Raw genomic sequence first — 114,483 nt, 5'->3', positions numbered from 1 at the left:
ATGAGTCGAAGAGTGAAAGGTGAAGTGTGAAGAGTGAAAAAATTAAGGCAGGCTGGAGATGCTGGTTGTCCATTGGGCGACCAGCGGGTTGAAGAGCGCGGCGAGCACTTGCGGGACGATGCCGAGCACGAACATCAGCGCGATGGCGGGCACGAGAGGCGCGATTTCGCAGCAGGAAAGATCCTTCATCTCCATCCCCTTGACGTTTTCGCCGACCGGGCCGTGGAAAACTTTTTGCCAGAAGGTTAGCAGGAAAAGCGCGGTCACGAGCAGGCCGAGTGTCGCGGCGGCGGCAAACCACGGCGCGAGTCCGAACACGCCGCGGAAGATCAGGAACTCGCCCGCGAAGCCGTTGAGGCCGGGCAGGCCGAGCGAGGAGAACATCGCCACGCCGCACAGGCCCGCGAAGACCGGAGCGACTGCGCGCAAGCCGCCGAAATCGCCGATGCCGCGCAAGCCGCCCGAGCGTTTTTCGAGCAGCCCGATGCAATAGAAGAGCGCGGTGGCGGAGAGGCCGTGGTTGAACATTTGCAGAATCGTGCCGCTGAGCGCGGACGACACCGCGGCGTCGTGGGTTGTCCGTCCCGCCACGCGCGCGACGGCGAAGAGCGCGAGCAGGCAGTAGCTGAGGTGGTTGACCGACGAATACGCGATCATGCGCTTGAGGTCGCGCTGGCGCATCGCGGCGAACGCGCCGAGCACCACGCCCGCGAGCGCGAGCACCATCAGGCAAGGCGCGGCGGCGGCCAGTTGCGCGGGAAAGATCGGCCAGAGGATTCGGATGAATCCGTAAACGCCCATTTTTGAAAGCACGGCGGTGAGAAACATCGACGTGCCGGCGGGCGCCTCCGCGTAGGCCGAGGGCAGCCAGGTGTGGAAGGGGAACAGCGGCACTTTCACCGCGAGGCCGAGGAGCACGCCGCCAAACACGACGCCGGGCCAGATGCCGCCGATCTCGGCGAGCTTCGCGACGAGCGTGCCGTCGGCGCCGAGTTGCGCGAGCGCGGTGAAATCGAGCGTGCCGGTGGTGGCGTAGAGCGCGGCGAAACCAAACAGCATGAACGCGCTTCCGCCCATCGTGTAGATGACAAATTGATACGCCGCGCGCGTGGCCCTGGCGGCGTTTGCGCCGAACATTTTGATGAGGAAAAACGCAGGGAAAAGGCTCAGCTCCCAGAACAGGAACCAGAGGAAAAAGTCCTGCGCGAGAAACACGCCGAGCGACGCGCCCTGGAGGAGGAGGAAGAGGACGGGGTAGAGATTCGATTCGCGCGTGGCGGGCGCGACGCGCCATGAGGCGACGAGCGCGGTGGGGCCGATGATGCCGGTGAGGAGCACGAGCACGAGCGAGAGTCCGTCGAGGCCGAGCGAGTAGCGGACGTTGAGCGAGTCGATCCACGAGTGCGTTTCGGTGAGCTGGAGGCCGACGGCGTCGGGGTTGAATCCGCCGGGGAGCACGATCGCGGCGATGGCGTAGATGATCGTCGAGAGCGAGAAGACGACCGCGCCGGCGCGCGAGACGGCGTTGGGTTTGCGCGGATGATGCAGCGCAACCAAAAGCGCGCCGACCCACGGCGTGAAAATGATGAGAGAAAGAAGCGGAATGGAGTTCACGGAAAATGCGGAGTTGTTTTGGTTCGACTTAAATCGACTCAAATCGAGTTAAGTCGATTTAAGTCGAGGCGATGAGGATTACGATTGCGATGAGGCCGGCGAAGCCGAGGGCCATGGTGCGGAGGTAGCCGTGGGCGTCGCCGGTTTGGGCGCGGCTGTATGCCTTGCCGGTTTTGCGGAGGTCCTCGCTCACGGTGTCGAAACCGCCGTTGAGGGTGTTTTCGTCGAACTCGCGGTTCACGCCGCCGGCGAACAGGCCGAGGCCGCCGATCAGGTTTATGAGGCCGCCCCAAACATGGCGGTCGAACGCGTCGGAGAGCCACGCGATTGCGTCGAAGAGGCGCCCGAAGGTCGCGGCGTAGAGTTCGTCGAAGTAAAGGCGGTTGGCGAGCGCGGTCCAGAGCGCGGGCGCGGCTTTTTCGAGCGGGTCGAGTTCGCCGGTGGTGTTGCGTTTGCGCAGGAAATAATAGAGCGCGCAACCGACGCCGATGCCGAGCGCGACGAGCACGATGGACGTGATCATGAGGCCGGGTTCGGAGAAGATGGAGTGACCGTGGATCTTGTCGGCGGGGATGCCCTCGAGCATCGACTGGAGCCAGGGCCACGCGGGCGTGCCGAGGAAACCGAGGCCGATTGCGCAGACGGCGAGGAGCACGAGCGGCAGGGTCATCGCGGGGCTGTTTTCATGCGCGTGTTCGGAGGCGTGCGAGCGGGCCTTGCCGAGGAAAACTTCGCACACGAGGCGCGTCATGTAGAACGCGGTGAGCACGACGGCGACGAGCGCGACGTAGAATGGCAGTTGCGAGACCGTCCAGCCGTGCGCGGCGTGGAGGATGCCTTCCTTCGACCAGAAACCGGAGAAGAGGAACGGCACGCCGGCGAGCGCCATCATGCCGATGGCGAAGGTGGCGAAGGTGATTTTCATGCGCGGGGCGAGTCCGCCGAGATAACGGATGTCCTGCTCGTGATGCGCGGCGTGGATGACGCTGCCCGCGCCGAGGAAGAGCAGCGCCTTGAAAAACGCGTGCGTGAGAAGATGGAAGATCGCCACGGGCCACGCGCCGACGCCGATGGCGAGCATCATGTAGCCGAGTTGGGAGACGGTCGAAAACGCGAGGATGCGCTTGATGTCGTTTTGCGCCACGGCGACAACCGCGCCGAAGAGCGCGGTGATCGCGCCGATGATGGCGACGACGGTGAGAGCGTGGATATTTGGCCAAACCTCATTATTTATAAGACCTGATTCAGTCTGAATTGCTGTAAAAATATGGGTTGCTTGATCATAAGCGAGTAACGGATATACCCGCGCCATAAGAAATACACCAGCGGCAACCATCGTTGCTGCGTGAATGAGGGCAGAAACAGGAGTAGGTCCTTCCATTGCGTCAGGAAGCCATACGTGCAGCGGAAACTGACCGGATTTTCCCACCGCACCGCAAAAAATAAGGAGTCCAACTGCAGATGTCGCAATAAGGCCGCAAGGCAATACAGTATAGGCGAGCGTGATGAGGTTGGTGGCATCAAGAAAGCCTCCGCCGTCTTCCGTGTAGAACAGCAGCGTGCCGCTTGAATTGTAGAGCCAGCAGATGCCGATGAGCAGGCCGAGGTCGCCGATGCGCGTGGTGATGAAGGCTTTTTTCGCGGCGGCCGCGGCGGCGGGTTTTGTGAAACAGAAACCGATGAGTAGATACGAGGCGAGCCCGACGAGCTCCCAGCACACGAAGAGGAGAAGCAGGCTGTTGGAAACGACGAGGCCGAGCATCGCGGCGGCGAAGAACGAGAGGTAGCAAAAAAACTTCGCGGCGTTGGCGTCCTCCCTCATGTAGCCGGTGCTGAAAATAAAAATGAGCGAACCAACAAACGTAACCATCACGAGCATGAACGCGGTGAGCGGGTCGTTGATGAAACCGAGTTCGAGCGTGGTGGCGCCGAAATCGAGCCAGCGGAAATTCCAAGTGTCGTGAGCGGCGGGATTGGCGAGCGCGCCGCGGAGCGCGAGGCACGAGAGCACAAATCCGGCGGCCATCGAGAGGATCGCGGAGGCGGAGGCGATTTTGCGCGAGCTGCCGCCGCGCGGGAGGAATGTCCCGATTGCCGCGGAGATGAGCGGAAGCAACGGAATGAGCCAGATGTATTTTGCGGAAAGCATGAAGAGTGTTTTGGAAATTTTTCTCGGAGTTAATTAACCACGGAGAGCACGGAGGAGCACGGAGAGGAGGAAAAGGAGACAGGTTGCATGAGTTAAATTCTTCATGGGTTTGGCTCTGTGTTTCTCCGTGTTCTCCGTGGTTGATTGGTTTGAAAAATCAGCCTTTGAGCTGGTCGGCGTCTTGCAGGCGCACGTTTTTGTAGTGGCGGTAAACGGCAATGATGAGTGCGAGGCCGACTGCCGCCTCGGCGGCGGCGACCGCGATCGAGAAGACCGCGAAGATGACGCCGGCGTGCGGGTTGCTCGCGAATTGCGGCGAGAAACGCCAGAAGGCGATGAAGTTGATGTTGGCCGCGTTGAGCATCAGCTCGACACCGAGAAGCACGAGGATGGCGTTGCTGCGCGAGAGCGCGGCGGCAAGGCCTAGCGCAAATAGCAGCGTCGAAAAAATCAGGCAGAGGTGAAGGGCGCTCATGAGGAAAATGTATAATTTAAAATGTATAATGGATAATGGCGCATGCGTCGTCGGTTGCTTTTTCGGATTAGCCGGAGGCCTTCTCCTGATTCTTCATTTTTCATTCTTCATTTTTCATTAGCTTCTCTTCATGAGAAGCGACAACGACGGAGCCGAGGAGCGCGACGGTGAGGAGCGCGCCGACGATGAGGATGGCGGCGGCGTATTGGCCCATGAGTTCGAGGCCGATCGCGCGCATGTCCACGACGGGCGCGGCGGCGCGCGATGATGTTTGCGGCAGCTCGGTGCCGAGGATTCCCCAGACGACGGCGAGCGCGACGAGCCCGGCGGAGGCGACACCGGCGACCGCGCGCATCGAGGGCGTGACGGTGGTGTCAACAACGCTGACGGGCGCGCGGCGCGTGAGCACGACGCCGAAGAGAACGATCATCGAGATGGCGCCGACATAAACGAGCACTTGCGCGAAGGCCACGAATTGCGCGTCGGCCCACAGGTAAAACGACGCGATGCCGATCCAGCTCACGACAAGCAGGAGCGCCGCGCGGATGATGTTTTTCAACGCGAGCGCGACCGCCGCCGAGCCAAGGGTGGCAATGGCGATGAGGATGAAGATGAGAAGCGAGAGGGACATGGAAGAATTTTTGATTTTGGATTCTCGATTTTCGATTGCGCGCTACCGCGCGGATTTGAATGCGAAGCGGAACAGTGGTTTTAAAATCCAGAATTTCATAAGCGCGTTAATCTTACTTGAGGTCGGTTGGCTGATGGTTAGGTCTCGCGACGTTGGGCGCCTTTTTGAAGGCTCGATATGGACGAATGCTTCGGCAGGCCCAGCCCAACATCCATTACCCCGCCTTCGGGCGGGGTTCCTTTTTCGGATGTGTTGCGGAGCGGTAGCTCCACAATCGAAAATCGAGAATCAAAAATCGAAAATTTCATTGCGCGTATTTGTATTTTCTCGGGCCGAGGCCCTTGCTCATGTGGCGGCCGATGAGGAGGAAGGGCACAAACTCGAGCGCGAAGGCGCCGGCCCAACGGACGAGTTGCAGCGGGCCCGCCCAGTCGCCCGTCCGCATCCAGAACGCAACGACAACGAGGTTGACGAGCGAGAGCGGCACGAGGAGCTTCCACGCGAAACGCATGAGCTGGTCGATGCGCAGGCGCAGAAGCGTGGCGCGTATCCAGATGAAGAGGCACATCATCATGAAAAGTTTCACCGGGAACCAGATGTAGGAGGGGATGAATTGCAGGAATTCGCAGGGCGCGTTCCAGCCGCCGAAGAAGAGCGTGATGGCGAGCCCGGAGAGGGCGAGCATGCCGAAATACTCGCCCATGAAGAAGAGCGCGTATTTGAATCCTGAATACTCGGTGAGGTGCCCGGCGATGATTTCGGACTCGCCCTCGGGAAGGTCGAACGGACAGCGGTTCGTCTCGGCGAGCGCGGCGATGAAAAAGATGATGAAGGCAAAGATGCCCCAGGGCGTGAGGATGTTCCATTGCGGGATGATGCCGCCGAGCGTCCAGGAGCTTTGCCCGGCGACGATGCCGGGGAGCGAGAGCGTGCCGGCGGCCATCACGACGGACACGGAGATGAGGAGCAGCGGGAGCTCGAACGAGATGAGCTGCGCAAGCGCGCGCATGGAGGAGATGAGCGAGTATTTGTTATGCGACGACCAGCCGGCCATGAAGATGGCGAGTTCGGAGGCGGCGCCGGCGGCGAAGAAATAGAGCACGCCCGCGTCGAGGTTGAGCGCCGTGAAATACGGTCCGGCGGGGATGATGGCGAGCGTGAGCAGGCCGAAAAAAACGGTGGCGCAGGGCGCGATGAAGTGGAGGACTTTGTCGGCGGTCGCGGGGACGATGTCCTCCTTGCAGATGGCCTTGATGGCGTCGGCAAAGGGCTGGAGCAATCCGCACGGACCGGTGCGGTTGGGGCCGGGGCGGTTTTGGAAACGTCCCAAGCCCTTGCGCTCGGTGACGGTGATCATCGCAAAGAAGAGCCCGTAAAATGTGAGGATGACAACGATGGCGAGGAGCGCGGTGACGAGCCAGTGCAGCCAGGGCCAGGCGGGAAGGAGGCCGAGTATCCAATCGTGGATGCGGACGGGGAGGCTTTCGGCCCGGCGAGCGAAGGATTCAAACCAAATTGTGGCAGTGAAAGGGTTCATGCTTGGAAATGCTTATTTGGTTTCGGGTGTGGTGGGTTTGGCGGGGGCCGGCGCGGGCGCGGGAGCGGGGGCAGACTTGGCAGTCTGCGCTGCGTCGGCGGGGGCGGCGGGAGTTGCTGCTGCGGCTTTCGCGGCGGCGGCCGCTTTTGCAGCAGCAGCGGCCTTGGCGCGCTCCTCTGCCTTGCGTTTTTCCTCGGCGAGGCGGGTGTCCACTTCGGTTGCGTCGACCGGGTTGATTTCGTGGAAGTAGGTGTTGGGTTTCGAGAGTTGCTCGCGGTGCATGAGGAGCGGCTCGTAACGGTTGCGCACGGCGATTTCGTAAATGTTGTCCATCTTTATCGAGTCGAAGGGGCACGCCTCGACGCAGATCTGGCAGCCCATGCACACGCTGTAATCGATGTCGAAGATGCGCGGCTTTTTCATGACCTTGCCCTTTTCGTCGCGCTCGGGAACGATGTAGATGCACTGCGGCGGACACTCCTTTTCGCAGATGCGGCAGGCGACACAGCGCAGTCCGTCAACCGGGTTGTCGCCGTCGTAAACGAGGAACGGGAAGCTGCGCGAGGCGGGCGGGAGCTTGGCGCGCACTTCCGGATACTCGAGGGTCGTCAACCGCTCGGTCGTGAAATAGCTGCCGACGAGATTTTTCGCCGTTATATAAAAACCTTTGAGTATGCCTAAGCCGAGCATGGTTAAAAAAGGGCTGAAAGCCTGAAGGGCTGAAGGCTGAAGGCCGGAATGGCTGCCTCAGCGCGGTGGGTTGTGGTTATTGTGATTTTGAAAAGAGTCATGTTTGCCGTGGTTTTATCTCAGCCTTCAGGCTTTCAGGTCTTCAGGTTTTCCCGCGTCAGCGGTCCACTTCCCCAAGCACGATGTCGATGCTGCCGAGGATGATGATGGTGTCGGCGAGGGTTTGGCCGAGGCACAAGTCCTCAAGGATGGTGAGGTTGATGAACGAGGGCGGGCGCACGCGGTAGCGATAGGGATTGGGCGTGCCGTCGCTGATGAGGTAGAAACCGAGTTCGCCTTTCGGGCATTCGATGCGGCCGTAGGCTTCGCCGGCTTTCGGGCGGAGGCCGCGCGACTTGGCCTTGGGGTCGTTGACGGGGCCGTCGGGCAGGTCGCGCATGGCTTGCAGGATGATTTTCACCGACTCGCGCATTTCGAGCATGCGCATCATGTAGCGGTCGTAGGTGTCGCCGTGCTCGCCGAGGGGGACGCAAAAATCGAAGCGGTCGTAGATGGAGTATTTGTCAACTTTGCGGACGTCGTAATCGACGCCGCTGGCGCGGAGGCCGGGGCCGGTGAAGCCGGCGTTGATGGCGAGGTCGGGCTTGAGGATGCCCGTGCCCTGGGTGCGCGCGAGGAGGATTTCGTTGCCGGTGAGGAGCGCGTCCTGCTCGTCGAGGTAGCGCGCGAAGAGGCCTTCGAGGTAGTGCTTGAGGCGGGCGAGCCAGTCGGCGGAGACGTCGGTGCGGAGCCCTCCGAAGCGGAAGAAATTATACATCATGCGCGCGCCGGTGAGTTCCTCGAGCAGGTCGAGCATGCGTTCGCGTTCGCGCAGGGAGTAGAGGAGCGGGGTGAAGGAGGTGCCGAGGTCGTTGAGGAGAAAGCCGACGAGGCAGACGTGGTTGATGATGCGGCCGAGTTCGCCGAGGATGACGCGGAGGTATTCGCAGCGTTCGGTGGGGGTGATGCCGGCGAGTTTTTCGACGGCGTGCACGTAGGCCCAGTTGTTGGTGAGCGAGGCGAGGTAGTCGAGGCGGTCGGTGTAGGGGACGTTGGCGAGGTAGGAGTTTGTCTCGCCGAGTTTCTCGTGGTTGCGGTGCAGGTAGCCGAAAACGGGCTTGAGCTTGGTGACGATCTCGCCGTCGAGCGCGGCGTTCATGCGGAACACGCCGTGAGTCGAGGGGTGATGCGGGCCGAGGGAGATTTCGAGCAGGTCGCCGTGGAATTCGTCGTTCACCGCTCGGACTGTTGCTCCGCTTGCGGACGACGGCCCGAAGGGTGAGGAGTGAAGGGGGAAGGGTGAAACCGGAGCTTCGACTTCGGTGGCATTTGCTGTTGTGGGAGCGGAAGATGTGGATGCGTTATTCATGAGACGGCTGTTTGTTTTTCACCATTCACTCTTCACTCTTCGGCGAGGTGCTGGCTGGCGGTGTCGGATAATGGGCTTTGGCGCGCTCCAGCACCTCGCCGTGAGGCGTGGGTTCCCATTCGTAGTCGTCGGGGCCGACGTAGTCTTTGCGCATGGGGTGGTCTTTAAATTCGTCCCACATGAGGATGCGGCGGAGGTCGGGGTGGCCGGTGAAAACGATGCCGTAGAGGTCGTAGATTTCGCGTTCCTGAAACTCGCACGAGCGCCAGACGGGGGTGAGCGAGGGAAGGGTGACGTCGTCGGTGCGGTTGGCCGTGCGCATGCGGATGATGACGGGCTCGGCGCTTTTCAACGCGATCGAGTAGAGGTGGTAAACGGCTTCGAGGCAGCCGGGCTGGATGCGCTTGGTTTTTGTCTCGACGACTTTGTCGGGGCCGCCGGCGGGATCGGGCTGGGTGGTCTTTACGGTTTCGACGATTTCCTTGTCGGGCCAGTCAACGCCGGTGGCGTTGGAGCAGTAGTCGAGGCGGAGCGCGGGGTCGTCGTGCAGGAAGCGGGCGATGTCGCGCGCGGCGTGCGCCACGAGCAGGAGCGAGTGTTGCGCGGAGGGGCCTGGGTTTGTGATGAGCGTGACGGTGCCGGCGCCAAACTTGGCGACGATGCGGTCACGGATTTGTTCGAGGGTTTCCACGGGAAAAATTGAAAATTTAAATATGAAATTAATTAACCACGGAGGTCGCGGAGGAGCACGGAGGGGAGAAAATCGGGACGAATTGCATGGGTTGAATATTCCATTGGCTTGGCTCTGTGTCTCTCAGTGTTCTCCGTGGTTGAATGGTTTGAAAAACAGGGCGGCAGTTACTTTCCCTCGCGCACGATGGGCGCGGGCGGTTTCCAGAGTTCGGAATTGTATGGTGGCACGAGGTCGTGCTCGCCGAACTCGGGGATCGGATATTCGCAGGTGGTGTCCTTGCGGAAGTAGCGCGGGGCGTCAGGGCCGGTGAGCGGTTCCTCGCGCATTTTTTTCTGAATCTCCATGAGGCCGTGGAGCAGCGCCTCGGGGCGCGGCGGGCAGCCGGGCACATACACATCGACGGGGATGAAACGGTCGATGCCCTTGACGACGTTGTAACCTTCCCTGAAGGGGCCGCCGGAGCTGGCGCACGCGCCCATGACGATGCAAAACTTCGGCTCGCCCATTTGGTTCCAGAGGCGGACGACTTGCGGGAGCATTTTTTTCGTGACGGTGCCGTTCATGATCATGAGGTCGGCCTGACGGGGTGAGGCGCGGAAAATCTCGGCGCCGAAACGCGCGATGTCGAAACGCGCCGCGGCCACGCAAATCATCTCGATCGCGCAGCAGGCGAGGCCGAACTGGAGCGGCCAGATGGAGTTGGCGCGGCCCCAATTGTAGATTTCGGCGAAACTCGTGAGCAGGACGCCCTGCCTCCGCATGCTTTCGCGCTCCTCCACCGAAATGCCCGCCGGCGGCGGCGTGGGAAGGTGCGTCGATGTTGGTGTGTTGGCGGGATTGCTCATGAGCGGGGGGAAATTAGAAATTAGGATTTAGAAATTAAAAAGTATCGGGCTTCGGCGTGTGCTGGTCTGTGGAAATTATGAATGAAAAAGATGCGGGTGCGGTTTTGTTGCGTCTGTTTGGAATTCCTAATTTCCACTTCCTACTTTTCCTTTATTTCCATTCGAGGTGTCCGCGGTTCCATGCCCATACGAGGCCCTCGGCGAGCAGGAGGATGAACGCGAGCATCACAAGAAGCGCCTGCCACGGCAGCACGTTGAACGACGCCGCGAACGGCAGCAGGAACAGCACCTCGACGTCAAAAATCAGGAACAAAATCGCATACAAATAATAATGCGCCTTGAACTGAATCCACGAGTCGCCCTTCGACTCGAGACCGCATTCGTAGATTCCGTTTTTGACCGGACTGGGTTTTGGCGGCTGGAAAGCCCAGACCCACAGGCGGCACACCAGCAACAGCCCGAGCGGAAACGCGGCAGCGACGGCAACAAAAAGGGCAATAAATGCGTAGGGATGCGAAGCGATTGTCATGGCTTGGTGCGGCGGGAAAAACTGAAATTAGATAAGATTAAGAAAAAAGATGATTAGTAAAACCTTGTGTGGGTGAGCATTCAACGGGAAAGGGCATCCATTTTTTGGCGAGAACTAGCTGTTTCTTGATTAAATATTCGCTTTGCGATGATGAAAATTTGTTTGTTCTTCTGAATTTCTGAAATTTTAAACAAGTTGTATAACACTAGGTTATGATGTATTTTTGTCTCAAATTATTTGCCTCCGATCCCATGTTGCGAGGTGGCCAATGGCGGTGATCCAACGATTCCACGCGGATCACAAAAACCGCTCACCAAGTGCAATATTCGCGCAAACCGTATCCAAAAAACGCACATATTTGTGATGCGCGATTTTGTTTTCGTGTATTTGACCTGAAATCTCCAGATATTCCCTCTCAATGCGCAATTTAACGGCACCTTTCTTGTGAAATTGGCGTCTAACCGAAAGACACTCATTCGCACAAACGCGCGGACAACCAATAACAGACAAGACTCACAATCGCTTATGAAAAAAATAATAACACCACTTCTTGTCCTTGGGCTGATTTTTGCATTTGCGGGAGCCGACGTGGCCAGCGCGCAACCCAATCGCCGTCCGTCGGCGCAAGGCTCGCATCATTATAACAAGCGTCCGAGCCATTCGTCGCGCCCTGCCGTCGTGCACCGTTCCCACTATAGCCGCCCGCATGGCCATTACCGGTATCGCCACGGTTATTATGGATGGCCCTATTATGTGACGAGTTCGTATCCATATTATTACGGTTCATACGGATACACTTATCCGGGCGTGAGCGTGAGCTACACGACCTATGCCGATTCTGACGCGCCCGGTTATGCGCTCGGCGGCGCGCTTGCCGGTGGTGTTCTCGGAGGCATAATTGGAAACAATTCCGGCAGGCACAACACATGGGCGGGCGCGGCCATCGGCAGCACCATCGGCCTCCTTGCCGGAAGCGCGGCAGACAACGCCGCCGTGCGCCAGCAACGCGCCGAGCAGCAAGCCGCCCAAATCGAAGCCGACAACATGCTCTATCTCCGCCGACAGCCGGCCGTTCAGCAGCCCTCCACGCCGGCGCCCCAACAACCGCGCCGCCAAACCGCGCCCGTTAGCACGCCGATGAGCCAGGCCAACGCGCTTTTTGGACGCTGAACCGCGTGCCGTTGCTCGCCGTCATAATTCTTCGAAAAACGAACTTGAAGGTTGTTTTATTGAACTCCCGCGCGTTCTTTGCTGTCTCGAGACCTCACCCGCACCAAGCAAACTTCTAATATGAACACACGCAAACCAACCGCCGCCCAAAGGCTTTTACTCGCGGCCTCGCTGCTCTCCGCACTCGTTCTCATCAGCGCCTGCTCCTCGACGAGCAAGGGCGTGCAATATCCATCCGGCGTTCCCGTCGTCGAAGTCAACCCCGACGAACGCGGCTCCGTCGCCGGCACCGGCATCGAATCGCAGGACCTCGTCGCCGTGACCGACAAGATGGCGCGCAGCATCCTCGGCATCCCGCAAATCGCCAACGCCGTCACGCCGCCCGTGATCGTCCTCGATCCCGTCGTCAACGACACGCGCTTTGCGATCCAGAAGGACATGTTCCTCGACCGCATTCGCATTTCGCTGAACCAGAAGGCCGCCGGCAAGGTCACCTTCCTCGCGCGCGACCGCATGGCCGCCCTCCAGCGCGAGCAGCAACTCAAGCAAAGCGGCCAGGTCACCGCCAGCGCCGATCCCAACACAGTCGAGTTCAAGGGCGCCGATTATTTTCTCACGGGCAAACTCAGCAGCCTTTCAACCCGCACCAGCCAGGGCCTGAGCGACTACGTCATGTATTCATTCCAACTCATCAATGCGCGCACCTCGGCAATCGTTTGGGAAGACATGGCCGAAATCAAAAAGCAGGGCCTCGAGGACGCCGCGTATCGTTAATATATAAAACAAAACATGCCAAAATTATATTAATCACGGATTGCACGGATATCACCGACAAATACAAGCAAGACGAAGCCCGCGCCCGTGGTTAATATAAAAATTATAAAATCGCCAAACATCATGAAAACACTCCTTTCAGTCCTCGCCATTGCAGCCGCGCTTTTCGTGACGGCCGGTTGCGCGTCGAAAAACACGCACGGCACCGGTCCCTACCTGCCGCAGGACACCACCAAATACACGATCGAAAACACGGAGAATTTCGTGCTCATGGACCAGGCCGCGCAATACTCGATCACCTGCACCGGATTGCAGCCGCGCACCACCCCCGACGGACGCCTTGAGATCGTGGCAAACGTGAAAAACCGCGAGGCCCGCCGCGTGCAAGTCCAGATCAGCTGCGTGTTCAAGGACGCCCAGCGCTTCTCCACCGGCGATGAAACGCCCTGGCAAACCCTGATCCTCGGCGAAAACGCCACCGAGGTCGTCCGCTTCACCGCCTCCAACGCGCAATCCAAGACATATACAATCCGGGTGCGCCAGTCGCGCTGAACAATAATTAAATAATATAAACGGAAAGCCGACAAATCATGAAAATCCCATTCGCGTTCACGCTGGCGGCGGCACTTGCGGTGATTCCCCTTTTTGCGGGTTGCGCCAGCAGATATAAAACACAGCCCTCCGAGCCCGCGCCCGTCACGTCGGTGACGACGGTCGCCGCCCCGCAAAACGAAACCGTGCGCGCGGACAACCAGCGCTTGTATGGAACCGAGGGCGTCCCGCTTCCCCAATACACGCACGCCGCGGAAATAATAAACGACTTCCGTCCCGTTTATGAAAAGCTCGGCAAGCCCCGTTTCGTGTTTTATATAAACCGCGATCTCAAGGGCAAGGCCCGGCCGTCCTCGAAAACGCATTCCGCCAAGGACAAGCTGGCTGACAAGCAAACCGCGCGCGACATCGAGCGCATCGCCGCGCGGCCCTTCACCCAGGCCGGCGCCACCATTGCCGACCAGGCTGCCGCCGCCGCGCTCGCCTCGGGCACCGCGGAACCCGCGCCCGCGAGCAACGACATCGCCATTGAAACCCTCGTGACAAGCCGCCAGGTGATCGTTCCCACGATCTCAGGCAACGATCCGACCGTCACGATTCCAGACATTCAAATGACGGCCATCCGCCTTTCGGATGCCGCGATCATCGGGCAGGCCACCGCCAACGATATTATCAACCAGCTGCCACCCGCCTCGCTTGGAACCTTGGGCGTCCAGGACGCTCTCGAAGCCACCGCGTTCAACCTCATGGCTGACATGACCGCGCGAGCGAAGTGACGGGGTGTTTATACACAATGTTTTTTCGATATAATTATATATAATTTCCAAATCACAAACTCCCAAATCCCAAATCCCAAATAAATTCCAACCGACAAAATCACAAAATCTCAACGCAGGCGCCCGGCCTCGGTTCCGTTGGTTTTTCTTTTGTGATTTGAGATTTTGGAGTTTGAAATTTATTTGGGATTTGGGATTTCGTGATTTGAGATTTCCACCCTCCAGATGCGTTTAGTCGTTCAAAGCACCGCCATTCTCGCCCTCCTGCTCATTGCCGGCGGTTGCACGACCACGCCTCCGCGTCCACCACCGCCGCCGCTCACGGGCGACGCCGTTGTCGATTACCAAAACCAGCTCGACGCCGCGCCCGAAAAAGATCGCGCCCTCTGGCAATACCGGCTCGGGCTTGCCGCGCTCCGCCGGGGTGAGGCCGGCATCGCGAAGCCGGCCCTCGATGACGCGCTCTCCCTTGTCGCGGCCAATTACGGCAACATCAACAAGGCCGCCGCCAAGTCGCGCGGCATGTTCACCCAGGAGGCCAGCAAACCCTTTGTAGGCGAGACCTACGAGCGCGTCATGGCCAATTTTTATCGCGGTATTATCTACTGGGCCACGGGCGAGCCCGACAATGCGCGCGCCCTCTTCCGCACCGGGCAGTTGCTCGACTCCGACACGTTGAACAAGGAATACGCGGGCGACTACGTGTTGCTCGATTACCTCGACGGCTACGTTTCGGCAAAACTCAACCCGCACAGTCCCGACGCCGGCGTCGACGCGCTCAAGCGCGCCCGTGCCAGCGCCGCCGCGCAGGAGCGCGCCGCGCCTCCCGATTACGACACGGCTGCCAACGTCATGGTGTTTGTTGACTATGGCGCCGGGCCGCAAAAATACGCCGGCGGCGACAGCGGCCAGCAACTCCTCTACCGCGTCCTGCCGCCCTCGGCGACCTCCGCGCGCCTGAGCGTTGGCGGCCGCAGTTACGCGCTGCCGCCCTACGACGACGTGAGTTTTCAAGCCATCACGCGCGGCGGGCGCGTCATGGATCAAATCCTCGGCAACAAAGCCGCCTTCAAACGCACGACCGACACCATTGGCGATGTCGGATTGATCGGCGCCATGGCCGTGTCGAACAGCTCCGATAGCAAGGATGCGCAGATCATCACCGGCGCGCTGCTCCTCGCGGGGTTCGCCTCAAAAATCATCTCCGCCTCGACCAGAACGCGCGCCGACACCCGCTGCTGGGACAACCTTCCGCGCTACCTCAGCTTTGCCGCGATTCAACTGCCACCCGGCAAGCACCAGGCCGAGCTCACTTTCTTTGACGGGAAAGGCAACGCCTACACGCAGCAGACCCAGCGCTTCACGATCACCGTGCCCGACCCCGCCGCGCTGCCCATCGGCGCGGCGACAAAAGACGTGGTAATCTACCGCAGCCAGATGCGGAATTGAATGAGGCGGATGCGCCTTTTGCAGGGGCGCACCTCACGCGCGCCCCTGTGATTTGCTCCGATCAGACCTTTGCCAGCGCCTGCTCGAGGTCGGCTTGGATATCGACGAAATCCTCCGTGCCGATCGACAGGCGGATGAAGTCCCGCGACACGCCAGAGGCGTTCAACTCGTCCTCGTTGAGCTGGCTGTGCGTCGTGCTCGCGGGATGAATCGCGAGCGAGCGCGCATCGCCGATGTTCGCGAGGTGCGAGAACATTTGCAGCGACTCGATGAAGCGTTTGCCCGCCTCGTAGCCGCCCCTCACGCCGAAGCCGACAAGCCCGCCGTATCCATTTTTCAAATACTTTTTGGCGCTGGCGTGGCGCGGGCTTGCGGGAAGGCCGGGATAGTTGACCCAGGCCGCCTTGGGATGCGCGGAGAGAAACTCGGCGGTTTTGAGCGCGTTTTCGCAGATGCGCGCCATGCGCAAGTGCAGCGTTTCGATGCCGGCGAGCGTCATGAAGGAGTTGAAGGGCGAGGGGCAGCCGCCGGTGTCGCGGAGCAGCTGCAGGCGCATTTTCATGACGTAGGCGATGTTTGCGCCGCCGGCGGGCGGGAAGGCCTTGAACGCGTCCCAATGCGAGAGGCCGTGGTAGCTCGGGTCGGGCTCGGTGAGGCCGGGGAATTTCGCGGCATGTTTGCCCCAGTCGAAATTGCCGCCGTCCACGACGATGCCGCCGATCGAGTTGCCGTGGCCGCCGATGTATTTGGTGGTGGAATGCACGACCACATTGGCGCCCCATTCAAAGGGCCGGTTGAGGATCGGCGAGAGGCAGGTGTTGTCCACGATGAGCGGCACGCCGGTTTCGCGGGCGATGGCGGCGACTTTTTCGAAGTCCAGCACATTGAGCGCGGGATTGCCGAGACCCTCGCCGTAAAAGGCTTTTGTGTTCGGGCGCACGGCGCGGCGGAACGCCTCGGGATCGAGCGCGTCGACAAAGCTCACGTCGATGCCGAGCTTTTTGAGCGTGTAATGGAAGAGCGTGTAGGTGCCGCCGTAGAGTTGCGCGACGGAGACAATGTGGTCGCCCGCGCCGGCGATGTTGAGGATGGCGGCGGTGATGGCGGCCTGGCCCGAGGAGAAGGCGAGCGCGGCGCTGCCGCCCTCGAGCGCCGCGACGCGTTGCTCGAGCACGTCGGTCGTGGGGTTGCCGAGTCGCGTGTAGATGTTGCCCGCCTCCTTCAGGCCAAAAAGATTCGCGGCGTGGTCGGTGTCGCGAAACGTGTAGCTGCTGGTCTGGTAAATCGGCACGGCGCAAGCTCCCGTGGTCGGGTCTGCCTTCTGGCCGGCGTGAAGTGCTTTGGTGCCAAGTCCTGTGAGTTTCATAAAAGTAGCAATTAGTGAGTAGCGAGTGGCGGGTGGAAAGCAAGCGGCGGCGTGATGCAAAGGCGGCTTGCCGGTTTTATGCAAAAAGCCAATGCGGGGCGCGCATTGGCTGGGAAGTTGCGATCCTGGCGTGATTGCGTTTACGCGCGCTTGCCGAGCACGTCGCGCTCGTAGGCTTTCACTTCGGCGAGCCAGGCGTGGCCGGCGGGAACGTCGTTGCGTTTGCAGAACTCGTCCCAAACGGCGCCGAAGGGCATCACCTTCGCGTCCTCAAGAAGGGCGAGCCGCGAGGTGTAGTCGCCCGCGGCCTCGTATTTGCGGAGTTGCGCGGCGGGTTCGAGGAGGGCTAGCAGCAGCGCCTTTTGCGTGTTGCGCGCGCCGATCACCCAGCAGGCGAGGCGGTTGATGCTCGCGTCGAAGAAGTCCATGCCGATGTGCACGCGGTCGAGATAATTGCCGCGCACGATTTCCTCCATGAGCGCGCGGGTCTGGTCGTCGAGCGTGACGACGTGGTCGCTGTCCCAGCGCACGCCGCGGCTCACGTGCAGGAGGATTTCGGGGACAAATTGGAGGACGGCGGAAATCTTGTCGGCGAGCGTCTCGGTGGGATGAAAATGGCCGGCGTCGAGGCAGAGGATTTTTTTGTTCTTCACGGTGTAGCCCATGTAGAATTCGTGCGAGCCGATGGTGCACGACTCGACACCCACGCCGAAGAGTTTGCTCTCGACCGCGTCGCGGTTGAGCTTCTGGTCGATCTTGACGGCGAAGATTTTGTCGAGCGAGTCCTCCATGCGCTCGCGGTATTCGCGGCGGTTGACCGGGGTGTCCTTGAAGCCGTCGGGCATCCAGAAGTTGGTGATCACGGTTTTGCCGAGGCGGCGGCCCATTTCCTGCGCGATCTTGCGGCAGGCGATGCCGTGGTTGATCCAGAATTTGCGCACGCCGGCGTCGCGATGCGAGAGCGTGAAGCCGTCGGCGGAAAGCGGGTGCGAGAAATAGGTGGGGTTGAAGTCGAGCCCGATGCGGCGCTTTTTGGCCCAGGCGACCCAGTTTTCGAATTGCGCGATCGTGTAGGCGTCGCGGTCGACTTTTTTGCCGTTGAGCTCGGCGTAGGAGGCGTGGAGGTTGACTCGGTTTTTGCCGGGGATGAGCGAGAGGGCCTTGTCGAGGTCGGCGCGCAGTTCGTCGGCGGTGCGGGCCTTGCCGGGATAGTTGCCGGTGGCCTGAATGCCGCCGGTCAGCTCGGCGCCGGCGCGTTCGAAGCCGCCGACGTCGTCGCCCTGCCAGCATTGGAGGGAGACGGGTGTGCGCGCGAGCGTCTTGAGGACTTTTTCGACATCCACGCCGATTTCGGCGTAGCGTTCTTTGGCGAGGTTGAAGGCATCCATGTGATACGAAGGGTTGGGATTAATTAGTGTTGAGGGAAAAACTTTCGGGAGAACTTGCGGGACAATGCCCGCCGCTGAAACAGTGACGGGCATCCAACAGTCAGAAACGCTATTGGATATGACCGGAGTCGCGCAAATAAAAACGAGCGCTATTTGCACCTTGGCGGCATGGTGAAAACGCGGATGGTCGTTTTTAATTGGCGGAAAGGCGCGCAGGGGGCGCGGAGGGCGTTTCCCTTTCCGTTTTCGTTGCAGCGCTTCCTTGCGCGAACACGGTTTTCCTGCATCAGTTTTATTTTTCAATTTCCATGACGACCACTGACAACTCCGCCGCTGATTCCATTCCCAACGTCCTCGCCGAGCGCTATGCCTCGCCCGCGCTCAAGGCCATTTGGTCGCCTTCGGGGCGCATCGCCATCGAGCGCGATTTTTGGATCGCAGTCATGAAGGCGCAGCGTGATCTCGGCGTCGCGATTCCCGCGAAGGCAATCGCCGATTACGAGCGCGTCAAAAACAACATCAACCTCGCCGGCATCGCCGCGCGCGAGCGCGTCACACTTCACGATGTGAAGGCGCGCATCGAGGAGTTTTCCGATCTTGCCGGCCACGAGTTCATCCACCTCGGCCTGACCAGCCGCGACCTCACGGAAAATGTCGAGCAGCTGCAAATCCAGCGCTCGCTCGCCGTCGTGCGCATGAAAACCGCGGCCGCGCTTCTCGCCCTCGCGAAGCAGGCGCGCGCGCATCGCGCGCTCATGATCACGGGCCGCACGCACAACGTGCCCGCGCAACCCACCACGCTTGGCAAGCGCATCGCGATGTTCGGGCAGGAGCTGCTCATCGCGTTCACGCGACTCGAGGAGCTTTGCGCGCGGTATCCGGCGCGCGGGCTCAAGGGCGCCGTCGGCACGCAGCTCGACCAGCTCACGCTTCTCGGCGGCGACGCGAAAAAAGTCGCGCGACTCGAGGCCCGCGTTGTCAAGCACCTCGGTTTCCGCACCGCGTTTAACGCCGTCGGCCAGGTCTATCCGCGCTCGCTGGACTTTGATGTTGTCTCCGCGCTTCACCAGGTCGCGGCGGCGGCGGCGAGCTTCGCCACCACGCTCCGGCTCATGGCGGGGCAGGGGCTTCTCACCGAGGGTTTTCAAAAGGGCCAGGTCGGCTCGTCCGCGATGCCGCACAAGGTCAACGCGCGCAACTGCGAGCGCGTTTGCGGTTTTGCCACGATCATTTCGGGCTACGTCACCATGACCGGCGCGCTCGCCGGGCACCAGTGGAACGAGGGCGATGTTTCCTGCTCGGTGGTGCGCCGCATCGCGCTGCCCGACGCGTTTTACGCCATCGACGGACTGCTTGAAACCTACCTGACCATCCTTCGCCAGATGAATGTTTTTCCCGCAGCGATCGCCGCAGAAAACACGCGCAATCTGCCCTTCCTCGCCACGACCACAATCCTGATGGAGGCGGTCAAGGCCGGCGCGGGACGCGAAACGGCGCACGAGGCGATCAAGGAGCACGCGCTTGCCGCGGCGAACGCGATGCGCACCGGCGGGGGCGATCCCGATCTCGTCGGACGGCTCGCGGGCGATGCTCGCCTCAGGCTCACCCGCGCGAAGCTCGAGTCGATTCTCGGCGAGAGCGCGCGGTTTGTCGGCGCCGCTCCGCAACAGGTCGATGTGTTTGTCGCCGGGGCCAAGCGTGTCGCGGCCAAGGTCAAGGGCGCGTCCACCTACCAGCCGGGAAAATTATTGTAAGCCCGGGCGCCTTTGCGGCCTCACTCCAGTTTCTGTTTTTCCGGCTTGAGCACGCCGATGCACGGCAGGCCGCGGTAACGCTCGGCGTAGTCGAGGCCGTAGCCGACCACAAATTTGTCGGGAATTTCGAACCCGACAAAATCCGCCTCGAAGTCCACCTCGCGGCGGACTTTTTTGTCGAGGAGCACGCATGTGCGCAGGCTCGCCGGCTTTTGTTTTTTCAGCAGGTTGACGACGGCGGAAAGCGTTTTGCCGGTGTCGAGAATGTCGTCGATCACGAGCACATGCTTGCCCTTGATGTCGAGCGTGAGGCTGTGCAGGAGCTTCGGCTTGCCGTGCGACTTGGTGCTGTTGCGGTAGCTGAAAATGCGGACGCAATCCAGGCGGATCGGGTTGTGCACATGCCGGAGCAAATCCGCCGTGAAAAAAATCGCCCCGTTGATGATGGGCACCACGGTGACCTCCTCCTTGCCGTAGATTTTGCTGATTTTCGCGCCAAGTGCCTTGAGCCGGCGCTTGATTGCGGCGGGCGTGACGAGGACGCTTGCAAGATCGGAGCTCAACGGCGCTTTTACGGAGACTTTTTTGCGAGGCATGGGATTTATGAATGAAGTTCCCCACCGATAGCGGCGGTGTCGCTGGCTGGCAACTGGTTTCCTTTTTGGGATTCGCTCAGCCGGCTTTTGCCGCCTCTTCGGCGAGCCGCCTGTCAACGGCCTTCCGGATTTTTTCCGTATCCACTTTTTGGATATACTTGGGGATGTTTTTCCAGATCGAGTGGTAGCCGTAGCCGCCGTTGCGCAACTCGTCGAGCGCGGCATCCCTTGTCCATCCTTGGTAAACGATGCGATACATCGCCGTCACCAGCCCCGTGCGGTCCGCGCCGTGCTGGCAATGCAACACCACGGGGCCCTCCGCCTGCGCGGCCTGGATCGCGGCCAGCGCCGCAACCACATGCTTGTCGGTGATGCTCCATGTGTTGATGCGCACGCGCACTTGCTTGATGGCCGAGCCTTCCAGCTCCTTGTCGTCCGAGTTAAAATTGCGCAGATTGACCGACGTGCGGATGCCCAGCCGCTGCAGCTCTGCAACCTCGCTTTTTTTGAATTGTTCGCAGCGGTAAAACGTCGGCGTCACGCGCCAGAGATTCATCTCCTTGTTGACGAGCACGGCCCATTCCGGATTGCGCGCCTCCGCGTTCGCGGATTCGGTTGTTTCCGGTTGCGTCGCATTTGTGCTGTTGCATCCGCATGCGGCAAACACGCACAAAAACAACACAAGCCGTAAGGGCCTCCCGCCGGAGAATCGGCGTTCCGGCTGCCCCACATGCAAAGCCCGCGCTTTCATGACGCCGCTTATTTCGACACGACGTAGGCCGCCTGAAAATCAACCGCCGTCTTGCCATCCTCGACGACGCGCGCGCGCAACTTCAACTTCGCCTTGCCGTAGCGCGAGAAGGCGTCCTTGAACTCCGCGATGGCGGCTTGCGCGGGACGCTCGCAAATAGCGATCAAGTCGCCGATCACGGGGCGGCGATAGGCGGCCTTGCTTTCCTTCACGACGATGTGCCACTGGGGTTTTTCGGTCGCGCCCTTTCCGTCCGCGGGCTCGCTGCGCATCACATCCCAAACGACGCCGTAACCCGCGAGCGTGGCCAGCGAAACAAGGCTGCCGCCAAACGCGGTGTTGAGCGAATTGCGATTTTGCTCCTTTGGCGCGCGGAGCACGAGCGCGTTTTCATCGCTCAAATCCACGCCCACGCCCATCGCCTTCGCGAGCGGAATCATCTCGTGCAGGAAATGCTCAAATGCTGGAATTTTGACCGGCTTCATGGTTCGAATTGGCGTGACTGATCGAAAAACTAGAGTCGCATAAAATGAACAAGTTTATTGCGTTCGTCAAAATCAGACTGAAATCAATTTTCACAAGAGGGAGGGCGTTTTCGCAATTCGTTGGATTAGATTTGGTTGTGGGTCTGTTGATGAAGACGAAAACGGACGCTTTTACTTGTCAGTTTTGGGCAACAAGCGGCCGATCACGTAAAGCAGCACGCCGACAGTCACGGCGAGCGCGACCCAAAACAGGATGCGCGTGGTGATCTGCGACGGTTCGGCGGGAGCGGCGGGCGCGCGATAATCGGGGGTCGCCACAAGCGTCCCCGCGGCGATCTCCGTCAACGGCAGGCGCGCGAGTTCCCTGGAGAGCATCGCGATGTCGTAGCGCGGCGCGGCGGCCTGCGGGTTGCCGGAAAGAAATGTGTGGCGACCCGCGACCGACGGGTTGAAGGCGAGGTGCGCCGGACGTCGTGTCGCGGCCACGCCGCGAATATCGAGCGGGGGACTGTCACCGTTGGCGATGCGCACAAGAATCGTCCGCGAGGGCACGGACGCGCCGTCGAGCGCGACCGTTGTCCGTCCGGATGTCTCGATGCCGCCGATCGAGGTGCGCGAATAAACGGGCCGGTTGCGTGCGAGCGTGTTTTCCCGGTCCGCCGTGTCGTCCCCGGCGGCGGGCAGCGTGACCGTCACTGAGCGCGCGAAGAGCGAATCGCCGACGGCGAGGCTGAGCGAGGTCAGCCGGAGATTTGCCGCGCCGAGATCGACTGTGAGCACGGTTTCGTCCGCAAGCTGTTTCACGTTTGTGATCGTCGCGGCGACCTCCTCGTCCGGCACGGTGTCGCGCGCGGCGACCTCGTCAACCACCTTGAGCTTCGCACCCGCGACGGCGATCGGCTCGTGTCCCTGGTCGTAAATCGTGACGCGCACAAACGCCGCCGCGCGCACGCCGAGCGGAAGGGTGTTTTGCGCGACCGCGTCGTAACGCCCGGCCTGGTTGCGCCGGAAAAGCGGCTGGCCGCCGGCAACCGTTGTCCAGTTTTTCCGATCCGGCGAAACCTCCACGCGCGCGGGTTTCATGTAGTCCTTCGCATCGGGGATGCTGAGTTCGATGCTTTCGAGCGGTTTGTCCACGCCGGTTTCGATGGTGACAACCGTGGCCGCGCCGTCGAGCGCGGCGCCGAATGCGCGAGGCGCGACGGTTTGCGAAACGCGATAGGCGGCGCGCGCATCGGGCAGCGCCAGCATCGCGTAGGGCAGCTCGGCACCGTCCGGCCCGACGATCCGCAAGTCGCGCAAATCCGCGCGGGCGCGGCCGAGCGTGTCGATCGGCACGGATACGCGCGCGGGGCCGGCTTGCGCGACATCAAACGACTGGCGGCATTCCCAGTCGGCCTGGTTGAGGCCGTGCGCCGTCGCGCCGAAAACGAAAAGTGCCGGAATGAGTGCGAGTAGTTTTTTCATGATTCGGAAGGAGGTTGCGGCGGCGTGGATGTTTTTCCGCCTTCGCGCGGCGCGATGTATTTTTGATAAAGGAACGACGCGAGAATCATCACAATCGCCACGGCAAAAAGCGCGCCGACGCGGTAGAGCGTGTCGAGTTTGTCGAGGTCGTGAAACACGAGCTTGACCGCCACGATTGCGAGCAGCCCCAGCGCCGCGTAGCGCGACACACGCTGCCGCCGCCAGATGCCCGCCACCAGCAGCGCCAGCGCGAACAGCGCCCACGCGATCGTGTAGCTCATGTCGCGAGCGAAATTGCCGGAAAACTCCAGCGTGAGCACGTGGCTGCCGGGCGCCGTGAAGAAATCGGCGATCTCGATGTTGAGCAACAGAAACGCGAGCACCGCGCCGAGCGCGGGGAGGATTTTTACCGTGACGTAGGTGAAGTCGTTTTGCGTCCCCGCCCGCTTCAGCAGCCACGCGCCGCCAAACATGCACGCAATCGCGATGCCGTAGGTGTAGAGATACCAGTTCAAAACCGGCACATCGCCGCGCACATGGTAGCCGAGCACGGCGGGGTTGAGCGCCAGCCGCACGAACGCCACCGCGAGCAGCGCCGCGCCCGCCCAGGGCAGGGCGCGATGCGGCACGCGCGTGTAGAGCCAGAACAGCGCCGCGCCCTCGAGCGCCCACGCGATGGTGACCCATTCGCGGCTGAACTGAATCGGAAATATCAGCGTGACAAAAAGCAGCGTCACCCCGCCGAAAAGCGCGAGCCGCCCCATGCGGCGCGGGTGCCCCGGCGGATCGTAGCGCAACACCGCCGTCAGGCTCGTCAGCGCGGGCAGCGCGAACATCGCGGGGACGATTCCCATCACGTCGTTCGGCCACCACAGTTTTATCATCCAATAAACGAGCGGGAAAAACAGCACGCCCGCCGCCGCGGCGGTCAGCCACGGGCCGCGTGTGTTTGAAAAACAACCACGGAACGCGAACGGAAACACCGCGAAGATCGCATAGAACCCGGCAAACCATCCCAAGCCGACATACGCGTTTGCGGGCGGCGGTTTGCCAATCATGCGCACGGCGTCGAAAACAACGGCCATCTTGTGCGCGTCCTGAAACCACGTCCAGCAAATCGCCAGCACGCCCGCGAGCGCGCACGCCGGCAGCCATTCGTTTTTCAAAAGCTTCGCGAGCCCGAGTGTCATCACCGTGAGCACAAGCCCGAGTCCGAACACCGGCGTCGGATCGACCAGTGTAATTCGCGCCAGCATCATCACGACCAGCACGAACGGCAGCAGCGATGACAGCGCGGGCAGCGCCAGCGTGAAACCCGAGCCCATTTTTTCCGCGCCGCCGATTCGCCGTCCGAGCCAGAGCGACGCCGCGAAAAATAGAATCGCAAACCCGCCCGTGACCAGCAGCACCGGCACGGGGATGCCCGCCATCGTCACGGGAATCTTGCACACCCAGACCGCCGCCGTCGCCAGCGTCAGCACGAGCGACGCCGCGATGCTGCCAAGCGACCGTGTCATCGCCGCGCAAATGATCGCGACAAAATCGATCAGCAAAATCGCCGGCCACACGAGCCAGTGCACGTTGGGGTCCCTGAGCACCGGCATGATGACGAGCAGCAGCGCAAGCGGGGCGAAAAATTGCGCGGCCAAGCCGCCCGCGGCGCGATTCAGCTCCGGGCGCACCCGCGCGAGAATCAGCGGAAACGCAGTGTGCAGCACCGCAAAAACAAAATACGAGCCGAGCGCCCACGGCAGCAAACCCGAGTGCGGGTTCACGTTCACGGGAGTCCATGCGGCGAGCACGACAAACACCGCAATGCCCGCGACCGCGGGCAGCCACACCGAATCCTTCGCGCGCCGGTCGAGCGCGGCCACGGCCATCGCGCACGCGTCGGCCAGAAACACAAAGCCGAGCAGCCACCACGGGCGCCACGCCGCGACCGTGTCGACGCCCAAATACAGCGCAAAGCAAAGCGAAACAAACACCATCGCCGCGACACCGCGGCCGTGCGTTGCGGTTTCGCGCCCCATGCGCCGCGCCGCGCAATAACCCGCGAGAAACAGCGCGTCAAAAACGAGGCACACGATCATCGCCGTGAGCGTGTTGTGGTCGCCGAGAAATTTCAACGCCCAGCCGACTTGCATGCAGACCGTGCCTATCACGCCGAGCACCACCAGAAAATTCCAGCGCCGGTGCAGCGCCACCGAGTAAAGACCGATGTTGAGCAGCGCGATGTAGCCGAAGAGCCCGAGCGGATTGTCCACGCCCGTCGAAAGCATGGCCGGCGTCGCGAAACCGCCGAGCAAGCCGAGGATTGCGATAAACTTTCCTCGCAACCGCACTGCCAGCGTGAACGCCGCCGCCGTGATGAGCGACATCAGCGCAAACGTCGGCACGACTCCGAAAAACGGAAAGTGATACAGCGCCCGACACGCAAACGTGACGCCATACAAACTCACGATGCCCGCCGCGCAAAGCGCGTGGCCGAGAATCGGATATGTTTTCCTCACGGCGAACAACCCGCCGGCAACAAGCCCCGCGCCGAAAACAAATCCCATCGCCGCGCGCACGATCGGCGGAATGAGCCCGCGATCGATTGAGTATTTCAGGAAAAACGCCACGGCGAGAAACGCCGCCACCGCGCCGAGCCACGAGAGAAACTTCGTGCCCATGAAAACTTCCCAGTTGAACGAATGATTGGGCGGTTGTTCCTGTGGGGAAGTCGTTGGCGGAATCTGCGGAGGCGCGGCGCTCACGACCGGTTGCGCCGGCTTTTGCCCTCCGGGAATCGGAGGCGGCGCGGACGCGACAATCCGGGGAGGCGGCGCAACCACCTTGGGCCGGGCTTCCGGCAGCTTGGAAATCTGCATTGGCGCCGGAGCAGGAACGAGAGTCGTAGGAGCGGGTGTTTCCACCTTGGGAGACGGTGTCGGAGCCGATGGTTTTTCATTTACCCGGCTGCGCAACGCAGCCAGTTCCTCGCGTGTGCGCCGCGCTTCGCGCGACAGATCCGCAAGGCGCACCATGACCCAGATCGGGAAGGCAACAAAGGCGAGAAGTAACAGAAAGGCTAGGAAGATTAAAAAGGGCTCCATGATAGGCGCGGATGTTGATTTGCCTCAATATCACGCCCTCCCCGCACCGGCGCAAGGTTTGTCGTCGCGGAGTCCCGCGCCCCGGGTGTAATTGCGAATGGTAGCAAAACGCAAAGATGCAATCCTATGGAGTGCGGTGGCAAAGCGAAGCGGCGACACCGCTTTGAGCGAGTTGCGCCCGGTGAAAATCTTACGCTGTTCAAAGCGGTGTCGCCGGTCGCTTGCGCTCCCTTTGCCACCGCACTCCAAAATAACTCCGCTTCGTCGCGTATTCCATCAAACTGCTACCAATTGCAATTACACCCCCCGCGCCCCGGCGCATGCGGTTCAACCGGTCACTTGCCCTGCTGGCGCGTGAATGCGTCCGTGTGGACGTCGTCGCGGCGGCGCAGGAACGTGTTGTAATAATCGGACTGGGCCTGATCGGCGCGTTCCGTTTCGCCGGTTGCGCGCAGGAGCGAGATTTCGTCCTTCATGCCGGCCATGTTTCGGAGGCGCTCATCCTCGAGATACATTCCCATCGCCCGCTCCTCGTTCGACGCGCCGAACCCGACCGTCGTCCACGAGTTGAGGCGCATGGAGGCCGTCCACTTGTTGAGCAGCCCCGTGTCGAGCCCGCTCAAGTGGCGCGACATCGCGAGTTTTTTGAGTTCGGCCTGTGTGTAAAGTGTGCGGTCAGTGAAGACCCCCGGTTTTTTGGCGGTCACCGTGTATCGCGGCAGGCGGACGATTTCATTTTTCGGCTTGTCGAGGTCGCGCAGATCGACCTCGTCGTCCTCATCCACCGGCTTGGGCGGCGGGGGCGGTGTGTATTTGAAACCGGCCGTTATCGCCGCCGACGCCCTGGGCGACAGCGCGCGCTCCGGTTGCGGCGGTTGCGCGGTCGTCGAGGTTCCCGATGCCGCGGTTGTCTGCGCGCCGAGTTGCAACGCGGCGAACAGGACGGCGCACGCGCCCAGCAGTTGCGGCAATGCTTTGGTCATGGGTCTCATGTTTTGTAAGACAACAAATCCCAAAATGTGTTGTTCGCAAAATGATTTTTCGAAAGCCGGGCCGGTTTACAAACAATGCACAAATGGACGGCTAGCCATTGGCCGGCGCAGGTTGCTTTTTATCAATTTGCAAGGTCGGGCGCGCTATGAACGCGGCGAGACCGATCAGGCAAATGATCACCCCGCAGACAACAAACGAAAGCGCGAGCCCCAGCCTTTCGGCAAAAAAACCGATGCCCGCGAGGCCGATGAGGGACGGGATTATGCTCACCGTGTGAAACATCGAAAACACGCGCCCCAGCGACGCGGACGCCACGTTCGTTTGTATGATCGCGGTGAATGTCGCCATATACACCGCGCCCGCCACGCCGCCGACCGCCGTGTAAACGGCAAACCACGCAAAGCCGTTTTGCGACAACATGCCCGACAGCGCGAACGTCGCCCCCAGCAACAAATACATCCAGTTCACGAGCGCGACCCGGTTTATGTTGTAAACCCTCATTCCCATGACGGCTCCGCCGACCAGCGATCCGACGCCCCACAACACTTCCACGAGGCTCACTTGAAACGCGTTCCCCTTGAAATGCTCCAGCGTCATCAGCGGAAAAAGCACGCTCACCGGCATGATGAAAAACATCACGAGTATGGAAAAAAGAAAAACAAGGCTAAGCGGGCGATTCGCCCACACGGCTAGAAAACCCTCCTTCATTTCGCGCGCGATTGGTTGCGAGCGCGCCCCGGTCCCGGCGGGTTTGGGGATGGCGACAAACAACAATGTGCCGCACGCAAACAACGCCCCCGCCACGTCCAGCAACAGCACGTATTGCATGTCCCAAATCGTGATGCACAGCGCTCCCAGCGCGGGACCGGCGATGTTGCCGACCGAATAAATCATCTGGTTGATGCCCGCGATGCGCGTCAGCTGCGATTCAGGCGCGAGCAACGGCACCGAGGCTTGCATCGCAGGCATGTGAAACGCCGATCCCACCGAGCGCAGCGCCAGCAGCAGGAAAATATGCCACGTCCGCGCAATCCCCAGCGCAAACAAAACCGCGAGCAAGAGCGTGCACAACGCGATAAAACCGTCCGCCGCGATCATCGTGTGTTTGCGATTCCAGCGGTCGATGAACACGCCGCTCACGGGCCCGATCAACGCCTGCGGCAGCATTGCCGCGATGGCCGCGAGCGCGAGTGTTTGCGCGGAACCGGTCTCGATGCTCAGCCACAAAATGACGGCGAAATTGACAATGGTGGAGCTAAGGATCGACAGGAACTGGCCGGCCCAAATGATCGCGAAAACTTTTTTCCACTTTTCCACCGCGCAACCAAGTCCCGTCTCCTCGGGGCGTTGACAAGCATGAACTGCGCGGAAATTCGCCCTTCTTTCGCCACCGCTCGCGCCTCACACGTCGAGCGCCTCGGCGGCGATTCCCCAGCGCAGGTTGTAGAGCGAGGTTTCGAATGTCTCGAAATGCGCGAACTCCGCGAGCGCGATGAAGGTGGCGAGCGCGGTCGGAAAAACATCGGCGCGGCCGAAGGGCATCGCGGGGATTTGGCGGCGCGATGCGAGGTCGATGGCGGCGATGCGTTCGTAGAGCGCGCGCAGATCGGGAAGCGCGAGGCGCGGGCTGGTCTCGGCGAGCGTTTTGCCCGCGGCGGCGCCGATGACGGCGCGCGCGGTGGTGGTGGTGCCGCCGGTCGCAATGGCGGCGGCGGCGGGCGGCAGGTCGAAAGTGAAGCCGCTTGCGGCGAGCGTCGCCTTGACGTGCCCGGAAATGGCGCGGCTGGCGGCGCCGGGAATGGGTTGCGCCATGTCGGGCACGAAACGCTCGCTGAGGCGCACGCAGCCGAGCTGGAGGCTTTTTTCGCGGACAATGCGGCGGTCGCGAAAGGCGAGGCATTCGAGGCTGCCGCCGCCGAGGTCGAAGACGTAGAAATCGCGCAGACCGGAAAGCGCGGGATCGCAGGCGAGCCCTCGCCCGATGTAACTGGCCTCCTCGTCGCCGGTGAGGATGCGGATGTCGCGCCCCGTGGCGGCGCGAACCATGCCGCGGAATTCATCGCCGTTGCTTGCGTCGCGCACCGCGCTTGTCGCGACGAGGATTGTGCGGCCGGGGGCGAATTGCGCGGTGTCGGCGAGCAGCTCCCGAATGGCCGCGAGCCCGCGCGCCATTGACTCGCCGGTGAGCGCGGGGTTTGCCCGGTCGATGCCGGCGCTGATGCGCGCCTCGAGCGTTTTGTAGAAAAGCGAGACGGGTTCGCGACACGGATTGCGCGTGGCGACAAGTGTTTTGATCGAGTTGGACCCGATGTCGATGACGGCGACAGTCATTGTTATTTTGGATTTTGGATTTTCGATTTTGGATTGCGCGCTACCGCGCGGGACTCGAAACGAAAACGGAGCGAAAGCTCCCAATGCAAAATCGAAAATTCAAAAGCGTGCGGGTGAATTGCGAGTTAGGGATGCGCATCAGAGGACAAATCCATTTGGCGCTATCAGGAGTGTGAACTCGCCCTTGAGGGCGGTTTTGGCGAGGCGGGCTTGCACGGCGGCGGCGGGGCCGGTGAGGAAGGTTTCGTGGAGTTTGGTGACCTCCTTCGCGACGCAGATCACGCGTTCGGAGCCGAGCACGGCGTTGATTTCATCCACAAATTTGTCGATGCGATGGCAGCTTTCGTAGAGCGCGAGTGTGTATTCAAAATCCCGATACTTTTCCAGGAAGGTGGCGCGGGCGGAGGTTTTGGGCGGGAGGAACCCGGCGAAGAGAAATCCGTTGGTTGGCAGGCCGGCGGCGCTGATGACCGCGGCGAGGGCGCACGCGCCGGGAACGGGCACCACGGGAAGCCCGAGGCGGCGGCAGGCGCGCACGATGCGGAAGCCGGGGTCGCTGAGCGCGGGCGTGCCGGCGTCGCTGACGACAGCGATTGATTTGCCCGCGGCGAGCTGGGCGGCGAGGCGTTCGGCGGCCTCGGTTTCGTTGTGGTCGTGATAGGCGGTGAGTTCGCGGCGGGGCAGGGCGAGGCGGCTGAGGAGCGCGCCGGTGGTGCGTGTGTCCTCGCATGCGATGAGATCGACCGAGGAAAGGATGGCGCGCGCGCGCTCGGTGAGGTCGGCGAGGTTGCCGATGGGCGTGGCGACGACATAGAGATGGCCGGGGAGCGGGGTGAGCGAGGCGTTGGCGGCGCGCGGCGCGGGCGTTGATGGCGTGTCGTCGGTTGCGGACATGAAAAAATCCGGTCACAGGACCGGATTTTTTGCGAAACAAAAGAGAGTGCGCGCGGCAAAAATCAGCGGCGTTGCTCGCCGGCGTTGCCCATGCCGGGAATGCCGCCTTCCCAGTCGGCGGGGCGGCTCCAGGGGATCGTGGTGTCCGTGGAGTCCTGGGTTGTGCATCCGCTGAAAATGGCGAGGAGCGCGGCGGCCATAAATGCAATGAGAAATTTTTTCATGATGTTTCGAGAGTCGGCTGTGAGGGAAATGTATGGGTGTTTGGTCGGCGGAGTGCAAGGCGAGTGTTTGCCGATGTTTGTCGGACTTGCGTGGAGGCGGTTTGGTTCCGCAAGGTTTTGCGGCGCGCCGTCCTTTGCGTTTCCGGTGTCTCGTGCGTTCAAAAAAAATATCACGATTTTGTCTGGTGTTCATGTGGTTTTTTTATCCAGTGTCACCCCGTGGTGTGCAAAAGGCCGGGATGCCGCTCATTGCCGGGCTTCAAGCGCCATAATACAAAAACATGGGTAAAAGATGGAAATTTTTTAAGGAATCCGTGCGCCATTTCTGGCAGGTCGGAACATTGACGCACAGCTCAAGGTATCTGGTCGGCTCTCTGCTCGCGGACGTGGATTTTTCCGAGGCGAGGCTGATCGTCGAATTTGGGCCGGGCAGCGGCTACGTGACACGCGAGATTTTGCGCCGCATGCGGCCGGACGCGCGCCTGATCAGTTTTGAGCTGAACGCGGTTTTTTACGAGGAAATCAAATCGATCGCGGAGACCGATCCCCGCCTGACGGCGGTTCACGGATCGGCCACGCTGGCCGCGACGATGCTGGAGCCGCGCTCGGTGGACAACATCGTGTCGGGTTTGCCGATGGGCAATTTCGGCAGGCGCACGAAGCTGGCCGTCCTCGGCACGGTGCAGACGATTTTGAAGCCGGGCGGGCATTTCAGCCAGTTCCAATATTCGCTGCTCGATTACCGCTTGATGAAGCGGCATTTTGAGACGGTGCGGCTCGGTTACACGCCGTTGAATTTCCCGCCGGCCTTTGTGTATAAGTGCGTGAGCGAGTGATTCGGGTTGCCGGCTCTTTGCCGGCGCGAATTTCGTCGCTTGCACTCCACCGGGGAACCTGCATCGTTCGCGCCTTGTTCTTTGACTGGCAAAACACACCAGTCGGATTTTTAGGCGCGCGGTTTGATTGATCAAAAACCCGTGTCGTGAAATCCAAAATCATTTTGGGGGTGTTCTGGATTCGACCCTTGGTTGGATTATATTGCTGCCGTTCGAGGATGAAGGTTGGCCTCGTTAATCACCCTTCACACCAATAATAGGCAACTACGAAGAGATGCCCTTGGCCGCCTAAGCGCGGCCTCGTTTGCACGGCGACACCTGCTAGCCGCTGCGGACGTCGACAGCAGGCATAGCGTGCGGAGAGACTCGCAGTCCGCGCGCCGTATACTTCAAAATCTGGGAGTTGGCTGATGCCCAAGCGCGTGGAGTCGCGTGACATCAGCGAGATAAATACGACACTATAACGGTAGATGCGATATGAGAAGGTCAGGGGCACGCGGGTTCAAATCCCGCCACCTCCACCAATTTTTAAAACCAATGCCCGCGCGTCGCTTGAAAATACTCTTTGTCTGCGCAATGAACAGGCGGCGCAGTGTGACCGCCGAGCGGATTTATCGCAACGATCCGCGTGTCGAAGTCCGTTCCGCCGGCGTGCGCGTTGACGCGAATCGCCGCGTTTCGGAGAACGATCTTCGCTGGGCCGATGTTGTTTTTGTCATGGAACGGGAGCATAAGCGTGCGATCACGACGCGCTTTGACGGCCTTTCCGATTTCAGCTTTCCGCCCATCGACGTTCTTGATGTTCCCGATGAGTTCGAGTTCATGGAGCCGAACCTTGTCGAAATGCTGAAACCCATGCTTGATTCGGAAATCGATCACTTGGCTGCAAGCACCGGGTAGGTTGCGGCGGGGCGTCGCCAGGCCGGTTCTTTTACCCGCCTTGACGCAACCTCGCGCGTTTGATTTCGTCATTACAAAATCAAACACCCTGACATGAGCACCCGCCGCATTATTTTTGTCCTGATCGCGCTTGGCTGCGTCGCAATGCGCGCGGGCGTTTCGACCGACTCCCCCTTTGTTCCGCGCGGCTCGGCCGCGGCCGGCAAGCTCGCGAACAACACGCCCATCGAGTTGCGCGCGATCGTGTCCGACGAAAACGGCCCGCGTTTTGCGATTTACGATCCCGCAAAAAAAGAGGGCATATGGGTGAGCGTCGATGAGCCGGGGCAGTCGTTTGTAGTGCGTTCCTACGACGCGGCCACGAATCGCATCAATGTCGACTACCAGGGCAGGACGCAGACCATCGCGCTTGTCGAGCCCAAGTTTGGCCCCGGCAAAAGCATCGCGGTTTCGGCGCCCGCGCCCGCGGGCGTCGCGCGAGCCGGCGCCGCGCAGCCCGTTCAGGGACGCGCATCCCGCGCCAATTCCTCCGGCCAGCAAAACACGCAGCAGCGAAGCGCCGACGAGGCCAAGCGGCTCGAGGCGATTCGCGCCGAGGTCGCCCGCCGTCGCGCCCAGCGCGAGGCGAGCGCGCAGCAAAACCAGCAGCGCCGGTAAGTGATTGCCGGCCGGCGGGCCCGGCGAGTTGTGTATCCAAAATCTTGATACAACACGGGCGCGGTGAAAAATCGCGCGCACCGCCAAGACCTTTTTCAACGACTTGGCAAACTTTCTCCCTCTGAAATGGAAAATTTTCCCTCTGAAAATATGTTGCCTTCGCAAAACGCCGCACTACACCGGATTCCTGTATGGCTAAAAAATCTACTAAAACCAAAAAAACCACCCGCAAGCCGAACGCTGCTTTCATGAAGCCTGTTCAGCCCGATGAAGCCCTCGCGGCCGTCGTCGGTAACAAAGCGCTCCCCCGCACGGAGCTCACCAAGAAACTCTGGGCCTACATCAAAAAGAACGGCCTCCAGGACGCCAAGAACAAGCGCCAGATCAATGCTGACGACAAGCTGAAGGCCGTCTTCAACGGCAAGAAGTCCGTCAACATGTTCGACATGACCAAGCTCGTCTCGACGCACCTCGTCAAATAAGACACAAGGCATCCCCTGCTTTGTTTAAGAAAAACCGCCGCTTCCAAAAAAGCGGCGGTTTTTTGTGCGTTTGTTTCCGCGCAAATGTTATAAGCAATCGCCGCACCTCCCATGCCGATGTTTTCCCTTAGAACAAAAATCACGATAACGATGATCGCCATTGTGAGCGCCGGGCTCGCCGCCGGCGTGTGGGAATATCGCAATGCGCACAGGGCCCGCCTCGACGAGGTGGATCGCAACGCGCGGCGCAGCGCGCTCGCCATCCACCCCGAGCAACTCTCCAAGCTCACCGGCACGCGGGCCGACGAGGGCTCGGAAGCCTACGGGCGGATCAAGCGCCAGTTGATAAGGCTCAACCGCACCCACCCCAATGTTGAATACATTTACCTGTTCCGGCAGAACCCGGAAACCGGCTCACTCGTCTGCCTTGCGGATTCCGAGCCGTTTGACTCGCCGCGCATGCTGCGCCCCGGCGATCCCTTCCCCGGCCAGATCAACGAGGCCGACGTGCTCACGACCCTGCGCACGGGCGTCACCACCGTCAACGAGTTCCAGGCCGATTCCACGGGCAGGTGGGTTACCACCTATGTGCCGGTCGATTCGCTTGACGGCAAACACAACATCATGCGCCTGGACGGCGAGATAGGCGTGTGGAACATGGCGCTGTATGAAAAAGCCTTTGTGCGGGCGCTCTATGCGTGGCTGCTCTTCGGCGTGCCGTTTGCCACATTCGTCATTGCGCGCCGCCACGCGAGGCAGGCTTTTTCCATTCGCAAACTCAACGCCGCCATGGAGCAAAGCGCCACGCCCATGATGATTGTCAGCGACACCGGCGTCATCGAGTATGCCAACCACGGCTTGTGCGCGGTCACAGGTTATGACCGCAAGGAGCTGCTCGGCCAGGTTTGGCTCGGCAAGGCGCGGGCCATGCCCGAGCACAACATCACGAAAATCGAGAAGTTCACCCACGAGGGCAAACCGTGGACGGAGGACTTCGAGCTGGGGCGCAAAAGCGGCGCGCGCTTTCCCGCGAAAGTCACCTCAACCCCGGTCCGCGACGCCGGCGGCGAAATCGCCGCCTACATTATTGTCATTGTGGACATGACCGAGATCCAGCGGCAGGCATCCGAGCTTCGCCTTGCCAAGGAGAGCGCCGAAACCGCCGATCACGCCAAAAGCATTTTCCTCGCGACCATGAGCCACGAGGTGCGCACGCCGCTCAACGGCATCATCGGGTTTTCCGACCTCCTGCTTGACACCGAACTGAGCGCCGAGCAGCGCGAATACGTGCATGCCATTTATGAGGGCGGCGAAACGCTCATGCAGCTCACGGGCGACATACTCGACTATTCGCGCATTGAATCCGGGCGCATGAGTCTCGCCGAGGAACCCTGCGATGTGCGCACCCTCCTCGAGAACACGCTCGAACTGGCCGCGCCGCGCGCCGCCGGCAAACAACTGCAGCTTCTGCATGAGATCGATCCGGCCGTTCCCGCGAGCATCATCACCGACGCCGGTCGGTTGCGCCAGGTGCTCGTCAACCTGATTGGCAACGCGGTCAAGTTCACCCCCGCAGGCGAGGTCGAGGCGTCCGTTCGTTTGGCGGCGTCCGAGCCATCCGGGCCTGTCGCGGACACATTCCCGCCGGAAACCGGGGAAAGCCCCCCGCCCGGCGACTTGCGGGAAAACGGCATCGTCCTTGAGTTCACCGTGCGTGACACCGGCATTGGAATCGCGCCCGAGAACCAGTCGCGCATTTTCCAGCCGTTCACCCAGCTTGATTCATCCAATTCGCGCCGTTACGGCGGCGCCGGGCTCGGCCTTTCCATTTGTTATGATCTCGTGCGGCTGATGGGCGGGCGCATGACCGTTGTCAGCGAGTTGGGCAAGGGGGCGGTGTTCTCGTTCACCATACGCTGCGCCGCGCACGAGGATGTTTCCGCCGCGCACGAGGAAATGCCGCTCCTTGATGGAAAACGCATCGCGGTCGTGACATCGCACGATGGTTTCGCGCGCGAACTCAAGCGCGAGCTTGCCCGCGCCGGGGCCGTCGCGCTCGGGCTTCAAATGTCCGGGCTTGGCACGACGGAATGGGATCTCGCCGTTGTCGAGTGCGACGCCGGCACGCTGACGGCGTTGCGCTCCTATGCGACCGAGCCCGAATGCTGGCATGCCGGGCGCGCGGTCGGCCTTGTTGATATTGATATCGACAAACAGCAGAGGAAATTGCTGCGGCCATATTTCCGGACGGTTCTCACCAAGCCCGTGAGCCACCAAACACTGGTGGAGCGACTCGCCAAAAACACCGGCGCCGCCGACGCGCCGGAAAGCTCCGCGCAATTATAAGCGGCGGGGGGCCGGGAGTGCATGCGCTACCTTGATGCCAGTTCCGCGCTTTCGATCACACGCACCCCGGCCTTGCGCATCTCGTCGAAGGCGCGCTTGTCGTCGCCCGGTTGCATGTTCACCGCGCGGCAGGCGTCGGCGATCACGCGCGTGTTGAAGCCGAGCTGCGCGGCGTCAAGCGCGCTGTATTTTATGCAGTAATCCGTTGCGAGCCCGGCGATGTAAATATCCGTCAGTCCGTGCTCGCGCAGATACTTTTCCAAGCCGGTTGAGTGCTTGCGGCCGTTGTCGAAGAAGGCGCTGTAACTGTCGACGCGCGGATCGGCGCCCTTGTGAAAAATGTGCTCGATGCGCCGCGTTTCGAGACCGTCGGCGAAAGCCGCGCCGTGTGTTTGTTGCACGCAATGCACGGGCCAGAGGATTTGCCGGATGCCGTGGAGATCAATGACCTCGCCCGGCGAGCGCCCTGCGTGTTGCGCCGCGAAACTGCCATGGTCGGCGGGATGCCAGTCCTGGGTTGCGAGGACATGTTGAAACAGCGGTTGCAAGCGGTTCACCAGCGGGATGATTTTTTCGCCATCGGGCGCGGCAAGCGCGCCGCCCGGCACAAAGTCGTTCTGTATGTCAACAAGCAGGAGCGTTTTTTTCATGCGGTGAATCCGGGTTTGCCGTTGGGAAAAAATCGCGCCGTCTCAAACGCCGAGCAACTCGCGCGCGCGGGCGACAAAGGCCGCGCCGCCGGCGATGTATTGGATGCGTTTCATCTTCAGGTCGAAGGTTCGCACGGGGAGCGGGTTGGTGTTGTTGAAGAAATAAAGTTCGCCGCCCCCGGCCATGCAGAGCGGGATCGCGGCGGCGATGTCCCATATCTTGACGTTGTGGTCGACGACACCCTCGAGCATTCCGTTGGCGACGTAGGAGAGGAGGAGCGTGCTGCTGCCGAGTCCGCGGATCTTGAAATTTTCGACGACGGTTTTTGCCTGCGCCGCGTAGATTTTGTCGTGGGGGCTGTGAAAGCCGACCAGGCTTTGCGGCGTGGGCGCGGCCTGCGAAACGGAAACCGCCCGGTCGCCGTCGAACACGCCGAGGCCGGGGCCGCCGTGGATGAGCGCGCGCCGGCTCATGTCGTAAACGATGCCGTAAACGGGGAGGCCGTTTTCGTAGAGGCCGAGTGAAATCGCGCAGCTGGCGAGGCCGGTGGCGTAGTTGTTGGTGCCGTCGATCGGGTCGAGTATCCACGCGAAACGCGCGCGCAGCGGCTCGGACTCGAAGCGCGCGGGATCGGCGAGCTCCTCGCTGAAAAACTCGTCGTCCGCAAAACGCTCGTGAATGAGCCGCTCGATGTTTTGTGAAATCGCGATATCGACGGGCGTGACTCGCGTGCCGTCGGATTTCCAGTTGCTTTGGGCGCGGCCGAATTCGCGCAACATAAGATCGGTTTGCGCGAGCACGGCGGCCTTGCCGGCCTCGATGCGCGAGAGGAGTTCCTGCGACGCGGTGTTTTCGGTGTGATTTGTGGACATGGAAGAGCGCAAGGAAAACACGTTCGCGCGCCCGCGCGCAAGCGCGCGGTTTGGCGGGCCTTTTCTTCCCGGCCGCGGCTCGCGACTTTTGGCTGTTTATTGCCGTGCCAGAAACCGCTCGATTCGCGCCAGCACGCGGTCGCGGCCGAGCACGCGGAACATGCCCGTGAGGTTTGGCCCCACGTTGGTGCCGGAAACGGCGAGGCGCGCGATGGACTGGTAGTCGCCGAAACCGAGGCCCTTGTCGGCGGCGAGTTTTTTGATCGCCTCCTCAATCACGAGGTCGTTCGAAAAATCGACTGTCTTCAGCGCGCCGGCGAGTTCGAGCAGGCGGGTTTTCGGATCGCCCTTGCCCATGATTTTCGCGGCGGCTTTTTCGTTGAGGGGAAAGTTTTCCGTGAAGAAATACTCCGTGTAGCCGGGCAGGTCCTCGATGCCTTTTATCTTGGGCTGGCTGAGCAGGAGGACTTCGCGCAGATAATTTTCGTCGGGCATACCGGCGGCGAAGGTGCCGTGTCGCGCGAAATACGCCTTGGCTCGCGCCACAAAATCGTCGGGCGGCAGCTCCAGCACGTAGGTCATGTTCATGTGTGCGAGTTTTTTGTCGTCAAAGCGCGCGTTGCTTTGGTTCACGCCGGGAAGGTCGAAGAGGCGGATGATTTCCGCGACGGGCATTTTTTCGCGATCGTCGCCGGGATTCCATCCGAGGAGGCTGAGGAAGTTGACGAGCGCCTCGGGAATGTATCCGCGGCGCTGATACTCCTCGACGAGCGCGCCCTGGTCGCGCTTGGACATTTTGCCGGGCCCGTTTTGCTTGAGGATGAGCGGAATGTGCGCGAAGTGCGGCACGGGCGCGCCGAAGGCCTTGAAGAGCTCGACGTGCTTGCTGGTGTTTGAAAGGTGATCCTCGCCGCGAATCACGTGCGTGATTTTCATGGCGATGTCGTCGATGACGTTGACGAGGTGAAACACGGGGCTGCCGTCGGAGCGCACGATCACGAAGTCCTCGTCCTCGACGCGCTCGACCTGGCCGCGGATGAGATCGTCGATTACGGTGGGGGCGACTTTTACTTTTTCGACGGTCTTTTTGCGATGGTCGTCGTAGGTTTCGTAGCGCTCGCCGAGGAGTTTGAACCACACGGCGCCGTCCTTCTCGTAGGCGCGTCCGGCGTCGAAGAGTTTCCGGATGTATTCCTTGTAGATCGCGTCGCGCTCGCTCTGGCGGTAGGGGCCGTAATCGCCGCCAACGCCCGGTCCCTCGTCCCAGTTCATGCCGAGCCACTTGAGGCTGTCATAAATGACATTGAGGAAATCCTCGCTGTTGCGCTCCTTGTCGGTGTCCTCGATGCGCAGCACGAACGTGCCGCCGGTGTGGCGCGCGTAGAGCCAGTTGAAGAGCGCGGTGCGTGCGCTGCCGATGTGGAAAAAGCCCGTGGGGCTTGGTGCGAAACGGACGCGGATGTTGGACATGGTGAAAATGCGGAGTGCGGGATTCGAGATGCGAAATGAAAAACGTCAGGCAATGGATTGCCTGACGTCGTGTCAAAAAGGAAGCGCGGGGCGGGGCGCTTACAAATCGGCGTATTCCGACTTGCTGGTGACGGGCCACTCCTTGTTCGTGCGCTTGACGTGGCCGGCGAGCACGCCGCCGGGCCCGAGTTCGAGAAACGCCGTCGCGCCCGCCGCTTGCGCGCTGACGAGGCAGTCCTCCCAGAGCACGGACGAGACTACCTGCTTCACGAGCGCGGCGCGGATGTCGGCGGGTTCGCTGACGGCCTTGCCGGTGGTGTTGGTGAACACGGTCATTTGCGGCGCGGCGAAGGGAATGGTTTCGAGGAATTTTTCAAACGCGTCGCGCGCCGGAACCATCAGGCGGCTGTGATAGGCGCCGGCCACATTGAGCTCCATGGCCTTTCGGATGCCGTTTGCCTTGGCGTCGGCGACGGCATCGATGATTTTTTGTTTTTCGCCGGAAATGATGATCTGGCCGGGGCAGTTGAAGTTGGCCGCCTCAAGGTCGAACTTCGCGCAAAGCGCCGCGACGGTTTCGCGCGATTCGCCGATGATCGCCGCCATGCTGCCGTGGGTCGCCTCGCACGCCATCTGCATGAGGCGTCCGCGTTCGGCGACGACGCGCAGGCCGGTCGCAAAATCGAACACGCCCGCGGCGGTCAGCGCGGTGATTTCGCCGAGGCTGAGGCCGAGCGCGTATTTTGCGTCCGCGACCCCGGCGTCGCCCTTTTCCTTGAGCGCGGCGAGGAGCGCGAGCCCGTGCACGAACAGCGCGGGCTGGCAGACCTTCGTTTGCGTGAGCTCGGCATCGGGGCCCTCGAACGAGATTTTTTTCAAATCCCAGCCGAGAACACTGTTTGCCTCGTCATAAAGCGCGCGCGCGGCGGCGGAGTTTTCGTAGAGCGATTTGCCCATGCCGACTTTTTGTGCGCCTTGACCGGCGAAGAGAAGTGCGAGTGACATATTTTTGTTATTGGTGAATGGTGAAGCCCGCAATGGCTATGAATCGCGCGCCAGAAACCAATCAGAAAATTTCCGAAAAAATTGAACACGCTTCGCGAACCATGCGCGCGGATATTTGGGGCGCGCACGGCTTGCGCGCGCCGGCGCTTTGTTTTTGTCCGTGTAAATCCCGGCAATCCGTGCTTAGAAAACCGGCTTTCAAATGAGCATCCCCCACAAACTCGCCGTTCTTGTTTTCATCGAAAACGCGCGGGGCGAACAACTCCTCATCCGCCGCGCAAAAGCTCCGAACCTCGGCGCGTGGAGCCCTGTCGGCGGCAAGCTCGAAACCGCCTCCGGCGAGTCGCCCTACGAGTGCGCCATCCGCGAGACGCGCGAGGAAACCGGCTTTGAAATCACAACCGCCGACCTGCACCTGTTCTGCATGATCGCGGAAAAATCCTACGAGGGCAGCGGGCACTGGCTCATGTTTCTCTTTCGATGCAAGAAACCCATTTCCGCGCTTCCGCCCGACATCGACGAGGGCCAGTTCGGTTTTTTCACACGCGCCGCGATGGACGACATTTACATCCCCGAAACCGACCGCGCCGCACTCTGGCCGATTTTCGACAACCACCGCGACCGCTTCGTGACGCTGCGCGTTGATTGCGATCCGGCGAAACCGCTGAGCGTCGAGACGGAGGAAATTATCTGAGCACAAGAACAAGCGCGAAGAGGCGCGAAAGACACCGCGACGGCGTTGTTTTTCCTGTGACTCTTGCGCCTCTTTGAGGTTATTAGTTTTCTGACAATTGCCATGGCCACCGACGAACAACCCAAAATCATTTTTTCCATGATGCGCGTCTCGAAAAAAATCGAGCGCAAGGAAATCCTCCGCGACGTCTCGCTCTCGTTTTTCTACGGCGCGAAAATCGGCGTGCTCGGCTTCAACGGCTCCGGCAAATCCTCGCTCATGCGCATCCTCGCCGGTCGCGACACGGAGTTCGACGGCCAGGTCGTGTTCAAACCCGGATACAGCGTCGGCCTGCTCGAACAGGAGCCGCAGCTCGCCGACGGCAAAACCGTGCGCGCCTGCGTCGAGGAGGGCGTGAAACACCTCGCCGATCTCGTCGAGGCCTACAACGCCACATGGGACGAAATCGACTCCGCCGCCGACGATGCCGCGCGCGACGCCATCACCGAAAAGCAGGGCGAGCTTCAGGAAAAAATCGACGCGCTCAACGCATGGGACGTCGCCTCGCAAGTTGACATGGCCATGGACGCGCTTCGTTGCCCGCCGCCCGAAACAATCGTGGACACGCTCTCCGGCGGCGAACGCCGCCGCGTCGCGCTCGCGCGCCTGCTCCTCCAAAAACCCGACATCCTCCTGCTCGACGAACCGACCAACCATCTCGACGCCGAGAGCGTTCACTGGCTCGAGCAGCACCTCTCGCGTTACGAAGGCACCGTCATCGCTGTCACGCACGACCGTTACTTTCTCGACAATGTCGCCGGCTGGATTCTCGAACTCGACCGCGGTCACGGCATTCCGTGGCAGGGAAATTATTCCTCGTGGCTCGAGCAAAAACAGCGCCGCCTCGCCATCGAGCAGCGCACCGAGGACCGCCGCCAGAAGGCCATGGCGCGCGAGCTCGAATGGATTCGCAAATCAGCGAAGGCGCGCGTCGCCAAATCGCAGGCGCGCATCAGCGCCTACGAGTCGATGCTCAAGGAAAACATGGCCGAAAAGGAGCGCGAATTTGAAATCCTCATTCCCGCCGGCCCGCGCCTCGGCACGCTTGTCGTCGAGGCCGGCAAACTCGCGAAAAGCTACGGCGACAAACTCCTCTTCGAAAACCTCACCTTCTCGCTTCCGCCCGGCGGCATCGTCGGCGTGATCGGGCCGAACGGCGCGGGCAAGACGACGCTCTTCCGCCTCATCACTGGCGCGGAGAAACCCGACTCGGGCACGCTGCGCATCGGCGAGACGGTGCAAATCGCGCACGTCGATCAATCGCGCGACTCGCTTCCCGACGAATCCACAATTTACGAAGCCATCAGCGACGGGCAGGAAATCCTGAAGCTCGGAGGGGCGGGAGGGCGCGAAGTGAACGCCCGCGCCTACTGCGCGCAATTCGGATTCACCGGCGCCGACCAGCAGAAAAAAGTTGGCATCCTCTCCGGCGGCGAGCGCAACCGCGTGCACCTCGCGCGCCTCCTCAAGAGCGGCGCCAACCTGATCCTGCTCGACGAGCCGACCAACGATCTCGACGTGAACTCGATCCGCGCGCTTGAGGAAGGCCTGGAAAATTTTGCCGGATGCGCCGTGGTTGTTTCGCACGACCGCTGGTTCCTCGACCGTGTGGCGACTCACATCCTCGCCTTCGAGGGCGACAGCGCCGTCGCGTGGTGGTCGGGCAATTACACGAGTTACCTCGAGGATTACCGCCGCCGCAAAGGCAAGGACGCCGACCAGCCGCACCGCATTAAATACCGCAAATTGACGCGATAGGGGGAGCATGCCGTGCGCTCGCTCGCGTGTGTTCAAGGATGCGCGCGTCCTCCTTCCCGTTTTCGCGCCGGTGCTCTCAGCAAACCCCGCTCTTGATTTTTTCCGTGCGCGGCTAAAATCCTTTTTCTCTTTCGACACTTTCACAAACCAAACACACAACAACTCAACACGCATTATTCGCATCATGTCCGACAAAAAAAACGACGCACAAACCGCACCGCAAAAATTCGAGTTCCAGGCCGAGATCAAGCAGCTCCTCGATATCGTCATCCACTCGCTCTACACCGAGAAGGAAATCTTCGTGCGCGAGCTCGTCTCGAACGCCTCCGACGCGCTCGAAAAATTCCGCCACCTCCAGCTCACCGAAAAAAATCTCCCCGACGACCAGCGCCCCCTCGAGGTCAACATCACCACCGACGACAAGTCCGACGAAAAAACCATCACCATCGCCGACGACGGCCTCGGCATGACCAGCGCCGAACTTGTTGAAAACCTCGGCACCATCGCGCACTCCGGCTCCAAGGCCTTCCTCAAGGCGCTCGGTGAAAACGGCCAGAAAAACGCCAACCTCATCGGCCAGTTCGGCGTCGGCTTCTACTCCGCGTTCATGGTCGCCAAGCACGTGCGCGTCACCTCGCGCTCATGGCGTGCCGATGAGCCCGCGCACACCTGGTCGAGCGACGGCTCCGGCTCCTACACCATCGAAACCGCGCCCGCCGACACCCCGCGCGGCACCTCCATCGCCATCACGCTCAAGGACGATTGCGCCGACTTCGCCGGCGAGGCGCGCATCAAGCAAATCCTCGAGCACTACTCCGCCTTCGTCTCCTTCCCGGTCAACCTCAACACCAAGCGCATCAACACCGTCCAGGCGCTCTGGCTGCGCAACAAAAACGAAATCAAACCCGAGGAATACACCGAGTTCTACAAGTTCCAAGCCCACGCCTGGGACGAGCCGCGCACGCACCTCCACTTTTCCGCCGACGCCCCGCTCGCCATCAACGCCCTCCTCTTCGTGCCCAACGAAAACCCCGAGCGTTTCGGCATGACGCGCCTCGAGCCCTCCGTCGCGCTCTACTGCCGCAAAGTCCTCATCGACTCGCGCCCGAAAGACCTCCTCCCCGAATGGCTCCGCTTCCTCAAAGGCGTCGTCGATTGCGAGGATCTTCCGCTCAACATCTCGCGCGAAACCATGCAGGACAAGGCGCTGCTCGACAAACTCGGCAAGGTCATCACCAAGCGCTTCCTCAAGCACCTCGACGAACTCGCGCAAAACAACGCCGACGCCTACGCCGACCTCTACGCCCAGTTCGGCATCTTCCTCAAGGAAGGCGCCGCGCTCGACTTCACGCACAAGGAGCAACTCACCAAGCTCCTCCGCTACGAATCCTCGCTCACCGAAAAAGGCAAAACCACCTCGCTCGCCGACTACGTCTCGCGCATGAAGGAAGGCCAAACCGAGATATACTACCTCATCGGCGCCACCCGCGAATCAATCGAAAGCGGCCCCTACATCGAGGGCTTCAAATCGCGCAACCTCGAGGTCCTCTACTGCTACGAGGCCGTTGACGATTACGTGATGAGCAACGTCCGCGAATTCGACGGCAAAAAACTCGTCTCCGCCGACAGCGCCGACCTGAAACTCCCCGACGCGCCCAAGCCGCCCGCCGATGAAAACGCGCTCTCCGAAACCGACACCGCCGCCCTCGTCGAATGGCTCAAAACAACGCTCACCGCGCGCGGCGTCGCCGAGGTGAAGTCGAGCGACCGCCTCACCGATTCGCCCGCGCTCGCGCTCAACGCCGACCCCATGCCCGCGCACATGCGCCGCATGATGCGCGCCATGCGCCAGCAGCAAGCCGCCTCGGGAACCGACGGCAAGGAGGGAGAAATCCCCGCCGAGCCCCCGCTCAAGGTGAATCTCGAAATCAACCCGCGCAGTGCCGTGATCAAGCGCCTTGCCGACGCGCAAAAAACCGCGCCCGAAAAAGCCGCTTTGATTGCCGAGCAAATCCTGGACAACGCCCTCATCAGCGCCGGCCTCCTCGACGACGCCAGCAAAATGGTCGCGCGAATCTACAAGCTGCTGGAGACGGCGTAGTGTAGTTATCAACAAAGTTCGAAAACTCTCCGCACATAAAACTGTTTTGCTGCAATTGGTGCTGTCTGATCCAGCCACAAACAAATGAGCCAAGATTCAGAAACACGCATCAAATGCATTGCATGTGACCGGCTTGTTCTTCCTGTCACCGCCAAATTCAATGACGGATTGTGCGGCTACTGCATTCAGCATGTTCGCAGAAAAAAATTCGATGAGATTGTCGCCGGTTGGATGCGGGATCCTTCCACACTTCCCGGCACAAACGGAATTCCAGAACCATCCGATTTCGCGCTCGCGATCAAGGCGGCAGAACTGCGAGATTTGCGAACACTGCGCGGCAAACAACGAGAAGCTTGCGGTATTTTTTTCAGCGAAGCATATGCGAAATGGTATGAGAGCGGTCCTGATGCCTTAACCCCAAAAGAGAAACACATTTTGGCTATAGAGACATTTATTGGTGAAATTACTAACGGAGGAATCATCCAATATTTGGGAAATGAATCTCATGCATTTGCCAATTGGGCGGCGGAAGGTTTCGATCAAATCGGATTTCCAAAGTATGCGAATATTGCGAGACGCATCACTTCATTGTTTCCATATGAAGTGATCCCCGAAGATGACGAGAAATGTTGCGAAATAGTTGAAGACATCGACGGTAAAATTTTTGAGGGAATAGAAAAAGATTTTAACCAAGCCTATAATTTTTATGAGGCGGTTTATGTCGAAAAATTGTATTCATATATCTCGAAATAATAGCCATAAAAGAGCGTCACTATCGCACAAAAATCGTAATGACCGCCAAATAAATTTTCAGCAACGCCAGTAAAATGGTCGCGCAAATCTACAAGATTCTGGAGACGGCGTGAGCATAATGGAGCGGCGGCATTCCTGCCGCCGGATGCAATTCGACCGTTGACGTCCGCAGCGACAACAAAAACGTTGTCGTCCATAAACCCGCTCCTTTTCCCCTCGACCGCTTTGGTCTAATATCACTGCTAACCAGAAGAAAAATACGATGCCTAATATCGAGTTAACTTTTGATAACGTTCCCGTGCGCATAATGGATGGACCATATCTGAAAGACGGAAAACCTTCAGCCACGGCGGTCAAACACTACAAAAGCCTGGTCAAACGATTGCCGGAGTTTCGCGCATTTGCGGCCAAAGAATTGTGCTCTCTCTACAATGACACTTGGCTTGATGAGAGCATTGGGACCGTGGATGAGAAGCGATTTGCCCGCATGTTGACCAACCCAAGCATTCACCTGTTCGACGAAGTCGGGGCCTCCGTGGTATATTTCGACGATGCAGGATTATTCGCCGGCCATAGTATCGAAGTCTCAGTCGAAGATGGCGCCCCAACTTCTGCAGACATCATCGGATAACCAATAAGCAAAAAAGGTTGGAGTGAAAGCCCGCTACACCTCCAAAATGACTGTAGCAGCATGAATATCATGAAATGGGCAAAAATAATTACATTTTAATTCATTGGTAATGAATGAATTAACTTTTAATTGAAAGAACATTTCAATTTCTTGTTGACGAAGACACCTGAATTTAATCTTCTCTGCTTATCAATTTCACTTCTCCCGCATAGCGGGAGTTTTGGGGTAACTAAGAAAGCAAATGGCCGGTCGCTTAGGGGTAGGCGACCGGCCAACTTTTTTTACCGATTCGAAGATTGCTGTTTTGCTGAAAACGCACGGCCCCAATGACACTTTCCAGAAGCGCGCATTGCGTGTTGCGCATGCTCATGAGTTGAGCCCTTGGCGAATCATTGAGATGGCGATTGCGGCGAGGAGCATGGAGATGATTTTCGAAATCGCCTTCATGCCCGTGATGCCGATCAGTTTTCCGAGTTTGTCACTCCACGCCAGCGCGAGCACGACGAGCGCGAGATTCGCCGCGAGCGCGGCAAGCGTCATCACAAAACCGACCATGTCGACGCAGATGAACAAAGTCGCGATCACCGCCGGCCCCGCGATGAGCGGCATGCCCAGCGGCACCACGCCAAAATCCTCCGAAAGCGTTTGCGGCGCCGATTCGCTTGATGTGAGCAGATCGCGGGCGGCCAGGATCAACAGGATAAGCCCGCCGGCGATTTGAAAATCGCCCGGCGTGATATACAGCGCGCGGAAAATCGCCTGTCCGAGAAACAAAAATAACAACGCCACGCCCGCGCCCGTGAGGATGGCCTGGCGCGTGATGCGCTTGCGCTTTTCCATGGGGATGAGCGGGGTGAAACCGAGATACAACGCCGCAAGCCCGATCGGGTCCATCGCGACAAAAAGCGGAATGAATGCCTTAAGAAATTTCTCAGCCAATTCAATCATGCCGCGAATCATCACAAAACGCGCGCCAAGGGCAAACCAAAGTGAAGTCGGGCGCGTCCCCCTTCGTTTTATAAAAACAAGCGGCGGGACACCGCTTCCACTTTGACACATCCCGAAAAATCCATGCGCATACATGGCATCATGCGAATCTACTTCATGGGCATTTGCGGCACGGCGATGGGCAACGCGGCGCTGCTTGTGCGCGCCGCCGGGCACGAGGTGCTCGGAGCCGACTCCGGCGTGTATCCGCCCATGAGCACCGTGCTCGCGGCGGCGGGCATTTCGCTCCACGAGGGCTACGATCCCGCGCGCCTCGAAAAACTCGCGCCCGACCTCGTCGTAATCGGCAACGCGATGTCGCGCGGCAATCCCGAGGTCGAATGGCTTCTCGCCGGGCGCGCGATTCCCTTCACGTCGCTCCCCGCGTTGCTGCACGATCACATCCTCGCACGGCGCGACAACATCGTCGTCTGCGGCACGCACGGCAAAACCACCACCACCGCGATGACGGCGTTTCTCCTTCGGAAAAACGGGCGCGATCCCGGCTTTCTCATCGGCGGCGTTCCGCAGGATCCGCCCGTCGGCAACCACCTCGGTGCGCCCGCCGATCCTTTTGTGATCGAGGGCGACGAATACGACAGCGCGTTTTTCGACAAGCGCAGCAAGTTCATCCATTACGCGCCGCGCATCGCCATCCTCAACAACCTCGAGTTCGACCACGCCGACATCTTCCGCGATCTCGCCGACGTGAAACGCACGTTCACGCACCTCACCCGCCTCGTGCCGGGCAATGGCGCCATCGTTTTTAATGGCGACGATGCCAACCTTTGCGAAGTCGTCGAAAAAGTGACCTGGTGCAAAATCCTCGGTGTCGGCACGGGTGAGAATAATTTTGCGCGCATCGCCGACTTTTCGGAGGACGCGGACGGCATATCCTTCACGCTTCTCTGGAACGGCGCCGAGTGGACAAAAATCCGCATGGCCACGCCCGGCCTTTACAATGCCCGCAATGCCGCGATGGCAGCCGTGGTGACGGCGCTAAGCCTTGGCGGGGCGAAGCCTCCGGCTGAGTCGGAAACGTCAGTTTCTCCCATCAATATCGGCTCAGCCGGAGGCTTCGCCCTACCCGGAGAAAACCTTTGCATCTCCGAACCGCTCGCTCGCTTTCGCGGAGTGAAACGCCGTCAGGAAACACTTGTCGCCACTCCCGCGCTCACCGTGGTTGAGGATTTTGGGCACCATCCGACCGCGATTGCCGGAACACTAAAATCCTTTCGCAACCGTTTTCCCGGCGCAACCCTCACGGCGGTTTTTGAACCGCGCAGCAACACCGCGCGCACGCGCGCCCTGCAAGACGACTTTGCCGCCGCGCTTGTTTTTGCCGACGAAGTTTATCTCGGCCCGGTTAGCCGCGCCGAAAAACTTTCAGCCGACGAGCGCTTCGACACCGCCGCCGTGGTTCAACAACTCGCCGCGCGCGACATCCGCGCCGGGGCGTTTTCGAGCAACGTCGCGCTTCTCGAAAAACTCACCGCCGCCACGCTTCCGGCGAATCCCGCGAATCCGCGTGCCGTGATCTTTTTCAGCAACGGCAGCTTCGACGGCATCATCGCGAAATACGCAAAGGCGGCGGCGTGACGCGGACTGCCCTTAGCAGACCCTCACCACGGGCATCTGCAACAACTGGCCGAGTTTTTCGATCTTTTGCGCGATGTGACCGACGCCAACCGCGCAGTGATGCGCGGGGCCGTGGCTGTTCCAGCGATTCACAAACTCGCGCGCGCCGCACTTGAAGCGATAGCGGCTGTTTGTGTTGCCGATGGCGAGAATCGGTCCCGGCACCGACTCCGCTTCCGCGCAGAGCAGGCCGAGTTTGCCGTCGCCCGTCTCGACCACCGAGAGCAAGGTCACCGGCCCGTGGCGCACGGCCATCTCGACCGAAACGCCGCTGCCGACCTTGCCGTGGTAAACCGTGAGCGGGCGCACCTTGGTTTTGCCCTCGGCGATTTTTATGTGCCCCGGACCGTCGTGCCCCATGAGCACGACATCGTCCGCGAAATCCATCGCGTAATATTCCGTGAACGAGCCGCCCGCGCCAAACAAATCCATGATCTTCATCGCTTGCGCGTTCTTCACCTCATACTCGCCCGCGACGGGAACGCCGCGACCGGTCAGCATCGACGTGCCGAGTATGATTGAGCTGATCGCGTCCTCGCATTCCTTCACGCCGGAGCCCTTGTGGAAATACGCCATCGAGCCCAGGCGATAATCCGCGACCAGCTTGTCGAGCGCGACGGATGTGCGCGCGGCTTCCGCGAGCGCGTCGTCGCCGCAGTCGGGCTGCACGTCAAATATCTCTCGAAACTCCGCCACGCGCGCGGCGATTTTATCCGCGGCGACCTCGCGCCGGCGCGCAACCAGCTCCTCTACTTCGAGCATTTCGACATGCGTGCCAAACGTCGCGCATTGCAGCGTGACGTCCGAGTAAATGTCCAGCATGCCGCCGTAATAGTGCCCCATCAATCCGAGCCGGTTCCCGGCCATGCCGGCGGCCACGCGCGCGGCCTCCACCCACGCGTCGATCTCCGACCAGCACACGGGGTCGTCCTCAAGCACGCCCGTGACTTGGTGGAACCGCACGCCCGCTCGATTGAAGACATTGGCGATTTCCGGCACCGGGCACGCCGCGCAATGCGCGAGCCACTCGCCCGTCATCCGCGTGCGATCGCCCATGTTATTGAAAGTTTTGTAGTCGATCGCCGGCTCGGGCGCGAGATTGAGCACGATCACGGGCACTCGCGCCCGCTGCACGACCGGCAGCACCGTCGAGGACAGCGCATACGTGGTGACATGCAAAAAGATCAAGTCCACATCCGCGCGCCGCAACTCGCCGCCCGCCTCGCGCGCCCGGTCGGCATTGTCAACGAGGCCGACATTCACCACCTCGACGTTTGGACGCGCCAGTTTTTGCGCGACCCGCGCCAAATAACCCTCAAGCCGTTCCTTCAGGCCGGAAAATTGGGGCCAGTAGGCGTCCAGGCCAATGCCAAACAAACCGATTCGAAGCGCGGACGCATTTTGGGGAGCATTCGGTGAATTCATGGTTGTGAAGCTTAGCGTGTGGACACAGCGTTGTGAATTGTCTTATTGCTTTTTTTCATATAAAAAATGTCCACCCCTGACAAAACCGCCCGTGATTATTTTCGCTATTTCGCAACGCCGCCCGAAATGAACATCTGGGGGCTGGCGGTGACCGCGTCGGGGTTCACCCGCATTCCGCCCGGCGCCCGTTATCCCATGTCCGCGCATCCCGACGACCACGCGCTGAACTGGACGCGCGGTCGCGTCCTCGACGCGCTTCAAATCGTCCTCATCGAGGAGGGGCGCGGACGGTTTGAAACCCGCCAGACGGGGCTGGTCGAAGTCGGCCCGGGCGCGGCATTCGCCCTGCTGCCCGGCGTCTGGCACCGCTACCAGCCCGACCCGCAGACCGGCTGGGTGGAGAGCTGGCTGGAGGCGCGCGGCCCGCTCGTGACGCGCTTGATTTCAAAAAAAATCATCAATGCCGCCCAATCCGTGCGCGCGAACGTGCTCGCGACGGAAATGGAGGCGTCGCTGCAACGCCTGCACACGCACTCAAGGGAAAACGGCGCGTCGCACGACCCGGCGCGAAGCGCGGCGGCCTACGCCGTCCTCGCCGCGTGGGAGCAGGCGGGCCGGATTGAGAACGCGCCCCCCACGCGCCTGAGCCATTCGGTCGGCCAGCTTGAGCGCATCCTTGCCGAGCGTTACACCGAGGCGGTGAATGTGCGGGAGCTGTCCAAAAAACTCGGCGTGGCCTACTCGCATTTGCGGCGCGCTTTCAAGCAGCATACAAATTATGCCCCCTGGCAATATGTGATAAATCTGCGCATGGCGCACGCGCGCCGCCTGCTTGCGTCAACCGACGCAACCCTTGACGAGGCGGCGGCCCAGCTCGGCTTTAGCTCCGCCTTTCACCTGTCGGCCACCTTCAAACAAGTGCACGGAATTTCGCCGAGCGCATGGAGGCGCAACCTTGTGAATCATGACAAGGCGGGCGCGGGTTAGGCGCGTTTTGTTCTTGGGTGGGCGCCGGTTCAGGTTGTGGCGATGCCGAGGGGTTTGATGGCTTTCCAATCGCCACGGGTGAAGTCGGGGATGCCGACGGGGTGGCTGCCTTCCTGGACTGATTTTGCCGACAGTTCGAGGATGCAGCTCCAGAGCGCGGCGTCGTAAACCGTCATGTCGGGAGTGAGACCCTTGCGGATGCAATCAAGCAGGCGGTAGCTCATGACATAATCCATGCCTCCGTGGCCGCTGTTCTTGGCGCGTTCCTGCAATTGTTTGTAGAGCGGATGGTCGAACCTTTCGCGCATGGCCTTAAAATCGTCGTCCTTGAGCCAGCCGTGGCTGCTCTTGGCCTTGAGGTTGTATTTTTTCGGGTCATCGAGCGCGAGGCGGTTCGGGTAGCCGAAAAAGGTGCCGCCGGTGCCGCTGAGGGCGTTGATGCGGCTGTAGGGGCGCGGGCTGATCACGTCGTGCTGGATCATGATGGAGCGGCCCAGCTCGGTTTTGACAAGGGTGGTGTTCATGTCGCCGCAGACGTATTTTTCGCCGGCGTGGCGCCCGTCGTTTGGATTTTTTTCCCTGAGCCACTTGGAGAGGCCGGCTTCGGGCGAGCTCATGGAGACGAGGTATTTCATCTGGTCGCCGCGCCCGATGCCCATGTATTGGCAGACGGGGCCGAGGCCGTGCGTGGGATAGAGATTGCCGTCGAGGGTCTTGTGGTATTCGCGGCGCCAGTCGCCCTCGGTGCCGAGCTTGAAGAGCATGCCGCGCAGGTCGTGGATGTAGGCGCACTCGGCGTGCGTGAGCTCGCCGAAAACACCCTCGCGGGCCATGTTGAGCACAAAGAGTTCGTTGCGGCCGTAACAACAGTTTTCCAAAATCGCGCAGTGGCGCTGGGTTTTTTCCGAGGTGTCCACGAGTTTCCAGCACTCGTCAACCGTGACGGCGGCGGAGACTTCCACGAAGGCGTGCTTGCCCGCCTCCATCGCCTTGACGCTCATTTCGCAATGCCATTCCCAAGGCGTGGCGACGTAAACGACATCGATGTTGTCCTGCCGCAGGAGGTTTTCCCAGGCGCGGTCGCCGCCGGAATAGGTTCTCGGGGTCTGCCCCTTGTCCCCGGCGCGCTTGAGCATCATGGCGACGCGTTCCTCGCGGACGTCGCAGATGGCGGTGACTTCAACAAAGGGGATGTTCAACAGGTCCTTGAGCAGCGAGCCGCCCCGGCCGCCGCAGCCGATGAGCCCGACGCGAACTTTTTCAATCGGCGAGGTGGTCAGGGAATGGACGGGTTTTTGTCCGGCGGGGCGGCGGCGTGTCTGGCTGATGTTTTTGGCGCGACTGCGCACGGCGCCGAATCCGGGTTCCGCGCCGGCCGCGCGGGAGGGGGCCATTCCGGCGAGGCCGATGCCCAGCCCCGCGAGGGCTGTTGTTTTGAGGAAGTCGCGACGCGAGTGGTTGTGTTGGGTGCTCATGGGGATGATGTTGGTGGTGAAAGATTATGAGGCGGGTGTCGGGTGCAACAGGTAACAATAGAAACGAAGCCTTTAAGAAACCTCTTTTGTAATCGCCGGTCAATGCGGCAGGTTTGTTTTTCCGCGCGCGGGGGGCGGAGTCCGGGCGGCGCGGGGTTCTGCGGATGCCAAAGGAATCCAGTCGGTTGCCGTTGAAGTTCCGGCGGGCGCGGGGCATCGTCTTTTGAAAATTTGATATTCATCATGGAATTACCAGTAAACGAAGGTCCCGCATTTGATGTTGTTGTTGTCGGCGGCGGCGTGTCGGGAAGTGTCGCGGCAATCGCGGCGGCGCGTTGTGGCGCGCGGGTGCTTGTCGTCGAGGAGCAGGGATTTCCCGGCGGCTCGCTCACGGCGATGGGCGTGGGGCCGATGATGAGTTTTCACAATCCCGCCGGGGAGCAGGTGGTGCGCGGGATTCCCGACGAGATTATCGGGCGGCTTCGCGAGCGCGGCGCGAGCACGGGGCACATTGCCGACACGACGACTTATTGCAGCACCGTCACGCCGTTCGACAGCGAGGCGCTCAAGATCGAGCTCGAAACCATGCTGGCCGATGCGGACTGCGGCATGCTTTATCACACGCAACTCGCCGCGGTTGAAACCGATGCCGCGGGCGGCATCGCGCGCATTATCGTGTGCAACAAGGCCGGGCTCACCGCGATTCGCGCGAAGGTGTTTGTCGACGCCACCGGCGACGGCGACCTCGCGGCGCGCGCGGGCGTGCCGTTCCAGCTTGGCCGGGAAAAAGACGGCGCGGCGCAACCGATGACGATGAACCTCAAGCTCGCCAATGTTGATACCGCCGCGATTCGCGCCTACGCGCTCGCGCATCCGGAGGATTTTCTCTGGCATCCGCGCGGGCCGGAGGAGGGCGCGCGCCGTTTGCGGACCTCGCCGCGCATCAGCCTGGCGGGATTCCTCGGCGCGTGGAAGGCCGCGCGCGAACGCGGCGAGGTGGATGTTCCGCGCGACCAAGTGCTTTTCTTCGAGACGGCCGAGCCCGGCGTTGTGATCGTGAACACTTCGCGCATCACCGGGCTTGATGCAACCGACCCTTTTGCGCTGGGCAAGGCCGGGATGACCGGCCGCCGCCAGTGCGCGCGGATATTTGATTTTTTGCGCAAGCACGCGGTGGGTTTTTCGAAGGCCATCCGCATGGATACCGCCGCCAAAATCGGCGTGCGCGAAAGCCGGCACATTCGCGGACTGCATGTGCTCACCGCCGAAGACATACTCGGCGCGCGCGATTTTGAGGACGCGATTGCGCTGGGCGCGTATCCAATCGACATCCACTCCGCGGACGGCGCGGCGGTCACGACCACCACGCACCTGCGCCCCGACAGCGCGTATCGCATACCGCTGCGCAGCCTTCTCGTGGAGCGGCCGGAAAACCTGGTTGTCGTGGGACGCTGCATCAGCGCGACACACGAGGCGTCGGCGGCGTTTCGCGTCACGCCAATCGCAATGGCAATCGGGCAGGGCGGGGGAGTGGCGGCGGCGCTGGCCGCGCTTGGCCAAACAGCCCCGGCGCGCGTGCCATTTGCGGCGATTCGCGAGCGTCTTTTGTCGCAAGGCGCGAAGCTGTCCTGATGCGGAAACGCGCGCGCATTGAGTGTTGCAAACTCAACGAGGCGTCTCACCCGCGCGCAGTTCCACCGCGATGACGGCGCTTCCTCCGGCGGACGCTTTTGCGCGGACGACCAGGATGCGCGTGCCTGGGTTTGGCGCGTCGTAATTGTTTTTGACCGAGGCCCCGGCCGGGATGATTTCGAACTCGCGTTTTTCGCCGTCCCCGTTGCCCGCCCACGCACGCAACTGCTTTCCGTTTTGTGTCAACAGGGCGTGGCCTCCGCTGTTGTCCTGACTGAGTTGAATTTGGGCTTTTGTCACCATGGCCCAGCGGATTTCGGCGCCGGGCGCGGCGCCCTCGATTGAATCCCTGATGAAGACGGTGCGCGACTTCGGCTGAAAGCTGATTTCGCGGCGCACGCTGCCGGCTTGATCCGCGAACACTGGGGAAAGGTCGATTTCCACTCCGCTGGATTTGTCCTCGCCGCCCATGATTATTCCATCACGCCAAAATCGCAAAAACTCCGAGCGCCCGCCAACGCGGTGCGGCTGGTTGTCGATGGTGAGCGTGTTGTGCGAAAAATTGTTCATGCGAAAAACCGTCCAGCGCTGCGCGTCCTGTGTGCGTCCGAAAATGCGCATGCCTTTTGACTCAAGTGATTCGTAGTTCTGCATTCCGAGGTCGATTGCCCAGCGCACGCCGTCGGCCTCCAGGATGAACGAGCCGGCGTCCATGTGTCCGTGCGAGGCGTTGGCCGCGCCGGCTTTGCAGGCGAGGAAGAGCGCGTTCGGATCGGTCCACGAACTGCGAAACACCGCGACGGGATTTTTGCCCTCGCCCTTCCATGCGAGCGGAAGGCCGGGCTCGGTGTTTGGCGGCGCAAGTCCGGCGTCCGGCCACCAGAGCGCGATGAGCGGGAGAAACCGTTCCCGCGATTTCAAGTTTGGCGGTGCGGCGAGGACGGGGTTGTTCAGTTTTCCGGCGAACCAATACAAAATCGGATCGAAGAAACTTTGGAGCCCGCAGTCGGAAAAGTTGAATTGTTTGCCGGTTGGCCCGGTGAGGTGGAGTTGCGTGTTGGCGCTCGCGAGGAATCCGGGGCTGGCGCAAAGATCCCAATCCGTGCCGAGCGCGGATTCGAGCGCGGCGACGAGAAGCACTTGATACGCCGTGCCGTAGCTCCAGTATCCCGGCCCCTCGGGATAAACGCCGTCGGGCGCGTAGGGCCGCAGTCCGTTCACGATGCCGGCGCGCGCGGCCTTGAGCATGTCGCGGGCAAGCGCGGGCTCGTCCCCGGCAACCGCGAGCGCGCCGAGGGAAAGTCCGCCGAGGCAGACTTGGTTCCAGTTGTTTTCCTGCCGGTGCCAGCTGTTTCGCCGGAGTTTCGAATCGATCCCCTCGCGGAGTCCCTTTTCGACGATTGCGCGGCGAACGATTGCGCGCGTTTCGGGGGATAGTTTTTCGTGGAGCCAGTCGTAGCCGAGCGCGAGCGCGGCGGTCATTTCCGCGACGTCGAGGAAATGCGACGGGTTCCAGTTGTCGAACGACGCGGCGGCGAGCATCTCCTGCTCGGCGCGTTGCAGAAACGCATCGTTTTGCGTCGAGCGATGGGCGACGGCGAGTGTGAGCACGCGGCGCAACGCCTCGCGCGAGACGCCGAGCAGTCGGCGTCCGGTGAGTTTGCGCTCGAGCGCCGGAGCGCCGAGGATTGCGCGCGCGTTTTTTTCGAGTTGCGCAAGAAGCGCGTCGAATTGCGGATCGTTGGCGCGATTGCGCGCGCGCCGATCGAACACCGCCCAGTCCCGCGCGGTGAAAAGAAGGCGCGGGTGCTCCTTGCGCAGCGTTAACAATGGATCATCGGCTGCCGCGCGGGTTGCGACCGCCGGGAAAAACAAGGAGCAAAGCAAAAATGAAAACAGGGCGGCGAGGGGTTTTCTCATGCGCGCATGAAAGACTGGCGGCATTGTTTTTCCAGCCAATAACGAGCGCGAAAATACTATCCGGCGTGGCGGCGGAAAAACTTTTTTCGCAAGACGTGTAACTTTCCGGCGGCCCGGCGTGTTTGATGGGGCATGAACTTTTTTACTTCCAAAAAAACAACTCTGTTTCTCGCGACGGCCTGCGCCCTCGCTTTCTTTTCCACTGTCGCGTCGGCCAGAATCGAGCGCGCTGTCGAAAAAACATTTTCGGTTCAATCTGGCGCGAAACTTTCCGTCTCGACGTCGGGCGGCAATGTGCGCGTCGAGCCGGGCGATGTTCAAAGTGTGCGAATTGTCGCCCGGCAAATTTTTCCGCGGGCGAAGAGCGAGGCCGAGGCCGATGAGATTGCGAAATCGCTCGACCTCGTCATGGAGCAGTCGGGCAACTCGGTGAGCGCGTCGGCGAAATACACAAAGGCCACGTTGAGGCGCGCGCCGGTTTGCGTGGAGTTCGATGTCACCGTGCCGCGCGCATGCGATGCCACGGTTACGACTTCCGGCGGCGATGTGTTCGTGGGCGACCTTGCCGGCACGGTCAAGGTGCGCACGAGCGGCGGCGATGTGAAGCTCGGGCGGATCGACGGGATTGTCAGCGCGCACACAAGCGGCGGCGATGTTGATCTCGCGGGTTGCACAAAAAACGCGACGCTCGAAACAAGCGGAGGCGACATCGAGACGGGCGCCGTGGCGGGTGATTTGGCGATCACGACAAGCGGGGGCGACATCAAGATAAAAGGCGCCTCGGGCGCGATCACTGCGCGCACAGGCGGGGGCGACATTGAGGCCGTCCTCTCCGAGGTGACGAGCGAGTGTTCGCTGAGCACTTCCGGCGGCGATGTGGAATTGAAGCTGGGCAAATCGTCCGGATTGCTGGTGGACGCAGTGACAAAAGGCGGGCGTGTGAAAACCGAAGGCAACCTGCAAATCGCCCTGCTTGCGGGCGGCAATGGCAAGAACCGCCTGTCGGGCAGAATCAACGGCGGCGGACCGCTGGTCAAAGTGCGCACCTCGGGCGGCGATATCGAGGTGAAGACGCGATAATTTCGGAAGTATTTTGAGATGCCGCGGCCGCTTGGGGGCCGCCGTTTCATCAAAGCGGGTCGCTTGGCTTGGCGACCCGCTTATAGTTTTTTGATTTGGCTCGGGGTAATTGCGCTTCTGTTCCCGCTATTCCGCTGGATGGATATTGTGAAGCGCGCAAATGGTTTTTTGTCGTGTTGCCGAGGCGTGCGAAGACTGCTCGTATTTGCGGAAACTGATTCGCAAAAATGTCCGCCCAACCGTCATCCGCTTCCTCCTGCAAACTCGCGATCAAGGCCATCCCCAACGCGCCGCGCAACGAGGTCGCGGGGTGGCTCGGCGACGCGCTCAAGGTCAAGGTGCGCGCGCCCGCGCTTGAGGGGCGCGCCAACGAGGAGCTGTGCGAATTTTTGGCGGAAACGCTGGACCTGCCAAAGCGCGCGGTTTCGGTCGCGCATGGCGGGAAGTCCCGCCAGAAGGTCGTCCAAATTGACGGGCTTTCGCTGGACGAGGCGCGCGCGCGGCTAAAGGTGTGAGCGGTCGCGTTCCTTGGTTGCCAAAACACGGCGAAGCGCAACGCTGGGCTGATCGTGATCGCATACCTTATCCTCGCAGCAATCTTGGGCGTCATCGCGGGCGCGCTTTTGGCCTGGCTTCATGCGCGCGGACAGCGTGCCGCGCTTGTCGAGCGGTTGCGCGCGCGCGATGCCGAGCTTGCGCGGCTTGCGGAGGTTGAGGCGCAGCGCATCGCGCTTGAAAAAACGCTCGCGGGCGAGCGCGCCGCCGCCGCGGAAAAAATCGCCGCGTTCAACGACGCGCACGCGCGCCTGACCGCGGAGTTCAAGGCGCTTTCCTCCGACGCGCTGAAGAGTAACAGCGACGCGTTTGTGCAATTCGCCCAGCAAGCGCTCAAGCAATACCAGCAAAAGGCCGAGGGCGACCTCGCCGCGCGCCAGCAGGCGATCGACTCGCTCGTCAAGCCGCTCAAGGAATCGCTCGAAAAAGTGGACACCAAGATCGGCGAGCTTGAGCAAAAGCGCGCAAACGCCTACGGGCAGCTCGGCCAGCAGCTCGAATCGCTCAACACCGCGCAAACCCGCTTGCAGGCGGAAACGCTCAAGTTGTCGAATGCGTTTCGCTCCACTTCCTACGCCGGAAGCTGGGGCGAGCTCCAACTGCGCCGCGTGGTTGAGCTTGCCGACATGCTTTCGTATTGCGATTTCACCGAGCAGGAAACCGCCACCGGGGGCGACGGCGAGAAACTGCGCGCCGACCTTGTGGTGCGCTTGCCGGGCGGGCAGCGCATCGTGGTCGATGCGAAGACGCCGGTGCAGGCCTATCGCGACGCGCTTGATGCGGCGGACGAAAACGCGCGCGCGTCGAAACTCGCCGAGCATGCGCAAAAAATGCGCACACACATCGACCAGCTTGGCGCGAAGAATTACTGGCAGCAGTTCCAGCCCGCGCCCGAGTTTGTCGTTTTGTTTGTGCCGGGGGATCACTTTTTGACGGCCGCGCTGCAGACGGACAACACGCTGCTGGATCGCGCGATTTCAAAAAAAGTGCTGCTCGCCACGCCCACGACTTTGATCGCGCTTCTCAAGGCCGCCGCGTATGGATGGCGTCAGGAGGCAGTGTCGAAAAACGCCGAGGAAGTCAGCCGGCTCGGGCGCGAGTTGTATGACCGCATTGCGACGTTCGCCGACCATTTGGGCAAAGTGGGCCGCGGGCTTGATGCCGCGACCAAAAGCTACAACGCCGCCGTCGGTTCGCTCGAGGGCAGCGTGCTGCCCGGCGCGCGAAAGTTCGAGGAGCTTGGCGCGAAGGGGCAGAAGAAACTGGCCGATCCCTCGCAGGTGGAAACCGCCCCGCGGGAAATCAGCAAGCGCGAGTGAGGTTTCGGAAAATCGGTTTCGCGCGCAAAACCGGGTTATTCCAGCGTGCGCGCGAATGCCGGGAAGTCGTCGAACACGGGCACGTCGCGATAGGCGGGAATCGCAGCCCAGTCGGCGCGGGTGAGTTTGCCGGTGCAGAGCGCGGCGGGGCGGATTTTTGCGTTGAGACCGGCGTCGATGTCGGCGTCGCGGTCGCCGACCATCCAGCATTGCGCGGGGTCGAGGTTGTCGCGCGCGATCATCTCGAGGATGAAACGCGGCGAGGGTTTGCGATAACGCTGGGGCTGCTCGGGTGTTTCGGGCGCGATGCAGATTTCGGCGAAGAGCGGACGGGGGCCGAGCCCGATGAGCTGCTCCATGCGTTCGTTGCAACGAACGGCGTCCGCCTCGGTGTAATAACCGCGCCCGATGCCGGACTGGTTTGTGATAAGGTAAAGCCGGTAGCCGAGTTTGCGCGCGTGCGCGATGCTTTCGGCCACGCCGGGAAAAAGCTCCACGCCTTCCGGATCGTGGAGGTAGTGCTTGTCGATGATAAGCGTGCCGTCGCGGTCGAGAAACAGGGCCTTCATTAAAATTAAGAATTATGAATTAAAAAGTCGGAGGGGGCGCTGTCTCTTTCTATATTCTTAAATCACATTTTAATTTCCATTGAAGCGCACGGCCACGATGCGCTCCTCGGCGGGCTTATACATGACGGTGAAGTAGCGCGGGCCGCCTTTTTCGGGCATCACATAGCGGCTGTCGGTGAGAAGCGTGGCTGCCTCCGGGAGGCTTTTGTGAACCGCCTCGCCGAGAATGTAGCGGCTTTCGACGGGGCCGGTGCCAGTGTAGCGAATGTTGTATTCGGAAAGTGAATACGGGGGCAGGCCCTCGGCGATTCCGGAGATGACCATTTTGTCGGGCATGCTGAACTGGCGCGTGAGTTTTTTCTCCAGGGTGGCGATGTCGCCCTCGGTGGGGGTCCATGAGGTTTCGCGTCCGTGGGCCCCGGCGGGGATGATGTTGTAGGCGGCGCTTTTGGACGTGCCGGAGGCGCAGCCGGACGCGAGGGCAAGGGCCAGCGCGGAAAGGAGGAAAAGGAGTGCGGTTCTCATTCGGTGTGTTGGTAGTGAGGGGCGCGCGGCAAAAAAGAGCCAGCGAATTATGGCGGGGGCTATTTCCCGGCGCGCGCGAGGATTTCGGCGGGGCTGGCGACGGCGGTGCCGACCTTGCCGACGACGACGCCCGCGGCGATGTTGGCAAATTGCGCGGCGGTTTCGAGCGAGCTGCCGGCGGCGAGGGCGAGCGTGAGCGCGGCGAGCGAGGTGTCGCCCGCGCCGGACACGTCGAACACTTCGCGCGCGGCGGTGGGGATTGTTTTGCCGATCTTGCCCTTGCTCGAAAGGAGCATGCCGTCCTCGCTCATGGTGATGACGAGGTTGCGGGTGCGGTAGAGTTTGTAGAGGCGGGCGCAGACTTCGGCCGCGGGGAAGGGCGTGCCCGCCTCGGGTTCGACGCCGGCGAGCTGGAGCGCCTCCTTGCGGTTGGGCGTGATGAGGTCGAGGTCGCGGAAGGCGAGCGCGCGCTTGGGTTTCGGGTCGAGTGCGATGATCTTGCCCTCGCGGCGCGCAATCTTGGTGATGGTGGCGACGAGTTTGTCCGACAGGATGCCCTTGGCGTAATCGGAAAGGACGACGGCGTCGTGGGCGCGGACCGCGTCGCGAAAGAGCGCGGTGATTTTTCCGGTTGGAATTGCGTAGGCCGAGGGCGGGTTTTCGCGGTCGAGGCGGCAGAGTTGCTGGTGCTGCACGAGCACGCGCGTCTTGAGGATTGTGGCGCCGGCACCGGGTGTGCGGATGGTGGCGATGTCGTGGCCGGCGAGGATTTCGGTGAGTTTTTTGCCCGCCTCGTCGTCCGCAAAAAATCCGGCCACGGTGCAGCGCGCGCCGAGCGAGGCGATGTTGAGGGCGACGTTGGCCGCGCCGCCGGCGGTGTGCGTGTCGCGCGCGATGTCCACGACGGGCACGGGAGCCTCGGGGGAGATGCGCGTGGCGTCGCCCCAAATGTAGTGGTCGAGCATCACGTCGCCGATGACGAGGATTCGCAGGCCGACGATTTTTTTAAGGAGCGCGGTGGCGGTGGCAGTGGTGATCATACGAATGCGGAATGCGGATTTCGGAATGCGGAATTGCCGGACGCAAGCGTTATATGCGCGCGGATTTCCAGATTTCAGCTTTCATTCCGCATTCCAGAATCCGCATTTCGCATTTATTTAATTTCCCAGTTGTAGTGGAAGCTGGAGAGCATCTTGGGCTTGGCGTCGGTGACTTGCACGACGTCCTCGATGCGGCAGCCGCCATGGCCGGGATAATAGAGACCCGGCTCGATGGTGACGACCGAGCCCGCCTTCAAAACGTAATCGACGGTGCTCACGCGCGGGGCCTCGTGCACGGCGAGGCCGAGTCCGTGGCCGGTGCCGTGGAAAAAGCCGGTGGGGCCTTTTTCGGTGCGCTCGGTTTTGTAGCCGTGCTTGGAGAAGGTGTCGTTGACGGCCTGGTGCACGACTTGTCCGTTGACGCCCGCCTTGACGAGCTTGAGCGCGGCGAGTTGGGCTTCGCGCACGGTGGCGACGAGTTTTTTCTGGAAGTCGTTGGCGCGGCCCTTGAGGAACGTGCGCGTCATGTCGCCATGGTAGCCGGTCGCCTGCACGCGCGGGAACACGTCCACGACGATGAGCTGGTTGGCGCGAAGCACGCCGCTGCCGCCGTGGTGCGGGTCGCAGGCTTGGTTGCCGCCCGCGGCGATGGTGTCGATTGAAAGCGAGCCGGCCTCGAGGCAGGCGATTTCGATGGCGGTCCTGAGGCGCTCGGAGGTGAGCGGCTTGCGTTGCCACGTGAGTTTTCCGTTGGAGATTTTACTTTCCTTGAGCACTTTTTCGGCGGCGGCGATGCCCGCCGCGGCGCAACGGTTGCCCTCCTTGATTTTCGCGGCCTCGGCGGGCGTCTTGATTTCGCGCTCGGGGAAAATGGGGCCGTTGACGGGCTCAAGTTTGATGCCGTGCAGAATCGAGAGGCGCGCGTAGAGGCTGGCGGGGAAATCCTCGGGCACGAGGAAGGACTTTTGCCCGAACTCGGCGGCGATCACGGCAATGGTTTCGGCGGGTGAGAGGCGTCCGAACTTGCCGAAGCGCTCCATCGCCTTCTCGGCGTAGATTTCGAGGGGCAGCACGACGTCAAAGGCGGAGTCGCGCTTGACGCGGGCGTATTCGAGCGCGTTGACGATGGCGTATTTTTTGCCCGCGATCGAAAACGCGATGAACGGATCGGGCACGCTGACGCGTCCGAAATAAAGCTGGTCTGGATTGTTGGCGGAAGCCGCGTAGAGGAGTTTTGAGGTGGGAGTAGCCATTTGGATTTTGTGATTGGGAATTGAATTTTAAAGGGACACCGATTACCCACAAGTATCGTGAAAAACGCAAATATGCTTTCTGTTATTGTGAGGATCGTTGTGACAGCAGCGACCCTTTTTCTGGCAACAAGCTGCAAGGATGGCAAGACGGCAGCTGCTCCAAAGGCGATAAAATCGGCCTCGGAATATTTCACCATAAGCGTGGACGATCAGCCCGTGCGTATGCAACTCGCTGTGGAGCAACCGAATAACATGCGCGAACTCAGTCGCGGCCTGATGGGACGTCGCGATCTCGCGGAGGACCAGGGGATGATTTTTGTCTATCAATACCCGCAGCGTATGGGCTTCTACATGCGCAACACCCCGCTCCCGTTGGACATAGGATTTTTCACAAAAGACGGCGTGCTGCGCGAAGTGCGCCAGATGTTTCCATTCGACGAAACCTCGGTGACCTCAGCGCGCACGGATATCCACTACGCGCTCGAAATGAACCAAGGCTGGTTCGAGCGCCACGGCGTGAAACCGGCCCCGTCGATGACATCGGATGCCGGCGCAAAACTCGACTTGAAGGCGCTCGGGGAGGCGCTGGAAGCGCGCGGTTTTAAGCCGGAAAACTACGGTTTGCGGGACGAGGCGGCGCGGTGAGAGCGGGCTTTTGGGGCAGTGCGAACCGTCCTGGTGAGCCAAAATTGGGCGGCTCACCGGGGACGGTTCGCCCTACCTGCTTGAAAGCGCAACGCGCTCAGTTCTGACAGGTTTCACGTTGCGGGATCTCGTCTCGCGCACCTTTGGTGCCTTGGAAAAATTACTTTTCCTGCTTGAGCGTGATCGGGCCGCTCATGGTGGTGAGCTGGATGTCGATGCCGCCGCCGTTGAGCGCGCCGGTGATCGTCTTGCCGCCGACCGAGGGCATGCCGGTTACGCGAACCGTGCGCGGCATGGCGTTTCCACCGGCTTGGATCTTGCGCTTGATGAGTTCTTTTTCCTCGTCGCTGAGGCCCTTGATTCCATCGATTGCCTGAATTGCGGCGGCGATGCCTTTTTGGGCGGCGGCGAGCCCTTTGTCGGCGTAATCAAATGCCTGCGCCTTGCGCGTTTCGATAATGGTTTCGACGAGCTCGCCATCACTCGGCGCGGCGGGCGGGGCCGGTGGCGGGGGGATTTGCACCTCGCCGGTTGTCGTCGAGAAAGCGTAGCTGTCACCGGAATTGCTCGTGACAACCGTCACGCCGCTGTCGCCGTCGTGCGTGACTTGCATGCTGACCTTCCGTGCCTTGGCGTCGGCGCGCATTTCGGTGGTCGTCTTGAGCGCGCTTTCTGGAAAGTTGGTTCGGATGGCGCCACTCAGGGTGCGCATGCGGAGGTTGGCCGCGGTTTTTGGCGGCAGGGAAAGCTCGATGGCGCCGCTCATTGAAGTGAGCGAAACGGGTTTTTGCGGGGCGCGCTTGAACTCGGCGTCGATTTTTCCGCTCATCGTGTTGGCGACAACTGAGCCGCTAATATTTTCGAGGCTGATTTCGCCGCTGGTGCTGCTTACCTCGATGTCGCCGTCGATGTCGTCGATTTCGACACCCTCAACGGATTGCGTTTTGATGGAGAGGTTGGTGTTGCGCGGAACCTTGATTTTGAACTCGGCCCCGGCGGCAAACCTCGGGCTGCCCCCCGCGATGCGAAGCGTGGCGACATTGTCCTTTTCGATGAGTTCAAAAGCCTGTTCCCGGTCGAGGCGGCGGAAGCCGTCGTCGTCGGTTTTGGGCGCGCCTTTCTGGTCGAGCGAGGAGGTGACGATGATTTCGTTTCCGCTTGTGCCCTCGATGTCGATTTCAGCGACGGTCATGTTGATTTTTAACGTGCCGGGCTTGCTCCGGTCGGAGAAGGAAATGCGCGCGGTGGTGGTGTTTTTGCCGGGCTGGCTGCTGTAACTGGCTTTTTTAGCCGGGCTGGCTTCAGCGGCGGGCGGCGGCGTGGCTCCGAGCTCGCGGTAGGCGTCCTGCGCGGGAAGCAGGGCGGCGGAACAGGCGATGGCGGCGGCGAGAAGCGGCGCGCGGAGGAATGCGGTTTTGGATTTCATGGCAAATTGCAGCGGGGCTGCGGGTTTCAAGTGGTTGTTTTTGTGTCGGTGGATGTGTGCGAAAGATTGTGGGCGTGGGCCGGTTCAAGCGCCGGCGCGCGCGGCGAGTCGAGCACGGCGAGGGCGCGGCGCGCGGTTTCGCGGACGGAGGGGTCGGCGCGGTCGTCCAGCATGAGCCGGGCAAAAACGGGCGCGGCCTCGGTGTCGCGGGCGGAGGCGAGGAGTTCGATCATGGCGACTTGCACGAGCGGCGCGGTTTCGCGCGGGAGCGCGGCGATGAGGCCGGCGCGCACGAGGTCCTCGCCGGTGTGCGGCGCGAGCGCCTCGACCGCGGAAAGCCGGACGTTGACGGACGGGTCGAACGCAAGCGTGCCAACAAGGTCGGTGAGAAGCTGGCGGTCGGGCGATTTGAGCTGGAGCGTGGCGAGCACGGATTGCAGGCGTTCGCTCGTGGATTTCTGCTGGAGCAACGAATAGGTGACGAGGCGGCCCATGTTGTTCACTTGCTCGCGAAGCTCGGCCAGCTCCATGGCGGTGGAATTGGGCGCGGGCGTTTCCGGGCCGGCGCCCGGCGTTGAAGCCGGTGTGAGGAAACGCGCGCCGACGAAAAGACCGAGCGCAAGAAGCGCGAGCGACGCGCCGAATTGATACACGGGGCGTCGCGGGAAAAGGCGCGCGAAAAAGGTGTCGAGGCGCGAAACGCGGCGCGGATTGTTAAGACTGTTGTTTTTCTGGAGCGCTTTTTCGGCGGCGAGCATGGCGTCGAAACCGGCGCGCATGCGCTGCGAGGGCGCGGCGGGAGCCGGGAGCCGGTCGAGCTGCGCGGTGATGGTTTCGAGCTCGGCGAGTTGGGCGCGGCAGGCCGGGCAGGCGGCGAGGTGGGCGCGCACGGCATCGGCTGTCGCGGACGGGAGCGAGCCGTCGTGCAGGGCCTCGATGAGGCATTCGTCTTGGATGCGTTGGCAATTCATGGCGGTGTGTTGTTAAAGTGGTTGCGGGTTTTGGCGGAGCGCGAGGTAGGTTTCGCGCAGGGCTTTTAATGCGCGGTGCGCGCGGACCTTGGCGGCGCCGACGGAGCAGTCGAGGATGCGCGCGGCTTCGCGATGCCCGAGGTTTTGGAGGCGGGAAAGGACGATGATTTCACGGTGCTCGACAGGGAGCCGGTCGAGCGCGGCGCGCAGGAGCGCGAGATCGTCGGTTTGAGCGGCGCGCGCGTCGGGCGGCGACTCGGACGAGGCGTGCGCGTGCAGATCGCCGGGATCGACGGGCACGGGCGCGGTGGATTGTTTCTGGAAAAAGTCGGCGGCGCAGTTGCGCGCGAGGTGATACATCCACGCGGTGAAGTTGCCGTTGTCGCGATAGGTGTGACGGTATTTGAGGATGCGGTGAAAGACGTTTTGCACAATGTCCTCCGCGGCGGCGGGCTGGCGCGTGAGTTGTGCGCAAAACGCGTAGAGGCGGCGATGATGGCGCTCAAAGAGCTCGCCGAGCCGGTCGATGTCGCCGTCGCGCACGGCGAGCATGAGCGCATGGTCCCCGGGCGCGGTGTTTGCGGCGGCGTTGTCGGAGCCGGCGCGGGCTGGTGCTGGAATTTCTGTGTTCAGAGGCGTCGGAAGAAAAATGTTTGTGGAAACAGTGACAGTCATTTCGCGCAAAGGGAAACCGAACTCGCAAAAAAAGGTTACAGAAAATCTTTTTTACAGGGGTGGTTGCGTCTGGCGCGCGCGCGAAATAATGCTTTTATCGGAACACACAAAGTCGATGAAACTGCTCGTCTTCGCACAAACCCCGCCGCCCGTGCACGGGCAAAGTGTCATGGTGCGGACGCTTGTCGATGGATTGGGCGGCGCGGCGCGCGCGCGCGGGACGGAGATCGAGGTTGTTCACGTCAATCCGGCGTTGTCGCGTGACGCCGCGGATGTCGGGCGCGTGCGCATCGGAAAGATTTTCGCACTGTGGGCCGCCTGCTGGCGGGCGTTGCGCGCGCGCTGGCGCGGACGCGGCGCGGGTGGCATGACGCTTTATTATGTGCCCGCGCCGGGCAAGCGCCCCGCCGTCTGGCGCGACTTGATGGTGATGTTTTCGCTAAGGCCGTTTTTCACGAGGCTGGTGCTGCACTGGCATGCGGTCGGACTGGGCGCGTGGCTGGAAAAAAAAGCGCGCGCGCCCGAACGCTGGATGGCGCGACTCGCGCTCGGGCGCGCGGATATCGCGATTGTGCTCGCGCCGGAACTGGCGGACGACGCGATGGAGTTTGCGCCGCGAAGAGTGTGCGTGGTGCCGAATGGAATTGATGTTTCCGCTTCCCAAAAACAGGGCGCCGAGCCTGCGCGGGTGATCTGCCGGTTGCTGTTTCTCGGTTTGTGCAGCCGCGAGAAAGGCGTGTTTGCCGCGCTTGACGCAATGGCGGTTTTGGAGCGCGAAACGCCGGGCGCGTTCGAGCTCGTCGTCGCGGGCGCGTTTGCGAGCGAGGAGGAGGAGCGCGAGTTCAACGCACGCCTTGCCACCGACAACGCGGGCCTTCGCAAATGCGTGCGTTACGCCGGGCCGGCGGATGACGCGGAAAAGCACGCGCTCTACGATGGGGCCGATATGTTTGTTTTTCCGACGCACTACGCGCACGAGGCACAGCCGCTGGTGTTAATCGAGGCGATGGCGCACGACCTGCCTGTCGTGACAACGCACTGGCGCGCGATTCCCGGAATGCTGCCGGAGTGTCCGCACGCGCAAGTCGTCGGCGCGCATGCGTCGGCCGAAAAACTCGCGTCGGCAATTCGGGACGCGCGCGCGGCGGGTCCGGTGAATGGAATCATGCGCGCGCATTACGAAAAACATTTCACGCGCTCAAAGCATCTCGCGACGCTGGTGTCCGCGCTGCGCAAAACGGAGGAATAGAAGCCGGGGCGGAATGGCCGAAAGCCGGATGTCAAAACGCTTCCGCTTTGCTTTCCCTTGTTTTCACTATTCATCTTTCACTTCGCACCTTTCTGAATAATTGTCGCTCCTGTCATGCTCAAACAATCCCGGCAGACTCGCACCCGGTTCCACCAGATTTGCGACGGCGCGCTTTTTGCGCTTTCGCTGGTGGGCGCGTATTTGCTTCGCGACGGATTGGCGCGCGTGGACGCGCTCGGGCTTTCCCCGCTGGAGCCGTTTGTCGAACTGGTGTGGGTGCTGCCCCTTGTCGCCGTGCTCGGCCCGGTGTTTTTGGGCGCGCAGCGTTTTTATGCCGGGCAACGGCCTTCGGGTTTCGCGGCGGCGCGCGCGGCGGCGTTCACGGCGCTGGCGGTTGTCATCATTTTGTTTCTCGTGCGCGCGCAGGTGGCGCGCTCGGTGATTTTGCTCGGGTGCGCGGCGGGAGGGGCCTTTGCGTATGCGCGCTCGGTTTTCGCCGCGCGCCTCGCGTCGACGCGGCTTGCGCGCGAACAGTGGCGCGAGCGCGTGCTCTGGGTCGGCGATCCGGACGCGAACAAGCGGCGGCGCGCCTCGCTTTCGGCCCAGGAGATGTCGCATATCGCGGATGTCGGCGATTTCGACCCGCGGAGCGAGCCGCCGGCGCACCTCGCGGAATTGCTCCACAAGCACGCGGTCAACACCGCGATTTTTGACAGCGCCGGCACCGCGCAACTTGCGCCGTATGTTGACTGCTGCACGCGCGAGGGCGTGGCGGTCATTATTTGCACGGGGCTCGCGCCGTTGAGCGCCTCGCTCGATTCCGCCGCGCACCTCGATTCGCTCGGGGGCGAAATGGTTGTCCACTTTCGCGCGCACAAGGCCGGTCCGTCCGCGCTCGCGCTCAAGCGCGCGACGGATGTTTTGTTTTCCGCGGCCGCCCTCGTGTTGTTATCGCCGGTGTTCGCTCTTGCCGCGCTCACGATCAAACTCACATCGCGCGGGCCGGTGTTGTTCAGGCAGACGCGCGCGGGCCTCAACGGGCGTCCGTTTGAAATGGTGAAGTTTCGCACGATGCGCGCCGGGGCGGAAAACGAGCAGGACGCGCTCGCGGATAAAAACGAAATGCGCGGGCCGGTTTTCAAGATGGGGGACGACCCCCGTGTCACACCGGCGGGGCGTTTTTTTCGCAGGCACGCGATCGACGAACTGCCGCAGCTTTGGAATGTGCTGCGCGGCGAGATGAGCCTGGTGGGGCCGCGTCCGCTGCCGTTGTATGAAGTGCGGCGTTTTGACGACGATGCGCACAGGCGGCGGCAAAGCATGCGCCCCGGCCTGACGTGCCTCTGGCAAACCAGCGGGCGCAACGACATCGACGACTTCGCGGAGTGGGTGCGGCTCGACCTGGCCTACATCGACCACTGGTCGCCGTGGCTCGACGCGCGCATCGTGCTCGCGACGATTCCGGTTGTTATTTCCGGCAGGGGCGGGAGGTAGGGAGCGTCCCGAACGAAGGTTTTCTAATTTTTAAACCACGGGGGACGTCGGGATACACGGAGCAATTGGTGGGGGATCGCCGCGGCTCGAATTGCCATTGCAGATTTGCGGCGCGTTTTTTTAACGTGCGCGACTTTGAAGGCTTTTTATGTATCCGCAACTATTGACACTTTTGGGCATATTGACCGTGGGGCTGATTTCCCCGGGGCCGGATTTTTTTCTCATCGTTAAAAACAGCATGAGCGGTTCGCGACTGCGCGCGTTCGCCACCGGCTGGGGAATCGCGGCGGGATTGTGCGTTCAGGTGATTGTCCTGTCGCTCGGCCTGGCGATGGCCCCGCCGGTCGTGTTGCGAATCGTGCAGCTCGCGGGCGCCGCGGTGCTGATGTGGATCGGCTTGAAGACGCTGCTGGCGCGCCCCGCCGTGAACCAGCCGGCGCAAGCATCGGAAGGACTGGACGCTGACAAATACGAGCGCAAGCAGGCGACCGCCGGCTTCATGGAGGGGTTCCTGTGCAACGTCACCAACGTGAAAGTGTTCGTGTTCTTCACGAGTTTGTTTTCGCAATTCGTGGTGGCGGGTTCGCCCATGAGCTGGCGGGTTTTCATGCCGGTGGTGGTCGTGATTCACGGGCTCGTCATGTGGTCGCTGATCACTTGGGCGTTGCTGTTTCCGCCGGTGGCGCGGCAGCTCACGCGCACGCAACGCTGGCTGCCGCGCGTGTTTGGCGTGATCCTGATCGCGTTCGCCTTGTTTGTCGTGTGGGAAAGCTTGCGCGGACTACTCGCGTGATTTCCTCACGGCACGAGCACGGTCGAGCCGGTTGTGCGGCGTGACTGGAGCGCGGTGTGCGCGGCGGCGGCCTCGGCCAGCGGAAAGCGCTGGTTGATTTCGACGCGCAGAAGCCCGGCGCCAATCAACGCAAACAACTCCGCGCTCATCTCCGCGAGCCGCTCCGGCGTGTTTGCGTAATGGGCGAGCGTGGGGCGTGTCACATAGAGCGATCCCTTGCGCGAGAGGACGCCCAAGTCCACGCCGGTCACCGGCCCCGACGAGTTGCCAAAGCTGACCATCAGGCCGCGAGGCGTCACGCAATCGAGCGAGCGCTCCCAAGTGTCCCGGCCCACCGAATCATAGACGACGGGGCATTTTTCGCCGCCGGTCAGTTCGTGCACGCGCGCGACAAAATCCTCGCGACTCATGTCAACGGCCTCCCACGCGCCGTGCGCCCTGGCGAGCGCGGCCTTCCCGGCGTTGCCCGCCGTGCCGATGAGTTTCACGCCGAGCGCCTTTGCCCACTGGCACGCGATCAATCCCACACCGCCCGCGGCCGCGTGAAACAGAATCGTCTCGCCGCCGCGCAACGGATACGTCTGGCGCAACAGGTATTGCACAGTGAGCCCCTTGAGCATCACCGCCGCCGCCTGCTCGAAACTGACCGTGTCGGGGATGCGCACGGTCGCGCCTTCCGGCAACGCGTGATATTCCGCGTAGGCGCCGAGCGGACCCGACGCGTAGGCGACGCGATCGCCGGCCTTGAAGCGCGAAACCTCCGCGCCGACCGCCTCGATCACGCCCGCGCCCTCCGTGCCGAGGCCGGATGGCAGCGCGGGCACCGGATACAATCCACCGCGGTAATAAGTATCAATGTAGTTGAGGCCGATGGCGTGATTGCGCACGAGCACATCGCGCGGCCCGAGCGCGGGCGGTTTGCAATCGCAATAATGCAAAACCTCCGGCCCGCCGTATGAGTTGAATTGAATTCTTTTTGGCATGATTTGGAGAGGCCAAACCACAGTCTGTTTTAATGCGATTTGCCAGCAAAGGATGACGCCACGCCCTGCCCAAATCGCGGAAGATGCGTGACGGCGGGGCGGCCATGCTTATTTATCCACGCCAAAACCAACAGAAACCATGAGCGACGAAAACAAATCCATCCACGAATTCGATTTCAACTTGATCTGTGAATACTTTTCCAGCGTGGAGCGGCAGGGGCCCGGCAGCCCCGAGGTGACGATCAAGGCGTTGAGTTTTATAGACGGCCTCACCGAAAAATCCCGCATCGCGGACATTGGTTGCGGCACGGGCGGGCAAACGATGGTGCTCGCGCAAAACGCGCCGGGGCGCATCACAGGCGTCGATCTGTTTCCCGCATTTGTCGACCGGTTCAATGCCAACGCCGCCAGGCTGAATCTTCAGGATCGGGTGAAGGGCATCACGGGTTCGATGGACAGCCTTCCGTTTCAAGACGCGGAGCTCGATCTGATCTGGTCGGAAGGGGCGATTTACAACATCGGCTTTGAGCGCGGGTTGAGTGAGTGGGGGCGTTTTTTGAAGCCCGGCGGCTGCATCGCCGTCACGGAAGTCTCGTGGTTCACTGATGAGCGGCCTGACGAGATTCAGGCGTTTTGGCGCGACGCCTATCCCGGGATAAACACGATTCCCGCCAAGGTTGCCCAGATGCAAAAAGCCGGATACGTCCCCGTCGCCACATTTATCCTTCCGGAGAATTGCTGGACGGAGCACTTTTACGCCCCGCAAGTCGCCGCGCAGGAGGCGTTCCTGAAAAAGCACGCCGGCAACAAAGCAGCCGGGGAATTTATATCAAACCAGCGCCACGAGACCCAACTATATAATAAGTATAAAGCGTATTACGGTTATGTGTTTTATATTGGGAAAAAGACATAGCCGCGAAGATTTTTCATGCGGGCGCGCGCGACAATCCGCCGTCCGCCCCGCCATTGGCGTCGCCCAAAGGGTAAAGCTCGTTCGCAAACGCCCTTATTCTTCCGGCAGCGCGACGACCATCAGGTTGAGGGCCTTGCCGTTGGTGAGCATGCCGGACTGGATGAGCACGCGCTTGCTGTCCTTGCTCACGATCGGGTGCGTGTGGTCGGGGCGCATTTTGTGGCCGGTGGTGAGCATCGTGCGTTTGCCGGTGGCGCGGTTGATCGCGTAAACGCTGCCTTTGAAGGTGTCGCCGACCGCCCATTTGCCGTCGGGGGAGCCGTTGCTGTGCCAGAAGCCGCCGAGCTGGCCGTTGCCCATGTCCTCCTCGACCTGGCCGAGCAGTTTCATCTCTTTTGTTCGGAGATTGATCACGGCGATGCCGGTCGGGTGTTCGCGAAGGTAGGGGAGGTGGCCCATGATGTTGAATATGAGTTCGTCGGGGCCGGCCACGGTCTCGTGCGTGATCCACTCGTCGTCGGTTTCGACGTAGATGGGGCGATTGTTGGAGCCGTCGGCGTTGCAGGCCCAGATGCGCTGCACGGCGTCACCGGTGGTTTCGTGACAATAGATGATTTCGCCGGGCGTCCACGGGTTGGCCTGCAGGTGGCCGAGGCGGAAGGGGACTTTGATGACGTCGGTGATTTTGCCGGTGGCGATGTCGATCATCTTGATGCCGCAGTCGCCCTTGCCCGCCTCGGCGAAGCGCTTGCGGTTGGCTTCGCGGTCAACTTTCGGGTCGGTGTTGCTTTTGTCGATCTGGCGGGCGCCCTTGGAGTCGCGCGCGGCGGCAGCCTGGCGCTGGCGCGCCTGCAGGTCGGGTTTCGCGTAGTTGACGCCCCAGTAGAGGCGCGTCTCGTCGGCGTCGAGCGCGAGACCGCCGTCGCGCACATCGCCGGGAAGCGTGACGACAATGCGCTCGTAGGTTTCGGGAGCTTTCAGTTCGCCGGCCATGCTGTCGGCGATGAGGTCGCCGATGTTGAGCTCGATGACTTGGAGAGGCCTCGGGGCTTCCAGCGTGGTCACCGAGCCGGGCGGCAGGCGGCGCGGACCGCCGCGCGAGTAGAAGAGCTTCATTTCCTTGCGCGAAAGATTGATCGAGCCGGTGTTGGTGGCGGGATCGTCAGTGAGCTGGATGATGTCGCCGGTGATTTCGCTCACGACAAAAATCTGGCCGTTTTTGGCGCCGTCGCGCGTGGAGCGGAAGATGATCCAGTTGCCGTCGGCCGTCCAGGTGTCGTGCGTCTGATAGGGCTTGGCGTCGCTGAAGCTGGACGCGGTGAGCACGGTGAGCGTGGCTCCGGTGACGCGGTCGGTCATGGTGCGCATTTCCGACGGATAACGCTTGCCGGCGTTGGACGCGCCGAGCGCGACGGGAACGATAAATGCGCAGAGCGCGGCGATGAGAAGGGTGCGTGTTTTCATTTTTGGTTTTGGGAAAGGTGCGGATGAGGCAAAGACTGCGCAATTGGTGCGCATTGTCGCCGAATGTTTTGGTGGACTGTCAACTGGACGGACGCGCTCTTGCATTGAGGCGCGTCTCGCAAAATTTCAGATGATGGATGGACAGCGGCCGGTCGCCGTCTATTGTCCCGGATGCGACAAAGAAACGAACAACCCCCATCATCACCATGACTGACCCTGTTAATAATCTTTCGAGGCGAACTTTTTTGCAAACCGGCCTTGGCGCCGGCGCGGTTGCGTGGGCGAGCATTGCGTTTGGCGCGAAAAGCGCGTCCGGAAAAAACGCGTTGCCCGGGGCGCTTGAGCGACAATCGGCCAGCACGCAGTTTCTGGAAAACGAGGTCGATGTCCTGGTTGTCGGCGGCGGCACGGCGGGGCATGTCGCGGCCATTCAGGCGGCGCGCGCCGGGGCGAAGACCTTGCTTGTCGAACGCTCGTCCATGCTTGGCGGAACCATGACGCTCGGCGGCGTGGCCTGGCCGGGCATCTTTCACGCATGGGGCAGGCAGATCATCGGAGGGTTTGGCTGGGAGCTTGTCAAAAAGGCGGCCGAGTTTGACGGCGATCCCATTCCGGATTTCACGGTGCCCTACGAGGGTCGCAAACACTGGCAGCACCAGATCAGGATCAATCAACATTTATACGCGCTTCTCGCGGAGGAGGCGGTGCTGGGCGCGGGCGCGGAGCTTTGTTATTACGAGTTTCCCGCGGGCATACGCGCGGAGCCGGACGGCTGGGTTGTCGCCACCGCCGGGCCGGGAGTCTGCCGCACGATTCGCGCGCGCCAGCTCGTCGACGCCACCGGCGGCGCCGACATTGCGGGCATGGCCGGGTTGGCGCGGCTCCGTGAAAATGAAACCCAGCCGGGCTCGATTTTATACAAGGCGGGGAGCGGCTTCATTCCTGGGCGCGACAAAACCCGCGCGATTTATGTTCATGGCGCGGACTCCTCGTCGGCGCTCACGCGAACGCGCGACAACCAGCGGGCGCGGAGTTCCGTTTTGAAACGCCTGCGCGCGATCAGGGAAAAGACGCCGGAGAAGGCAAAGCTCACGCATTTGATGCCGGAGGTGTCCATCCGCGAAAGCTGGAGAATCGACGCGGAATACAACGTGACCGTCGATGACTACCGCTCCGGGCGAAAATTCCCCGACGCGGTGTGCAATGCGTTTTACCCGGTTGACCTGCACACAAAAACCGGCGTGCGTCCCGAGCAGCTAGGAGAGGGAACCGTGCCGACGATTCCGCGGCGCGCGTTGATACCGAAGGGCGGGAAAAACATTCTCGTCGCGGGTCGCTCGGTCGGCAGTGACCGGCTGGCCAACTCCGGCTTCCGCGTCCAGGCCCCGTGCATGGCGATGGGGCAGGCCGCCGGCGCAATCGCGGCGCTGGCCGCGAGGAAAAAATGCCAGCCGCTCGACGTTCCCTTCGGGGAGGTTCGCGCGTTGCTCGAACAGCACGGCGCGATTGTTCCCTGAGTCGCGCTCAGGCGAGGTGGCCGTAGAGCGAGCTCACCGTGGCGCGCTCGATGCGGAGCGGCACGAGCTGCCCGACGCGGTGCGGCTGCGTGTCGAATATCGCGACGCGGTTGCCGCGCGTGCGGCCGGTGAAGTGGAGACCGGTCTTGTCGCGCCCCTCGACGAGCACCTCCTGCACGGTGCCGACAAGCGACTCGTTTCGGCGGAGGGAATTGCGGTGCAGGATGTCGAGCAGGATTTGGTTGCGATGCTCCTTCACCTCGTCGGGAACCTGGCCGGCGAGCGCGGCGGCGGGCGTGCCCGTGCGTATCGAATATTTGAATACATAGGCCATGTCATAATTGCATGCCTCGAAGAGCTCGCGCGTTTGCTCGAAATCCTCGTCCGTTTCGCCGGGGAAGCCGACGATCACGTCGGTCGAAAAATAAATATCGGGGTTCGCCGCGCGCAGTGAATCGACGATTTCCTTGTAGCGCGCGGGTGAGTAAGGCCGGTTCATCGCCTTGAGGATGCGCTCGCTGCCCGATTGCATGGGCAGGTGCACTTGCTCGCAAAGTTTCGGCATGCGGCCCGGCGCGAAGGCGTCGACCAGGTCCTGCTTGAACCCGCGCGGATGCGGCGAGGTGAAGCGGATGCGCTCGATGCCGTCGACGGCGTGCACGCGCTCGAGCAGTTGCACGAAGGGCGAAATGCCGCCGGTGTGCGTGTAATCGCGGCGCCCGTAGCTCGTCACAATCTGGCCGAGCAGGGTGATCTCGCGCACGCCGCGCTCCGCAAGCCGCCGGCATTCCTCCACGATGTCTTCCATCGGGCGCGAGCGTTCGTCGCCGCGCGTTTTTGGCACGATGCAAAACGCGCAATCCATGTTGCAGCCCTGCTGGATCGAGACGAACGCGCTCACTTGTTTTTCGCCGGCATCATCCGGGTCGAACACGCGGTGATCCTTGATCGTGTTCTGGGAGCCGGCCTCCTCGGCAATGTCCACGATGGTTTCGCCGACGGGCAGGCCCGCCTCGCGCGCGGCGCGGATGTTGTCGAGATAACCGGGCACCTGGTGAAATTTTTGCGTGCCGATGACCAGGTCGACGTCGGGCAGTTTGTCGAGCAGCGCGGCGCCGCGGTTCTGCGCCATGCAGCCGAGGATGCCGAGGACGAAGTCGGGGGTGCGGCGCTTGCGGCCCCGCATGTAGGACGCCTTGCCGATGGCTTTCTGCTCGGCGGCGTCGCGCACGCTGCACGTGTTTAGCAGCATGATGTCGCACTCGTCCTCGCTCCGCACGATGCGGTAGCCCCGGGCGCGCAACATCGCCGCGACCGCCTCGCTGTCGCGCTCGTTCATCTGGCATCCGTATGTCTTGATGTAAACCCGGTTCATCTTTTTTGCGCGCTGTTATGCGCGAATTGAGGGTGAATGAACAGACGCAAGGGGCCGCGTTCGTCAAACGGGAAAGCGCGTTTATTTGCGCGTTCGCCCCGCCATTTTGCCGCCGCATTAATCCACGCTTTGTGTTTTTCCAATCGTTGCGCAGCCTTGCGTCGGCTGGTTTTTCGGGCGTGACTCTCCGCTTTGCCAGCACTTCATATCACACACTTTCGCATGTCACAGCCCTCGAGCAGCCTGAACCTTCTTCGCACCCGCCGTTTTTTGCCGCTTTTTGTCGTGCAATTTTTCGGGGCGTTTAACGACAATTTTTTCAAGAACGCCTTTGCCATTCTCGCCACGTTTCAGTTCGCGGTGACGCACGGCTGGAACGTCGCCGTGGTCACCCAGGTCATCGCGGTGTTGTTCGCGCTGCCGTATTTTTTGTTCTCGGCGTTCGCGGGGCAGTTGTCGGACAAGCTTGAGAAGTCGCGGTTGGTGCGCATCAACAAGCTGTGCGAAATCGTGATCGTGGCCTTCGGCTCGGCGGCGCTGATCATGGGCGTGGCGTGGATGCTGTTCGCGACGATTTTTTTTCTGGCGGTGCAATCGACCTTTTTCGGGCCGCTCAAATACAGTTTGCTGCCGCATCATCTGCGGGAGAGCGAGCTGGTGGGTGGCAACGCGATTTTTGAGGCGGCCACGTATGTCGCCATCATCGGCGGGACGCTGCTCGGCGGCGTGCTGATCATGGTGAAGGGCGGCGCGTATATCGTGAGCGCCGGGCTGGTCGCGTGCGCGCTGGTCGGCTGGGGGGCGAGCCATTTCATTCCACAGGCTCCCTCGGAGACGCCCGGCCTGAAAATCGACCGCAACATTTTCACGTCCACGCGCGACCTGCTGGTTTTCACGTCGCGGCGGCGGCGTATTTTCTTGGCGATCCTGGGCATCTCGTGGTTCTGGCTCATCGGCGCGTTCTGGATCAACCTCACGCTGCCGTTTGTGAAGACGCAGTTGCACTCGGACAACCACACGGTGACGGCGATGCTGATTATCTTCGCCGTGGGCGTGGGCGCGGGGTCGATGTTTTGCAACCGCCTGCTCGGCGGAAAACCGTCCGCGACCTACGTGCCGCTGGCGGGGCTGGCGATCTCGGTTTTCATGGTGCACGCGGCGCTGCTGACCGCGGGCATCGGCGACCGGTATGAGACGGAGACGTTCACGTTTTTCTCGTTCACGGGCCTTTGGCTTTGCGTGGATTTGCTCGGCGTGGCGGTGTGCGGCGGCATTTTCAGCGTGCCGCTCTACGCGCTCATGCAGCTCTGGTCGCCGCCCGCGTATCGCTCGCGGATCATCGCGGCGAACAATGTCATCAACGCGTTTTTCATGGCGGTCGTCGCGATTGTGTGCGGGGTGCTTTTCAAGCTCGGCGCGAGCGCGTCGCTGCTGATTCTGTTGCTCGCAATCGTCAACGCCGTGATCGCGATCTACATCATCGCGTTGGTGCCGGAGGCGGTGCTGCACACGTTTTTGCGCTGGCTGCTCAAGGCGTGCTTCAAGGTCGAGGTGCGCGGGCTGGAGCATTTCGACGAGGCGGGCAAGCGGCGCGTGATCATCGCCAACCACACGTCGTTTCTCGACTCGGTGCTGCTGACGGCGTTCCTGCCGGTGCGGCCGACGTTTGCGATCAGCCCGGACTGGGCCGCGAAGTGGTGGCTGAAACCGTTTTTGCGACTGGTGAATGTTTACCCGGTCGATCCGACCAAGCCGATGGCGATCAAGGCGCTCACGGCGCTCGCGCGCACGGGCGTGCCGATCGCGATTTTCCCCGAGGGGCGGCTCACCGTGACGGGCGGAATCATGAAGGTCTACGAGGGGCCGGGATTGATCGCGGACAAGGCCAACGCGGACTTGATCCCCGTGCAGATCGACGGCGCGGTGCACACGATCTTCTCGCGCATGAGCGGAAAATTCCGCCGCCGCTGGTTCCCGAAAATCACCATCAGCATTTTGCCGCCGCGCAAATTTCACCCGCCCGAGGGGCTTCACGGACGCGACGGACGCGCGCACATGGCGCGCGAGCTCTACGACATCCTCGTGCAGATCAACGTGGCGACGGCGGACTGCGGGCGCACGCTCTTCCGCAGCGTGATCGAGGCGGCGCTGCGCCACGGGCACAAGGTGCCGATTCTCGACGACACGAATTTCAGGCCGATCAGCTACCGGAAGCTGCTCGCGGCGAGTTTGTTTCTCGGCCGGAAAATGTGCGTCGGCACGAAGGCGGGCGATCCGATCGGCCTGTTGATCGCGACCAGCTCCGCGGCGGTGTGCGCGTTTTTCGGCGTGCAGTCGATGGGGCGCGTGTGCGCGATGCTCAACTACTCGGCGGGACCGGCGAGCATCAAGGCGGCGTGCGAGTGCGCGCGGATTCGCGTGGTGTGGACCGCGCGCAAATTCATTGAGGTTGGAAAACTGCAGCACCTGGTTGACGCGATGCTCGAGTGCGGCGTCGAGGTGCGCTACCTCGAGGACGCGGCGAAGCGCAATTTCGGCGACTACTTGCGACTGCCGTTTTACCTGCGCGCCGCGCGCTGGGTGGCCACGAGCCGCGAGCGCCGCGCGGCGGAGGAATTGTTTGCGCGCAATCATTCGGGAAATGTTTACCAGACCGGCAGAACCACGCCGCCGATGCCGGTGCCGCCCGTCACATCAAACGACACTGCAAACGCCCCCGCGTTGAGCGGCGCGGCGGCGCGACGCCAGCGGCTCTACGACATGCTCGCGAACGCGCGTTCGCGGTTGGTGAAGACGATCGAGCGGTTTGCGCGCTACGACGAATCCGTGCTCGCGGACAAGCCCGCCGTCATCCTGTTCACCTCGGGCTCGTCGGGCACGCCGAAGGGCGTCGTGCTTTCGCATCGCAACCTGATTTCGAATTACCAGCAGTTGCTCGCCGGCGTGGACATCACGAGTTCCGACCGCTTTTTCAGCGCCCTGCCGATCTTTCACGCGTTCGGGCTGACGGGCGGCGTGGTCGCGCCGATCCTGAACGGAACGCCCACGTTCATGTATCCGACGCCGCTGCACTACGGCATCATTCCGGAAATGATCTACCAGACAAACGCGACGCTCATTTTCGGCACGAACACATTTCTTGCCGGCTACGCGCGCCGCGCGCATCCCTACGACCTGTTCTCCGTGCGCTACATCGTGAGCGGCGCGGAAAAGCTGAAGACCGAGGTGCGGCAGTTTTACTCAGAGCAATTTGGCGCGCGCATATTCGAGGCCTACGGCTCGACCGAGGCGTCGCCCGGCATTTGCCTGAACACGCCCATGTATAACCGCCCCGGCTCCGTGGGCATGTTCCTGCCCGGCCTGGAATGGCGGCTCGATCCCGTGCCCGGCATCGAGCATGGCGGACGCCTCTGGGTGCGCGGCCCGAACGTGATGCTTGGTTATCTGCTCGTGGAAAATCCCGGCGTGCTCGTGCCGCCGCCCGGCGGCTGGTATGACACGGGCGACATCGTGGACGTGGACGACGAAGGTTACGTCACGATCATCGGCCGCGCGAAACGCTTTGCAAAAATCGCCGGCGAAATGGTGTCGCTCGCGGCGGTCGAGGAGCTCGCCTCGGCGACCTGGCCGGAGGCGCTGCACGCGGCGATCTCGCGCAACCATCCGCAAAAAGGCGAGGAGATCGTGCTCGTGACGGACCAGAAAAACCCGCAACGCTCCGAGCTTCTCGCCAAGGCGAAGGAAAAGGGGCTGGACGAGCTGCAAGTGCCGCGCGTGCTGATCGAGCGCGCCGTGCCCGTGCTCGGCTCCGGCAAACCGGACTACCTGACGCTGGAAAAAGAACTGCGCGAACCGGCGGAGGCGAATGCCGCGCAATAAACCGCCAAACCGCCTTTCCGTGTAAAAAAAATAAATCGAAAAAGCTCGTCACGTCACCGTCGAATTGGCCGCATCTTGAAAACATCCCCGTTCATGAAAAAACCTCATACTTCCCCCCGCAGTCGCATGCTCCGCTTTCAGATTATGGCACTGGTTGCTGTCGTGATTTGTTTCAACGCCGCGACCGCCTTTGCATTGGAAACGGGGCCGGGCGAATACCGGCACGAGGACCGCGAAACCGGCAAGACGCTCACCGTGTGGTATTACAAGCCGGCGGATTTCAACGCGCGGACTCCGGTCGTGATCATCATGCACGGGATGGGGCGCAACGGTAAAAGTTATCGCGATTCGTGGATACGCCACGCGCAGGCAAAAAACTTCATGCTTCTGGCACCCGAGTTTTCCAAGAAGGACTTCCCCGGCAGCGAGGCCTATAATCTCGGCAACTACATGCTGCCCGACAAGCGGGTCAGCCCGAAGTCGAAGTGGAGCTACACAATCATTGAAAGAATCTTTGATGATTTCAAAACCCGCCGCGAAAAAACCGATGTCCGGAAATACTACCTCTATGGGCACAGTGCCGGCGCGCAATTTGTCCATCGCCTGCTGCTGCTGCTGCCCGAGGCCCGCGTGCAGCTCGCCGTCAGCGCCAATGCCGGTTTCTACACCATGCCTGATTTCACGAAGGAGTGGCCCTACGGCATCAAGGACACGAACCTTCCCAAGGATTCGCTTCGCCAATACCTGGCTGTGCCGATGGTGGTTCTGCTCGGCGAGAAGGACAACGATCCCAACCATTCCAGCCTTCCGCGCGCCCCCCAGGCCTACGAGCAGGGCGACAACCGTTTCGCGCGAGGAAACTACTTTTTCGACTTCTGCCAAAACGCCGCGAAAAAAAGCGACGCTCCCTTTAATTGGAAGAGGCAAACCGTCCCCGGTGCCGGTCACAGCAACAAGCTGATGTCCGTTGCCGCCGTGGAGATATTTGCCGCCGACATGGCCCGCGACAAAGCCGCCCCGGCAAAGACGAAATAGCGCATCCTCGCTATATTTTGTCGCATTTTGAGGTAGGGCGAACCCTCCGGGTAAGCCGCGACATTCTCGGCTCACCCGGAGGGTTCGCCCTACCCAAAGGCATTTTCATGAGACAATTAAAACCGGGAAAACTCCGGGGTCTGTCCGAATGAACTTTGGACTTTCACGGGTGGGGCGCGCTCGCCGAGCGCGCCGGGAATGACGGGAGCCGGCGCTCAAAGCGCGTCCACTTGCACGAGCACGCAGGTGGCGTTGTCTCGGCCGCCGCGTTCGTTGGCGGTGTCGATGAGGCGGGCGAGGATGTCGGCGGGTGCGTCGTCCTTTGTCAGCATGACGGCGAGCTCAAGTTCGTTGATGGCCTTGTCGATGCCGTCGCTGCAGAAAAAATAGCGGTCGTTTGCCTGGAGGGGAAGCTGGAGCGTGTCGACTTCCGGATATCCTTGCTGGCCTATGCAACGGGTGAGCGATTTTCGCTGCGCCTCGTTGTAACCCGCGTATCCGGCGGCGGCGCGGCGGCGCGCGTCGTTTTCGACGGTGTGATCCATCGTGAGCGGGGTGAGCTTGCCGTCGCGTATCCGGTAGCAGCGGGAATCGCCGACGTGCGCGAGGCAGAATTGGTTTTCGCGCAAAACCGCGTAGGTGAGCGTGGTGCCCATGCCGATCGGGCTGATTTTCGCGGCCAGCGAACAAACCGCCTGGTTAATGCGGCGAGTGGCGGGCACGAGGTCGGGGATGGCTCCGTCGGGCATGGCGGTGATTTCCTTGCGCAGGGTGGTGACGGCTATCTGGGCGGCCTCCGCGCCGCCGGGCAATCCGCCAATGCCATCCGCCACGCCGTAGAGATGCAGCGCGTCGTCGCAAACGAAGCGGTCTTCGTTTGCGCGGCGGACTTTTCCAATGTCAGTGGCTGCTGCGCTACGGATCTGCATATGTAGGTAATGTGCAAAAAACTGTGAGGGTATTCCGCGGCAAATAAAAGATGATTTTTCTTTTTGTTGTTTGTGCGGATGAAGGCGCATGTTTTTCGAGCTCCGCCCGACTCCGCAAGATTCGTCCCGGATCGGTTTATGCCGGGGAATGCGAATGGGTGACAATCACTCAAACGGAAGAAATGCGTCGTCGCGGTTTTCGCGCGTCATGCGCGTGACGCGGCGCCGGGGCAGGCATTCGAGAAAGAGGCGTCCGTAGGTTTTGGCGTGGAGGCGCGAGTCGAGCAGGGTGACGACACCGCGGTCGGCGGCGGTGCGGATGAGGCGGCCCACTCCCTGGCGAAATTTTATTAGCGCGTCGGGCAGCGTGAGTTCGTTGAAGGGGTTGCCGCCGCGGTTGCGGATCCATTCGGCGCGCGCCTCGAGCACGGGGTGCGTGGGCACCTCGAAGGGCAGGCGCGTGATGACGACTTGCGAGAGCGCGGGGCCGGGCACGTCGATGCCCGTCCAGAACGAGTCGGTGCCAAAGAGGATGGCGTTGCCCGCCTCGCGCATGAGGCGAGCGAGCTCGGTGCGCGAGCGTCCGTCGCCTTGCATGAGAAAGGGGCGCGCGTGGTCGGTGAAATCGCGCGCGAGCGCCTGCGCGGCGGCGCGCATGTCGGCGTAGCTGGTGAAGAGCACGAGCGAGCCGCCGGGGACGCGCAGCGTGCAGTGGCGCAGGTAGTCGATGAGCGCGTCGAGCGCGAGGCGCGCGTCCTTGGGCGAGGGAAGCGGGATGTCGGTCGCGGCGAAGACGCGCATGTGGCGCTCGAAGTCGAAGGGCGATTTTTCGACGGCCCAGCGCACGCCGGTCGCGCCGATGCGTTGCTGGAAGGGCTCGATGGCGCCGCCCATGGCGAGCGTGGCGCTGGTGAAGAGCACGGAGGTGTTGCGCTCGAGGAGCGTTTCGCGGAGCGCGGGGGCGATGTCGATGGGGGCGTTGCGGAGGGTGACGATGGTGTGGCGGCGGCCCGTGCGCTCGACCCAGTAAACGGATTCGTCGTCGGAGAGTTTCAGGAAGTCGCGCAGCGTGGAGAGGCAGGTGTTGAGCTTGCGGTATTGCTCCAAAAGCTCCTCGCGGGCGCGACCGGCCTCGCCGTTGTCGTCGAATTTGTCGGCGTAAGTGCGCACGGCCTTGATGAGCGCCTGGAGGGGCGGGTTGAGCCAAGGCTCGGCGATGCCTGGCTCGCGCACGCGGACGATGGCGCGCTGGGCGAGGACGCGCTCGGCGATGTGCGAGAAAAACTGGTGCGCGGCCTCGATGGCGTCGCTGACGAGCTGGAGGGTTTCGAGCGGGGCGCGGAGTTTGACGAGGAGGCCGCGTTTGTTTTTCGGGTTGTAGAGGTATTTGAGCATGCGGTCCACGCCGTAGCTGGAGAGGCGCATGCCGAAGTGGTCGGTGGCGACGCCGGGCACGGTGTGCGCCTCGTCGAGCACGACAAAGTCGTCGGGAAAAAGGATGCCGCGCGTCGCGCCGCCCTTTTCGCGCGCGCCGCCGGCGTTGATGAGGGCGAAGAGGAGCGCGTGGTTGACGATGATGAGATTGGCCTTGGCGATGCGGGCGCGGGCGCGCTGGTAGAAGCATTTTTCGCAATCGCAATATTTGCGCGCGCAGGCGGACGAGTCGGCGTTGACCATTTCCCAGACGTCGGGCGAGGGCGGCGGGTTGAGTTCGTGGCGGAGTCCGTCGCGTGAGGTGTCGGCCCATTCGGCGATGCGCCGGAGTTCGTCGTGCTCGGGCGTGGAGAAGAGCTCGTGCTTGTCCTTGAGCGCGGCGGCGAGTCGCGTGGTGCACAGGTAGTTGGATTTGCCGACGAGGACGGCGCTTTTGAAATCGGCGTATTTTTTGAGCTCCGGGCGCGAGGAAAAGATGCCGCGGCAGTGAGGGATGTCCTTTTTCTCAAGCTGTTCCTGAAGCGCGATGGTGTGCGTGGAGACGACGAGCTGGCGCGACTGGTCGACGGCGTGGATGATGCCGGGCAGGAGGTAGGCGAGCGATTTGCCGACGCCGGTGCCGGCCTCGAAGAGGAGCGGTTCGTCGTCCCGCATGGCCGCGGCGACGGCGCGCGCCATGGTTTCCTGCTGCGGACGGTGCTCGAGGTCGTGCCCGGACTGGAGCCAGCCGCCCTCGGCGAAGATGCGCGCGGCCAGCCGCGGCGCGTGCGAAGGCGGCGGCTCTGGCGGCGGAGGCATGTCCTCCGGCGAGTGCGGGTTGGAAAGTCCGATCATGTTGGCGGAGTGAAGTGAAAACAGTGAGTGCGCGGATGCGCGCGGCGCGAGCCTTTGTTTTCCTCGGTTAGCCGCCGGCACACCTTTGTGTTTTCAGGCGAGCTGGGTTTGGAGGGCGCTCTTTCCACGGCGCATGGGGAGGCAATGCCCGCGTGCACAGTATTTCGAGCAGTGTATCGTTAAGAATGACAAAATTGTGACTTCATAATGAACAACAAGCGGGTTCCAATGTGCTGGCGGAGAGTTGGAGGAGTCGCTCATTGGCGTGGCTGGTGAAGGCAAAGCGTGCGCATGGTTATGCGGAGTGCCGCAACCTATTTTTTCCACGGGCGCGACGGGATGCAGCGGGGAAATGCGCGAGAAATGTTTGCCGCATGGAAGGCTTGCTCCGGGAAGGCGAGGCGGGAAATATGTTTTGCATGAACACGCCCCCGCCCTTGTTCCCCGAGCAAAGTAAAACAGATGACGGCCATTTGCGGGCTTTGGTGATCTGCCACTATGTGAACGCCGGGCTGGGCCTCCTTTGGCTCGGCTTCATCGGCATGCATTACGCGTTTATGCGGATGTTTTTTTCGAATCCTGAAATGTGGACAAACGCGCAGGGCGGGAGCGCGCCGCCGGAGGGCTTTTTTGATATCTTCAAATGGTTTTATGTAATTGGCGCGGCGCTTGTGGTGGTGTCGATGGTGCTCAATTTGCTTTCGGCGGGCTGTATCAAGGCGCGACGGAACCGCGTGTTTTCCCTGGTGGTGTCCGGGCTTAATTGCCTGAACATGCCGATAGGAACACTGCTCGGCGTCTTCACCATCGTCGTGCTTTCGCGACGGTCGGTGATGGAAGTTTATAATTTGAGGTAGAATTAAGCCAAACCCGTTTAAATAATATGAAACTATTGAAATGGTTGTGTTTGTTTTTGTTTATTGCCTGCCATGCGGAAGCCGAGGCTCCAGTCAAGTCGTGGACGCATGTCCCGGAAGACAAGTATGATTATCCTTGGAGGGTGCTGCTTTTGCCCAATGGAAAAATTGAGAGTCAGACACTTTTTGACGGAATTCGAAGATCCGACATATACAAGGCTCGCATCAATAAAAAATATATTAAATTCAAAACAAACAGCGGTATTGTTGTAAAGTTGTCGAAAAAAGAAGGGGAATTGGTTTTTCAAAATAAACTGGCGGGAAAGGAGTATGTTTTTCGTCCATCCGCCGAATGGGATTGTCGATTTGACAAGGCTCTCCCCATACCGAAAACCGAAACTGAAGCCATAAGCACACTGCGAAAGATCATGAGTTCCGATGAAATCGAACAGATTAGATCAATGAAGAAAGATGATCTAATCCGTTTACATTTTGGGTGGGGCATGTGGATTCGCAATGCGTTCGGGTTTTTAGGGGGGAGAAAATCAGCATTGCTTAAAGATTTAGGCGGAGGACATCCCGATCATGCAAGTGGGAAGCTTCTTTTGGCATTTTGGGAAGATTTGCAGAAGGACAAGAAAACGGATTCGGCTGCGCCGGTGGATTCAGAAACAAACACGAACAAACGCAGTGACAAGGATGGCTAGTCAAATCGTTGCCAATATTTCCGTTCGATTTCAAATTTGAGGCGGAAGCGGTTGGCTAATGGTAAATATTGAAAAAACAAGTTGCGCCATTTTAACAAATTTTCAAATTTACACGCATGTTTATTATCCTTGGCAGCGATGGTGTTGAGTATGGGCCGGTGGACGCGGCCACGGTTAAGGCGTGGCTGAACGAGGGGCGCGCGGTTTTGCAGACGAAGGCGCGGAGGGCGGATTCGCCCGAGTGGCAAACGCTGGCGGCCTTTCCGGAATTCGCGGAGAATGAGGCGCCGCCACCGCTGCCCGAGTCGGCCAGAAAAACCCCGGTCACAATCGACGCCGAGGCGTATGCGGCGGATTTGATCGCGCGCGCAAAGCCGCTCGACGTCATCGGCTGCATTTCGCGCGGGTGGGCGTTTTATAAATCGGATTTCGGACCCATTCTTGGCGTGACGCTGCTGACGTTGCTGCTGATGAACGCGGTGCCGTTTGGCGCGTTGATCGCCACGGGGTTGGGCATGGCGGGAATTTATTATTATTACTTGGGAAAAATGCGCGGGCAGCAAAGACGGCTTTCCGATGTGTTTGTGGGTTTTTCGCGCATGACCGCGCCGCTGATCGTGGGCAATCTGGCGATTTTTGGGATCGTGCTCGCGTGCATGCTGCCGATTTATGTTTTTGTTGTGATCGGGGCGGTTCTGCAATCCCCGGTGGGTTTGGTGATGGCGGTGGTCGGCGGATTGGCGGGCATGGCCGTGGTGCTTTACATTTCGGTGGTGCTCAACTTTGTGTTTCCGCTGATCATCGACAAAAATCTCGACTGGAGGGATGCGATGAAGGTGAGCAGGCGTGTTATTGGCGCGCAGTTCTGGCGGTTTTTGCTGCTGATGGTTTTGGCGGGGTTGATTTCATGCCTTGGGTTGCTGTTGTTCCTAGTCGGTGTGTATCTGCTGGTGCCCCTGACCATTGCCTCGTATGCGCAGGCGTATGAGGATTTGTGCAATCCGAAGGATTGAGGTTGCGCGCCGGGGGGCGGCATCGCGGCGATCCGCATTCCAGTTAATAATTGCGTTGCGCGCGCGCGGTTGCATGGTTCGCCGGTCCCAAGCATGGCATCCAGGGCACAGTCGTATCTTTCGGAGGCACGCGGCACGTTGCTGCTCGCGGTGCCGATCATTGCCGGGCAGGTGGGGCAGATCGCGATGGGGATCACGGACAGCTACATGATCAGTCTCATCGGGGACAAGGTGTCGTTCGCGGCCTCGGCGTTTGCGGGCAATATTTTCAACATGTTCTACATCGCGGCGATCGGGCTGCTGGCGTCGGTGCCGGTGCTGGTGGCGCGCGCGCACGGCGAGAACAATGCGCGCGAGTGCGGCGAGCTGCTGCGGCACGGGCTGTTGATGGCGGTTGTGTTTTGCGCGATCGAGATGGCGGGGTTGTTTGTGTTGAGTTACCGGTTGCATTTGTTCGACCAGCCCGCGGCGGTCGTGGCGGCGGCGGGGGCGTATTTCCGCATCGTGGCGGTGTCGCTCGCGCCAGTGATGATTTTTCAGGTGTTGCGCCAGTATTCCGAGGCGATGGGGCGGCCCTGGGAGCCGATGTTTATTTTGATCGCATGCGTGTTTTTGAACGTGGCGCTGAACTGGGTGCTGATTTACGGCAACTTGGGCGCGCCGAGGCTGGGGCTTGTGGGCGCGGGTTGGGCGACGTTGATTTCGCGCGTGGCGGCGGCGTCCGCATTGTTCTGGTGGTTGAGGCGCGCGGCGGCGGCGGGCGACGCGGATGATGCCGCGCGCGAGGCGTGGCCGGCGCGCTGGTTTTTTGCGACGAAGGGCTCGCGGGTCATGGCGATGCTGCGCATCGGCGTGCCGACTTCGGGGCAGTTGCTGTTTGAGAGTGTCGCCTTTGCGGCGGCGGCGGTGATGATGGGCTGGTTCAACAGCGTCGATCCGATCGCGGCGCACCAGATCGCGATGAATTGCGCGGCGTTCACGTTCATGTTTGTGCTGGGGCTGGCGACGGCGGCGTCGATCCGGGTGGGGCAGTGCGCGGGCGCGGGCGAGCGCGAGCGTGTGCGCACGGTGGGGTTTGGCGCGATGGCGATGTGCGTGCTCTGGATGGCGTTCACGGCCCTGGTGATTTCGCTGGGACGGTGGACGATCGCGGGTTGGTTCAAACAGGACGCGGCGGTGACCGCGCTGGCGGCGCAGCTTTTGCTGGTGGCGGCGGTGTTCCAGATTTTCGACGGCGTGCAAGTCGTGGGCGCGGGCATGCTGCGCGGGCTGACCGATGTGAAGGTGCCGACGGTGGTCACATTTGTCGCCTATTGGGTGGTCGCGTTGCCGCTGGGGTATTTTTACGGGGTGCGCGGCGACGGCGGGCCGGTGGGAGTTTGGATTGCACTGGCGCTGGCGCTGGCGGTTGCCGCGGTGACGCTTTCGCTGAGATTCGCGCGGCTGACGCGAACGGGGCACGGGCGCGGTTTTGACGGTTCCGTCCGCGACGATGTCCGGGCTTAATCCGTGCAATTGGTGTAAATCAGCCGGGCCAAGCCCTTGGTAGCCTTGTTTTTTTAGAATGATGAGGTTTTTATGGGAAACGAGGGCGGTTTTCAGATGAGTGAATCAATCGTGAGCGTTTCCCGCTCCCTCCATTGTTCCTTTCGGGTGCATTTTTGAAATAGTGTGCCCATCTGAAATTATTATGTAATTAACGCCATTTATTGCAAGTTCGTAACAATCTATCAATCAGCTGATTGCTTGACTTGTTTGCAGATTTCCCCAATTGGTTTTGCTCCCCAATAAAACCCCAGACCCACAGGCAGTTCGCAGAATTCACTCTGTCCCGATGGGATTAACGTAAATAAAGCATAAAAATAACCCATAATCAGTCCTCAAAACAATGAACACTAAACATAGTCGCACCACCACCCTCTGTTGCCTTGGTAATTGTTCAATTAAATCCCTCGCCACGGCCGCCGCCGTGTTTGCCGCGGGATTCTTTTCACCGCTCACGGCTGCGATACAATATGATGATGATGAGTATCGCTCGGATCCGGTCTCGACCGGCGTCGCGGGCAATGTCGAGGAGCTGCGCGTGAACAACGGTTATGCGGCGCAGGGCGGCGTCATCAGCGGCGCGGGCGGCGTGCTCAAAACCGGGGCGGGCGATCTCTGGCTGGCCGCGGAAAACACGTTCACCGGCGGACTGACGGTCAGCGGGGGCGTTATTTCATTTGACGAGGGGTATTCGCGCGCCGACGCCGCGCTTGGCGCCGCGGGCGGCTCAATCACGCTTGATGGAGGCATGCTTTACTCGAGCAACCAGATCACGCTTGACCCGGCGCGTCTGGTGTCACTTGGCGCAAACGGCGGCGCGCTGGCCGGCCGCATCGTCATTGAGCAGGCCTTCGCCGGTGCGGGACCGCTGTCCATCGAGTCCTACGGGGGGGCGTCCGATATCACCCTTGGCGGACTGCAAAACCACACCGGCGCGACCACGGTTAACAATTCCGCGCTTTATATCACGGGCACATTGGTCAATTCGGGCGGAATCACCCTGGACGCCGAGGCCTATCTGCAAGTCGGCGACTATGGTTCGGACGCGGCGCAATTGAATGGTTTGGTGAACGCCTCCGATGGCAGCGTCTTCTTTTTTGGCGAGTCGCGTTTCAACGGAACGATCAATCTCGGCTCCGACGGTTCGTCATCCTTGTGCACGCTGAGCTTTTGGGAGAATAGTTCCGCCGGAAGCTCCGCCATTAACATTAATCCCAACGGGAGCCTTCAATTTTGGGACAATGCCCAGCCCGGTTCGGCCACCATCAGAAACGACGGCGGAGCGATCGAGTTTTATTATTTCGACATGCCTGTTTCCGCGGCCTCGGTGAGCATCAGCAACAATGCCACCCCGTCCAGTCCTGGATACCTCTGCATCCAAACGATCGGCGGCGTGGGCGACACCTTCGCGATCGGACACCTTGCCGGCAGCGGCAACGTCTATCTCGGCGATTCCACCCTCGTGCTCGGCGGGCTTGACAACCGCGACATGCTCATCAGCGGCACCATCTCGTATGGCGATTCCTACGGATACGGAGGCGTGCTCGGCGGCCTTCAAAAAATCGGCGGCGCCACGCTCACGCTGGGCGCGGCCAACGCCTATTACGGCGCCACCTCCCTGATTGCGGGCAAAATTGTTCTCAATACGGCCGATGCCATTTCGTATAGCGCGCTCGTGACGCTTGCGGCGAACTCCACGCTCGCGATTAATGCCGACAACACCCTCTGGAACCTCACCGCCGACTCCGCGTCCGCCACGCTCGAACTCAACAACGGCGCCACGGCCACGCTCGTCAACGGCATCACCGAAAACATCGACACCTATTACGGCGGCACCAACGTCACCATTTCCAACGGCACCACCGCTTTCGCGGGCGGCATTACGGGCGACGGCTCAATCACCAAGACCGGCGACGGCACGCTTCTGCTCTCCGGCGTCAACACCTACACCGGCAGCACCACGATCGAGGAGGGCGAGCTCGTCATCGCCTCCGACGCCGCCCTTGGCGCGGCTGGCGGCGCGCTTTCCTTTGCGGGCGATCTCATCGCGCCCACGCTTGTCCTCACGGGCGATGTTGACGCGCCGGGCCGCGCGCTTTCCGTCGCCGCGCTCACCGATTCCTCCGTGCCCGCGGGCAGCATCGCCGCCAGCATCAACACCGCCGGCCACACGCTCGCCATCGGGCGGGGGCTTTCCGGCGACGGCAATCTCCAGGTCGCCGGCGGCGGCGAGGTTTCGATTGCCGGCCCCCTTGCGCATGCCGCGACAACCGAAATCACCGGCGCGACCACGCTCGCTCTCGCCGGCGCGGGAAGCGCGGGCAGGGTTGTTCTTGGCGACGGCGTTCTCGCCCCCAGCGGCGCCCAAACCATCGCCAGCCTCGAATGGCAGTCCGGCGGCACGCTCAAAATCGACATTGACCGCGGAGACCGCCTCAACGTGACCGGCGCTGTCGAGCGCGCCGGCGCCAGCCGGCTCAATGTCGTCCCTGTGAAAAGCGGCGCGTGGACACAAAACGAAACCCACGTCATCGCCACCTTCGGTAGCACCTCGCTCGCAAACGCCGATTTCGCCACCCTCGCGCTCGGTGATGGAATCACGGGCCGGATCATTGTCGATGGCAACACGCTCAAGCTCACCACCGCCTCCGATGTCGAGCCGGAACCGTCGACCAACCCCTACACGGCTTGGATAAACGGTTTCAATCTCCCCGTCGCCGATCGCGCGCCCACGGCCGATCCCGATGGCGACGGCATTCCGAATCTTCTCGAGTTCATCCTCATGCTCGATCCGACCAAGGTTGATTGCCATGGCATCGTCGCGACCACGGTCATCGTTGGCCAAAGCAAATATCCCGCGGTTGGCTACGTGCGCCGCCGCGCCCTTGGCGATGTCCGGTCGGCCGTGCGCATTTACAGCAATCTCAAGCAGGCTGCCGATCTTAATCCCGTCGAGGTCTCCGTCACCGCTCGCGACGCGCTGAGCGACTACGTCATCATCCGCTCCGCCTCGCCCCTCACGCAACGCGCCAGCCAGTTCTTCCGCATCGAGGCCACCGCGCCATCCTCGCTCAGGGGCACGGTCACGCGCTCCATTCCCATCTCGATGCTCTCCGACCCCGTCGGCGCGATGTATCGCGGTTTTTCATACGGCAGAACCGCCACGGTCGCGTTCCCGCTGCTCGACGATGTCTGGGCCGGCATCGTTTCCGCCGGTTCCAGCAAAACGATTACCTTCAACGAAACGCTTCCCGCGCTCGAGCGCGGCGCCAGTTACTACCTCGAGGTCGTCACCGGGCCGCGTGCCGGCGACCGTTATGATATCGCGGATGTCTCGGGCAAACTCGCGAAGCTCGACCTCACCGCGGCCTCGTGCAGCAGCGTAAAAAACGCGCTCCCCGCGGATATTGCCGGCGCCCGCTGCATCCTCCGCGAGCACATGACGCTCGCCAAGCTCGGACAGCTCCTGGAAGCCGGCAAAAAGGACGGCGCCGGCATTGCGGCGCCCGCTCGCAAATGTGTTTGCAAGAAAACATACAAACACCGCGGCAAATACAACATCCGCACCCTGCTCCACAAACGGCTCTGCCACGGACATTGCCATCATGGCGGCCCCGGCGGCGACCAGCCCCAGTCAGCCTTTGGTTACAGCCATGTGGAAATCTATCATGGCCCGCAGGTGGGCTGGGTTTGTTATTATCCCGATAGCACGGGCGCGGTTTGGACCCTGCAAAAGAATCCTGGAAGAACTGTCGCCAACAAGGCCGGCACGATCATCGCCCCCGGCACGGCGGTCAAAATTGTCGCGCGCGCGCGCGGTCTCAGCCTTGTGCAGACGGGCTCCGTCCGCACGAACCCGTTTCACCTGCCGCTCGCCAGGGGCCTGCAACTGTTCTCGACCGGCTTCCCCTGCGCGATGAGCTCGGACGAGCTCGCGATGACGAGGGAAAACGGCTGGACGGGCGCGCCGATTTCGTTGCTCGCGGACGAAGTTTACGCGCTAAACTCCAAGACCACGCCGAGCTACATCCACTATCTTGATAGCAAGGGAGTTTGGAGAACCCTGCTGGGCCAGAAAGCATCCATTGTCATCGGTCCCGACGACCACATTAAGGTCAAGCGCATGAGGGCCGACGCGGACTATGCAATCCTGCCCCCGTTCTGATTATATATTAACAAACGAAATAAAAAGGGCGCCCGGCCAGTTTGCCGGGCGCCCTTTTCGCAGGCAGAGTGTCCTCGATAAAACGTGTCCGCGAAAGTGCGACGCGACGGACTGCGCTTCGAGCGGAGCCGGCTCCGCTCGGATGTCAAAACAGGTCGCGCCCACATTTGACATTTCCCTAGAGTTTCAGCGCCGCGCGCAACCGCTCCGCCAGCTTGCGCGCGTTCGGGCGCACTTGCTCGGTGCGCGGGTTCCAGGCGAGCACGAGGTCGCGTTTTAGTTTTCCCAATTCCGGCGCGTTCGCCTCGACAAAACTGCCGCGCTCCATGTCGCGCAACGCGATCGCCGGCAGCACCGCCGCGAACCCGCCCGAGCGCACCGCCGCGAGCGTTTGCGGGAAACTCTGGCATACCAGCGCCGGCTTCATTTCCACGCCCACTTTGGCGGCGACTTCGCGCAGGCGCTGCGTGAATTGTCCGTCCGCCATTTGCGCCGCGAGGGGCAGCGCGCCGCCGAGCACGTCGACCAGGCCGATCTTCTGTTTCGCCGCGCGCGCGGGGCCGCCGAACAACGCCGCCGGCACCACGCCCGCGTAGGCGAGCGTGCCGAGTGACGCGGACTTCAGGCCGTCGGTCAGCGCATCCTTGCGGATCACTCCGAAATCCACGCGGCCGTCGCAAAGCTGCTGCACGATTTCGTTTGTGCGCAGGTTCACCGTCACGAATCGCGCCTTGTCGCCAAACTCCGACACCAGCGCGCCGAGCTTCGGAATCACAAACCAGTGGATGAGGCTGTCGCCCGCCGCGATTGTGTAATCGATGCTTTCCTCGCGGCACTCCGAACGAAAATCCTCCAACGCGCGCAACTGCGCCCGCGCCAGTTCCGCGAGTCGCGCGCCCCGCGCGCTGAGCTTGAGCAGCTTGCCCCGCCGCCTCGCGACTTCGCAGCCGAAGAACTCGGATATCTCGCGCAACTGGCGGCTGTATTGGCTCTGGCGAATCAAGTCGCCGGGGGCGGCCTGCGCGATGCTCCCCGCGTCGTGCACCTCGACAAGCACGCGCAACCGGTCGAGCGAAAGACCCCGTTCTGCGAACAATTTTTCAAACATGATTATCCAGTCATATATTATGCGGCAACTCTTGTGGAAGGAAAATATTCTTCGTGTATTATCCGTCATCGTAGCGCGGACTGCCAAGTCTGCCCGACCTCAATTTTTCAAAACCAACCACATTTCAAAACCGCGTCATCCGACGCCATCCGCCATGAAACACACACGACTCAACAGCCAACTCGCCACCCGCCTTGCGGGACAGTATCGGTCGTGCATCGGCATATGCGGGGAGACTGGCAGGCGAGATTTCAGGAGCTTGCGCGGCGAACAGGGTCCCAAGTCCGAAACAATGAATTTCGTCCATAATATAAACACACAAGGAAGCGGTGCCTAGACGCACCCGGAACACACGTAGTGATTCCAACAGCGAGCCCGCTTCCAAATCCGGAAGCGGGTTTTTTGTTTCGCGCCAAAGTGGGCGGCAAAACGAAAGCCATGCGATGCTCCCGGAACCCGCCGGGAACCCCGTGCCCGTTTGTCAATTTTCATATTCCACAGGAGGCTTCACAGCTGAGCCCAGGTCAATCAGCCAACGCCCGCGCAAAAATCCCGCGGTCGTCCAAACCGCGAGCATCTAAACAATGCGCGCGAGAGGGACGCGGGTGTGTGTTCTTTTTTGTGAAAATAATAAATGAACCGTGCGCGGTGCGTCCGATATGGTGACGTCAAATGGCCGGGCCAGCCGCGCACGGATCATTTTTCAGATCACGCCTTGTCGTCTAACAAGCAAAGGATGCCGGTCTTTCAATCCGGTGATGCGGGTGCGATTCCCGTCGGGGCGGCCAACCGGAGCTGTGGTGTTTAACGGATAGCACAGCGGGCTTTTAACCCGCAAGGTGCGGGTGCGAATCCCGCCGACTCCACCAATTTTTTAATCTTTCACCTGCGGTCATTGAGGGCGGCAAGAGCGGAGAAGTCTTCCGCCGCCGAGCGACCTGAGCCGCAGTCTAATTTTTCTCAGGCAGGGCGAAGCCTCCGGCTGAGCCGAAACGATTCGCATGCCGTAACATTCCCGGCTCAGCCGGAGGCTTCGCCCTACCCGCATATAAACAATATTACATTGAACCAATATTATTCAGCTACGATGCCAATCGAATACAACCCCAACGGGGTTTTATAACTTAGCCCGGGGTTGCTGTAGCAACGCGAAAGCTACCCTGGGTTAATATAGAAACAATAAGCACGACCCTGCAAGGGTCGCACAATCGAAATTTCACGATGCTTTGCGCAACCCTTGCGGGGTTGTGTATTAAAAACTTTGATGCCCGGGGTGGGCTCCTGCGCCGGCAACCCTGGCTGATGTATAAAACTCCGTTGGGGTTTATCTCCGTTTTTCCAATTGCCCGAAACTTGCCCAAGGCTCTTTAGATTTATCATTATAGTTTTTCAATTTTCCGGACAGTGAGGTTTGGAGTTACTTCGTAGCTCAATGGTAGAGCAATCAAATCCTAATTGATGTGTTGCGGGTTCAATCCCCGCCGGACTCGCAAGAGTTCACCACTCCAGCCGCCGTTCTTCCGGAATCCTTTTTTCGGGCAGTGAAGGTGAAGATACTTCAACGCGAGGCCAGATGTTCCCGGGCCGAGGGATTGATGAGGCGGCGTGTAATGCGCCGGCTTTTGCGCGTAGTGCTAAAATCGAAACCGAGCGGTGTGTGACGCGGCAGGGCTCCTAAACCAAGCCCTGCTATGCAACATGTCAGCGCACTCCGTCAGGGAGCGCCTCTTCGCCGATTATTCTCCCGAAATCCTTTTGTGCGGGCAATCCCCGCACGGTGTTGCATCCACTTTCGAGGGCAGTGAGGGCGCGGTTACTTCCCGTCACGAAATCCAACCGCGCTCGTGAATCCTCCCTCGATCTTGGCGGCACCGTTTTCCACTTTTCCTTTGAGGGTGGTGAACGCGCAGTTGCTTCGGAAAAGCGCCCATGCGTCGCCGTTTTAATCGGCAAATTCCGCGCATCCCATTCTCCCTCATTTCTTGTTTTTCAATTTTTTGCAGGCAGTAAGTTTGCGGTTACTTCTTAACCGAAAAGTCGGCGGTTCAAATCCGCCAGCGCGAAAGCGCTTGGCCCAGTGGTAGGGCATTCGGACGCCGCGAGGCATCTCCGCGAACGCCGTTCTCCTGCAATGTGACATTACCACACGCAACCCGGCGCACCGGGCAAACCAAACAACCAGGAAAGGAGGCCGAACATTATGGCCAAATTCAGCAAAATCCTGTCCGCCGCGCGCAAAACTTTCATCCGCGCGCCGGACACCGTCAACCATGCCGGCGGCGCCGCCTACGCGCAGACCGCCAAACTCGAACTCGTTTCGACGATCATCACTTCGTTCCTTCAGGACGAGTTTTATCGCACCGAGCACCAGGCCGTGGCGCGCATCCGCGAACTCATCGCGACGCTCGCCGCGACCGATCCGCTCTTTGTCGCGAAAGCCGCGCTCTACGCGCGCCATCAACACGGCATGCGCTCCGTCAGCCATCTCCTGGCCGGCGAGATCGCCAAGCTCGTGAAAGGCGCCTCGTGGAGCAAAAACTTCCACGACAAAATCGTGCGCCGTCCCGACGACGCGATCGAAATCCTCGGCTACTATCTCGCCGCCCACGGACGTCCGCTGCCCAACTCCCTCAAAAAGGGACTCGGTGCCGCGCTCGCCCGTTTCGAAGAGTATCAGCTCGCGAAATACCGCCGCGACCACGCCGCGTTCAAGCTCGTCGACGCCGTCAACCTCGTGCGTCCGCCCGCCACGCCCGCGATCAACGCGCTCGTGCGCGGACGGCTCGCTCCCGCGGCAACTTGGGAGACGCGCCTCACGCAGGCCGGCGCCGCCGCGGCCGCGGAGAGTCCCGACAACGCCGAAGCCCTCGCCGCCGCGAAAGCGGAAGCCTGGGCCGCGCTCGTTCGCGAGCGCAAACTCGGCTACCTCGCGCTTCTCCGCAACGCGCGCAACATCCTCGAGCACGCGCCCGACACCGTCGGCGAACTCTGCGAGCAACTCGCGGACGCAGCCGCCGTGCGCCGCTCGCTCGTGTATCCGTTCCAGTTCCTGAACGCGATCGACGCGCTCAGGAAAGGCAACCTCGCCGGCACCGGCCGCGTGATGGACGCGCTCAACCAAGCCGTCGATCACTCGCTCGCCAACGTCCCGCGCTTCGAGGGCGCGACCCTCGTCGCGCTCGACTGCTCGGGCTCGATGGCCGGACGCCCGCAGACCATCGGCGCGCTCTTCGCGGCCGTGTTGGTCAAGGCGAGCGGCGCCGACCTGATGCTCTTCAGCAACGACGCGCAGTATCACGCGCTCAACCGCCGCGATACCACGCTCACCGCCGCGAAAAGCATCCCCTTCGCCGCCGGCGGCACGAACTTCAACGCGATCTTCCAGTGCGCCAACCGCGCCTACGACCGCGTGATCGTGCTCTCCGACATGCAAGGCTGGATCGGCGGCGGCGCGCCCCTCGCGGCGCTCGCCGACTACGAGCGCGCGCACAACGCCGCGCCGCGCATCTTCAGCTTCGACCTGAACGGCCACGGCACGCTCCAGTTCCCGCAGGAGCGCGTCTATTGCCTGGCGGGCTGGAGCGACCGCGTGTTCGAGATCATGCAAAAACTCGACCGCGACCCGCGCGCCCTCGTGCGCGAAGTCGAGGCGGTCGAGCTTGGCTGACGGACAACAATTCACGCGTTGCATGAGCGCGTGACACACGGGCTTCCGCCCGTGGGTTTGGAAAAATGAAAAACAGCAACAGCGACATTTCACCGCGGAGCGATTTGCCCCGCGAGGTTTGCGCGGCATGGCAGCAACTTTTTGCCATGAGAGTTGGAGCGCACGGACGATTCACCCGTGCCGCGCCGCGCAAACTTTTCCAACCCACGGGCGAAGCACCCGTTTTCTTTTCATTTATTCGTTTTTCGTAGCGCGGACTGCCAAGTCTGCTTTCTGGTGATTGGACATTTCCACCAAAAGGCAGACTTGGCAGTCCGCGCCACATAATCACCGCGACGCCAAATGCCACATGCCGCAAACCGCGCAGCGATACGCCACGCGCCGCCGCTCGACACCCGCCAGCAACGCGGCATCAAGCGCGTCGCCCTGTGATTTGTAGCGACGTTTGCGGGTGCACATCCTGTGCCGCAGTTCGCGAGACGGCTCGCGTGCCGGTTTCCTTGCCATGCGCGCGACACTATTTTTTCCGCCGCTCACCCCGCAAGCCGCTTCAACCATTTTTTCATCCAACAACCCTTCATCGTCCAAAAGCCAGGACACGGCCGTGCGAAGGCCGAAATCGAGGTGCAAGTCCTCGTGAAGGGACCACGTTTCGTAGGGGCGCACCTTGCGTGCGCCCTCGGGTTCGCCCGCTTTGTGCAAACGCACGCAAACAATCTCTCGCAAACGAGGGCGCGCGCCAGGCGCGCCCCCACAAAAAGAACACACACCGCCACACACACCACCGCTCACGACACATTATACATTCTTCATTCACCATTAACGCGCACCGCGCGCAAACACCATGACACCGCTCCTCGACAAACCGCTCGTTCTCTCGCTCAACCGCTCCTGGCAGGTTATCGGCCACCGCACGGTCAGGCAGGCGCTCGTCGCGCTCAACGGCGGAGATCCCTCCGCCGCCTCCGCGCTTCCGCCCGCGCTCGGCATCGACATCGCCTACGAGCAACACGCCGACGGCACTTGGGATTTTTCCCAGCCGCTCTACCTGAACCCGCTCGCGTGGGACGACTGGCTCGCGCTGCCGGTCCGCGACTTCGACCTCACCGTCAACACGCCGCGCCAGGCCGTCCGCGTGCCCACGGTCATGATAGCGACCAACTACGCGAAAATGCCCGTGCGCATGCCGCGCCTCACGCGCGAGGCGATCTACGAGCGCGACGGCGGCGTCTGCCAATACACCGGCGAATACGTCGGACGCGGCAACGGCAACCTCGACCACATCGTGCCCCGCTCGCGCGGCGGTCGCGACACGTTCGAAAACCTTGTCTGGGCCAAGCGCGAAATCAATTCGCTCAAGGCCGACCGCCTCCCGCACGAGGCGGGCCTGCGCCTCCTGCGTCGCCCGCAAACACCGCGCCCGCTGCCCGCCTCCGCGCTTGTCCGCGAGGCCCGTCACCCGGACTGGCGCCACTTCATCACCGCATCCGCGTAACAAAAACAATAGCCGCAAAAAGGCACAAGAAGCACAAAAAATACATCCCTCCCATCTTTGCGCCTTTTTGCGCCTCTTTGCGGCTATTCCAATTTTCAAAAAAACACACACATTATGAATACCAACATGGAAATCAAAGCACGCGATCTCATCGCCGCCGGCTGGCACGAGGGCAAACGCCTCGGCCCCGCGCTCCGCCGCGCCCGCGAACTCGAGGCGTCCGGACTCCCGCGCGCGCACATGCTCGCGCAACTCGAGGCCGAGTTTCCGAAACAGCTCATCGTCGCGCTTCCGCGCCACGAGCCCGCGCCGCTTGCCGAGGCAATCGAGGCGGAGACGCCGGAGGAAATCGCCAACGTCGAACTCGCCCGCCAGCGCATGCGCGAATTGCTCACCATGCCCGTCGTGCAGCGCGGCGTCATCATGCCCGACGCGTGCCCGTCCGGCCCGCAACGCGCGTGCATTCCCGTCGGCGGCGCAATCGCCGTCGAAAACGCGATCATTCCCGGCGCGCACTCGTCCGACATTTGCTGCTCCATGTTCGCCACGTTTTTCCCGGCGAACCATCCGACGCAGGAAATCATGGACCACCTTTTCAAGCTCACGCATTTCGGCGCGGGCGGACGCCGCCGCGGCGAGCAATGGACCTCGCCCGTGCTCGACGAGCCGGTCTGGGAAAACCGCTTCCTGAAAAACCTCCGCTCGCGCGCGCAGGATTTCATGGGCACGCAGGGCGACGGCAACCACTTCGCCTATGTCGGGCGTATCCAGTTTTCCGATACACAGCGCGCCGCGCTCGAATCCGCGGGATACACCGAGCTGGCCGGGTGGATCGCGCGCCGCGACGGCGAGTTCAACGTCCTCGTCACGCATCACGGCTCGCGCGGCCTCGGCGCCGACCTCTTCAAGCGCGGCCATGTCGCCGCGCGCAAGTGGTGCGATGAAAACGCGAAGGACGTGCCCGACTCCGCCGCGTGGCTCGCCGCCGACTCGCCCGAGGGCCGCGACTACTGGGACGCGTTGCAATACATCGCCCGCTGGACGCGCGAGAACCACGCGCAAATCCACGCCGCGCTCCTGCGCCGCCTCGGCCAGCGCGCGCTCGCGCAGATCGGCAACGAGCACAACTTCGTCTGGAAGCGCGGTGACATTTTCATGCACGGCAAGGGAGCGACGCCCGCCTGGCGCGACGCGCAAGGCCGTCCGCTCCTCGGTTTGATTCCGCTCAACATGGCGCGCGAAATCCTCCTCGTGCTCGGCGCGGACAACGACGACTACCTCTCGTTCTGTCCGCACGGCGCGGGCCGCAACCTCTCGCGCTCCGCCATGCTCCGCGGCTACCGCGACGCCGACGGCGAACTCGATCCCGCGCGCGTGCAACAAACGCTCGCCGAGACGACCGCGGGCCTCGACATCCGCTGGCACAACGGCGCGCCCGACCTCTCCGAGTCCCCGCTCGGCTACAAGGACGCGACAAAAGTGAAGGCGCAAATCGAGCGCTTCGGCCTCGCGACCGTCGTCGGCGAAATCCAGCCCCGCGGCTGCATCATGGCCGGCGAAGCGCCCGAGCCGCACTGGATGCGCGCCCGCCGAGAAAAACGCGAGGCCCACAAAGCCCAGCGCCGCGAGGGCGACGCGGAGGCTGTTAATGAAGCTGGTTAAAATATATCGCGGACTTCCGCGTGCGCCGCGCGTTGATGTGGAAGTCCGCTTTCTATTTGCATCGCACCCACAAAAATATTCATTCCCTTTTGCCCCGACACCATAAGTGCGGAAATCACCAAATGACCCATTATCAAATCCAGACTTTATGGGACTGATCTGTGACCGATTTCTACGCACACATGGATGGTGTTACGGGGCTCCAATTTAAAACCAAATCAAACACTGAAAAATTATGAAAAACGAAATTATAATAAAAGACACGCACCGCGGCCTCCGCTATGAAGATGGTGTGATGAAGGAAATCCTTGGTCCCGGGCGTTATGAGTTGCCGGGAACGCCGTTGTTTTCGTTTATGCGAAAATCGAAGGTTGAAATTGTTCTTGTCGATATGCGTGAGCGCGATCTGACAATCAAAGGGCAGGAAATTCTCACCGCCGATAAGGTAGCCATTCGCGTGAGCATCATTGTGCAGTTCAAAGTTACCGATCCAGTGGCGGCGTTGCACCACGTGAGCAATCATGATGAGCGTTTGTATAGTGATGTGCAACTTGCCGCGCGTCGCTCGTTGGCCTCGATGACGCTTGAGGAAATTCTTACTAATCGCACGCGTCTTAGCGAAGACATCTTGCGCGATGTAAAAGGTGCCGCGGCGGGTTACGGTGTTGGGATTTTGCGCGCAGATGTGAAAGACCTCGTGTTTCCAGGCAACCTTCAGGAAATCATGAACAAAGTTTTGGCGGCGGAACGCTTGAGCCAGGCGCAGTTGATTGAAACCCGCACGAAGGCCGAGCAGCAAAAAATCGAGGCTGAGGCGAAGGCAAAAATCAAAGTCATCGAAGCAGGCACTGCTGCGGAAACCGATGTAAAAGCTGCCGAGTCGCATGCTGCCGCCCGCTTGAAAGAAGCGCAGGCCGAAGCCGAGGCATTGCGCATTCGCAACGAAGCCGAGATTCGCGCTCTTCGCGAGCAAGCGCAGGCGGCCGAAGCCTACGCGCGTCATCCGGCGCTCTTGCGTTTGCGCGAGTTGGAGGCGCTCGCAGCGTTATCGAAGAACGCAAACGCGCGTATCGTAATTGGTTTCGACAAATATGCGGAACTCTCCAGCGATATGAAGCGCGAGACTCACGGCGCGTAATTCGACAGGCGCAACATGCAACAATAATCATAATGCTTAACCAATCGCGACGCGGAGGCGGTTGAGTAAGGGGCGCGGCTCCACAGAGCCGTTTAGTAAAAGCGACGGGAAACGTTATGGAATGCGGCGATTTATCGCCGCCTTGGGCAGCGGGATTCATCCCGCTGCCTTTTTCTTCACCGAACGGGAGATTGAACGCGTGGCGGAGCGATGAATCGCCCTGATCAAAGCGGCACTGAAGTGCCGCACTCCAAAAGAACTTATTCACACCAGAGAATATAATCTCGCACGGTGCGCGGCGGGTGCAATCAATCGATGCGCAACCAAGCCGCCTTTCATCATCACGCCATGCGATTTTTCACGCGAAAACAAGAAGCCGACGCACCGACGCCTTTTCATCGTCGCATCCGCTGGCTGCGCGTGGCCGGCGCGCTGGCGGCCGCAAGCGTATTGTTTGTCGCGTTTGCGAATTATTATATAATCACGGCAAACCGGGATTATATATACGATGATATTGCGGTCGTTCCGGCGCGCGATGTCGGGCTCGTGCTGGGAGCGAGCTCGCATCTGGCCGACGGTCGCGAAAATATGCACTTTGTTTCGCGCATGGACGCGGCGGCGGCGCTGTATCATGCGGGCAAGGTGAGGCATTTGCTTGTGAGCGGGGACAATCACAGCACCGATTACGACGAGCCGACGGCGATGAAAAACGCGCTTGTCGCGCGCGGTGTGCCGGCGGGGGCGATTACGTGTGATTTCGCGGGATTTCGCACTTATGATTCGGTCGTTCGCGCGAAGGAAATTTTTGGCCTGTCGGATCGCGTGGTGATTGTCACGCAGCGTTATCACAACACGCGCGCCGTGACGCTGGCGCGCGCGAACGGAATCGGCGCAATCGGGTTTTGCGCACGCGACGTGGTTTTCCGCCATTCGGTCCGCACGGAAATCCGCGAGATTGTTTCGCGCACATTCGCGATGCTGGAAATTTATATATTTCCGCACAAGCCGCGCCATCTCGGGCCTCGCGAGCCGATTGTTTTGTCCAGAGTTCCGGCAGGAGCACCGCAACTTGGGATGCAGTGATAGATTGAGCTTTTCGATGTGAACTATCGCGGGGAGATGCTTTTTGGTAGGGCGAACCCTCCGGGTGAGGCGGGAATGTTTCGGCTCACCCGGAGGGTTCGCCCTACCAAAAGATGCGAACGAGCAAATCGAACATGCTCGCGACTATATTTCGTCCGGGTTTTTTTCGGGTGTTGTGTTCACCTCGCGTTGCGACCTTCAATCCGGTCACCCGAAATGAATCGCAATGATGTTGGCGGGAGTCCCGGTTACGGGGCGGGCGGCGTGCTTGTTGTCACGTTGATGAGGGGCGGCGTGACGAGGAGTTGTGAGTTGAGGCCGGGGAGCCGTTCGGAGAATTCGTCGTCGGGGGTCGCCTGGCGAAGGGTGCGCTGAACCATGCCCATTTTGGCGTCGAGGTTGTCGACCATTGAAACGAAGACGGCCTCGGGCGTGGCGGCGTAGATGGCCGCGCCCCATTCGGGTTCGCCTTGGTGCGAGAGGATGATGTGTTCAAGGCGCTCGAGGAGGTCGGTGTTGAGGCGGGCCTTGAGTCCGTGCTTGCGGGCGATCTGGTAGCCGAGGACGACGTGGCCCTGAAGGATGCCCTTGCGCGAGCGGCGCGTGGCGAACGCGCCTTCATATTCGATGGTCTTGCCGGTGTCGTGAAGGAGGATGCCGGCCATGGCGAGGTCGGGATTGATTTCGGGATAGACGGGGAAAAGCGCCTTGGCGGCGCGCGCCATGTGCGTGGTGTGCTCGAGCAGGCCGTGGCGGTAGGCGTGGTGCATGGCGACTGCGGCGGCGGAGGCGCGAAAGGCGTCGCCGATTTCCTCGAAGACGCCGCGCACGGTCATGCGGAGTTCGTCGTGCGCGATGGAATCGATGTAGGCTTGGAATTCGGCCCAGAGCGCGTCGGCGTTTTCGGGCGGGGTTTCGACAAGATTTTCGAGCAGGTTGGGATTTTGGACGAGTTCCTCCTCGGTCAGCGGGGTGAGCTTGAGGATTCTGGGCGAGAGGCGTCCGTTGAAGTGATCGACGCGGCCCTCGATGCAAACGGGCGAACCCTCGGCGAGCGATCGGGTGGTGTCGAACTGCGGATGATCGGCGAAGAGGTTGGCGTTGAACGAACCGGTGCGATCTCCGACTTCGATTGAGAGAAACGGATTGCCGTTCGACGCGGTCTTGGCCGTGCAGCGCTTGAGAATGTAGGTGCCGGTGAAAGGCGCGCCTGAAGGCGTGTCTTGAGCGCGAAGGTCGCGGACGGTGAGGTGGGGGGAGTCGGGCATGGTGGAAAAATTAAGATAATAAACTTTGCACAGAAGGAAACGTCGGGAGCCGTAGGTTTTTGTGGGGCAAGCGAGTGTTTATGGAGTGATTATGTGTTCTGCCGTTTCGAAAATAGTGCTAATTTTTGCAGAAAATCGACCGTCGGATGCTGTGAGAATATGCCGATTCTATGCGGAGGAATAAATCTAATATTCGTTCCGAATGGAGTGCTTTTGTTTAGTGTAATAGTGATCATTTCCGGGCTAAGGCGGTGATTTTTCACGGAAACTATGTCACAGATATCGACGACAATTTCTTTGGTCAGACCCTTGATGTGGAGGGCATTGGTTTCGGAATTATAAAATACATCTTTTAAGGGAAAAAGCGCAAATGCGAATAATGCCATGAGAATTATAATAAGGAAAATGGATGCAGTATAACTCTCATTGAATCCAAGCCATCCAAGCACCATGCATAATAGGGGAAAGATGACCTTCCAGAAAAATGTAGCACGTGATGAAAGGCGAAGCATGGGGCATGCAGTTTTGGGTCGATTGATCTTATGTCGAATACTTCTTCACCAACTTCGTGTAATCTTTGAATGCCGGGTGCTCGGTGGTGCCCACCACGCTGTAGAAGATGGTTTCCGAGGGGAGGGCGTAGACTCCGAGGCGGATGAGGGCGTTTAGTGCGTCGCGGGAATCGTCGGGGCGGCGGGCACCGAGGCAGTCGGTGAGGAGCGTGACTTGCAGGTCGCTGTTGATGGCGTCGAGCGCGGTTTGATAGACGCAGATCGGGGTCTCTATGCCGCAGAGGATGAGGTGCTCGACTTTGTGTTTTTCGAGGAGGGTTTCGCGGATGCCGTCGTCAGCCAGCGCGGAGAAGGTGTTTTTGGCGAGTTGCATCGGCTTGCGGCGCGTGCCTCCGGCGGCGGCTTTTAGGAACTGCGGCGCGGTGGGGCCGAGTTTTTGCGGGACTTGCTCGGTGAAGGCAACGGGGATGCCGAGCAGGCGCGCGGCTTCGATGGCGAATTCGCAGCGCGAGGAAAGTCGCCCGGCGTCGGGCATGGCTTTCAGGAAGATATCTTGCAGGTCGATGCAGAGCAGGAGGGCGCCGGGGATGGGGGAAGACATGGAGGAGAGGATGGAGGAGGCGGGAGGAATCAGAATTGATTAACCACGGAGGACACGGATGAGCACGGAGAGGAGGAAAGGCAGAGTTCTTTTTTCTATTCGGGACTCTGTGTCTCTCCGTGCTCTCTGTGGTTAATTTTTTGCTATCAGAGCCGATACTTGGATTTGAAGGGGTTTATGTTGGCCTTCTTTTTGACGGCTTTGTTGGCGGTGAGGTGCTCAAGGATTTTGAAGGCGAGCTCGGGGTCGCCGCCGACTTGCGCGGCGAGTTGCTCGGCGGTGGCGGGCTTGGCGTCGGGCGCCTGGAGCGCGGTCATGAGTTTTTGCTTGAGGGCGATCACGGCGGTGGCGGCTTTTTTGCCCGCCTCGACGCCGGGTTGGTGATAGGCGTTGATATTGACCAGGCTCGCGTAGAGGCCGACGGCGCGCTCGTAGAGGGCGATCATCATGCCGAGGGTGCGCGGGGAGATGTCGGCGACGGTGATCGTGATCGAGTGGCGGTCTTTTTCGGTGAGCGCGGCGCGGGTGCCGAGGTAGAAGCCTTGCAGGTAGTCGCCGGTGGTGACGCCGGGCTCGACCTCGATGGCGGTCTTGGCGGGGCGGTCCTTGAGGACTTCGATGAAGGTGATGAAGAAGTTGTTCACGCCCTCGCGGAGTTGCTGCACGTAGGCGTGCTGGTCGGTGGAGCCTTTGTTGCCGTAAACGGCGATGCCTTGGTTGACAACGGCGCCGGCGAGGTCGAGTTCCTTGCCGAGCGACTCCATGACGAGTTGCTGGAGGTAGCGCGAGAAGAGGAGCAGGCGGTCCTTGTAGGGGAGGATGACCATGTCCTTCGCGCCGCGTCCGTCGGTCGCGTGGTGCCACATGAGGGCGAGGAGGGCGGCGGGGTTGCGCGCGGTGTCGGCGCGGCGGGTGACTTCGTCCATGGCGGCTGCGCCGGCGAGCATGGCGTCGATGTCGATGCCTTGGAGGGCGGCGGGGAGAAGGCCGACGGCGGAGAGTTCGGAGGTGCGGCCGCCGACCCAGTCCCACATGGGGAAGCGGGCGAGCCAGGCCTCGGCGGTGGCGGTTTGGTCGAGTTTGCTGCCGGCGCCGGTGATGGCGATGAAGTGCTTGGCGTAGTCGAGCTTGGCGGCGCGGAAGGCGGCGGCGGCCTCGAGCTGGCCGTTGCGGGTTTCGACGGTGCCGCCGGATTTGGAGATGACAATGACGAGGGTGCGGTCGAGGCGGCGGCGGAGCGTGTCGAGCACGTAGTCGATGCCGTCGGGGTCGGTGTTGTCGAAGAAGTGGATGTCCATTTTGTCGCGGCGGGGCTGGCCGAGGGCGTGCTGGACGAGTTGCGGTCCGAGCGCGGAGCCGCCGATGCCGACGACGAGCAGGTCGGTGAACTTCTTGCCGGTGGAGCCCTTGATTTCGCCGGAGTGGATTTTGGCGGCGAAGTCCTTAATGGAGGCGAGGGTGCCGGTGATGGCGTCGCGGAGCTCGGCGGTGGGGGCGAGGGCGGCGTTGCGGAGCCAGTAGTGGCCGACCATGCGGTTTTCGTCGGGATTGGCGATGGCGCCGCGCTCGAGCTCGGCCATGGCGGCGAAGGCGCGCTGCGCGGCGGGTTCCATGTTCGCGAAGAAATCGTCCGGGAACGGGATGCGACTGATGTCGAGCGAGAGGCCGAGCGAGGCGTTGTTGTAGTAGTATTTTTGGAAGCGTTGCCAGGTCATGATGAGTGTGGTCTACGAGTTTGCGAGTGGTTTGACATGCGGAATGAACCGCGGAATTGAAAGTTTGAGAGTTTGGATGGTGAAAATACAGGAGAAAAGCCGTTTGTTTTTCGGGGCGATACAAGCCGGATTTCAGACCTTGCTGAACGCCGGCGCGCTTGATGCGCATTCCGCGTGAACTAGGCGTTTTTGCCGAGGCAGCGGAGGGTCATTTCCCGCAGGACCTGCTCCTGTTCGCTGGAGCGGCGGATGATTTCCTCGAAGGCGGCCAGGAACTCCTGCTGGTTGTCGATGAGGTCCTTCATAGATGGAAGCCGCGAGGCGAGGCGGCCGAGATACCAGGTGTTTTGGCTGAACAGGTTAAAATTGGTTTTCTCGGTGACGCCGGCGAAGTGGCGTCCGTAGGAATCGGGCGAGGCGAGTTTTTCGAAGGAGGATTTGTCGATGCCGTAATTGCCCATGCGCAGGTCGCCGGCATGGACGAGGGCGCGGATTTGAAGCAGCAGGCGGTTGCGGCCTTGAAGCGAACTGATGAGCGGGCGGGCGTCGCCGCCGTTGAAGAAGTGGCGGTGAATGGCGTCGAGTGTGCGCTGGAGGTTTCCGCTGAAAAATGCCTCGGTGGCCTCAAAGAAATCGCCCTCGGCGATATTGGGCGTGAGTTCGGCGACGTGGGCTTCCTCGATCACGGTTTCGCCGTCGTTGAGGTAGTTGGCGAGTTTGTGGACTTCCTCGATGAGGAGGCGCGTGTTGAGGCCGATCTTGGCAAGGAGGAGCGGGAGGGCGTTGGCGCCGAAAGTGACGCCGAGGGTTTGCGCTTCCGCAGTGACAATGGGGGCGAATGCCTCGGGCTTGTTCTTGTCGGATGAGTCCCCGCCGCAAAGGGTGAAGTCCGCGTTTTTCTCGCACCATTTGTAGAAGCTGCGGCGCTTGTCGATGGGCGCGGCGGTGATGAGGATGGCGACTTGCCCGGGGTTGTTGGCGGCGAGGATTTCCCGAAGGTTATCGACTTGGGCGAGCGTTGACTCGGCGCGCCCGGTCTGGTTGTCGGCGAGGAAGGTGACGTCCTTGAGCCAGACGAGGCGGCGGTCGCCGAACATGGAGATGGTCTGCACACTGTCGCGGAAGCGGTTCACGGCGGCCTCGACCTCGGCGACGTTGTTGGCGGTGCCGTTGATGATTTCGCGTGAAAACTCGTCGGTGATGGTCGCGGCGATTTCATCGTAGCGCGCCTTGCCTTCGCGGCTGACGAGAAAATCGTCGGCGCCGCAGATGAAGATAAAGGGTTTGGCGGAAGCTGGCATGTCGTCCCCAAGATGCGAACGGCGGCGCGGGGTAACAAGAAAGAATCAAGTTTTCGGGCGATTTAATCGCGGGAGGGCGGGGCGCGCCGCGACCGGTCAGCCTTTTTTCTTTTTCTTGATTTTGGGTTTGGGCGGCACGCGGTTGATCTTCACGTCGACGGCCTCGAAGCCGTCCACATGCTCAAGAATGTTGTCCCGCTGCACTCCATTGAAAACGCTGTCGCGCACGGTGATGTTGCTGATGGGCGATTTCGCAAAACCGCGGAGGTAGAAGGCATACGAGCTGGACTGGCTTGTCATGTTTTCGATCACGACATTGCGGAGGACGGGCGTGTGCGCGCCTTTCGCGCCTTCCTCGTAATTAAAATCGACGTGCACGACGGCGTCGGCGACCTGGCCGACCTGGATGTTGCGGAAGTAGATGTTTTCGATCACACCGCCGCGCACGGCGTTTGTTTTGAATCGGAGCGCGCGGTCGAGGTGCGGGCTGTCCATCCGGCAGTTTTCAACAAAGACGTTGCGGCAGCCGCCGGAGATTTCGCTGCCGATGGTGACGCCGCCGTGGCCGTCTTTCATCACGCAGTTGCGGATGATGATGTTTTCGGAGGGGACGTTGACGCGGCGTCCGTCGTTGTTGCGTCCGGACTTGATCGCGATGCAGTCGTCGCCGGTGTCGAAATACACGTCCTCGATGAGCACATCGGCGCACGATTCGGGGTTGCAGCCGTCGTTGTTGTGACCGTGGGAGATGATTTTCAGGCCGCGCACGGTCACGTTTTGGCAGAGCACGGGGTTGATTTCCCAGAAGGGCGAGCGGAGGATCGTCACGCCTTCGATGAGGATGTTTTTGCAGTTGTAAGGCTGGATGAAGGGCGGGCGGAGGTTTTCGCCCTTGCCGTAGATGCGTTTGCGCGGGTCCATTGTTTCGATGGGCTCGTCGGCCTGGCGCATGAGGGTGTTGCGGCTGTCGGAGCCGGGCGGCTGGCCGGGCACGCGGTTTTTGGAGAGGTCGTGCATGGCCCACCAAGTGTCGTCGGTGGCCTGTCCGTCGAGCGTGCCCTTGCCGGTGATGGCGATGTTTTCCTGTCCGTGGGCGTAGATGAGCGGCGAGAAGTTCATGAGCTCGACGCCTTCCCAGCGCGTGAAAATATTCGGCATGTAGCGGTCGGGGTCGTTGTAAAATAGGAGCGTGGCACCCTCGGCGAGATGGAGGTTGATGTTGCTTTTGAGGTGAATCGGTCCGGTGAGAAACGTGCCCGCGGGGACAAGCACCGTGCCTCCGCCGGCGGCGGCGCAGGCGTCGATTGCCTTGCGGATGGCCTCGCTCGAGTCGCCCTTTCCATTGGCCGTCGCCCCGTATTTGGTTATTGGATACACGCGGTCGGGAAACGAGGGCGCCTTGATGCGCGCGAGAATCTTGGGAACCTCGGCCCAAGGGTCGGGCGCGCCGCCGGCGGAAACAAAATCGGGCGCGCAGGCCGCGATGAACGCGGCGGCGGCGAGGATGCGTGTGAGGATGTGTTTCATGGGTGGTTTTGTTTTTTTGCGAACGGAAAGTCAGTCCAGGTTTTTGGGGCCGAAGGCGCGCGGCAGCAAGATGTCGAGCGTTGTGTCGAGGAGGTCGTCGCTGTCGCAAATGGAGATAACGCGGGCTTGCGGGCCGAATTCGTTGATCACTTGGCGGCACGCCCCGCAGGGCGAGGCGGCGGTTTTTGTGGGCGTGTAAACGACGACGCAGCGCACCTCGCGCTCGCCTCCCGCGACCGCGGTGAAGATGGCGGTGCGCTCGGCGCAGTTGCACAGGCCGTAGGATGCGTTTTCGACATTGGCGCCGGTGTAGGTTTTGCCGGAGCCGGCGAGGATTGCCGCCCCGACGGGAAACCCGCTGTATGGGGAGTGGGATTTTTTCGCCGCGGCGCGCGCGAGTTTTTTCAAACGCTGCACGGTTGCGGAGGGAATCTTTTTCATGGGACGAAAAGTGTGAGGTTTGGGAGATGAAAAAACTAAATTAGGACACGTGGCAATTGTTTCCGTATCGCCCTCAAAAGTCTTGCGCTTTTTTTCCGTCAAGACGTGCTCAATGCAACTCCCATGAACTGGCTTTTCGAACAGTCCACCATTGATGACATCAAACGTGTTTCGTTGCATATCGTCGGACACCTGCCCAAGGCGCTCGTTTACATAGTATTCATCACGGTATTGTATTTCATCGCCAAGCGGCTGCTGCTCTTTTTGTCGATGCGCACCAGCGCCACGTTTGCCGAGCCCATGCGGCGCGCGACCAAGTATTTTTTTGTTTTTGTCGGTGTGATCGCCGTGTTCGGCGCGTTCGAGGCCGACCTCGGCAGCCTTTGGGCGATGATCGGCACGGTGGCCGCGCTGATCGCCGTCGGGTTTGTCGCCATGTGGAGCGTGCTCAGCAATCTTTCGTGCACCGTGCTGATTTTGTTTTTCCGGCCGTTCGAGGTTGGCGACGATATTGAGTTCACCGATCCCGCCGGATTGCGCGGCAAGGTCATCAACCTTAATTTTGCCTACACGACATTGCAGGACGACGAGGGCCGCCTGATCCAGATTCCAAACAACCTCTTCTTTCAACGCATTGTAAAACGCCGCCCCGGGGGCAAGGTTGTCGAGACCACGCTGGCCGAGCAACTCTACAAGGACGAGCACCACAAGGAGGTCTGAGGGCGCGAATTCATTTTCGGCGCATGTTTCCGGCCGGCGCTTTCCCGGTTGCCTGGGCGCGGTGTTCATCAATCGAGGACGCCAGTGTTTTGAGAACCGCGAGACCGTCCGCCTCCGCAACAGTCGCATCACCGCGGCGGGCACGTCGAAAGAAAGCGCGCGCGGCCGCGTTTTTTTGCGACGTGCCCGGAACCAAAACGCATCCCGCGTCGCCCTGGCGCATGCGCGCCGCTCCTACTTCAAAAAACCGCGCACGAGGGCGTAGAGTTCCTCGGATTCGAGCAGGAAGGAGTCGTGGCCGAGGTCGGTCGTGATTTCGGCATAGCTGGCGCGCTTGCCTTCGCGGAGCAGGGCGAGGACAATTTCGCGGTTTTGATCCGGGGGAAACAGCCAGTCGCTCGTGAAGCCGACGACGAGTGTTTCGGCCTCGATTTTCTCGAAGGCTTTTTCAAGCGAACCGTGGGCCTCGGCGAGGTCGAAGTGGTCGATGGCGCGCGTGATGTAGAGATAGGAGTTCGCGTCGAAACGATTGATGAAAGCCTCGCCCTGGTAGCGCAGGTAGCTTTCGACTTCAAATTGCGCGTCGAATGTGTAGGCGGCGGTGGAGCTTTCGGCGGCGGTGCGCTTGCGTCCAAACTTGCGGTCCATGCTCGCGTCGGAGACGTAGGTGATGTGCGCCATCATGCGCGCGATGGCGAGGCCGACGCGCGGGCCTCCATTTTTGGGATAATCGCCGTGGTTCCAGTCGCGGTCCTGCATGATGGCCTGGCGTCCGACTTCGTTGAAACCGATGCCCTGCGCGCTTTCGCGGGCGGTGGTGGCCATGGGGAGGAGTTTGCGGACGAAACCGGGATACTCGATGCCCCATTGGAGGACTTGCATGCCGCCCATCGAGCCGCCGATCACGGCGTAGAGCGAGCCGATGCCGAGGGAGTCGACCAGGCGTTTTTGCGCGCGCACCATGTCGCGGATGGTGACAAAGGGAAACGTCATGCCGAACACGCGGCCCGTTTGCGGGTTGATCGTGGAGGGGCCGGTCGAGCCCTGGCAGCCGCCGAGGCAGTTGGAGCAGATGACAAACCAGTGGTTGGTGTCGACCGCCTTGCCGGGGCCGATGAGGTTGTTCCACCAGCCGGGCTTGCGGTCGGCGAGGGTGTGGATGCCGGCGCTGTGGTGATCGCCGCTGAGCGCGTGGCAGACGAGGATTGCGTTGTCGCGCGCGGGGTTGAGGCGTCCGTAGGTCTCGTAGCGAAGCGTGAAGCCGGGGAGTTTCTGGCCGCTTTCAAAAACAAACTCGCCGGTCGAAACAAAATCGCGCGGTTGCACGATCCCGACTTCCCCGGGTTCGGCGCGTTCGATTGTGTTTTTGCCAGCGGCGTCGTTCATGTTGTGCGTGCGGGTTTTTCGGGAGCCGAAAAACGGGCGCTCGGTTTATGCCATCCATTCAAACGAAAATAGCAAGTGCGCGAGTCGCATCAGGCCGTAGCCGATCAGTCCCGTCACCGGTATGGTGAGCACCCAGGCCCAGACGATGCGCCCGACGATGCCCCACTTGACCGCGCTGAAACGTTTCACCGAGCCCACGCCCATGATCGAGGTCGAGATGACGTGCGTGGTCGAGAGCGGCACGCCGAAATGCGTGGCGGTTTCGATGACCATGGCGGCGGTTGTCTCGGCGGCGAAGCCGTTTATGGGCTGAAGTTTTACCATCTTGTGGCCCATGGTTTTGATGATGCGCCAGCCGCCCGCGGCGGTGCCGGCGGCCATGGTGAGCGCGCAGGCGATGATGACCCAAGTGTGCACCTCCATCGTCTCGACGCGCAGGAACGAGAGCCATTCGGGCAGGTCCTTGAACGCGCCTGTTTGCGTGCCGGTGAGGAGCGCGAGGGTGACGATGCCCATGGTTTTTTGCGCGTCGTTGGAGCCATGGCTAAAACCCATCCACGCGGCGCTCATCACCTGGAGCTTTCCGAAAATCATGTTGATGAAGCGCGGGCGCACGCGGCTCAACGCCTTGTAAAGCGTGAACATGACGATTGCAGCCACCACAAACCCGACGCACGGCGCGATCAACATGGGGCCGACGACCTTGGGCCAAAGACCGGTGGCCCAGTGGAGCACGCTCCAGTCGCCGTGCGTGGAGGCGAGCGCCGCGCCACAGAGCCCGCCGATGAGCGCGTGGCTGGAGCTCGACGGCAGGCCGAGCCACCAGGTGAAGACGTTCCAAAAAATCGCGCCGAGCAGCGCGCAGAGCACCGTGGGCATCGCGATCACGCTGGTGTCCACGATTCCCGCGCCGATTGTCTTCGCCACGCTGGTGCCCATAATGAGCGCGCCGGCGAGGTTCATGACGGTGGCCAGCAGGATTGCCTGGCGGGGCGTGAGCACCTTGGTGGAGACGACTGTGGCGATGGAGTTGGCGGTGTCGTGGAAGCCGTTGATATATTCAAAGGCGAGCGCAGTCAGCAGGACGATCAGGAAAAGAGTCATGTGGGATCGTGGCGAGTGTGATGGTGCGGAAAAAATGCGATAAAGGAATGAATTGAATTCGAATCGCTGGAGAATTTCACGCAGATTCGCGGGTAAGAGAAAAAAATCAGGAGGCGACTTTTTGAACGCGGCCTTTGAATATGGCATGGCGGAATGGCTCCGGGTTAAGGGCGTTTGTCGTCTGAAGGGCGGCGCGGATATTTTTTCTGTGCAGTTTTAACGCATTGGGACGCGACGAATTATGCCGCGTCGGGGTTTTGCCCCAAGCGACAGTCCGCCATGGCTGCGCCGCCTTGGCTTGGCGCCATTTCGTCCTGACTCCTTCAAAATTTCTCCTCCTTACCATCCCGTGTCATTTCAATTTTTTCGCCCGGCGTCCGGGAATAAAATCGTTGACTGTCTCGAATAATCTGATGAATGAGGCGCCTTTTTTTTAATTAACGCTCATTAAGCAAGTCATGCACGCAAAGAGAATGACAACACAGGACAAAATTAGGCGGGCGGCCTTAAAACGATTCGCCTCTCAAGGGTTCGATGGCACGGCCATGTCCGAAATCGCAAAGGATGTCGGGATCAAAACCCCCGGCCTCTACGCTCACTTTGCGGGCAAGACCGAGCTTTTCCTCGATCTTGTGAGTCTCGTAATTGAGCAGGAACTTTCCTACACACAGCAATTCCTCAACGAACCCGGAACCCCCGAAAAACGTCTCTCCGCGTTCCTTCGCGAAACTGGCCGGCGCTTCGAGTCCAGCCCGCAGCTGCGCTTCATCCTCAACGCCGCCTACGTTCCCCCGCGGTCAATCGAAAAAAAGATCGCGAAGTCCATGCAGGGTTATTTCGACGGGATTGAGCAGATTGTGCAGAACGTCTTCAAGAACCTGCCGCCATCACGAATGACCTCCCGGCAGCTTGCCGCGGCCTACATCGGGATCATCGACAGCCTCCAGGCGGAGCTGCTCTACGGGGGACATGAGAAATTCCAAAAACGCCTTGATGCGATGTGGGCGCTTTTTTGCCTCGCAATCAAATAGTGGGCGCGTCGCGCGCCGTCGCATTCAACAAGATTCCGGATACCGGAGAGGAAACTATTATGAAGAATCAACACGTCATCAGTGGAAAAAAGGAAGCCACGCTGGGCCTGCTCGTCCTGCTGGGCGCCTTTACCGCATTCGATTCCATAGCGATCGACATATACCTGCCCGCCTTCAACGTCATCGAGTCCGACCTTAATCTTCGCGCCGGATTGATGCCGGTGTCGCTTTCCGTGTTCCTCATCGGACTCGCGCTCGGGCAGGCGATCAGCGGACCGATTGCGGACGGTCTTGGGCGGCGCATACCGTTGCTCGCCGGCGTTGTCCTATTTGGCGCGGCTTCCTGCCTGGTGGCTGTTTCCACGAACGCCACCATGCTCATGACCGGCAGGCTTCTTCAGGGAATCGGCGGGGCAACCGGCCTTGTTATTCCGCGCGCCATTGTCAGCGACCTGTATGAGGCGAACCAGGCGACAAGGATATACACCTTGAGGTTACCCCTGATTTGTGGACAGGAGGTGCAGACATAACCACAAAAGAAAAACAAACATGCCAAAAACAAAACCAGCCTACACGCCGGAATT

At 61.1% G+C, this 114,483-nt stretch carries 97 protein-coding genes, 3 tRNA genes and 1 other RNA gene (1 of these 101 only partly in view); 46 read left to right on the top strand and 55 right to left on the bottom strand.

The features are described from left to right. From M2103_RS05355 to M2103_RS05305, 11 genes are all read right to left on the bottom strand, one after another. Positions 1–2, bottom strand: partial view of an NADH-quinone oxidoreductase subunit M gene (locus M2103_RS05355; protein ID WP_277509218.1) — a 2-nt sliver only. It extends 1,561 nt beyond the left edge of the window; just 2 of its 1,563 coding nucleotides fall inside the window; its start codon straddles the left edge of the window (only 2 of its three bases are visible, at positions 1–2); its stop codon lies off the left edge, out of view. A gap of 40 nt (positions 3–42) precedes the next feature. Further along, on the bottom strand, positions 43–1,614 hold the full coding sequence (locus tag M2103_RS05350; RefSeq protein WP_277509217.1) for an NADH-quinone oxidoreductase subunit M: 1,572 nt from the start codon (positions 1,612–1,614) through the stop codon (positions 43–45). 58 nt (positions 1,615–1,672) lie between these two features. Then, positions 1,673–3,763 (bottom strand): proton-conducting transporter membrane subunit, encoded by a 2,091-nt coding sequence (locus M2103_RS05345; RefSeq protein ID WP_277509216.1) that lies wholly within the window; start codon positions 3,761–3,763, stop codon positions 1,673–1,675. A gap of 157 nt (positions 3,764–3,920) precedes the next feature. Beyond that, positions 3,921–4,238, bottom strand: a complete 318-nt coding sequence (gene nuoK / locus M2103_RS05340) for an NADH-quinone oxidoreductase subunit NuoK (protein ID WP_108824384.1) — start codon at positions 4,236–4,238, stop codon at positions 3,921–3,923. Between the two features lie 100 nt (positions 4,239–4,338). Continuing rightward, entirely contained in the window at positions 4,339–4,869 is a 531-nt protein-coding gene (locus M2103_RS05335) for an NADH-quinone oxidoreductase subunit J (RefSeq protein ID WP_108824383.1), read from the bottom strand. A 304-nt stretch (positions 4,870–5,173) separates the two neighbouring features. Beyond that, on the bottom strand, positions 5,174–6,406 hold the full coding sequence (gene nuoH / locus M2103_RS05330) for an NADH-quinone oxidoreductase subunit NuoH (protein ID WP_277509214.1): 1,233 nt from the start codon (positions 6,404–6,406) through the stop codon (positions 5,174–5,176). Positions 6,407–6,418: 12 nt separating this feature from the next. Next, positions 6,419–7,096, bottom strand: coding sequence for a 4Fe-4S dicluster domain-containing protein (locus M2103_RS05325; protein WP_277509213.1), 678 nt, complete (start codon positions 7,094–7,096; stop codon positions 6,419–6,421). A 157-nt stretch (positions 7,097–7,253) separates the two neighbouring features. Next, entirely contained in the window at positions 7,254–8,348 is a 1,095-nt protein-coding gene (locus M2103_RS05320) for an NADH-quinone oxidoreductase subunit D (RefSeq protein ID WP_345783541.1), read from the bottom strand. A gap of 181 nt (positions 8,349–8,529) precedes the next feature. Continuing rightward, positions 8,530–9,195, bottom strand: a complete 666-nt coding sequence (locus M2103_RS05315) for an NADH-quinone oxidoreductase subunit C (protein WP_277509210.1) — start codon at positions 9,193–9,195, stop codon at positions 8,530–8,532. 167 nt (positions 9,196–9,362) lie between these two features. Further along, positions 9,363–9,959 carry an NADH-quinone oxidoreductase subunit B gene (locus tag M2103_RS05310; protein ID WP_277509290.1) on the bottom strand — a complete coding sequence of 199 codons (597 nt, stop codon included), beginning with the start codon at positions 9,957–9,959 and terminating at the stop codon, positions 9,363–9,365. Positions 9,960–10,194: 235 nt separating this feature from the next. Beyond that, complete coding sequence (locus M2103_RS05305) at positions 10,195–10,572, bottom strand: NADH-quinone oxidoreductase subunit A (protein ID WP_108824377.1); 378 nt, start codon at positions 10,570–10,572, stop codon at positions 10,195–10,197. 525 nt (positions 10,573–11,097) lie between these two features. On the opposite strand from M2103_RS05305, the gene M2103_RS05300 reads away from it, so the two are divergent. From M2103_RS05300 to M2103_RS05280, 5 genes are all read left to right on the top strand, one after another. Then, positions 11,098–11,742, top strand: a complete 645-nt coding sequence (locus tag M2103_RS05300; protein WP_277509209.1) for a hypothetical protein — start codon at positions 11,098–11,100, stop codon at positions 11,740–11,742. Between the two features lie 120 nt (positions 11,743–11,862). Then, complete coding sequence (locus M2103_RS05295; RefSeq protein WP_277509208.1) at positions 11,863–12,516, top strand: CsgG/HfaB family protein; 654 nt, start codon at positions 11,863–11,865, stop codon at positions 12,514–12,516. A gap of 123 nt (positions 12,517–12,639) precedes the next feature. After that, positions 12,640–13,068 (top strand): YcfL family protein, encoded by a 429-nt coding sequence (locus M2103_RS05290; RefSeq protein WP_277509207.1) that lies wholly within the window; start codon positions 12,640–12,642, stop codon positions 13,066–13,068. A gap of 38 nt (positions 13,069–13,106) precedes the next feature. Next, positions 13,107–13,844 (top strand): hypothetical protein, encoded by a 738-nt coding sequence (locus M2103_RS05285; RefSeq protein ID WP_277509206.1) that lies wholly within the window; start codon positions 13,107–13,109, stop codon positions 13,842–13,844. Positions 13,845–14,069: 225 nt separating this feature from the next. After that, entirely contained in the window at positions 14,070–15,293 is a 1,224-nt protein-coding gene (locus M2103_RS05280) for a hypothetical protein (protein WP_277509205.1), read from the top strand. 61 nt (positions 15,294–15,354) lie between these two features. Here the strand turns inward: M2103_RS05280 and M2103_RS05275 are convergent, their stop codons facing one another. Both M2103_RS05275 and M2103_RS05270 read right to left on the bottom strand, forming a co-directional pair. Continuing rightward, positions 15,355–16,659 carry an O-acetylhomoserine aminocarboxypropyltransferase/cysteine synthase family protein gene (locus M2103_RS05275; RefSeq protein ID WP_277509204.1) on the bottom strand — a complete coding sequence of 435 codons (1,305 nt, stop codon included), beginning with the start codon at positions 16,657–16,659 and terminating at the stop codon, positions 15,355–15,357. 140 nt (positions 16,660–16,799) lie between these two features. Beyond that, positions 16,800–18,047 carry an L-rhamnose isomerase gene (locus tag M2103_RS05270; protein ID WP_277509203.1) on the bottom strand — a complete coding sequence of 416 codons (1,248 nt, stop codon included), beginning with the start codon at positions 18,045–18,047 and terminating at the stop codon, positions 16,800–16,802. A gap of 308 nt (positions 18,048–18,355) precedes the next feature. Between M2103_RS05270 and purB the strand changes: the two genes are divergently transcribed. Further along, positions 18,356–19,801, top strand: coding sequence for an adenylosuccinate lyase (purB, locus tag M2103_RS05265; RefSeq protein ID WP_277509202.1), 1,446 nt, complete (start codon positions 18,356–18,358; stop codon positions 19,799–19,801). Between the two features lie 20 nt (positions 19,802–19,821). On the opposite strand, the gene hpt is transcribed toward purB, so the two are convergent. The 10 genes from hpt to M2103_RS05215 all read right to left on the bottom strand — a co-directional run bounded on the left by hpt (position 19,822) and on the right by M2103_RS05215 (position 30,637). Further along, positions 19,822–20,397 carry a hypoxanthine phosphoribosyltransferase gene (gene hpt / locus M2103_RS05260; RefSeq protein WP_108824369.1) on the bottom strand — a complete coding sequence of 192 codons (576 nt, stop codon included), beginning with the start codon at positions 20,395–20,397 and terminating at the stop codon, positions 19,822–19,824. A gap of 76 nt (positions 20,398–20,473) precedes the next feature. After that, a complete protein-coding gene (locus tag M2103_RS05255; RefSeq protein WP_277509201.1) occupies positions 20,474–21,148 on the bottom strand; it encodes a dual specificity protein phosphatase family protein in 675 nt (224 codons plus the stop codon). Positions 21,149–21,156: 8 nt separating this feature from the next. Then, positions 21,157–21,633, bottom strand: a complete 477-nt coding sequence (locus tag M2103_RS05250) for a YiiD C-terminal domain-containing protein (RefSeq protein ID WP_108824368.1) — start codon at positions 21,631–21,633, stop codon at positions 21,157–21,159. A 171-nt stretch (positions 21,634–21,804) separates the two neighbouring features. Beyond that, positions 21,805–23,100, bottom strand: coding sequence for a DUF3999 family protein (locus M2103_RS05245; protein ID WP_277509199.1), 1,296 nt, complete (start codon positions 23,098–23,100; stop codon positions 21,805–21,807). Continuing rightward, complete coding sequence (locus M2103_RS05240) at positions 23,097–25,970, bottom strand: DUF2339 domain-containing protein (RefSeq protein WP_277509198.1); 2,874 nt, start codon at positions 25,968–25,970, stop codon at positions 23,097–23,099. Before M2103_RS05240 ends, M2103_RS05245 begins: the two co-directional genes overlap by 4 nt. Before the next feature lie 560 nt (positions 25,971–26,530). Next, complete coding sequence (locus M2103_RS05235; RefSeq protein WP_277509197.1) at positions 26,531–27,178, bottom strand: hypothetical protein; 648 nt, start codon at positions 27,176–27,178, stop codon at positions 26,531–26,533. Between the two features lie 100 nt (positions 27,179–27,278). Next, positions 27,279–28,505: an MFS transporter gene (locus M2103_RS05230; RefSeq protein WP_277509196.1), complete on the bottom strand. Its 1,227-nt coding sequence runs from the start codon at positions 28,503–28,505 to the stop codon at positions 27,279–27,281. An 84-nt stretch (positions 28,506–28,589) separates the two neighbouring features. Further along, the gene (locus M2103_RS05225) at positions 28,590–29,519 is read right to left on the bottom strand and encodes a phosphatase (RefSeq protein ID WP_277509195.1); all 930 of its coding nucleotides are present in this window, start codon (positions 29,517–29,519) and stop codon (positions 28,590–28,592) included. Positions 29,520–29,657: 138 nt separating this feature from the next. Further along, entirely contained in the window at positions 29,658–30,413 is a 756-nt protein-coding gene (gene rsmI / locus M2103_RS05220; RefSeq protein ID WP_277509194.1) for a 16S rRNA (cytidine(1402)-2'-O)-methyltransferase, read from the bottom strand. A gap of 62 nt (positions 30,414–30,475) precedes the next feature. Further along, a complete protein-coding gene (locus M2103_RS05215) occupies positions 30,476–30,637 on the bottom strand; it encodes a RagB/SusD family nutrient uptake outer membrane protein (RefSeq protein ID WP_161554718.1) in 162 nt (53 codons plus the stop codon). 314 nt (positions 30,638–30,951) lie between these two features. Between M2103_RS05215 and M2103_RS05210 the strand changes: the two genes are divergently transcribed. Beyond that, complete coding sequence (locus tag M2103_RS05210) at positions 30,952–31,473, top strand: methyltransferase domain-containing protein (RefSeq protein ID WP_277509191.1); 522 nt, start codon at positions 30,952–30,954, stop codon at positions 31,471–31,473. 166 nt (positions 31,474–31,639) lie between these two features. Then, positions 31,640–31,997, top strand: a transfer-messenger RNA (tmRNA) gene (gene ssrA, locus M2103_RS05205). A gap of 4 nt (positions 31,998–32,001) precedes the next feature. Here ssrA and M2103_RS05200 read toward each other — a convergent pair. Then, the gene (locus tag M2103_RS05200) at positions 32,002–32,445 is read right to left on the bottom strand and encodes a hypothetical protein (protein WP_277509190.1); all 444 of its coding nucleotides are present in this window, start codon (positions 32,443–32,445) and stop codon (positions 32,002–32,004) included. Positions 32,446–32,466: 21 nt separating this feature from the next. Between M2103_RS05200 and M2103_RS05195 the strand changes: the two genes are divergently transcribed. The 3 genes from M2103_RS05195 to M2103_RS05185 all read left to right on the top strand — a co-directional run bounded on the left by M2103_RS05195 (position 32,467) and on the right by M2103_RS05185 (position 35,858). Next, on the top strand, positions 32,467–33,030 hold the full coding sequence (locus M2103_RS05195; protein WP_277509188.1) for a hypothetical protein: 564 nt from the start codon (positions 32,467–32,469) through the stop codon (positions 33,028–33,030). Positions 33,031–33,221: 191 nt separating this feature from the next. After that, positions 33,222–33,512, top strand: coding sequence for an SWIB/MDM2 domain-containing protein (locus M2103_RS05190; protein WP_108824358.1), 291 nt, complete (start codon positions 33,222–33,224; stop codon positions 33,510–33,512). A gap of 111 nt (positions 33,513–33,623) precedes the next feature. Then, positions 33,624–35,858, top strand: coding sequence for an ATP-binding protein (locus tag M2103_RS05185; protein WP_277509187.1), 2,235 nt, complete (start codon positions 33,624–33,626; stop codon positions 35,856–35,858). A 26-nt stretch (positions 35,859–35,884) separates the two neighbouring features. Here M2103_RS05185 and pncA read toward each other — a convergent pair whose 3' ends face one another. The 4 genes from pncA to fabD form a co-directional block, all read right to left on the bottom strand. Continuing rightward, the gene (gene pncA, locus M2103_RS05180; RefSeq protein ID WP_277509186.1) at positions 35,885–36,508 is read right to left on the bottom strand and encodes a bifunctional nicotinamidase/pyrazinamidase; all 624 of its coding nucleotides are present in this window, start codon (positions 36,506–36,508) and stop codon (positions 35,885–35,887) included. Positions 36,509–36,550: 42 nt separating this feature from the next. Further along, positions 36,551–37,381, bottom strand: a complete 831-nt coding sequence (locus tag M2103_RS05175; RefSeq protein ID WP_277509185.1) for an inositol monophosphatase — start codon at positions 37,379–37,381, stop codon at positions 36,551–36,553. Positions 37,382–37,477: 96 nt separating this feature from the next. After that, the gene (locus tag M2103_RS05170; protein ID WP_277509184.1) at positions 37,478–38,851 is read right to left on the bottom strand and encodes a glutamate--tRNA ligase family protein; all 1,374 of its coding nucleotides are present in this window, start codon (positions 38,849–38,851) and stop codon (positions 37,478–37,480) included. A 99-nt stretch (positions 38,852–38,950) separates the two neighbouring features. After that, positions 38,951–39,856, bottom strand: a complete 906-nt coding sequence (gene fabD, locus M2103_RS05165) for an ACP S-malonyltransferase (RefSeq protein WP_277509182.1) — start codon at positions 39,854–39,856, stop codon at positions 38,951–38,953. A gap of 202 nt (positions 39,857–40,058) precedes the next feature. Between fabD and M2103_RS05160 the strand changes: the two genes are divergently transcribed. The 5 genes from M2103_RS05160 (at position 40,059) to M2103_RS05140 (ending at position 45,832) form a co-directional block, all read left to right on the top strand. Next, entirely contained in the window at positions 40,059–40,550 is a 492-nt protein-coding gene (locus M2103_RS05160; RefSeq protein WP_277509181.1) for an NUDIX hydrolase, read from the top strand. Positions 40,551–40,652: 102 nt separating this feature from the next. Further along, positions 40,653–42,347: an energy-dependent translational throttle protein EttA gene (gene ettA / locus M2103_RS05155; protein ID WP_277509180.1), complete on the top strand. Its 1,695-nt coding sequence runs from the start codon at positions 40,653–40,655 to the stop codon at positions 42,345–42,347. Between the two features lie 184 nt (positions 42,348–42,531). Next, on the top strand, positions 42,532–44,448 hold the full coding sequence (gene htpG, locus M2103_RS05150) for a molecular chaperone HtpG (RefSeq protein WP_277509179.1): 1,917 nt from the start codon (positions 42,532–42,534) through the stop codon (positions 44,446–44,448). 84 nt (positions 44,449–44,532) lie between these two features. Beyond that, positions 44,533–45,201, top strand: coding sequence for a DUF4375 domain-containing protein (locus M2103_RS05145; RefSeq protein WP_277509178.1), 669 nt, complete (start codon positions 44,533–44,535; stop codon positions 45,199–45,201). Positions 45,202–45,463: 262 nt separating this feature from the next. After that, complete coding sequence (locus M2103_RS05140; RefSeq protein ID WP_277509177.1) at positions 45,464–45,832, top strand: DUF2262 domain-containing protein; 369 nt, start codon at positions 45,464–45,466, stop codon at positions 45,830–45,832. A gap of 366 nt (positions 45,833–46,198) precedes the next feature. On the opposite strand, the gene M2103_RS05135 is transcribed toward M2103_RS05140, so the two are convergent. Then, positions 46,199–46,780: a MarC family protein gene (locus tag M2103_RS05135; protein ID WP_108824349.1), complete on the bottom strand. Its 582-nt coding sequence runs from the start codon at positions 46,778–46,780 to the stop codon at positions 46,199–46,201. Between the two features lie 102 nt (positions 46,781–46,882). On the opposite strand from M2103_RS05135, the gene M2103_RS05130 reads away from it, so the two are divergent. Then, positions 46,883–48,418 carry a Mur ligase family protein gene (locus tag M2103_RS05130; protein WP_277509174.1) on the top strand — a complete coding sequence of 512 codons (1,536 nt, stop codon included), beginning with the start codon at positions 46,883–46,885 and terminating at the stop codon, positions 48,416–48,418. Positions 48,419–48,430: 12 nt separating this feature from the next. Here the strand turns inward: M2103_RS05130 and M2103_RS05125 are convergent, their stop codons facing one another. Continuing rightward, entirely contained in the window at positions 48,431–49,882 is a 1,452-nt protein-coding gene (locus M2103_RS05125) for an arabinose isomerase (RefSeq protein ID WP_277509172.1), read from the bottom strand. A 66-nt stretch (positions 49,883–49,948) separates the two neighbouring features. On the opposite strand from M2103_RS05125, the gene M2103_RS05120 reads away from it, so the two are divergent. After that, the gene (locus tag M2103_RS05120) at positions 49,949–50,869 is read left to right on the top strand and encodes an AraC family transcriptional regulator (protein ID WP_277509170.1); all 921 of its coding nucleotides are present in this window, start codon (positions 49,949–49,951) and stop codon (positions 50,867–50,869) included. Between the two features lie 29 nt (positions 50,870–50,898). Here the strand turns inward: M2103_RS05120 and M2103_RS05115 are convergent, their stop codons facing one another. Further along, entirely contained in the window at positions 50,899–52,344 is a 1,446-nt protein-coding gene (locus M2103_RS05115; protein WP_277509169.1) for a Gfo/Idh/MocA family oxidoreductase, read from the bottom strand. A gap of 243 nt (positions 52,345–52,587) precedes the next feature. Here M2103_RS05115 and M2103_RS05110 point away from each other — a divergent pair, with 243 nt between their 5' ends. Continuing rightward, entirely contained in the window at positions 52,588–53,976 is a 1,389-nt protein-coding gene (locus tag M2103_RS05110; protein ID WP_277509168.1) for an FAD-dependent oxidoreductase, read from the top strand. Positions 53,977–54,009: 33 nt separating this feature from the next. Here M2103_RS05110 and M2103_RS05105 read toward each other — a convergent pair whose 3' ends face one another. After that, positions 54,010–55,896: a heparinase II/III family protein gene (locus tag M2103_RS05105; RefSeq protein ID WP_277509167.1), complete on the bottom strand. Its 1,887-nt coding sequence runs from the start codon at positions 55,894–55,896 to the stop codon at positions 54,010–54,012. 132 nt (positions 55,897–56,028) lie between these two features. On the opposite strand from M2103_RS05105, the gene M2103_RS05100 reads away from it, so the two are divergent. The 3 genes from M2103_RS05100 (at position 56,029) to rmuC (ending at position 58,850) form a co-directional block, all read left to right on the top strand. Continuing rightward, on the top strand, positions 56,029–56,976 hold the full coding sequence (locus M2103_RS05100; RefSeq protein WP_277509166.1) for a DUF4097 family beta strand repeat-containing protein: 948 nt from the start codon (positions 56,029–56,031) through the stop codon (positions 56,974–56,976). 227 nt (positions 56,977–57,203) lie between these two features. Next, positions 57,204–57,491, top strand: a complete 288-nt coding sequence (locus tag M2103_RS05095) for a DUF167 domain-containing protein (RefSeq protein WP_277509164.1) — start codon at positions 57,204–57,206, stop codon at positions 57,489–57,491. 54 nt (positions 57,492–57,545) lie between these two features. Then, positions 57,546–58,850 carry a DNA recombination protein RmuC gene (gene rmuC, locus M2103_RS05090; RefSeq protein ID WP_277509163.1) on the top strand — a complete coding sequence of 435 codons (1,305 nt, stop codon included), beginning with the start codon at positions 57,546–57,548 and terminating at the stop codon, positions 58,848–58,850. A 35-nt stretch (positions 58,851–58,885) separates the two neighbouring features. On the opposite strand, the gene M2103_RS05085 is transcribed toward rmuC, so the two are convergent. The 4 genes from M2103_RS05085 to M2103_RS05070 form a co-directional block, all read right to left on the bottom strand. After that, positions 58,886–59,419 (bottom strand): HAD-IIIA family hydrolase, encoded by a 534-nt coding sequence (locus tag M2103_RS05085; protein ID WP_277509162.1) that lies wholly within the window; start codon positions 59,417–59,419, stop codon positions 58,886–58,888. Between the two features lie 69 nt (positions 59,420–59,488). Further along, a complete protein-coding gene (locus M2103_RS05080) occupies positions 59,489–59,944 on the bottom strand; it encodes a hypothetical protein (RefSeq protein ID WP_277509161.1) in 456 nt (151 codons plus the stop codon). Between the two features lie 59 nt (positions 59,945–60,003). Then, positions 60,004–60,984, bottom strand: coding sequence for a PfkB family carbohydrate kinase (locus tag M2103_RS05075; RefSeq protein ID WP_277509158.1), 981 nt, complete (start codon positions 60,982–60,984; stop codon positions 60,004–60,006). A 113-nt stretch (positions 60,985–61,097) separates the two neighbouring features. Then, a complete protein-coding gene (locus tag M2103_RS05070; protein ID WP_277509156.1) occupies positions 61,098–62,237 on the bottom strand; it encodes a M24 family metallopeptidase in 1,140 nt (379 codons plus the stop codon). A gap of 201 nt (positions 62,238–62,438) precedes the next feature. On the opposite strand from M2103_RS05070, the gene M2103_RS05065 reads away from it, so the two are divergent. Further along, positions 62,439–62,882 (top strand): DUF192 domain-containing protein, encoded by a 444-nt coding sequence (locus tag M2103_RS05065; protein ID WP_277509155.1) that lies wholly within the window; start codon positions 62,439–62,441, stop codon positions 62,880–62,882. Positions 62,883–63,042: 160 nt separating this feature from the next. Here M2103_RS05065 and M2103_RS05060 read toward each other — a convergent pair whose 3' ends face one another. Genes M2103_RS05060 through M2103_RS05050 form a run of 3 tightly spaced genes read right to left on the bottom strand, consistent with a single transcriptional unit; the run spans position 63,043 to position 65,954 of the window. Beyond that, a complete protein-coding gene (locus tag M2103_RS05060) occupies positions 63,043–64,308 on the bottom strand; it encodes a DUF4097 family beta strand repeat-containing protein (RefSeq protein WP_277509153.1) in 1,266 nt (421 codons plus the stop codon). A gap of 26 nt (positions 64,309–64,334) precedes the next feature. Continuing rightward, on the bottom strand, positions 64,335–65,279 hold the full coding sequence (locus M2103_RS05055) for a zf-HC2 domain-containing protein (protein WP_277509152.1): 945 nt from the start codon (positions 65,277–65,279) through the stop codon (positions 64,335–64,337). A gap of 12 nt (positions 65,280–65,291) precedes the next feature. Next, positions 65,292–65,954 carry an RNA polymerase sigma factor gene (locus M2103_RS05050; protein ID WP_277509151.1) on the bottom strand — a complete coding sequence of 221 codons (663 nt, stop codon included), beginning with the start codon at positions 65,952–65,954 and terminating at the stop codon, positions 65,292–65,294. Positions 65,955–66,069: 115 nt separating this feature from the next. Here M2103_RS05050 and M2103_RS05045 point away from each other — a divergent pair, with 115 nt between their 5' ends. From M2103_RS05045 to M2103_RS05035, 3 genes are all read left to right on the top strand, one after another. Beyond that, positions 66,070–67,203: a glycosyltransferase family 4 protein gene (locus tag M2103_RS05045; protein ID WP_277509150.1), complete on the top strand. Its 1,134-nt coding sequence runs from the start codon at positions 66,070–66,072 to the stop codon at positions 67,201–67,203. Between the two features lie 114 nt (positions 67,204–67,317). After that, complete coding sequence (locus tag M2103_RS05040; protein ID WP_277509148.1) at positions 67,318–68,697, top strand: sugar transferase; 1,380 nt, start codon at positions 67,318–67,320, stop codon at positions 68,695–68,697. 148 nt (positions 68,698–68,845) lie between these two features. Continuing rightward, positions 68,846–69,490 (top strand): LysE family translocator, encoded by a 645-nt coding sequence (locus M2103_RS05035; RefSeq protein ID WP_277509147.1) that lies wholly within the window; start codon positions 68,846–68,848, stop codon positions 69,488–69,490. 5 nt (positions 69,491–69,495) lie between these two features. On the opposite strand, the gene M2103_RS05030 is transcribed toward M2103_RS05035, so the two are convergent. Next, positions 69,496–70,473, bottom strand: coding sequence for an NADPH:quinone reductase (locus M2103_RS05030; protein WP_277509146.1), 978 nt, complete (start codon positions 70,471–70,473; stop codon positions 69,496–69,498). 139 nt (positions 70,474–70,612) lie between these two features. Between M2103_RS05030 and M2103_RS05025 the strand changes: the two genes are divergently transcribed. Beyond that, positions 70,613–71,386 (top strand): class I SAM-dependent methyltransferase, encoded by a 774-nt coding sequence (locus M2103_RS05025; RefSeq protein ID WP_277509145.1) that lies wholly within the window; start codon positions 70,613–70,615, stop codon positions 71,384–71,386. A 93-nt stretch (positions 71,387–71,479) separates the two neighbouring features. Here M2103_RS05025 and M2103_RS05020 read toward each other — a convergent pair whose 3' ends face one another. Next, complete coding sequence (locus M2103_RS05020) at positions 71,480–72,850, bottom strand: oligogalacturonate lyase family protein (RefSeq protein WP_277509143.1); 1,371 nt, start codon at positions 72,848–72,850, stop codon at positions 71,480–71,482. 206 nt (positions 72,851–73,056) lie between these two features. Here M2103_RS05020 and M2103_RS05015 point away from each other — a divergent pair, with 206 nt between their 5' ends. Beyond that, the gene (locus M2103_RS05015; RefSeq protein WP_277509141.1) at positions 73,057–74,367 is read left to right on the top strand and encodes an FAD-dependent oxidoreductase; all 1,311 of its coding nucleotides are present in this window, start codon (positions 73,057–73,059) and stop codon (positions 74,365–74,367) included. Between the two features lie 7 nt (positions 74,368–74,374). On the opposite strand, the gene miaB is transcribed toward M2103_RS05015, so the two are convergent. After that, positions 74,375–75,742, bottom strand: a complete 1,368-nt coding sequence (gene miaB / locus M2103_RS05010; protein ID WP_277509140.1) for a tRNA (N6-isopentenyl adenosine(37)-C2)-methylthiotransferase MiaB — start codon at positions 75,740–75,742, stop codon at positions 74,375–74,377. 222 nt (positions 75,743–75,964) lie between these two features. On the opposite strand from miaB, the gene M2103_RS05005 reads away from it, so the two are divergent. Both M2103_RS05005 and M2103_RS05000 read left to right on the top strand, forming a co-directional pair. Beyond that, positions 75,965–79,621: an MFS transporter gene (locus M2103_RS05005; RefSeq protein ID WP_277509139.1), complete on the top strand. Its 3,657-nt coding sequence runs from the start codon at positions 75,965–75,967 to the stop codon at positions 79,619–79,621. 144 nt (positions 79,622–79,765) lie between these two features. Beyond that, on the top strand, positions 79,766–80,656 hold the full coding sequence (locus M2103_RS05000; RefSeq protein WP_277509137.1) for a hypothetical protein: 891 nt from the start codon (positions 79,766–79,768) through the stop codon (positions 80,654–80,656). Between the two features lie 215 nt (positions 80,657–80,871). On the opposite strand, the gene M2103_RS04995 is transcribed toward M2103_RS05000, so the two are convergent. Together M2103_RS04995 and M2103_RS04990 are read right to left on the bottom strand one after the other, a co-directional pair. Beyond that, entirely contained in the window at positions 80,872–81,585 is a 714-nt protein-coding gene (locus tag M2103_RS04995; protein ID WP_277509136.1) for a PP2C family serine/threonine-protein phosphatase, read from the bottom strand. A 165-nt stretch (positions 81,586–81,750) separates the two neighbouring features. Then, positions 81,751–83,853 (bottom strand): helicase C-terminal domain-containing protein, encoded by a 2,103-nt coding sequence (locus M2103_RS04990; RefSeq protein ID WP_277509135.1) that lies wholly within the window; start codon positions 83,851–83,853, stop codon positions 81,751–81,753. 419 nt (positions 83,854–84,272) lie between these two features. Between M2103_RS04990 and M2103_RS04985 the strand changes: the two genes are divergently transcribed. From M2103_RS04985 to M2103_RS04965, 5 genes are all read left to right on the top strand, one after another. Beyond that, a complete protein-coding gene (locus M2103_RS04985; protein WP_277509134.1) occupies positions 84,273–84,710 on the top strand; it encodes a hypothetical protein in 438 nt (145 codons plus the stop codon). Positions 84,711–84,736: 26 nt separating this feature from the next. Continuing rightward, positions 84,737–85,417, top strand: coding sequence for a DUF6794 domain-containing protein (locus tag M2103_RS04980; protein WP_277509133.1), 681 nt, complete (start codon positions 84,737–84,739; stop codon positions 85,415–85,417). Positions 85,418–85,533: 116 nt separating this feature from the next. Continuing rightward, on the top strand, positions 85,534–86,430 hold the full coding sequence (locus tag M2103_RS04975) for a hypothetical protein (RefSeq protein ID WP_277509132.1): 897 nt from the start codon (positions 85,534–85,536) through the stop codon (positions 86,428–86,430). A 93-nt stretch (positions 86,431–86,523) separates the two neighbouring features. Continuing rightward, positions 86,524–87,936, top strand: a complete 1,413-nt coding sequence (locus tag M2103_RS04970) for an MATE family efflux transporter (RefSeq protein WP_277509131.1) — start codon at positions 86,524–86,526, stop codon at positions 87,934–87,936. A 382-nt stretch (positions 87,937–88,318) separates the two neighbouring features. After that, on the top strand, positions 88,319–92,140 hold the full coding sequence (locus M2103_RS04965) for an autotransporter-associated beta strand repeat-containing protein (RefSeq protein WP_277509130.1): 3,822 nt from the start codon (positions 88,319–88,321) through the stop codon (positions 92,138–92,140). Positions 92,141–92,318: 178 nt separating this feature from the next. On the opposite strand, the gene M2103_RS04960 is transcribed toward M2103_RS04965, so the two are convergent. Next, the gene (locus tag M2103_RS04960; RefSeq protein WP_277509129.1) at positions 92,319–93,248 is read right to left on the bottom strand and encodes a LysR family transcriptional regulator; all 930 of its coding nucleotides are present in this window, start codon (positions 93,246–93,248) and stop codon (positions 92,319–92,321) included. 711 nt (positions 93,249–93,959) lie between these two features. Between M2103_RS04960 and M2103_RS04955 the strand changes: the two genes are divergently transcribed. The 4 genes from M2103_RS04955 (at position 93,960) to M2103_RS04940 (ending at position 96,915) form a co-directional block, all read left to right on the top strand. Further along, a tRNA-Glu gene (locus tag M2103_RS04955) sits at positions 93,960–94,036 on the top strand. Positions 94,037–94,039: 3 nt separating this feature from the next. Further along, positions 94,040–94,117: transfer RNA gene (locus M2103_RS04950), tRNA-Lys, on the top strand. Between the two features lie 545 nt (positions 94,118–94,662). Continuing rightward, positions 94,663–94,738, top strand: a tRNA-Arg gene (locus tag M2103_RS04945). Between the two features lie 710 nt (positions 94,739–95,448). Continuing rightward, the gene (locus M2103_RS04940; RefSeq protein ID WP_277509128.1) at positions 95,449–96,915 is read left to right on the top strand and encodes a TROVE domain-containing protein; all 1,467 of its coding nucleotides are present in this window, start codon (positions 95,449–95,451) and stop codon (positions 96,913–96,915) included. Positions 96,916–97,242: 327 nt separating this feature from the next. On the opposite strand, the gene M2103_RS04935 is transcribed toward M2103_RS04940, so the two are convergent. Next, positions 97,243–97,545, bottom strand: a complete 303-nt coding sequence (locus M2103_RS04935) for a hypothetical protein (protein WP_277509127.1) — start codon at positions 97,543–97,545, stop codon at positions 97,243–97,245. Positions 97,546–97,759: 214 nt separating this feature from the next. Here M2103_RS04935 and M2103_RS04930 point away from each other — a divergent pair, with 214 nt between their 5' ends. The 4 genes from M2103_RS04930 to M2103_RS04915 all read left to right on the top strand — a co-directional run bounded on the left by M2103_RS04930 (position 97,760) and on the right by M2103_RS04915 (position 102,293). Continuing rightward, positions 97,760–98,410 (top strand): HNH endonuclease, encoded by a 651-nt coding sequence (locus M2103_RS04930; protein WP_277509125.1) that lies wholly within the window; start codon positions 97,760–97,762, stop codon positions 98,408–98,410. A 114-nt stretch (positions 98,411–98,524) separates the two neighbouring features. Then, positions 98,525–100,072, top strand: coding sequence for an RtcB family protein (locus M2103_RS04925; RefSeq protein WP_277509123.1), 1,548 nt, complete (start codon positions 98,525–98,527; stop codon positions 100,070–100,072). A 235-nt stretch (positions 100,073–100,307) separates the two neighbouring features. Further along, a complete protein-coding gene (locus M2103_RS04920) occupies positions 100,308–101,210 on the top strand; it encodes an SPFH domain-containing protein (RefSeq protein ID WP_277509122.1) in 903 nt (300 codons plus the stop codon). Between the two features lie 348 nt (positions 101,211–101,558). After that, positions 101,559–102,293, top strand: a complete 735-nt coding sequence (locus M2103_RS04915) for an ElyC/SanA/YdcF family protein (protein WP_277509121.1) — start codon at positions 101,559–101,561, stop codon at positions 102,291–102,293. Between the two features lie 248 nt (positions 102,294–102,541). Here M2103_RS04915 and M2103_RS04910 read toward each other — a convergent pair whose 3' ends face one another. The 7 genes from M2103_RS04910 to M2103_RS04880 all read right to left on the bottom strand — a co-directional run bounded on the left by M2103_RS04910 (position 102,542) and on the right by M2103_RS04880 (position 109,658). Further along, positions 102,542–103,561, bottom strand: a complete 1,020-nt coding sequence (locus tag M2103_RS04910) for an HD domain-containing protein (protein ID WP_277509120.1) — start codon at positions 103,559–103,561, stop codon at positions 102,542–102,544. An 89-nt stretch (positions 103,562–103,650) separates the two neighbouring features. After that, positions 103,651–103,947, bottom strand: coding sequence for a hypothetical protein (locus M2103_RS04905; RefSeq protein WP_277509119.1), 297 nt, complete (start codon positions 103,945–103,947; stop codon positions 103,651–103,653). Between the two features lie 154 nt (positions 103,948–104,101). Continuing rightward, positions 104,102–104,674 (bottom strand): isochorismatase family protein, encoded by a 573-nt coding sequence (locus M2103_RS04900; RefSeq protein ID WP_277509118.1) that lies wholly within the window; start codon positions 104,672–104,674, stop codon positions 104,102–104,104. A gap of 146 nt (positions 104,675–104,820) precedes the next feature. Continuing rightward, positions 104,821–106,389: a glucose-6-phosphate isomerase gene (locus M2103_RS04895; protein ID WP_277509116.1), complete on the bottom strand. Its 1,569-nt coding sequence runs from the start codon at positions 106,387–106,389 to the stop codon at positions 104,821–104,823. A 179-nt stretch (positions 106,390–106,568) separates the two neighbouring features. Then, positions 106,569–107,690: a DNA polymerase III subunit delta gene (gene holA, locus M2103_RS04890; protein ID WP_277509115.1), complete on the bottom strand. Its 1,122-nt coding sequence runs from the start codon at positions 107,688–107,690 to the stop codon at positions 106,569–106,571. Between the two features lie 96 nt (positions 107,691–107,786). Continuing rightward, positions 107,787–109,217, bottom strand: coding sequence for a glycoside hydrolase family 28 protein (locus M2103_RS04885; protein WP_277509114.1), 1,431 nt, complete (start codon positions 109,215–109,217; stop codon positions 107,787–107,789). Positions 109,218–109,247: 30 nt separating this feature from the next. Beyond that, on the bottom strand, positions 109,248–109,658 hold the full coding sequence (locus M2103_RS04880) for a cytidine deaminase (RefSeq protein ID WP_277509113.1): 411 nt from the start codon (positions 109,656–109,658) through the stop codon (positions 109,248–109,250). Positions 109,659–109,781: 123 nt separating this feature from the next. Between M2103_RS04880 and M2103_RS04875 the strand changes: the two genes are divergently transcribed. Further along, the gene (locus M2103_RS04875; protein WP_277509112.1) at positions 109,782–110,378 is read left to right on the top strand and encodes a mechanosensitive ion channel domain-containing protein; all 597 of its coding nucleotides are present in this window, start codon (positions 109,782–109,784) and stop codon (positions 110,376–110,378) included. A 234-nt stretch (positions 110,379–110,612) separates the two neighbouring features. Here the strand turns inward: M2103_RS04875 and M2103_RS04870 are convergent, their stop codons facing one another. Together M2103_RS04870 and M2103_RS04865 are read right to left on the bottom strand one after the other, a co-directional pair. Next, on the bottom strand, positions 110,613–111,764 hold the full coding sequence (locus M2103_RS04870; protein WP_277509111.1) for a homoserine O-acetyltransferase: 1,152 nt from the start codon (positions 111,762–111,764) through the stop codon (positions 110,613–110,615). A 45-nt stretch (positions 111,765–111,809) separates the two neighbouring features. After that, entirely contained in the window at positions 111,810–112,868 is a 1,059-nt protein-coding gene (locus M2103_RS04865) for an inorganic phosphate transporter (RefSeq protein ID WP_108824755.1), read from the bottom strand. A 458-nt stretch (positions 112,869–113,326) separates the two neighbouring features. On the opposite strand from M2103_RS04865, the gene M2103_RS04860 reads away from it, so the two are divergent. Both M2103_RS04860 and M2103_RS04855 read left to right on the top strand, forming a co-directional pair. Next, the gene (locus M2103_RS04860; protein WP_108824756.1) at positions 113,327–113,899 is read left to right on the top strand and encodes a TetR/AcrR family transcriptional regulator; all 573 of its coding nucleotides are present in this window, start codon (positions 113,327–113,329) and stop codon (positions 113,897–113,899) included. Between the two features lie 59 nt (positions 113,900–113,958). Continuing rightward, the gene (locus tag M2103_RS04855; protein ID WP_277509109.1) at positions 113,959–114,429 is read left to right on the top strand and encodes an MFS transporter; all 471 of its coding nucleotides are present in this window, start codon (positions 113,959–113,961) and stop codon (positions 114,427–114,429) included. Positions 114,430–114,483 lie beyond the last annotated feature (54 nt).

It is taken from the genome of Ereboglobus sp. PH5-5 (genome assembly GCF_029504805.1).
Taxonomy (GTDB): Bacteria; Verrucomicrobiota; Verrucomicrobiia; order Opitutales; family Opitutaceae; genus Ereboglobus.
Note: the sequence above shows the minus strand (reverse complement) of the source record. Positions and strands in the feature narration are given on the sequence as shown.

Excerpts from the sequence above, each read along its gene's own strand:
- M2103_RS05345 (WP_277509216.1), bottom strand. The coding sequence starts at position 3,763 with ATGCTTTCCGCAAAATACATCTGGCTCATTCCGTTGCTTCCGCTCATC.
- nuoK (WP_108824384.1), bottom strand. The coding sequence starts at position 4,238 with ATGAGCGCCCTTCACCTCTGCCTGATTTTTTCGACGCTGCTATTTGCG.
- M2103_RS05335 (WP_108824383.1), bottom strand. The coding sequence starts at position 4,869 with ATGTCCCTCTCGCTTCTCATCTTCATCCTCATCGCCATTGCCACCCTT.
- nuoH (WP_277509214.1), bottom strand. The coding sequence starts at position 6,406 with ATGAACCCTTTCACTGCCACAATTTGGTTTGAATCCTTCGCTCGCCGG.
- M2103_RS05325 (WP_277509213.1), bottom strand. The coding sequence starts at position 7,096 with ATGCTCGGCTTAGGCATACTCAAAGGTTTTTATATAACGGCGAAAAAT.
- M2103_RS05310 (WP_277509290.1), bottom strand. The coding sequence starts at position 9,959 with ATGCGGAGGCAGGGCGTCCTGCTCACGAGTTTCGCCGAAATCTACAAT.
- M2103_RS05305 (WP_108824377.1), bottom strand. The coding sequence starts at position 10,572 with ATGACAATCGCTTCGCATCCCTACGCATTTATTGCCCTTTTTGTTGCC.
- M2103_RS05300 (WP_277509209.1), top strand. The coding sequence starts at position 11,098 with ATGAAAAAAATAATAACACCACTTCTTGTCCTTGGGCTGATTTTTGCA.
- M2103_RS05295 (WP_277509208.1), top strand. The coding sequence starts at position 11,863 with ATGAACACACGCAAACCAACCGCCGCCCAAAGGCTTTTACTCGCGGCC.
- M2103_RS05290 (WP_277509207.1), top strand. The coding sequence starts at position 12,640 with ATGAAAACACTCCTTTCAGTCCTCGCCATTGCAGCCGCGCTTTTCGTG.
- M2103_RS05285 (WP_277509206.1), top strand. The coding sequence starts at position 13,107 with ATGAAAATCCCATTCGCGTTCACGCTGGCGGCGGCACTTGCGGTGATT.
- M2103_RS05280 (WP_277509205.1), top strand. The coding sequence starts at position 14,070 with ATGCGTTTAGTCGTTCAAAGCACCGCCATTCTCGCCCTCCTGCTCATT.
- M2103_RS05275 (WP_277509204.1), bottom strand. The coding sequence starts at position 16,659 with ATGAAACTCACAGGACTTGGCACCAAAGCACTTCACGCCGGCCAGAAG.
- M2103_RS05270 (WP_277509203.1), bottom strand. The coding sequence starts at position 18,047 with ATGGATGCCTTCAACCTCGCCAAAGAACGCTACGCCGAAATCGGCGTG.
- purB (WP_277509202.1), top strand. The coding sequence starts at position 18,356 with ATGACGACCACTGACAACTCCGCCGCTGATTCCATTCCCAACGTCCTC.
- hpt (WP_108824369.1), bottom strand. The coding sequence starts at position 20,397 with ATGCCTCGCAAAAAAGTCTCCGTAAAAGCGCCGTTGAGCTCCGATCTT.
- M2103_RS05255 (WP_277509201.1), bottom strand. The coding sequence starts at position 21,148 with ATGAAAGCGCGGGCTTTGCATGTGGGGCAGCCGGAACGCCGATTCTCC.
- M2103_RS05250 (WP_108824368.1), bottom strand. The coding sequence starts at position 21,633 with ATGAAGCCGGTCAAAATTCCAGCATTTGAGCATTTCCTGCACGAGATG.
- M2103_RS05245 (WP_277509199.1), bottom strand. The coding sequence starts at position 23,100 with ATGAAAAAACTACTCGCACTCATTCCGGCACTTTTCGTTTTCGGCGCG.
- M2103_RS05240 (WP_277509198.1), bottom strand. The coding sequence starts at position 25,970 with ATGCAGATTTCCAAGCTGCCGGAAGCCCGGCCCAAGGTGGTTGCGCCG.
- M2103_RS05235 (WP_277509197.1), bottom strand. The coding sequence starts at position 27,178 with ATGACCAAAGCATTGCCGCAACTGCTGGGCGCGTGCGCCGTCCTGTTC.
- M2103_RS05225 (WP_277509195.1), bottom strand. The coding sequence starts at position 29,519 with ATGACTGTCGCCGTCATCGACATCGGGTCCAACTCGATCAAAACACTT.
- rsmI (WP_277509194.1), bottom strand. The coding sequence starts at position 30,413 with ATGTCCGCAACCGACGACACGCCATCAACGCCCGCGCCGCGCGCCGCC.
- M2103_RS05215 (WP_161554718.1), bottom strand. The coding sequence starts at position 30,637 with ATGAAAAAATTTCTCATTGCATTTATGGCCGCCGCGCTCCTCGCCATT.
- M2103_RS05200 (WP_277509190.1), bottom strand. The coding sequence starts at position 32,445 with ATGACGAAATCAAACGCGCGAGGTTGCGTCAAGGCGGGTAAAAGAACC.
- M2103_RS05195 (WP_277509188.1), top strand. The coding sequence starts at position 32,467 with ATGAGCACCCGCCGCATTATTTTTGTCCTGATCGCGCTTGGCTGCGTC.
- M2103_RS05190 (WP_108824358.1), top strand. The coding sequence starts at position 33,222 with ATGGCTAAAAAATCTACTAAAACCAAAAAAACCACCCGCAAGCCGAAC.
- M2103_RS05185 (WP_277509187.1), top strand. The coding sequence starts at position 33,624 with ATGCCGATGTTTTCCCTTAGAACAAAAATCACGATAACGATGATCGCC.
- pncA (WP_277509186.1), bottom strand. The coding sequence starts at position 36,508 with ATGAAAAAAACGCTCCTGCTTGTTGACATACAGAACGACTTTGTGCCG.
- M2103_RS05175 (WP_277509185.1), bottom strand. The coding sequence starts at position 37,381 with ATGTCCACAAATCACACCGAAAACACCGCGTCGCAGGAACTCCTCTCG.
- M2103_RS05170 (WP_277509184.1), bottom strand. The coding sequence starts at position 38,851 with ATGTCCAACATCCGCGTCCGTTTCGCACCAAGCCCCACGGGCTTTTTC.
- fabD (WP_277509182.1), bottom strand. The coding sequence starts at position 39,856 with ATGTCACTCGCACTTCTCTTCGCCGGTCAAGGCGCACAAAAAGTCGGC.
- M2103_RS05160 (WP_277509181.1), top strand. The coding sequence starts at position 40,059 with ATGAGCATCCCCCACAAACTCGCCGTTCTTGTTTTCATCGAAAACGCG.
- ettA (WP_277509180.1), top strand. The coding sequence starts at position 40,653 with ATGGCCACCGACGAACAACCCAAAATCATTTTTTCCATGATGCGCGTC.
- htpG (WP_277509179.1), top strand. The coding sequence starts at position 42,532 with ATGTCCGACAAAAAAAACGACGCACAAACCGCACCGCAAAAATTCGAG.
- M2103_RS05145 (WP_277509178.1), top strand. The coding sequence starts at position 44,533 with ATGAGCCAAGATTCAGAAACACGCATCAAATGCATTGCATGTGACCGG.
- M2103_RS05140 (WP_277509177.1), top strand. The coding sequence starts at position 45,464 with ATGCCTAATATCGAGTTAACTTTTGATAACGTTCCCGTGCGCATAATG.
- M2103_RS05135 (WP_108824349.1), bottom strand. The coding sequence starts at position 46,780 with ATGATTGAATTGGCTGAGAAATTTCTTAAGGCATTCATTCCGCTTTTT.
- M2103_RS05125 (WP_277509172.1), bottom strand. The coding sequence starts at position 49,882 with ATGAATTCACCGAATGCTCCCCAAAATGCGTCCGCGCTTCGAATCGGT.
- M2103_RS05120 (WP_277509170.1), top strand. The coding sequence starts at position 49,949 with ATGTCCACCCCTGACAAAACCGCCCGTGATTATTTTCGCTATTTCGCA.
- M2103_RS05115 (WP_277509169.1), bottom strand. The coding sequence starts at position 52,344 with ATGAGCACCCAACACAACCACTCGCGTCGCGACTTCCTCAAAACAACA.
- M2103_RS05110 (WP_277509168.1), top strand. The coding sequence starts at position 52,588 with ATGGAATTACCAGTAAACGAAGGTCCCGCATTTGATGTTGTTGTTGTC.
- M2103_RS05105 (WP_277509167.1), bottom strand. The coding sequence starts at position 55,896 with ATGAGAAAACCCCTCGCCGCCCTGTTTTCATTTTTGCTTTGCTCCTTG.
- M2103_RS05100 (WP_277509166.1), top strand. The coding sequence starts at position 56,029 with ATGAACTTTTTTACTTCCAAAAAAACAACTCTGTTTCTCGCGACGGCC.
- M2103_RS05095 (WP_277509164.1), top strand. The coding sequence starts at position 57,204 with ATGTCCGCCCAACCGTCATCCGCTTCCTCCTGCAAACTCGCGATCAAG.
- M2103_RS05085 (WP_277509162.1), bottom strand. The coding sequence starts at position 59,419 with ATGAAGGCCCTGTTTCTCGACCGCGACGGCACGCTTATCATCGACAAG.
- M2103_RS05080 (WP_277509161.1), bottom strand. The coding sequence starts at position 59,944 with ATGAGAACCGCACTCCTTTTCCTCCTTTCCGCGCTGGCCCTTGCCCTC.
- M2103_RS05075 (WP_277509158.1), bottom strand. The coding sequence starts at position 60,984 with ATGATCACCACTGCCACCGCCACCGCGCTCCTTAAAAAAATCGTCGGC.
- M2103_RS05070 (WP_277509156.1), bottom strand. The coding sequence starts at position 62,237 with ATGGCTACTCCCACCTCAAAACTCCTCTACGCGGCTTCCGCCAACAAT.
- M2103_RS05060 (WP_277509153.1), bottom strand. The coding sequence starts at position 64,308 with ATGAAATCCAAAACCGCATTCCTCCGCGCGCCGCTTCTCGCCGCCGCC.
- M2103_RS05055 (WP_277509152.1), bottom strand. The coding sequence starts at position 65,279 with ATGAATTGCCAACGCATCCAAGACGAATGCCTCATCGAGGCCCTGCAC.
- M2103_RS05050 (WP_277509151.1), bottom strand. The coding sequence starts at position 65,954 with ATGACTGTCACTGTTTCCACAAACATTTTTCTTCCGACGCCTCTGAAC.
- M2103_RS05045 (WP_277509150.1), top strand. The coding sequence starts at position 66,070 with ATGAAACTGCTCGTCTTCGCACAAACCCCGCCGCCCGTGCACGGGCAA.
- M2103_RS05040 (WP_277509148.1), top strand. The coding sequence starts at position 67,318 with ATGCTCAAACAATCCCGGCAGACTCGCACCCGGTTCCACCAGATTTGC.
- M2103_RS05035 (WP_277509147.1), top strand. The coding sequence starts at position 68,846 with ATGTATCCGCAACTATTGACACTTTTGGGCATATTGACCGTGGGGCTG.
- M2103_RS05030 (WP_277509146.1), bottom strand. The coding sequence starts at position 70,473 with ATGCCAAAAAGAATTCAATTCAACTCATACGGCGGGCCGGAGGTTTTG.
- M2103_RS05025 (WP_277509145.1), top strand. The coding sequence starts at position 70,613 with ATGAGCGACGAAAACAAATCCATCCACGAATTCGATTTCAACTTGATC.
- M2103_RS05020 (WP_277509143.1), bottom strand. The coding sequence starts at position 72,850 with ATGAAAACACGCACCCTTCTCATCGCCGCGCTCTGCGCATTTATCGTT.
- M2103_RS05015 (WP_277509141.1), top strand. The coding sequence starts at position 73,057 with ATGACTGACCCTGTTAATAATCTTTCGAGGCGAACTTTTTTGCAAACC.
- miaB (WP_277509140.1), bottom strand. The coding sequence starts at position 75,742 with ATGAACCGGGTTTACATCAAGACATACGGATGCCAGATGAACGAGCGC.
- M2103_RS05005 (WP_277509139.1), top strand. The coding sequence starts at position 75,965 with ATGTCACAGCCCTCGAGCAGCCTGAACCTTCTTCGCACCCGCCGTTTT.
- M2103_RS05000 (WP_277509137.1), top strand. The coding sequence starts at position 79,766 with ATGGCACTGGTTGCTGTCGTGATTTGTTTCAACGCCGCGACCGCCTTT.
- M2103_RS04995 (WP_277509136.1), bottom strand. The coding sequence starts at position 81,585 with ATGCAGATCCGTAGCGCAGCAGCCACTGACATTGGAAAAGTCCGCCGC.
- M2103_RS04990 (WP_277509135.1), bottom strand. The coding sequence starts at position 83,853 with ATGATCGGACTTTCCAACCCGCACTCGCCGGAGGACATGCCTCCGCCG.
- M2103_RS04985 (WP_277509134.1), top strand. The coding sequence starts at position 84,273 with ATGAACACGCCCCCGCCCTTGTTCCCCGAGCAAAGTAAAACAGATGAC.
- M2103_RS04980 (WP_277509133.1), top strand. The coding sequence starts at position 84,737 with ATGAAACTATTGAAATGGTTGTGTTTGTTTTTGTTTATTGCCTGCCAT.
- M2103_RS04975 (WP_277509132.1), top strand. The coding sequence starts at position 85,534 with ATGTTTATTATCCTTGGCAGCGATGGTGTTGAGTATGGGCCGGTGGAC.
- M2103_RS04970 (WP_277509131.1), top strand. The coding sequence starts at position 86,524 with ATGGCATCCAGGGCACAGTCGTATCTTTCGGAGGCACGCGGCACGTTG.
- M2103_RS04965 (WP_277509130.1), top strand. The coding sequence starts at position 88,319 with ATGAACACTAAACATAGTCGCACCACCACCCTCTGTTGCCTTGGTAAT.
- M2103_RS04960 (WP_277509129.1), bottom strand. The coding sequence starts at position 93,248 with ATGTTTGAAAAATTGTTCGCAGAACGGGGTCTTTCGCTCGACCGGTTG.
- M2103_RS04940 (WP_277509128.1), top strand. The coding sequence starts at position 95,449 with ATGGCCAAATTCAGCAAAATCCTGTCCGCCGCGCGCAAAACTTTCATC.
- M2103_RS04930 (WP_277509125.1), top strand. The coding sequence starts at position 97,760 with ATGACACCGCTCCTCGACAAACCGCTCGTTCTCTCGCTCAACCGCTCC.
- M2103_RS04925 (WP_277509123.1), top strand. The coding sequence starts at position 98,525 with ATGAATACCAACATGGAAATCAAAGCACGCGATCTCATCGCCGCCGGC.
- M2103_RS04920 (WP_277509122.1), top strand. The coding sequence starts at position 100,308 with ATGAAAAACGAAATTATAATAAAAGACACGCACCGCGGCCTCCGCTAT.
- M2103_RS04915 (WP_277509121.1), top strand. The coding sequence starts at position 101,559 with ATGCGATTTTTCACGCGAAAACAAGAAGCCGACGCACCGACGCCTTTT.
- M2103_RS04910 (WP_277509120.1), bottom strand. The coding sequence starts at position 103,561 with ATGCCCGACTCCCCCCACCTCACCGTCCGCGACCTTCGCGCTCAAGAC.
- M2103_RS04905 (WP_277509119.1), bottom strand. The coding sequence starts at position 103,947 with ATGGCATTATTCGCATTTGCGCTTTTTCCCTTAAAAGATGTATTTTAT.
- M2103_RS04900 (WP_277509118.1), bottom strand. The coding sequence starts at position 104,674 with ATGTCTTCCCCCATCCCCGGCGCCCTCCTGCTCTGCATCGACCTGCAA.
- M2103_RS04895 (WP_277509116.1), bottom strand. The coding sequence starts at position 106,389 with ATGACCTGGCAACGCTTCCAAAAATACTACTACAACAACGCCTCGCTC.
- holA (WP_277509115.1), bottom strand. The coding sequence starts at position 107,690 with ATGCCAGCTTCCGCCAAACCCTTTATCTTCATCTGCGGCGCCGACGAT.
- M2103_RS04885 (WP_277509114.1), bottom strand. The coding sequence starts at position 109,217 with ATGAAACACATCCTCACACGCATCCTCGCCGCCGCCGCGTTCATCGCG.
- M2103_RS04880 (WP_277509113.1), bottom strand. The coding sequence starts at position 109,658 with ATGAAAAAGATTCCCTCCGCAACCGTGCAGCGTTTGAAAAAACTCGCG.
- M2103_RS04875 (WP_277509112.1), top strand. The coding sequence starts at position 109,782 with ATGAACTGGCTTTTCGAACAGTCCACCATTGATGACATCAAACGTGTT.
- M2103_RS04870 (WP_277509111.1), bottom strand. The coding sequence starts at position 111,764 with ATGAACGACGCCGCTGGCAAAAACACAATCGAACGCGCCGAACCCGGG.
- M2103_RS04865 (WP_108824755.1), bottom strand. The coding sequence starts at position 112,868 with ATGACTCTTTTCCTGATCGTCCTGCTGACTGCGCTCGCCTTTGAATAT.
- M2103_RS04860 (WP_108824756.1), top strand. The coding sequence starts at position 113,327 with ATGCACGCAAAGAGAATGACAACACAGGACAAAATTAGGCGGGCGGCC.
- M2103_RS04855 (WP_277509109.1), top strand. The coding sequence starts at position 113,959 with ATGAAGAATCAACACGTCATCAGTGGAAAAAAGGAAGCCACGCTGGGC.